Raw genomic sequence first — 115343 nt, forward strand, 5'->3', positions numbered from 1 at the left:
AGAGTCAAGGGCAGGTTACTCACGTGTTACTCACCCGTTCGCCACTAATCCACCCAGCAAGCTGGGCTTCATCGTTCGACTTGCATGTGTTAAGCACGCCGCCAGCGTTCATCCTGAGCCAGGATCAAACTCTCCGTAAAAAACATACGAAACACAACGACAGACCAAGGGAAAACAAGGAAAGCCGTCGCAGTTCAAAAATCCTGGCAAATTGCCATCCGAATCCACACGGGGGTGCGAACCGGACAGCCATTCACCAAATAAAATTTGGTATCAACAAACTTGGCACACTATTGAGTTCTCAAACAACAGACACACACGCTTTGCAAACCCGCCTCATCCGGCCGATCCGCTCAATTCGCGGCAACTTATCCAGCTTACCCCATCCGTTCCTGCCGTGCAAATCCGCTCTGCGTGATCCGCCCGGCATCTCCCGGATCAATTACCCTCCGGAATCAATGTCCCGGGCGCTACAGCGCCCCGGCCGAAAACCGGAAAGAAAAGAAAGGAAAGCCGTCATCGACAAACGATTTCCAGCCGGTGATCTCTGCGATCTCCGCTGTCCTCGCTGCGACGACTCGAAGAACTCTACACAGGTTCGAGCCCCTGCGCAAAACGGGATGGACGCCCGGGCGTGTCGCGCCCGGGCGTGGGACCTTCTCCCCCGGAATCAAGCGGATGCGGCCATGAGCGGCCCTCGATCGAAACGGGCCGGGACGGCCGCAGAACGCAGAAGGCGCCGGATGCCGTCCCCCGTGATCCGGGTTACTCGCATCCGACGCCCTGAAGCTGTCTGTTCTCAGGTCCTAGCCGGCCAACTCGATCATGGCCTGGTTCTTCTTGCCCCGGCGCAACAGGACGTACCGTCCGTGCATCACGTGCGCAGCTCCGATGAGGGCGTCCGGATCCGTCACCTTCTGCCCGTTCACGTACGCGCCGCCGTCGCCCACGGCCCGGCGGGCCTCCGACTTCGACTGCACCAGGGAGGACTCGACGAGCAGGTCGACGAGGGTGCGCTCCCCCGCAACGGTGACGTTCGGCAGCTCAGCCGTGGCAGCCCGGAGGGTGTCGACGTCCAGCTCGGTGATGTCGCCCTTCCCGAAGAGCGCCTGCGACGCGGCGATCACCTTTTCCGTGGCATCGGCACCGTGCACGAGCGAGGTGACCTCATGCGCCAGGCGCTTCTGCGCCTCGCGGGCGAACGGGCGCTCGGTGGTCGCCGCCTCGAGGTCCTCGATCTCCGCACGGCTGAGGAAGGTGAAGACCTTGAGCCGCTCCGCGACATCCGCATCTGCCGTGTTCAGCCAGAACTGGTAGAAGGCGTACGGCGAACACATCTCGGCGTCGATCCAGATGGCGTTGCCCTCGCTCTTGCCGAGCTTCGTCCCGTCCGCGTTCGTGATGAGCGGGGTACCGAAGGCGTGCACGGACTTCCCCTCCACCTTGCGCACCAGTTCCGTGCCCGAGGTCAGGTTCCCCCACTGGTCCGATCCGCCCGTCTGCAGAACGCAGCCGTAGTCGCGGTAGAGCTGCAGGAAGTCCATGCCCTGCAGGATCTGGTAGCTGAACTCCGTGTAGCTGATGCCCTCATCGGAGTTCAGACGCGCGGCGACGTTCTCCTTCTTGATCATGGTGCCCACGCGGAAGTGCTTGCCGATCTCGCGCAGGAAATCGATCGCGGACAGCGGCGCGGTCCAGTCCAGGTTGTTCACCATCCGGGCGGCATTTTCGCCGTCGAAGCTCAGGTAGTTCTCGACCTGCCCCTGCAGCTTCGCAACCCACTCGGCCACGACCTCCCGGGGATTCAGCACGCGCTCGGCCGTCTGACGCGGGTCGCCGATCAGACCGGTGGAACCTCCCACGAGGCCCAGGGGCTTGTGTCCCGCAAGCTGCAGTCGGCGCATGTTGAGCAGCTGCACGAGGTGGCCCAGGTGCAACGACGGCGCAGTGGGGTCGAAGCCCACGTAATACGTGATGGGGTCACCGGCCAGCAGTTCCTCGAGGGCGGCCTCGTCTGTGGACACGTGGACCACACCACGCCACTTGAGCTCCTGCCAGATGTTCTCGAAGGTCGGATCGTTCGTCTGCTGCGCCAATGCGGCGTTCTCTACTCTCGGTGACACGCCACCAACTTAGCAGTTTCGAGCCGGACCGCTGGAAACCGGCACCGAACAAGACGAGGCGAGGCACCGGACGTCGTCGCGTCCGGTGCCTCGCCTCGTGGATTGCCGTTCGATGGGCCGCTCAGCCCTCGAGCCCGTCGGGAATCGCGCCTTCGGCCAGAACGCGGAGCCTCTGGGTTGCACGCGTCATGGCCACGTAGAGTCCGCCGAGCCCGCCGTCGGCTTCGGCGATCAGCGCCTCCGGCTCGACCAGGACGACGACGTCGAACTCGAGCCCCTTGGACTCGCGCGCCGTGGTGACCACGATGTCCTGCTCGACTCCCCCGGAACCTGTGCCCACGCGGCGGCCGAACCCCTCCACCGCAGCGGCGCGGACGGCGTCGACGAGATGGCGCGGCGCGATCACGGCCGTCAATCCGCCGTCGGATGCGGCGACCTCCTCCGGCAGCACGCGGCGCACCGCGTCCACCACGGACCCCTCCCGGACGCGGTCGACGATCGGCGGCCAGGTGCCCTCGCGGACGGCCTTCGGCGTCGACACCGTGAGCCCGGCACGTTGCGCGACCCGGGCCGCAGCCTCGGCGATCTGCGTCGGCGTGCGGTAGTTGACCGTCAGCTCCTCCAGCGCGAACCGCTCCCCCACGAACGGTCCCAGCGCGGCGGCCCAGCTGGTCGCGCGCGTGGCCGAGGACGCCTGCGCGATGTCGCCGACGACCGTGAACGACTTCATGGGGCACCGTCGCATCAGCAGCCGCCACTGCATCGGGGACAGCTCCTGCGCCTCGTCCACGACGACGTGCCCGTACGCCCACGTCCGATCGGCCATCGCCCGCTCGGCGGCCGTGTAGCCGGGCCCCTGCTCCTCGTTGAAGTCCAGGACCTCCTCCGCCGTGACGAGCCCGTCCTGGCCGTACTCCGCCAGCATCTCGTCCGTCGACTGGACCGAGGCCTCGGCCAGCTCCATGTCCCGCTTGCGCTGGGCCGCCGCCTGGGCCTCGGCTCTGCCCGCGCTCGCGTCGAGCTCGCCGAGCAGCTCAGCGGCCTCGTCGAGCAGCGGCACGTCGGACTCGGTCCACGCGGCGCCCACGGGACGCAGCAGCTCGAGCGTCTCCTGGGCGCTCAGGTGCGGGGCTGCCGCCACCAGGTGCTCCGGTTTCGAGAGCAGTTCCCCCACGAGCCGCTGCGGGGTGACGGGAAGCCAGCAGAGGTTGAGCGCGATGCGCACGTCCTCGGACGAGCGGACGTCCTCGACAAGGTACGCGCGGTCCGCCTTGTTGCCACCGCCCGAGGACTCTTCGAGGTGCTCCTCCAACTGCTCCGCGAGTTCGCGCACGAGGACCTTGACGAACGTCGCCCGCGCTTCGTTGTGCGGCTTGCCGGTGGACCGGGCCTTGTCGCGGGCCCGCTTGACCATCTTCCGGGTCAGCGTCAGCGAGGTGCCCTCGACGACCACGCGGCGGTCCTCGGCCAGCAGGCGCTGGCGGTTGGCGACGGCGCGTTTGACGGCCTCCGCCATCCGCAGGTCCCCCTTGAGCCGTGCCGCCTCGTGCGAGGTCTCCTCGCCGGCGTCGATGCCCGGCATGAGCTCGCCGATGCTCGACATGACCACCCCGGTCTCGCCGAGGGACGGCAGCACGCGCTCGATGTAGCGCATGAAGGCGTGCGACGGTCCGACGAGGAGCACGCCGGCCGACTTGAGCCGCTCGCGGTGCTCGTAGAGCAGGTAGGCGGCGCGGTGCAGCGCCACCGCCGTCTTGCCCGTGCCGGGACCGCCCTGCACGACGACGACGCCGGCCATGTCCGTGCGGATGATGCGGTCCTGCTCGGCCTGGATGGTCGAGACGATGTCCCCCATCCGGCCCGTCCGGCGCTGGGTCAGGGCAGCGAGGAGGGCGCCCTCGCCCTGGTGCACCTCGACCTCGTCCAACAGGGTCTCGTCCAGAATGTCGTCTTCGAGCGAGACCACATTGCGGCCCCGCAGGATCAGATGGCGGCGGCGGCGGACGTTGAACCGTTCGAAGGCGGTCGCCTGGTAGAATGCGCCGGCCTCCGGCGCCCGCCAGTCGATCAGCAGGCGGCGCTGCTCGCCGTCGGTGAGGCCGATGCGCCCGATGTAGCGGGTGGCCCCGACCCCGTCGTCGTCCGCGGACGACTGGGGGGCGGAGTCGCCGACGGCGGCGCCGTCGAGGTCGAGCCGGCCGAAGACCAGGCGCTCCTCGACCGCATTGAGCTGGGCGAGCCGGTCCTCGTGCATCGTCGCGTACGCGTCGCGCTCGGACTGGTTCTGCAAGGAGCCGATGGCCCCCGTCCGGCGGACCTTCGCCAATTGCTCGGTCTTCTCCGCCCGCAGCGCGTCCAGGCGCGAGTAGAGCACGCCCACGTAGCCGCGTTCGTGTTCCAGCTCGACACGGCCGGATTCGGCGGTGTCCGTCTCGGTGGCGGAGGTCGGCACGTCAACCATGTGGTCTCCTAGCTGCTGGCAACCGGTGCGACGCGATCGCGTTCCCGGCCGGAAAGTGGACTGACTAGTCTACGCGTCGCAGCTAGACGCGCTGCAACGAATGTACGCGATGCGGGTCGAGCCGGGCCCGGCCGCCCAACTCCTCGAGTTCGAGGATGACGCCGACACCGGCGACGCTCGCGCCGGCCCGCTCGATCAGCTTCACCGCACTGCCTACGGTCCCGCCCGTGGCCAGGACGTCGTCGAGAATCAGGACGCGGGCTCCCGGGGCGACGTCGTCCGTGTGCAGCTCGAGCGCAGCCGTGCCGTATTCGAGCAGGTACTCCTCTGTGAACACGGCGCGCGGCAGCTTTCCGGCCTTGCGCACGGTCACCATCCCCGTGCCCGTGGCGTAGGCCCCCGCAGCGGCCAGGACGAAGCCGCGGGCTTCCAGCCCCGCAATGACATCGAATTCGCCGGCGAAGGGGGCGACCACCTCGTCGACGATCCGCTTCAAGCCGGCCGCGTCGGAGAAGACGGGGGTCAGGTCCTTGAAGGAGATCCCCGGCTTCGGGTAGTCGGGGACGACCTCGGAGAGCCGGTCGAGCAGATCGGAAACAGGTTCTGGTTCGGAATTCACCCGTCCACTTTACCGGCTCCGAGGTGTCCGGCGGGCGACAATCAGCTGTCGGCTGCGAAGACGCGCAGCGGCTGCACCTGCTCCTTGAGGGCCGAGAGCTGCTCAGCGACCGCAGCGGGGCCCGTCCCGCCCTGGGAGCTGCGCGAATTCAGCGAACCCTCCGTCGAGAGCACGGTGCGGACCTCCGGCGTCAACTCGGGCGAAATCGTGGCGTACTCCTCATCCGTGAGGTCCCACAGTTCGACACCGCGGGCCTCGGCGACCTTGACCGCTGAGCCGGAGAGCTCGTGCGCGTCGCGGAACGGGACGCCCTGGCGGACGAGCCACTCGGCGATGTCGGTGGCCAGCGCGAACCCCTGCGGGGCCAGCTCGGCCATGCGCTCCGTGTTGAACTTCAGGGTCGCGACCATGCCCGAGACGGCCGGCAGCAGCAGCTCCAGTGTGTCGGCGGCGTCGAAGACCGGTTCCTTGTCCTCCTGCAGGTCGCGGTTGTACGCGAGCGGAAGGCCCTTGAGCGTGGACAGCAGGCCCGTCAGGTCGCCGATGAGGCGGCCCGACTTGCCGCGGGCGAGCTCGGCGACGTCGGGGTTCTTCTTCTGCGGCATGATCGACGAGCCCGTCGAGTAGGAGTCGTGGAGGGCCACGAAGGAGGCCTCCTTCGTGGCCCAGAAGATGATCTCCTCGGAGATGCGGGAGAGGTCCACCCCGATCATGGACGACACCCAGGTGAACTCGGCGAAGATGTCGCGCGCCGCGGTCCCGTCGATCGAGTTCCACACGGCGGAGTCGAAGCCGAGCTCGTCCGCCACGGCGTTGGGGTCCAGCCCCAGCGACGAGCCGGCCAGGGCGCCGGAGCCGTACGGGGAGACGGCGGCGCGGCGGTCCAGGTCGGTCAGGCGCTGCACGTCGCGGACCATGGCCCAGGCGTGGGCCAGCAGGTGGTGGGACAGGAGGACGGGCTGCGCGTGCTGCAGGTGGGTGCGGCCGGGCATCGGGGCGTACGGGTGCGCCTCGGCCTGCGCGATCAGGGCGTCGACGACGGAGAGCACTCCGCGGGCGATGATGCGCGAGTGGTCGCGGATGAACATCCGGCCCATCGTGGCGATCTGGTCGTTGCGCGAGCGGCCGGCGCGCAGCTTGCCTCCCAGCGCCGGGCCGGCGCGCTCGATCAGTCCGCGCTCGAGCGAGCCGTGCACGTCCTCGTCGCTCTGGGCCGGCACGTACGCGCCGGAGACGACGTCGGCCTCCAGCGCATCGAGGGCGGCGATCATGCCGTCGAGCTCGTCGTCGGTGAGCAGGTCCACGCGGTGCAGGACGCGGGCATGGGCCCGCGAGCCGGCGATGTCGTACTTGGCCAGGCGCCAGTCGAAGTCCGTGGACTTGCTCAGGGCGGCCAGCGCGTCGGCCGGTCCGCCCGCGAAGCGGGCACCCCAGAGGGAGCCCTCGTTGGTGCCTTCAGCCTTGCTGCTGCCGTTCTGCTCGGTCATCGCCCCTACTTTCGATCGGCGCCACTGGCGCGGCCGGAAACTTTATTCACAAGTGTACATAGTTATGCATATCGCGCAATGCGGTCACCCTGCCGAAACGACGGCGGAACCGCCCGCCCGACTAGTGCTGGTCGGCGAGCTCGAGGAAGCGGACGGCGGCGTCCTCGCCCCCGGCCGGATCCCGGGTCACCAGCATGATGGTGTCGTCCCCGGCCAGCGTGCCGAGGACCTCCGGCAGCACCGAGTGGTCGATCGCCGAGGCGAGGAAGTTCGCGGCCCCCGGCGGAGTGCGCAGGACGACGATGTTGCCGCTGACCTCCACGGTGACCAGCAGCTCGGCGCACAGCTTCGCGAGGCGGGCGTCGAGGACCTCCTGCTTGACGCCGATCTGCGGGCTGCGGTCGCCGCCCTCGGCGCGGACCGCGTAGACGAGTCCGCCGTCGACGCCGCGCACCCGGATCGCGCCGAGCTCGACGAGATCGCGCGAAAGCGTCGCCTGGGTGACCTGCACCCCGTCGGCGGCGAGCAGCTCCGCCAGCTCGGCCTGGGAGCGCACGGCCTCCACGCCGAGGATCGCCTTGATCCGCTCCTGGCGCGCGATCTTGGTGGACGGCTGCCCTGCCGGCTGGTTGATCACGCCAGGCCCGCGGATTCGTCCGTGGCCAGGCCCGACCGGGCGAGCAGCCACGCCATGAGCGCCTTCTGGGCGTGCAGGCGGTTCTCGGCCTCGTCCCAGACGACCGACTGCGGGCCGTCGATGACGCCGGCCTCGATCTCGAACCCGCGGTAGGCCGGCAGGCAGTGCAGCACGACCGCCGAGTCCGACGCCCCGGCCAGCAGGGAGCTGGTCAGCGCGTAGTCGCCGAAGAGCGCCAGTCGCTCCTCCTTCTCGTCCTCCTGGCCCATCGAGATCCAGGTGTCGGTGGCCACGACGTCCGCGCCGGAGACCGCCGCGGCGGCGTCCGTGGTGACCGTGACGGAACCGCCCGTCTCGGCGGCGCGCGCACGGCCGGCGGCCACGACGTCGTCGTTCGGCAGGTACCCCTCGGGGCCGGCGAGGCGCACGTGCATGCCGGCGGTGACGCCGGCGAGCAGGTAGGAGGCGGCCATGTTGTTGGCGGCGTCGCCGAGGTAGGTCATGGTCAGCCCGGCCAGGTCGCCCTTGTGCTCGCGCACGGTGAGCAGGTCGGCCAGCAGCTGGCACGGGTGGTACTCGTCGGAGAGCGCGTTGATCACGGGCACGGACGAGTGCGCGGCCATCTCCTCCAGGCCGGCCTGCGCGTAGGTCCGCCACACCACGGTCGAGACCATGCGCGAGAGGACCTTCGCCGAGTCGGAGATCGACTCCTTGTGGCCCAGCTGCGACTCGCCCGGATTCACGATCAGGGCGTTGCCGCCGAGGTCGGCGATGCCCGCGGCGAAAGAGACGCGCGTGCGGGTGGAGGTCTTGTCGAAGAAGACGGCGACCGTCTGCGGTCCCGCCAGCGGCCGGTGCGCGAAGCGGTCGGCCTTCATGGCGAGCGCCAGGTCGAGGATCTCGGTCTGCTCGGCCCGGGTGATGTCGGTGTCGGCGAGGAAGTGCCTCAGGGTGCTCATGCGGTCTCCTTCTGAGCGGCGTCGTAGATTCCGGGCAGCGCGGCGACGAAGGCCGCGATCTGCTCCTGCGTGATGATCAGCGGCGGGGCCAGGCGCAGCGTGCGCGGTCCCGGCGCGTTGATGATGAAGCCGGCGTCGAGGGCGCACTGGACCATCGCGGGTGCGATGTCGGCGTCGAGGTCGAAGCCGATCAGCAGCCCGAACTGGCGGACGTCCGCCACGAAGCCCAGCCCGCGGAGACCGGACGCGGCGGCGGCGCCGACGCGGCGGGCGTGCTCCAGCAGCCCCTGGGTCTCGATCGTGTGCAGCGTCGCGAGGGCGGCGGCGGTGGCCGCCGGGTTGCCGCCGAAGGTCGTGCCGTGCTGGCCTGCGGACAGCAGCGACGAGGCGGCCCCGCCGAACGTGATCAGCGCCCCGATCGGGAACCCGCCCCCGAGCCCCTTGGCGAGCGTCATCGCGTCCGGAACCACCGCCGTGCCGCTCTGGGAGGCGAACCACTCGCCGGTGCGGCCGATGCCGGTTTGCACCTCGTCGAAGACCAGCAGGGCGCCGGCCGCCTGGGTGATCTCCCGCGCGGCGGCCAGGTAGCCGTCGTCGTACCCGCGGACGCCGGCCTCGCCCTGGACGGGCTCGATGAAGACGGCGGCGACGGTGTCGTCGACGGCGGCGCGCAGCGCCTCGGCGTCACCGGCCGGGACCCACTCGACGCCGCCGGGCAGGGGCTCGAACGGCTCGCGGTAGGCCTGCTTCCAGGTCAGTGCGAGGGCGCCCATCGAGCGCCCGTGGAAGGCGTTCTCGAGCGCGACGATGCGGTTCCGGGGGCGCTCGGGCGTGCCCGCGTTGCGGCGGGCGAGCTTGAAGGCCGCCTCGTTGGCCTCGGTGCCGGAGTTCGCGAAGAAGACCTTGGAGCCCGCCGGGGCCTGCGCGACCTGCAGCAGCTTCTCGGCCAGCGCGATCTGGGTCGGGCTGGTGAAGAAGTTCGAGATGTGCCCGAGCGTGGCGAGCTGGCTCGTGACGACCGAGGTCAGCAGCGGGTGCGCGTGGCCGAGCGCGTTGACGGCGATGCCCGCGAGCAGGTCCAGGTACTCCTTGCCGTCGGCGTCCCACACCCGCGCGCCGGAGCCGCGGACCAGGACGCGCTGCGGCGTGCCGAAGACGCCCATGAGGGAGTCCCGGTAGCGGCCGAGCAGCTCGTCGCCGGCCGTCGTGCCCGGGGCGTGGGCGGCGCCGACCCCGGTCAGCTGCGCGAGGTCGGCCGGCAGGTCGGCTGCGGCGTCGTGGCTTGCCGGTGACATCAGGCCACCTCCTCGTCCGGGACGACCTGGGTGCCGATGCCGGCGGTCGTGAAGACCTCGAGCAGCATCGAGTGCGGCTGGCGGCCGTCGACGATCGCGGCGCGGCCGACCCCGGCGTCGACGGCGGCCAGGCAGGCCTCCATCTTCGGGATCATCCCGGACTCCAGCCGCGGCAGGAGCCCGCGCAGCTCGGAGGCGGTCAGCGACGAGATGAGCGAGGACTGGTCCGGCCAGTTCGAGTAGAGCCCCTCGACGTCGGTCAGCACGACGAAGCGGGAGGCCCCCAGCTCCGCAGCGAGCGACGACGCCGCGGTGTCCGCGTTGACGTTGAGCACCGCCCCGGTGGGATCGGAGCCCACGAACTCGGGGGCGATGGAGGAGATCACCGGGATGCGGCCGGCGGAGATCAGGTCCTCGATCTGCTCCGGTTCGACGCCGGTCACCTCGCCGACGAGGCCGAGGTCGACCTCCTCTCCGTCGACGACCGTGCCCCGGCGCGCCGCGCGCAGCAGGGCACCGTCCTCGCCGGAGAGCCCGACGGCGTACCGGCCGTGCGAGTTGATGAGCCCGACGAGCTCGCGCTGCACCTGCCCGGTGAGGACCATGCGGACCACGTCCATGGCCTCGGGCGTCGTCACGCGCAGCCCGCCGCGGAACTCGGATTCGATGCCCAGCTTCTCGAGCATCCGGCTGATCTGAGGGCCGCCGCCGTGCACGACGACGGGGTGGATGCCCGCGTGGTGCAGGAAGACGATATCCTCGGCGAAGGCCCGGCGCAGGTCCTCGTTGACCATGGCGTTGCCGCCGTACTTGATCACCATCGTGGTCCCGGCGAACCGCTGGATCCACGGCAGGGCTTCGATCAGCGCCTCGGCCTTGCGCTGGGCGGTCTGGTGCTGGTGGGGGGAAGGAGCTTCCATGGTGTCCCTAACTGCTGTAGGCCGAGTTCTCGTGCACGTACTCGTGCGTCAGGTCGTTCGTCCAGATCGTCGCCTCGGCCGCGCCGGCGTTGAGGTCGATCTCGACGCTCACGTCGCGCCCGGTCAGGTCGACGAGGTCGCGGTCGTCTCCGACCCCGCCGCCGCGGCACACCGTGATCCCGTTGATCGTGACGTCGAGCTGGTCCGGCTCGAAGGCGGCGTCGGTGGTGCCGACGGCCGAGAGAATGCGCCCCCAGTTCGGGTCCTGGCCGAAGATGGCCGTCTTGAAGAGGTTGGAGCGGGCCACCGCGCGGCCCACGATCTCGGCATCGGCCTCGCTGGCGGCACCCACGGTCCGGATGGCGATGTCGTGCCCCGCACCCTCGGCGTCGGTGATCAGCTGCTGGGCCAGGTCCGTGCAGACCGCGGCCAGCCCGGCGGCGAACTCGTCCGCGTCCGGCACCGTGCCCGAGGCGCCCGAGGCCATCAGCACGACCGTGTCGTTGGTGGACATGCACCCGTCCGAGTCGGTGCGGTCGAAGCTCACCCGGGTCGCGGCGCGCAGCGCCGTGTCGAGGCTGGCCGGGTCGACATCGGCGTCCGTGGTGACCACCACGAGCATCGTCGCCAGGCCCGGGGCGAGCATGCCGGCGCCCTTCGCCATGGCCCCGATGCTGTAGCCGGTGCCGGCGAAGCCGGACTGCTTCGAGACCGAATCGGTGGTCATGATGGCCGCGGCGGCCGCGGCGCCGCCGTCGTGCTCGCCGCCCGTGCCGAGCGCGGCGACCGCCGCGTCGACGCCGCCGATCAACCGGTCCATCGGCAGCTGCACGCCGATCAGGCCGGTCGAGCAGACGATCGTGTCGGCCGCGCCGATGCCGAGGGCGTCAGCCGCGTGCTCGGCCGTGCGGTGCGTGTTGCCGAACCCCTCGGGGCCGGTGCACGCGTTGGCGCCGCCGGAGTTCAGCACGACGGCGTCCGCCCGGCCGTCGCCGACGACCTGCTTCGACCAGGTGACGGGTGCGGCGGCCACGCGGTTCGAGGTGAAGACGGCCGCGGCCGCCTTGCGCGGGCCGTCGTTCACGACGACGGCGACGTCGCGCGCGCCCGTCGACTTCAGGCCGGCGGGCACGCCCGAGGCGCGGAAACCGGCCGGGGCGGTGACTCCGAACGGACCGGAGGCCGCGGTGGAGGTGGTGGGGAGCGTGTTCATCAGGGGGCCGTCCCTTCGGCGGTCAGGCCGGTCATCTCGTCGAATCCCAGCGCGATGTTCATGGACTGCACGGCGCCGCCGGCCGTCCCCTTGGTCAGGTTGTCGATCGCGGCGACCACGATCACGCGGCCCGCGCGCTCGTCGAAGGCCAGCTGGATCGCGGCGTGGTTGGAGCCGAGGACCGCCTTGGTCTGCGGCCACTGCCCCTCGGGCAGCACGTGCACGAAGGCCTCGGACGCGTATGCGTCCTCCCAGACGGCGCGCAGCTGCCCGGCCGTGGTTCCGGGCTTCACGCGGGCAGTCGCGGTGGTCAGGATGCCGCGGGCCATCGGCGCGAGCGTCGGCGTGAAGGAGACGGTCACGTCCGCCCCGGCGGCGCGGGAGAAGCCCTGTTCCATCTCGGGCGTGTGGCGGTGGATGCCGCCGACGCCGTAGGGGCTCATGCCGCCCATGACCTCGGAGCCGAGGAGGTGCGGCTTGAGCGCCTTGCCGGCACCCGAGGTCCCGGAGGCCGCCACGATCACGACGTCCTCCGGCTCCAGAACGCCGGCGGCGAAGCCGGGCACCAGAGCCAGCTGGGCGCTCGTCGGGTAGCAGCCGGGCACGGCGATGCGGCGTGCGGAGGCCAGTTCGGCCCGGGCGCCGGGCAGCTCGGGCAGGCCGTAGGGCCACGTCCCGGCGTGATCGCTGCCGTAGAACTCCTCCCACGCCGCGGAGGACTCGAGGCGGTGGTCGGCGCCGGCGTCGATCACCAGGACGTCGTCGGACAGTTGCGCGGCGAGGGCCCCGCTGGCGCCGTGCGGCAACGCGAGGAAGACCACGTCGTGACCGGCGAGGTTCTCGACGGTGGTGTCGACGAGCTCGCGGTCGGCGAGCGCAAAGAGGTGCGGCTGCAGCGACCCGAGCTGCGCGCCGGCGTTGCTGTGGGCGGTGATCGCCCCGATCTCCACTTCGGGATGCTGTCCGAGCAGGCGTAGGACTTCCCCGCCCGCGTATCCGCTCGCACCTGACACGGCCACTGAAATCGTCATGCACCCAGCATAGTCACAACTATGCACGATTGCTAATAATTATTCATTCGTGACGGCGCCGAGCGTGTCACGCAGTGCCGCATCCCGCCGACCCTCAGTAAGGTGGGGACCGAATACCCGCCCGCGCACGAAGGAGCACCCAGATGACGTACGCCGTTCAGGCCCGCGAGCCCGGCGGACCCGATGTTCTCGAGGTCGCCGAGATCGAGGCTCCGCGCCCCGGGCCGGGCCAGCTCGCCGTCGACGTGGCCGCGGCCGGCGTCAACTTCATCGAAACCTACCAGCGCGCCGGTGTCTACCCCGTGTCCTACCCGTTCGTCCCCGGGTCCGAGGCCGCCGGCCGGGTGACCGCGGTCGGCGACGGCGTCTCCGGCTTCGCCGTCGGCGACCGCGTGGCCACCGCCGAGGGGTCGGCCACGTACGCCTCCGCCATGCTCCTCGACGCCGAGCGGGCGGTGCGGGTGCCGGACGAGGTGCCCGACGACGTCGCCGCGGCCGTCCCGCTGCAGGGCTTCACCGCCCACTACCTCGTGAACTCGAGCTACGACGTCGCCGAGGGCGACGTCGTCCTGACCTACGCGGGCGCCGGCGGCGTCGGCGGCATCCTGACCCAGCTGCTCAAGCTGCGCGGGGCCACGGTCATCACCACGACCTCCACGCCTGAGAAGGCGGCCCTGGCGAGGGAGGCCGGCGCCGACCACGTCGTCGGATACGACGACGTCGCCGCCACCGTCGACGAGGTCACCGGCGGGCGCGGGGTCGACGCGGTCTACGACGGCGTCGGGAAGGACACCTTCGACGGATCGCTCGCCGCGCTGAAGAAGCGCGGGACGCTCGTCCTCTTCGGCGGGGCGTCGGGTCAGGTCCCGCCGGTCGACCTGCAGCGGCTCAACGCGGCCGGGTCCGTCTCGGTCACCCGGCCCAAGCTGGCCGACTTCCTGCTCACCCCCGAAGAACGCGCCTGGCGGGGCGGCGAGATCTACGGCCTGGTCGCCGGCGGGCAGCTGACGATCCGCGTCGGCGGCAGCTACCCGCTCGCCGAGGCCGCCCGGGCGCACGCCGACCTCGAGTCCCGAGCGACGACCGGCAAGCTCCTGCTCATCCCCTAACCGGTTCCTCCCCTGCTGGTCACGTCCCCGACACCTCGAAGCGCTAGCGTCGGCGTCGTCCCCGCAGCTCTCCGCGCCGGCAACCGGCGTCCTGCAGAAAGCACCCATGTCCTCCGTGACCCCCGTTCACCCCTGCCAGTTCCCCCGCGGCGGCGCCGCACCCGAACCGCGCACCCTCGTCGACATCTTCCAGCAGACGGCGGAGGCGTTCCCCGATGCGCTCGCCCTCGACGACGGCGACACCGCCCTGACCTACAGCGAGCTCTCCGAGGAGGTCCGCCGCAAGTCGCTCGAGATGCACCGGGCGGGTCTCGGGGCGGGCGACCGGGTCGGCATCCGCATCCCGTCGGGGACCCGCGAGCTCTACATCGGAATCCTGGCGGCCCTCACGATCGGGGCGGCCTACGTCCCGGTCGACGCCGACGATCCGGACGAGCGCGCCCGCCTGGTCTTCACCGAGGCGCAGGTCGCCGGCATCCTGCGCGCCGGCGGCGACGTCGTCGCGGGAAAGGACCGCCCCGCCCCGTTCCCGGACCCGCGCGTGGCCGCCACCGGCGACCACGCCTGGATCATCTTCACGTCCGGCTCCACGGGAACCCCGAAGGGCGTGGCCGTGTCGCAGCGTTCGGCGGCCGCCTTCGTGGACGCCGAGGCCCGCATGTTCCTGCAGAACGAGCCGCTCGGGCCGGGCGACCGCGTGCTGGCCGGCCTCTCGGTCGCGTTCGACGCCTCGTGCGAGGAGATGTGGCTCGCCTGGCGGCACGGCGCGTGCCTCGTGCCGGCACCCCGCGCGCTGGTGCGCTCCGGTGCGGACCTCGGACCCTGGCTGACCTCGCGCGGGATCACCGCCGTCTCGACGGTCCCGACCCTCGCCGCGATCTGGCCGGCCGAGGCGCTGGAGAACGTGCGCCTGCTGATCTTCGGCGGCGAGGCCTGCCCGCCCGAGCTCGCAGCGCGCCTGTCGACCCCGGAACGCGAGCTCTGGAACACCTACGGGCCCACGGAGGCGACGGTCGTCGCGTGCGGCGCGCAGATGGACGGCACGGACCCCGTGCGCATCGGGCTGCCCCTGGACGGCTGGGACCTCGCCGTCGTCGACTCCGCGGGGATCCCCGTCGCCGAGGGCGCCACCGGCGAGCTGATCATCGGCGGCGTGGGGCTGGCCCGCTACCTCGATGCCGCGAAGGACGCCGAGAAGTACGCGCCGATGCCCACGCTCGGCTGGGAGCGCGCGTACCGCTCCGGCGACCTGGTCGTCAACGACCCCGCCGGCCTGATCTTCGTCGGCCGCGCCGACGAGCAGGTCAAGCTCGGCGGCCGCCGCATCGAACTCGGCGAGATCGACGCGTCCCTGCAGTCGCTGCCCGGCGTCGCCGGCGCGGCCGCCGCGGTCAAGACGACGGCGGCCGGGAACCAGCTGCTCATCGGGTACCTGGTCGCCGCGCCCGACCACGATCTGGCCGCCGCGCGGGAGCGGCTCGCGTCCGAGCTGCCGGCGGCCCTGATCCCGCGCCTGGCCGTCGTCGACACGCTGCCGACCAAGACGAGCGGGAAGGTGGACCGGGCCGCGCTGCCGTGGCCGCTCGAACAGCTGAACGTGAACGACGACGACGGCCTGCCCGACCTCTCCGACGACGCCCGCTTCATCGTGGACGCCTGGGCCGCCGTGCTCGGCGCCGAACCCGCCGGCCTCGACACCGACTTCTTCGCCTCCGGCGGCGGCTCCCTCCCGGCGGCACAGCTCGTCTCCCGGCTCCGCACCCGCTACCCGTCGGTCACCGTCGGCGACCTCTACGAGCACCCCCGGCTCGGCGCCCTGCTCGAGGACCTCGGGGAGGGAACCGCCGACGACGACGCCCCGCAGCGCACCGTGGCCGGGACCCGCCGCGGCGCCCAGGTCCTCCAGACGGTCCTCGGCGTCCCCCTCTTCGTGCTGGTCGGACTGCGCTGGCTGACGTACCTGCTGATCGGCAACAACATCGCCGACGCCCTGGGCATCCTCACCTCCCCGGTGACGGCGAGCTGGTGGTCGATCGGCGTGCTCTGGCTGGTCTTCGTCAGCCCGATCGGCCGCATGGGCCTGTCCGTCGCCTCGGCCCGGCTCCTGCTGCGCGGGGTCTCCCCCGGCGTGTACCCGCGCTCCGGCCGCGTGCACCTGCGCCTCTGGCTGGCCCAGCACATCGCGGACCTGATCGACCCGGTCTCCCTCATGAGCGCACCATGGGTGCCTCTGTACGCCCGTGCCCTCGGCGCGCGCGTCGGCCGTGGCGCGACCCTGCACTCCGTGCCGCCCGTGACGGGCATGCTCACCGTCGGCAAGGGCGCGAGCGTCGAACCGGAGGTGGACCTCTCCGGATACTGGATCGACGGCGACGACGTCCACGTCGGGTCCATCAGGATCGGCGCCGGCGCGACGATCGGCGCCCGCTCGACCCTCCTGCCCGGCGCCCGGGTCGGATCCGGAACCGACGTGCAGGCCGGGTCCGCGGTGGTCGGCGCGACCCGACAGGACTCCTCCTACGCCGGCTCTCCCGCGAAGCGCACCGGCAGGGCGAAACCCGGCTGGCCCGACGCGAAACCGGCCGGCGGCGTCTGGGCGACCATCGGATTCGGCCTCGCCTCGGCCGGCCTCGCCCTCATCCCCTGGGTCTCGATCCTCGGCGCCGCCCTGGTCGGGGCGTGGCTGCTGCGCGGCGGCGACTCCCTCTCGGGCAGCTGGTCGGCCCTGCCGGCCGTCGTCCCCCTCGTCGCTCTCGTGTGGTTCGTCGCCAACGCCGTGCTGATCGCCCTCGCGGTCCGCGCCCTCGGCCTCGGCCTGGCAGCCGGGTGGCACCCCGTCCGCAGCCGTATCGGCTGGCAGGTCTGGGCCACGGAACGGCTCCTGGACACGGCCCGCGACCTGCTCTTCCCGCTCTACGCGTCGCTCTTCACCCCGGTCTGGCTGCGCCTGCTCGGCGCCAAGGTCGGCCGCAACGTCGAGGCGTCCACCGTGCTGCTCGTGCCGAAGATGACGACGATCGCCTCCGGCGCGTTCCTCGCCGACGACACGATGGTCGCCTCGTACGAGCTCGGCGGCGGATGGATGCACGTCGGCCCCGCCAAGATCGGCAAGCGGGCCTTCCTCGGCAATTCGGGCATCGCCGCGGCGGGGCGCCGCGTGCCCAAGCGCGGTCTGGTCGCCGTCCTCTCCGCCACCCCGCCCAAGGCCAAGGCCGGGTCGTCGTGGCTGGGCAGCCCGCCCGTGCGGCTGCGACGGGTCGAGGAGGAGCTCGACGAGTCGCGCACGTTCCAGCCGCCGATCCGTCTCAAGGCCGCCCGCGCGGCCTGGGAGATCTGCCGTTTCGTCCCCGTCATGGTCACCGTGGGGATCGCAGCCGGCGTCCTCGTGGCACTGGACCTGCTGGCGGGCGTCTGGGGCCCGGCGGCGGCCGTCGTCGTCAGCGGGGCAGTCATGCTCGCGGCCGGCGCGGTCGCCGCCGGGGTCTCGCTACTGGCCAAATGGGTGGTCGTCGGCCGGATCCGGGCGGGCAGGCACGAGCTGTGGACGTCGTTCATCTGGCGCAACGAGGTCGTCGACACGTTCGTCGAGATGGTCTGCGCCCCCTGGTTCGCGCGAGCCGCCTCCGGCACTCCGGCGCTGGTCTGGTTCCTCCGGGGCCTCGGCGCGCGCATCGGACACGGCGTCTGGTGCGAGAGCTACTGGCTGCCCGAGGCCGACCTCGTGCACCTGGGCGACTCGTCCACGGTCAACCGCGGCTGCGTCGTCCAGACCCACTTGTTCCACGACCGCGTCATGGCCATCGACTCCGTCGAGCTGGGCCGCGGCGCGACGCTCGGACCCAACGGCGTGATCCTGCCGGCCGCGTCCATCGGCGACGGCGCCACCGTCGGCCCGGTCTCGCTCGTCATGCGCGGCGAGGCGATCATGGGCTCGACGTCGTGGATGGGAAATCCGGTCAAGCCGTGGAAGCGCCCGGAACCCCTCGTCATGCAGACCGCCGCGGACGTCGAGGACGCGCCGCTCGAGCCGGCGGCCACGTAGGCTTGACTGCTATGAGCACGCCAGCAGACCCCGCCCTGCCGGACCCCTACCTGCCCGGCACGGGCAGCGACGGCTACCGGGTCGAGCACTACGATCTCGACCTCGAATGCAAGCTCGGCGGCAACCACCTCTCCGGCACGGCGACCATCAGCGCGACGGCGGTCCACAGCCTGGCCCGGATCGAGTTCGACCTCGCCGGCCTGAAGACCGTCAAGGCGTCCGTGAACGGCCGGAAGGCGGCCTTCAAGGTGCGCGGCGAGCGGCTCGTGCTCTCCCCGTCCCAGCCGGTGCCGGCCGGCGAGCGCTTCACCGCGACCATCCGCTACGCCGGGAACCCGGGCCCGCGCAACGGCCCGTGGGGCGAGGTCGGCTGGGAGGAGCTCGAGGACGGCGTCCTCGTCGCCGGGCAGCCCAACGGCGCGGCGACCTGGTTCCCGTGCAACGACCACCCGAGCCAGAAGGCGACCTACCGGATCGCGGTCGCCACGGACGCCGACTACCGGGCCGTCTGCAACGGCGAGCTCGTCGACCACGCGCGCAAGGCCAGCCGCGAGCGCTGGGTCTACGAGGTGCGCGAGCCGATGGCGACCTACCTGGCGACCCTGCAGATCGGACGCTACGAGCGCTGGAGCCTCCCCGCGGACGGCGAGGCGGTCGCGGGACGGCACGCGGCCGCCGTCGTGCTGCCCGCGCAGATCCTGTTGGCGCCGGCGGAGCTGAAGGCGGAGGCCGAGGCGGCGTTCGCCGACCAGCCGCGGATGATCGCGACGTTCAGCGAGGCCTTCGGGCCGTACCCGTTCGACGCCTACGCCGCGGTCGTGACGGAGGACGAGCTCGAGATCCCGCTCGAGGCGCACGGGGTGTCCATCTTCGGCCGCAACCACCTGGCGCCGGGCTGGGAGCAGCAGCGGCTCATCGCCCACGAGCTCTCCCACCAGTGGTTCGGCAACTCGCTGACCGCGGCGCGCCTGCAGGACATCTGGATGCACGAGGGCTTCGCCTGCTACGCCGAATGGCTCTGGTCGGAGGCCGCCGGGCAGGGCTCGGTCGAGTCCCGGGCGCGCGCCGCGCACGCGGGACTGGCGGCGAAGCCGCAGGACGTCGCCGTGGGAGAGCCCGGCGCGGAGAACATGTTCGACGACCGCGTGTACAAGCGCGGCGCACTGGCCCTGCACGCGGTGCGGCTCTGGCTCGGCGACGCCGCGTTCTTCGCCATGCTGCGCGCCTGGACCCAGGCCAACCGCCACGGCCACGTCGACTACCCGCGCTTCGCGGCGCACGTCGACCAGGCCGCCGGCCACGCCGCCGGCGCCGAGGAGCTGATGCGCCCGTGGCTCTTCGCCCGGCAGCTGCCCCCGTTCCCGGTCAGCCGCCCGTAGGCCGCTGCAGCACGACGGCGGCGCGCAGCTGCGTCAGCGCCGCGCGTTCGGCGTCCGTGCCGGTCGCGACGATCTTCACGCCGAGCGTGCCCAGCGCGCCCGCCCACTCGCCGACGGTCCCGGCCGCGGGATCGAGTTCGTCCTCCAGCGCCGCCGGTTCGGCGTCCGGGTCCGTCGCCCGCGGATCGTGGTTCGGCGCGGGCACGATCCCGTGGCCGCTGGCCTTGCCGCGGGCCTCGATGACCGCCCAGCGCCGCGCGGCCTCGCGGGCGCGCAGCGCCTCCGGCAGCAGCCGCAGCACGGACTCCTGACGCGGGTCGAAGATCCCGTCCCACGCGTCGATGGGAGCGCACACGTCGACACCGAGCATCACCTCCGCCGGCCCCGTCCCGACCAGGAGCCACCCGCTGTCCCCGGCCGCTCCCTGCGCGATGTCGCCCCGGGAGTAGCTCAGGCTCAGCTCCAGCGGTTCGTCGTCGACGAAAGCCACGGGCCGCCCGTGCGCCGCGCTGCCGCACCGCGGGCACAGTCCGGTGATCACGACGCGGCCGGGATCGCCCATGACCTCCCTGCGGCCCAGGTGGGCGGCGATGGCGAAGCGCACGCCGAGCCGGCCGGCGAGGAATCGGCGGCGGGGCGCGCCGTCGTCGTACGCTGCGGCCCGATCGCGCTCGGCGGGCGTCAGCCATGCCGGCGGCAGCTGCGCGGCGAACGAGAGCGGTACGGCGATGAGCGTGACGGGCGGATGCGGCACGTGCCTCCTTCGGGTCGAGCGGGGCACTCCCCCGCTTCACCGGCTATTCACGATGTACCCCTAGTCTTGCACCCATGACCGGAGATCAACTCCTCATCGACCTCCTGCTGCACGGCTTCGCCGTCCTCGACGACGATGACGACCCCGTGCTGCTCCGCGCCGACGGCTCGCCCATCGACAAACCAGATGCCTGCACGCAAGCTGAAGAGAAGTTGTTCCAACAGGTCGTCGGCCCCGCCGCCGCCGCCGTGGTCGGCGAGGGCGAAGAATTCCAAGGCAGGAGGCCCGCTTGAATCACTACGCCACCACCAGATCGGCGTCCTTCCGGGCCCGTGTGTCCGTTGCGGCGCTCGCTTCCGTGTGCTTTGCAGCGGCCGCCTGGCTTCAGGCCGAGGCCGCGTTGAATCGCTGGGTCACGTGCGACACGAATTCCACCGCGTTCCTCGACACCATGGGATGGGGCAACTACAACTTGTGCGTCATGCGCGAAGACAGCGCACTGAACTACGTGCTCGTGACCGACACGAGCCGGCACGTGGTGACCGAGTCGATGGGCCTCTTCGGGCTCGGCATGCTTCCTCTGGTGGCCGCGATCCCGCTCGCCGCCATCGCATCGAGCTGGCACGCCAACACGCCTCGGCGGCTCATGGTCGTCGCGCTCTCCGCCCTGATGGCCGCCGGCGCCTGGGCCGTTGCCGCGAACGCCCTGGGCCTCGCGGACGGGCGACCACCGCTCCTCGGCGAGCACACGTTCGGGTTCTGGCAGCCGTTCGTCGGCCCGCAGCCGGCCAGTACCCTCTTCAGCCTGGGCGGGTGGGCCTCGCTCGCGCTCGTCGTGGTCGCCTTCACGCGGTCGTTCAGTTGGGGATGCAGCTGGCTCGCGATCGGCATGTTCGGTTTCTCCGCACCGGTACAGTTCTGGGCGTACCTGACGACGCCGGCGTGGAACCTCCACGGCGCCTCGCACGATACGCCGGTCTATTACGAATTCTCCTGGGTCGCCGCCGCAGGCCTCGCCGCCGTGCTCGTTCCGCTGTGTACGCTGGCCGGCCACCGGATCGACGCCTGCGTCGCCCGCTGGTGGGGCGGCCGGCCGGCCACGACCGCCTCCACGACTCCGTAGCGTCGCCTACTCGGCCTCGGAGATGTCGGCGACCTGCGCGCCGAAGTGCGCGACGACGTCGTCCGCCGCGACCGTCATGCCGGCGCCGTGCGCGCCGGCCCCGATGGAGATGGTCCGGCCGGCGACATTCCCATCCGCGACCACGGGCAGCGGGGCCAGCGTCCCGAACGGGGTGATGGTGCCGCGCTCGTACCCGGTGACGCGCTGGGCCTCGGCCGCGTCCGGCATCGAGAGCCGGCTGGTGCCGAGCAGTGCGCGGAGCTTGGGCCAGGAGAACTTGCGGTCGCCGGGGACGAGGACCAGCAGATAATCGCCCTCGCCGCGACGCACCACGAGCGTCTTGATGAGGTCCCGGGGTTCAATTCCGCGGGCCGCGGCCGCCTCCTGGAGGCTGTTCACCCGGCCGTGCTGCGTGGTGGTGAAGTCGAGGCCGGCCGCCCGGGCCGCCTCGACCGCCGGGGTATCGAGTTCGCTCATGTCGCCAGCCTAGCGGTCCCCGGCGTCGTCGCGGGCGGAACGCGCCACGTCCTGGTGGGCCAGGCGGCGCATGGCGGCGATGACGGGCTCGTAGATCGCTGTGCCCAGCACCGAGTACTCGATGGCCCGTCCGCGATCGCCCGTCGGCACCTGGGCGATGTCGAACTCCGCCATGGCGCGCAGGTGCTGCGCGTAGAGGCGCGCCCGTTCGGCGCTGATCCCGAGACCGACCGACTCCGCGGCCGCGAGGGCGTCCTCGAGCTGGGCCATCGCGGTGGATCCCGGGTCGATGGCGGGTCCGATCTCCCGGGCGACGCCCTCGGCACGGGGATAGGGCCCCTGACGGTCGTCGGCGACGGCCGGCGGCAGCGCGGCCACCGCCCGCCCCAGCGACTCGAGCAGATCGTCCGCCGGCTCGTCGATCAGCGCCACGATGGTGCGCACACGGGCCAGCGGCAGGTTCGCGGTGTCCCGCAGGGCGCGGATGAGCGCGAGGCGCCTGACATGCTCCTCGCCGTAGAGCGACAGCTTCGCCCCGACGGCCCGCCCGGGCGGCAGCAGCCCCTCGCGCAGGTAGTACTTGACCGTCGCCAGCGGAACCCCGGTGCGCTCGACCAGTCCCGAGATCCTCATTCACACCCCTTGTCTTGGATACCTTCACTATCTACTCTGGATAGTACAGGTATCCAACACTACGTCAGCGTCATCCGCGAACGGAAGGCAACCGATGGAACCCGCAACCCTCACCCTGGCCGGCATCCTCCTGCTGGCCCTGATCACGGTCGAATCCGGCGGTGCTTTCCTGTTGCGCGTCACGACAGGCGGCAAGCCCAGCAACGACCTCCAGAAGAACTGGTACCGCGCCGGACACGCGCACGCCGCCGTCCTGCTCGTCCTCGCGCTGGCCATCCTCCCCTACACCGACGCCTTCGATCTGCCCGCGTGGGCGACCTGGCTGGCGCGGTCCGGCGTCCCGGTGGCGGCCATCCTCATGCCTGCCGGTTTCTTCCTCGGCGTCCTGGGCGAGGATCCGCAGAAGCCGGGCCCCGCCGCGGTCCTCGTGCCGATCGGCGCCGCAGTGCTCACCGCCGGCCTGCTCGCCGCGGGCATCGGCGCCATCGCCGCGGGGCAGGCCTGACCTGCCGAACCGAGCACGGGGCGGCGAGCCGGTGCTCGCCGCCCCGTGTGGTGCGTAACGCCGTCGGACGACGCCGGATCCCCTCCTACCGCTGCACGGCCCCGTGCCGCTCGGCGGCCAATGCCACGGCGGCGGCGCGGGACTCCGAGGCCTCGTCGGCCGTCAGCGTGCGGTCGGCGGCGCGGAAGCGCAGGCCGAAGGCCAGCGATTTCTTGCCGTCCTCGATGCCGGGGCCCGAGTAGACGTCGAACAGCGCGACCTCCTCGAGCAGCTCGCCGGCGCCCTCCCGGAGCGTCTCGAGCACTGCGGCGGCAACCGTGGTGCCGTCGACGACCAGCGCGACGTCCTGGGTGGACACCGGGAACGTCGAGATCGGCTTCGAGACGATCACGTCCGCCGCGGCGGCCATGATCTCCTCGAGGTTCAGTTCGAAGGCGGCAGTGCGCTCCGGCAGGTCCTGCTCCGACAGCAGCTTCGGGTGCAGCTCGCCGGCGTAGCCGACGACCTCGCCCGAGCGCAGCGACAGCTGCGCGGTGCGGCCCGGGTGGAACGCCTGGTGCGCCCCCTGCGCGACCGCCAGATCGACGCCGAGCAGGTCCGCGACCGTGCGTGCCGCGTCGAGGGCGTCCGACCACTCCCAGGCGCGCGGGGCGTACCCGGCGGCCGGCGCGGCCTCGTGCCCGAGCAGCACACCGCCGATGTGCCACGGCTGGCCCGGGATGCCCGCGTCGAGCTCGTCGAGGACCTCGTCGGCCGGCTTGGCGCCCAGCGGCGGCAGCACGGCCGAACCGGTCTGCTCGCCCGGCTCGAACACGAGTCCGGCTTCGAAGAGGGCCAGGTCGCGGAAGCCGCGGCCGTGGTTGCGGCGCGCCGCGTCCAGCAGCCCCGGAAGCAGCGAGCGGCGCAGGAACCCGAACTCGGAGGAGATCGGGTTGGCCAGCTTCACGGCCGCCACCTCCTCGCCCTCGACCGCCGTGCCGAACCGGTTGTTCTGGGCGGTGGAGACGAACGGGTAGTTGAGCACCTCGGTCAGGCCGGCGTCGGCGAGCCCCTGCAGGACGCGGCGGCGCTGCTGCTGGGCCCGCGTGAGGCCGCGGCCGGGGGGCGCGACCGGGAGGGTCGCGGGGATCCGGTCGTACCCGACCAGGCGCGCGATCTCCTCGACGAGGTCCTCCTTGATGGCCAGATCGGGACGCCACGTCGGCGCGGTGACCCGCAGGCCGCCGTCGTACTCCTCGACGCTCGCGCCGACGCCGTCGAGGGCGGCGAGCTCCTGCTCGCGGGTGTAGTCGACGCCGATGAGGCGCGAGGCGAAGCCCGCGGGCAGGTCGATCACGACGGCGTCGGGGTCCTTGCGGACGTCCGTCACCGTGGTCTCGGCGGTCCCGCCGGCGAGCTCGAGGAGCAGGTCGATGGCGCGCTGCGCCGCGACGTCGGCGAGCGCGAAGTCCACACCGCGCTCGTTGCGCTTGGACGCCTCCGACGGCAGGCGGTGGCGGCGGCGGGTACGGCCCATCGAGATCGCGTCGAAGTGGGCGGACTCGATCAGGACATCGGCCGTGGCGTCGTCGACCTCGGTCTCCGCGCCGCCCATGACGCCGGCGAGGCCGATCGGCCCGCGGTCGTCCGTGATGAGCAGGTCCTCGGCGGAGAGCTCGCGGGTCTTCTCGTCGAGGGTCGTGAGCTTCTCGCCTGGGTTCGCGCGGCGCACGACGATCGGGCCGCGCAGCTTGTCGGCGTCGTAGAAGTGCAGCGGCTGGCCGAGCTCGAGCATGACGTAGTTGGAGATGTCGACGACCAGGGAGATAGAGCGCATGCCGGCCAGGCGCAGGCGCGAGGCCATCCACGGCGGCGTCGGACGCGTGGGATCGACGCCGCGCACCGTGCGGGCGACGAAGCGGTCGCAGCCGTCGGTGCCGTAGATCGGCGCCTGGTCCTCGAGGCGCACGGGGTAGCCCTCGCCGGTGGGCTCGGCTACGGAAACGCGCGAGACCGGGTCGACGAACGCGGTGCCCGTCGAGAGGGCGTATTCGCGGGCGACGCCACGGATCGAGAAGCAGTAGCCGCGGTCCGGGGTCACGTTGATCTCGGCGGCCTCGTCGTTGAGCGCGAACAGCTCGAACACGTCGGCGCCGAGCTCGGCGTCGAGGCCGAAGTCGGACAGGACCATGATGCCCTCGTGGTCTTCGCCCAGGCCGAGCTCGCGCACAGAGGCGATCATGCCGGCGGAGACGTGGCCGTAGGTCTTGCGCGGGCTGATGCGGAAGTCCCCGGGCAGCACGGCGCCGGGCAGGGTCACGACGACCTTGTCCCCGACGCCGAAGTTGTGGGCGCCGCAGACGATCCCCTGCACGCCGGACGGGTCGATGCCGTCGCCGGTCAGCGTCTGCTCGGCGCCCTCCGGCACCACGCGGACCTGGCACCAGTTGATCGTCTTGCCGTTCTTCTGCGGCTCCTTCTCGAGGGAGAGGACCTGCCCGACGACGATCGGGCCCGTCAGCTCGTCCGCGGGACGGTGGACGTCCTCTTCCTCCAGGCCGACCTTCACAAGGTCGGCCATGATGTCCTCGGCCGTGGCGTCGGCCGGTACCTGCGCGAACTCGCGCAGCCATGAAAGCGGAATACGCATGTCTTAGATCTCCATCCCGAAGTGCTGGCTGAAGCGGACGTCGCCCTCGATCATGTCGTGCATGTCGTCGACGTCGTTGCGGAACATCAGGGTGCGCTCCACACCCATGCCGAACGCGAATCCGGAGTACTGCTCGGGGTCGATCCCGGCGGCGCGGAGCACGTTGGGGTTGACCATGCCGCAGCCGCCCCATTCGATCCAGCGCGGGCCGCCCTTGGCACCCGGGTGCCAGATGTCGAGCTCGGCGCTCGGCTCGGTGAACGGGAAGTACGCGGGGCGCAGGCGGATCCGGGCCTCGGCACCGAACATCTGGCGCGCGAAGTGCTCGAGCGTTCCGCGCAGGTCCGCCATGGTCAGACCCTTGTCGACGGCGAGGCCCTCGAACTGGTGGAACACGGGCGTGTGGGTCGCGTCGAGCTCGTCGGTGCGGAACGTCCGCCCCGGGCACAGCACGTAGACCGGCAGGTCGCGCTCGAGCAGCGAGCGCACCTGGACCGGCGAGGTGTGGGTGCGCAGGACGAGGTGCGCCTCGGACGGCTCGACGAAGAACGTGTCCTGCATTTCGCGGGCCGGGTGGTCGGGTGCGAAGTTCAGTGCGTCGAAGTTGAACCACTCGGACTCGACCTCGGGCCCCTCCGCGATCTCCCAGCCCATGCCGACGAAGATGTCGGACACGCGGTCCTGCAGGATCGAGAGCGGGTGGCGGGCCCCGGCACGACGACGGCGCGGCGCCGCCGTGACATCGACCGTCTCCTCCACGAGGATGCGGGCCGCCTCCTCCTCTTCCAACACGGCCGTGCGGGCCGCGAGCGCCTTGTTGACGCGTCCGCGCGCGCTTCCGACGAGCTTGCCGGCGGTGGCCTTGTCGGTCTTGTCGAGCTGCCCGATCTGCCGGTTCGCCAGGGCGAGCGGGGACTTGTCGCTCGTGTGGGCCAGGCGCGCGGCCTTGAGCGCGGCCAGGTCGCCGGCGGCCTCGAAGGCGGCCAGGGCCGCCTCGACGGCGGCGGACACGGCTGCCTCGTCGGTGGGGTGCGGGACGGCCGGGGTCTCCGGCTCGGTCGCGCCTGAGTCGGTTTCTAAGGCGTCGGACAGCGCCGACGTTGCGTCAGACATGGGTGGATACGGCCCTTTTCGGTGTGATTCGGGTGCAGTTGTTCAGCTCCGAGTCTAGTTCAGATGGCCCGCGCCCCGCGCATCCTGTTGCCGCGCCCGCCGGCCCCGAGGCCCCCGCGGAATGCCGTACGGCCTCCTCCTGCCGGCCACGACCGGCGGTAAGCTGACGCCATGGACTGGACGGCGATCCGCAGCACTGCCAACTGGGTGAATCTCACGACCCCGGCCGGCCTCCTGCTCGCCCGGACCGCCGGGTGCCGGGTCGGGCCGTTCGCCGGGCGCCTCCGGGTCGCCACCGGCTACCGTTGGCGGCTCCCCGCCGCCGACGCGTTCACGGTCGGCTCGGTCGTCTTCCTCCGCCCGCGACTCGGCCGGCCGGCGGGGATCCCGTCGCTCATGGCGCACGAGTCGGCGCACGCGACGCAGTACGCCCTCTGCCTGGGCCTGCCGTTCCTGCCGCTGTACTTCGCCGCCGCCGCCTGGTCGCTGGCCAGGACCGGGGACCCCGCGTCGCGGAACGTCTTCGAACGCCGTGCCGGCCTGGTCCTCGGCGGCTACACCGAGCGCCCGCCACGACCGGCGGCCCCGCGTTTCGCGGCCGCGGTCCGCGGCCTCCGGAAGCGGCTCGCCCGCTAGGACTCGGCACCTGCCGGCGCGACGTCGTCGTGCCCGCCGTCCGGCCCGGCAGCGCAGCCGGCGACGACGCCGAGGGCCCGGCCGATGCGCGGCACCGACCACTGCCCCGCGGCGGGCGGGACGTGCACGAAGCCGGCCCGGGCGCCGGGGACGCCGGCGAGCTGGTGCATGAGCTCGTAGAACACGGAGTTGCAGACGTACGTCCCTGCGGTCTGCGAGACCTCGGCCGGGAATCCGGACGCCTCGAGCCGGGCGCGTGCGCGCTTGACCGGCAGGGTCGTGAAGTACGCGGCCGGCCCGTCCGCGCGAACGGGGACGTCGACCGGCTGCTCGCCCGCATTGTCGGCGATCCGCGCATCCATCACGTTGATGGCGACACGCTCGAGCGAGAGGCGATTTCGGTTGCCCGCCAGCCCGGTCGCGATGACGACGTCGGGGCGGTGCGCCGCCAGCGCGTCCTCGAGGACCGCGCCCGCCGATCCGGCCCGCCGGCCGAACACGCACGGCAACTCCACGGCGGCGGCATCCACGCCGGCGCGCACCAGATCGGCCGCGGCGAGCCGGGCTGCGTCGATCGAGGGGTTGGCGTCCGCGCCGCCGAATGGCTCGAAGCCCGTCAACAGGATCATGGCGCCATCCTAGCCCCGACTGCGACTTCGAACGGGGCGAGCCTCTGGACAACCTCTTCGAAGCTGTGTTCTAATGAATGCGTGAGATGGGAAGCTCAGCTGATCCGGCCCCAAGCCGGACAGCCGGATGCGGACACCGGCCGGGTGTCCCCCAAGGCCCGTGCTGGCGGGGCGGACGAGTCCGCTCCGTCGCAGGCCGGTGTCCCGCATCCGCACACCAGCGAGTCCCTCATCGAGCTTCCGGGGCTGATGCGCTCCGTGCGCACACCCGACTTTGACGGCATCGTGTTCCACGAAGTCGTCGCCAAAAGCGCCCTGAACAAGGTCCCGCCGGCGTCGAACATGCCGTTCTCGTGGACGGTCAACCCGTACCGCGGCTGCACACACGCGTGCGTCTACTGCTTCGCCCGCAAAACCCACACCTACCTGGACTTCGACTACGGGCAGGACTTCGACTCCCAGGTCGTCGTCAAGCGCAACGTCGCCGACGTGCTCCGTGCCGAGCTGGGCCGCCCCTCCTGGAATCGGGAGCATGTCGCCCTCGGGACCAACACCGACCCCTACCAGCGCGCCGAGGGCCGCTACCGGCTCATGCCGGAGATCATCCGCACCCTCGCCGAGTCGGGCACACCGTTCTCGATCCTGACCAAGGGCACGCTGCTCGCCAGGGACGCCGACCTCCTGGCCTGGGCCGCGACCCTCGTCCCCGTCGGCGTCGGCCTGTCGATCGCGATGACCAACGACCAGCTCAGCGCGAGCATCGAGCCGGGCACCCCCTCGCCGACCGCCCGGTTCCGACTGCTGGAGCGGCTCGCCGGCTCGGGCATCGACTGCTCGGTGATGGCGATGCCGATCCTGCCGTGGCTCAGCGACTCCGACGAAGCCCTCGGTGCGCTCTTCTCGCGCGTCAGCCGTGCGGGGGCGAACGACCTCACGGTCGGCCCGCTGCACCTGCGGCCCGGGGCCCGCGAATGGTTCATGGCGTGGCTGAGCCGGAACCATCCCCAGCTGGTGCCGCGCTATCAGGGCCTCTACCGGCGCAGCTCGGTCGCCTCCCGGGAGTACCGGCGGTGGTTGGAGCAGCAGGTCGCGGGCCTGCGCCGAGAGCACCGGCTGGGATCTGCCGCGTGGGAGCTGCGCCGCCCCGGCCGGGAGGGGCGCCAGGGCACCACGCCGCCTGCTCCGGACGGGCGGCAGCGCGACTCGGCCCAGGATGCTCTCTTCTAGGAATGCTGGGACTGCGCCGCAGCGGTGACGGCATCGACGATCGGCAGGTCCGCCGGGATCCAGTCGAGTGCCGACGACGCCCCTTCGAGGGGGATCCACCGCAGCAGGTCGTGGTCCTCCAGCGGGAGCGGGAAACCGGCGTCGATGCGGGCGAACCACACCCGCATGGCGGCCGGCCCCGCGAGCTTCCAGCCCTGCTCGATCGGCCCGGACACCTCGGTGCCGAGCGTCGACTCGATTCCCAGCTCCTCGTTCAGTTCGCGGACCAGTGCCGTTTCGCAGGCCTCGCCGGGGTCCACCTTCCCTCCCGGGAATTCCCAGAGTCCCGCAAATTCCTCGGGCCGGGTCCGTCGGGCGGCCAGGAGGAGGCCCGGATTCTCGAGGTCGTCGACGATGGCCGCCCCGACGATCTGCTTCAACGGCAACCGGGACGCATTCACTCCGCGACCGGCTGCTCGGACGGTTCCACGGTTTCGCGGGCGGCGCGGTGGACATCCGGTTCGAGGTAGATGACCTCCGCGATCGGGACGGCAGCGCGGATGCGCTGCTCGGCATCGTCGATGACGGCCGCGATCTCCGCACCCGTCGCATTCTTGTCGACGGTGATCTTGGCAGCGACCAGCAGCTCCTCCGGGCCCAGGTGCAGTGTCTTGAGGTGGATGATGCGGGTTCCGTCTGCCGTGATGGCCTGCTCGATCCCGGCGGCGTGCTCCTTCGTCGCCGACTCGCCCAAAAGGAGCGAGCGGGTCTCGATCGCCAGAACGACCGCGATGACGACCAGCAGCACGCCGATGCTTGCGGTTCCGGCCGCATCCCACATGCCGTTTCCGGTCACCAGCGTCAGCACGACGCCGATGAGCGCGAGGACCAGTCCCAGCAGCGCCCCGAGATCTTCGAGGAGGATCACCGGTAGTTCAGGTGACTTCGCACGGCGCACGAACTGCGTCCAGCTCTTCTTCCCGCGGACCCGGTTGGATTCGATGACGGCGGTGCGGAAGGAGAAGGACTCCGCGATGATCGCCCCGACGAGCACGGCGACGGGTACCCACCACCACGGCCCCTCGATGCCGTGGGGGTCCTGGAACTTGTGCCACGCCTCGTAGAGGGCGAAGAGGCCGCCCACGCTGAAGAGGACGATCGAGACGATGAACGCGTAGATGTACCGTTCGCGGCCGTAGCCGAACGGGTGCTCGGGACTCGCCTGCTTCTTGGCCGCCCTGCCGCCGACGAGCAGCAGCACCTGGTTGCCGGAGTCCGCCACCGAGTGGATGGCCTCGGCGAGCATCGAGGACGACTGTGTCAGAGCCCAGCCGATGAATTTGAAGACGGCGATGGTGAGGTTGGCGATGAGTGCCGCGACCACCGCCTTGGTGCCACCGGATGCTGCCATGGTCGGTCCTTTCGCTCGGATTTCGCGTTGTCGGGTCGGGCCCGGCGGGCCGCGTCCTGGATCAGCTTAGTCGTGCCCGGAGGCTTTCGGGCGTTGGGCACGAGCGGAGGCGTACAGGCAGACAGTGGCGGCGGTGCCGACGTTCAGGGATTCGGCCACACCGTAGAGCGGGACCGCGACGCGCTCGTCTGCCGCGCCCAGCTCCGACGCGTCGAGCCCCGCGGCCTCGTTGCCGAAAAGCCACGCGCTGGGACGCGCCAACAGCGGGTCCTCCCCCGCGCCGTCGCCGAGCCGATGCGCGGCGGCCCCGTCCTGGAGCTCGTCCAGGTCGGCGTCGCCGTAGCCGTCCGCCGCGAGGATGCCGATGCCCGCGGCACGGAGGGCCTCGACGAGCTCGGCGAACTCGACCCCTGCGGCCAGAGGGAGGTGGAAGATCGAGCCCACGGTGGATCGCACGGCTTTGGGGTTGAAGAGGTCCACGCTGCCGCTCGTCGTGACGACGGCGTCGGCTCCCGCGGCGTCGGCCGCGCGCAGGATGGTGCCGGCGTTGCCCGGATCCTGGACGCGGCAGAGCACGGCGACGAGGCGGGGGCCGGCGGCGATGATCTCCTCCAGCGCGACGGTTGTCTGCTGGCAGACCGCGATGATCCCCTGCGGAGTGACGGTGTCGGCCATGGCTGCGATCACCGCCGGCTCGGCGAGTCGGACCTCCGTTCCGCTCGACCCGGCGACGAGGTCGGGGTACCTCTCGGCTGCCTCCGGCGTCGCGAAGATCCAGCGAACGACGCCGTCGCCGCCCTGGGCGGTGCGTTCCGCGTGGAGCCTGGTCGCCTCGCGCACGGCCTGCGGCCCCTCCGCCAGGAACTGCCCGGCCTTGTTCCGGCCGCTCCGGGTCCCCAAGCGGGCGACGTCCTTGACGCGTTCGGCGCGGGGGTTGGCCATGATCGGCTGATCCGTAGGGGCATCTCTCATGTGCATGACTTTATCTTCCGCTGGGGTCGGGCGTGTTGCGCCGTGCTGGCCTGGACGCGAAAAGGGGACGGGATCAATGTGATCCCGTCCCCGCGCCGCCCTCATCGAGGGCGAACAGGCAGAAGCCTGCTACTTGATCTGCTGGCGAGCCTCGCCACCAGCCGGCTCGAAGCCGGCGGCCTTGGCTGCGTCGATCGAGTCGAACCACCACTCAGGGGTGGTCTGCTCGTACCAGGTCGAGCCCGGAACGTGGTACTTCTTCGACTGGTTGCCCTTGATGACGAAGCCTTCCGGAGCATCCTCGCCGTCGACCGCCTTGACGGAGCCGTCAGCCGCAGCGGCTTCGGCGGCCGGAGCGGTCTTGGCGGCGGCCTTCGGAGCCTTGGCGGCCGGAGCAGCCTTGGCAGCCGGAGCAGCCTTGGCAGCCGGAGCGTTCACGTCGGCCGGCAGGGCGCCCTTGGCGACCTTGACCAGCGCCGCGAAGGCGTTGGCGTCGGAAACGGCCAGCTCGGCCAGCATGCGACGGTCGACCTCGACCTCAGCGGCCTTCAGGCCCTGGATCAGACGGTTGTAGGTCAGGCCGTTGGCGCGGGATGCAGCGTTGATGCGCTGGATCCACAGGCGGCGGAAGTCGCCCTTGCGCTTGCGCCGGTCGCCGTAGCTGTAGACGAACGAGTGGAGCAGCTGCTCCTTGGCCTTGCGGTAGAGACGCGAACGCTGACCGCGGTAGCCCTTGGCCCGCTCGAGAACGACCCGGCGCTTCTTGTGGGCGTTGACCGCCCGCTTCACACGTGCCACGTGTGTACTCCTTTATGTTGTGTTCCCGCGTCTTCGGCGTGCGCCGGCGTAGGAACGGTGTCTAATTCGTCAGATGACCCGAGGGGGGACCTTAGAGGCCCAGCATCCGCTTGATGGTCTTCACGTCGGCCTTGGCGACCAGCTGGTCGCTCGCCAGACGGCGGGTCAGCTTCGACGACTTGTGCTCCAGGTAGTGGCGGCGGTTGGCCTGCTGGCGCTTGAGCTTGCCGCTACCGGTGAGCTTGAAGCGCTTCTTGGCGCCACTGTGAGTCTTGAACTTCGGCATATCCGCCGTTCTCCTTACGTGCTCCCGTACCCGAGGGCCGGGGATCTTCTCGGGCATCCGAGGTGGATGCCTCCAGGGTCTGCGCACTCGCCGAGCGGACAGACCGCTCTGAGTGAAACTGCTTGTTCATCGTGCCGGAACACGACGGGTCCGGCTGGTGACCCGGCCGCTCGGCCGCGAGGCCACCGGGCTGGCCGGCCAGGCTATCTGCCTAGTCGTCGGAGCCCTTGACCTGTTCGAGCTTCGCCTTCTCCTCGTCGGACAGGTTGTCCGCGAGTGACTGGTTCAGCTCTGCTGACTCGCCATCGGTTTCGACCCGCTGCTTGTTGCCGCGGCTGCGGGTCTGGTCCTTCTGGGCGCGACGGGCATCGGCCTTGGCCTCCGCCTTCGTCTTCGTCGGACCGATGACCATCACCATGTTGCGACCATCGATGCGCGGAGACGATTCGACGATGCCGACTTCGGCGACGTCCTCGGCGAACTTCTCGAGGAGGCGGATGCCCAACTCGGGACGCTGCTGCTCGCGACCGCGGAACTGAATGATGGCCTTGACCTTGTCGCCGGCTCCGAGGAAACGGAGCGCGTGTCCGGTCTTGGTCTCGTAGTCGTGCTTGTCGATCTTCAGGCGGAAGCGAACTTCCTTGAGAACCGTGTTGGTCTGGTTCTTCCTGGATTCACGAGCCTTGACGGCGGCCTCGTACTTGAACTTGCCGAAGTCCATCAGCTTGCACACCGGCGGCTTGGCATTCGGGGCAACCTCAACGAGGTCCAGATCTGCTTCGCTTGCAAGACGCAAAGCATCTTCGGTCGGGACTACGCCGACCTGTTCGCCGTTGGGTCCAACCAACCGCACCTCTGGGACGCGGATTCGCTCGTTAATGCGTGGATCGCTGATGTGTCGCTCCTGCTAGTTCTTGTACGGATCACCACCCGCATACGGAAAAGGCCCCCGTCTGCGAGTGCAGGCGGAGGCCAGAAAATTCGTTGCCGCTCCTTGCGGAGCAGACGGACGAGCCACCTGAGCGACTGTCCCCGAACGACCCGGCAGCCTGAATCGGCTACGGCGGGTGGGAGTTTGGCCTCCACTTGCAAGCTCGAATCCTACAGTCCAGACGACGGGGGCGCCGTGTTCATTGACGCACCTCACGCAGCCTCGAATGCAGGATTCAAGTCGGTCTGTGAAAAGCTTAGCAGTATGAGCACCTCCGAAACCAATCCGGCAGCCGAATCACAGCACTACTCCATGACTGACGACGCCGCGGTCCGCGACATCGCCGAGGTCCCGGCCGTCGAGGTCATCACGACGGCCGCCGTCCACCTCATGAGCGCCGCCGCCGTCAAGTGCGGGCTCGCCGACGGCCCGGACGCCGAGGAACTGAAGGATCTGGACGAGGCCCGCAAGCTGATCACGGCCCTGGCCGGCCTCATCACGGCGGGCGCCCCGGAGATCGGATCCCAGCACGCCGCACCCCTGCGCGATGGGCTGCGCTCGCTGCAGCTGGCCTTCCGCGAGGCCTCGATCATCCAGGATGCCCCCGGCAAGGGCCCCGGCGAGAAGTTCACCGGCCCGGTTTCCTGACCCGCCCGAACCCGACGAAGAAGCCCGTGAGGCCGCCGTCCGGCGGCCCCGCGGGCTTTTCCATGTTCCAGCCTAGGCTTCCGCGCTCAGGCGCATCTCCAGGGAGTCCACTGCCTCCGCGAACTCCTTCGTCGACGAGAGGCCGGCCTGCAACCGCCCGACGACGGCCTTGGCCTCGGCAGGGTCGATGTCCGCGCCGAAGGTGACGGTGAGGCGGAGCTCGGGCCCGTGGCCTCCGCCGGGGACGACGTGCCCCGACCGGTCACGGCATGCGACACCGCTGCCCGCCGACAAAGCCATGCGACGGACCGCCGGTTCGGCGACCGACAGGTCCCGCAGCAGACCGACCAGCGATTCGTCCCGGTAGCTCGGGGTCCAGTCGCGCTGCTGGGCGAGCGCCCACATCGCCGGGCGCCGCACCACGAAGGTCACCTCGGCGCCCGGGTCGACCACCAGCAACTGGGATTTCTCGTCCACGGCAGAGAGCGCGGCGCGCGGCGCGTAGACCGCCACGGGACGGGCCTCCGGGTGCCAGTCCTGGAGGGCTGCTACGGAGGTGAAGACGGGCAGGGCGCTGCGGCCGTCCGGCGCCTTGATGGTCACGAGGGCCATGTCGGCCTCCTTGTCCTCCGTGAACCCGTGCTCGCCGATGCCGTCTTCGCCCAGGGTGGCGATCACCGGCACGAAGACGCGTGCGGTCGCCAGGGCCGCGATCACGTCCTCCTCCGAGCCGCTCCCGCGGCGCAGCCCGTCCATGGCCGCGGTGTAGCCCGGATCGGCGAGACCGTCGTCCTGGTCGAAGTTGTGCAGCGGGTTCCCCTCGCCCGAGAGGTCGCGCCCCTCCCAGGTCTGGCCAGCAGAGTCCGCGGCGGTGCCGGCTCGCTGGAGCGCGGCTTCGATATGACCCGGCAGGTGCCGCCCGCCCGCAGCCGGTCCGCCGGGGCCTGCCGGTGAGGCCCCGTGCGGGTGGCGGGCTGCGTCGTCGTGCGTCACGGGATCCCTAACGACGGCCGGCCACGTCGAGCGCCTGGGGCAGGGTGAACTTGCCCGCGTAGAGGGCCTTGCCCATGATGGCGCCCTCGACACCCAGCGGCACCAGGTCGCGGAGCACCCTGAGGTCGTCGAGGCTCGAGATGCCGCCGGAGGCGACGACGGGCTTGTCCGTGCGCTCGCACAGCTCCTTGAGGAGCTCGACGTTCGGTCCGCGGAGCGTACCGTCCTTGGTCACGTCCGTGACGACGTAGCGCGCGCAGCCGGCGTCTTCGAGCCGGGCGAGCACGTCCCACAGGTTGCCGCCCTCCTTCGTCCACCCGCGGGCCGCGAGGGTCGTGCCGCGCACATCGAGACCGACGGCGATCTGGTCGCCGTGGCGTTCGATCACCTCGGCGGTCCACTCCGGGTTCTCCAGAGCGGCCGTCCCGAGATTCACCCGGGTCGCGCCGAACTCCAGCGCACGCTCCAGCGACTCGTTGTCGCGGATGCCGCCGGAGAGCTCCACCTTGATCGACATCTCGTCGGCCACGCGGCGGAGGATCTCCGTGTTGTGCCCGCGGCCGAACGCGGCATCGAGGTCCACGAGGTGGATCCACTCGGCGCCGGCCTCCTGCCATGCCATCGCCGCCTCCAGCGGGTCGCCGTAGCCGGTCTCGCTCCCGGCTTCGCCCTGGACCAGGCGGACCGCCTGGCCGTCGGCAACATCGACGGCGGGGAGCAGTTCGAGAATGTCAGTGCTCATAAGAGTTCCTTAGGTGGAGAGAAACGGTGGAATCAGCGCAGCGTCAGCACGTACGCAGCCAGCAGGGACAGCGCCGCCAGCACCCAGGCCGTGACGATCCACGACTTGTGCGCGCGCTGCTGGCGCAGGGAGAGGGCGCCACCGGCGAGCAGGCCGCCGAGCGCCATCAGGAGGATGGACCACATCAGAGAGTGCCCAGCCAGTTCTGGAGCAGCTGGGCGCCGGCGTCACCCGACTTCTCCGGGTGGAACTGGACGGCCGAAAGCGGCCCGTTCTCGACCCCGGCGATGAAAGGGGCGCCGTGGGTCGACCACGTCACCTTCGGCGGTTTCATCCGGGGCTGGAGGACCTCGAATTCCCACTTCTGGACCCCGTAGGAGTGCACGAAGTAGAAACGCTCGTCGTGGAGACCGTCGAAGAGGACGCTGTCTTCCGGGGCATCGATCGTGTTCCACCCCATGTGGGGGACGACCGGAGCATCGAGCCGCTCGACCGTGCCCGGCCATTCGCCGATGCCTTCGGTACGCACCCCGTGCTCCACACCCTCCTCGAAGAAGACCTGGTGCCCGACGCAGATACCGAGGACGGGCCGCCCGCCCGCGACGCGCCGCCCGATCTGGTGGACCGCCCCGACGTCCTTCAGCGCCTTCATGACCGCGGCGAACGCCCCGACGCCCGGAACCACGAGCCCCTCGGCTTCGGACACCAGCTTCGGATCCCGCGTCAGTGTGACATCCGCGCCGACGCGTTCCAGCGCGCGCACGGCCGAGCGGACGTTTCCGGAGCCGTAGTCGAGGACGGCGACCCTGGGCGCGCCCATCCTAGAGCGCGCCCTTGGTCGACGGGATCTCCCCGCCGAGTCGGGCGTCGGGCTCGACGGCCTCGCGCAGGGCCCGGGCCAGAGCCTTGAACTGGGCCTCCACGATGTGGTGCGGGTCCCGTCCGCCGAGTACGCGCATGTGCAGGCAGATCTGGGCGTGCAGGGTCAGGGCTTCGAAGATGTGACGCGTGAGCGAACCTGTGAAGTGCCCGCCGATGAGGTGGTACTCCTGACCGTCCGGCTCTCCGCCGTGCACGAGGTAGGGCCGCCCCGAGACATCCACGACGGCGTGTGCCAGCGCCTCGTCGAGAGGAATAGTGGCCTGGCCGAACCGCCGGATCCCGGCCTTGTTCCCGAGTGCCACGCGAAGAACCTCGCCGAGGGTGATGGCTACGTCCTCCACGGTGTGGTGGACGTCGATGTGCGTATCGCCGGAGGCTTCGACGGTGATGTCGATCATGGAGTGGCGGGCGAGCGCGGTCAGCATGTGGTCGTAGAACGGGACCGTCGTGTTGATCGCGGCCGCTCCGGTGCCGTCGAGGTCCAATTCGACCATGACCGACGATTCGCTGGTCTTCCGTTCCATGCGGGCACGACGGCCCGAAAGCAGTTCTGCGGGCATTCTCTGTCCTTCGACGTTTGGGGCGGCAGCCTGCGGGCTGCAGGTCTAGTTTAGCGATCGGACGGCGCGCGGCCGTCCGTTATCGCTCTGAGGCAAATCAGCGCTGGGCCCGGTCCTCCACCAGCAGGTCTTCGAGCGCCTCGAGGAATGCCGAGGTCTCGGCCTCGGTACCGGCCGTGACGCGCAAGTGGCCGCTGATTCCGACGTCGCGGACCAGGATCCCCTTCTCGACAAGACGGCTCCAGACCTTCGAGGGCGTCCGGAGGCCACCGAAGAAGACGAAGTTGGAGTCGCTGGCGGCCGGCTCGAGCCCCATCCGCGTGAGCTCGTCGACGATCCGGTCCCGCTGCACTTTGATGTCCTCGACGTTGGCCAGGAGGGCACCGACGTGCTTCAACGCCGCATTCGCGGTCGCCTGGGTCACGGCCGAGAGGTGGTACGGCAGTCGGACGAGTCGCAGGGCGGCCGTGACTTCTTCCGCCGCGGCAAGGTACCCGAGGCGGGCTCCGGCCAGCGAGAACGCCTTGCTCATCGTCCTGCTGACGATCAGTCGCGACCGCCCCGGGAGGAGCTCGAGCGCGGAAGGTGTCCCCGCGTGGCGGAATTCGGAGTAGGCCTCGTCGACGACCACGACGGTCTGCGCATCCTCTCCCGCTTCGTAGACGGCCGTCACGACGTCCTGGCCCAGGGCCGTCCCGGTGGGGTTGTTGGGCGAGCAGAGGAAGACGATGTTCGGCCGGTGTTCGCGGACCTGCGCCGCCGCGGACTCGGGGGTGAGCTCGAATCCGGCGCCGCGCTCTCCGGCGATGTACGTCGTATCGGTACCGCTGGCCAGCAGCGGATACATGGAGTACGTCGGCGGGAAACTCAGGAGGGATCGGCCCGGCCCGCCGAAGGCCTGCAGAATCTGCTGAAGCACTTCGTTGGATCCGTTCGCGGCCCACACCTGCCCGGGGTTCACACCGTGGCCGAGATACTCGGCGAGGCGTGTACGAAGCTCGACGAACTCGCGGTCCGGATACCGGTTCAGCAGCTGGGCCGCTGCGAAGACCTCGTCGGCGATGGCCCGGCTGACTTCCGCGGGCAGTGGATGGGTGTTCTCATTGACGTTCAACTGGATGGGAACGTCGAGCTGGGGCGCGCCGTAGGGCTGCAGGCCCCGCAGGTTCTCTCGCAGCGGTAGTTTCGACAGTCGCTCTAGAACATCACTCACCGACCCAGTTTAGGTCGTGTGGAGTCCGAGTTCAGAATGCAGGGCTGGCCGGAGTAACAATCCGGCCGCACCGGTCGGTCAACCGACCGGGACGAAGACCTCTTGGCCGGCCTGGACGATCTGCTCGTCGAGGTTGTTCAGCTCGACGATCTCCGTGATGACGATGCGCGGGTCCCGCTCGGGTGCGAACTCCTGCGCCAATCCCCAGAGACTGTCCCCGTCCAGCACTGTCACCGCCTCCACTGCAGGCGACGAGACGTCCTGGCTGCCGGCTGCGTTGGCCGGAGAGCTCAGGAGACCGGCCAGGAGGACGAGGAGTGCAGCTCCGATCATCAGCGGCAGCCCGATGAAGACGAATCGCCCGCGCTGCGTCAAGCGGAGGCGCCCCGGGCGAGGTGGCATCGGCGTCGCGATGGGTTCGATGGAGGCGACGGGCTGTTCGGTTGCGAGTGCGATGGGTGCCACGGTCTTGCCTTTCTTCCTGATGCGATGGGTTCCATACCGCGAATCCCGCCCAGCGGGACCGCGTATTCGAAGTGCGGACTCAAGTTCGAATATCGAACTAGAACAGATCTTCGAATCCTGCTTGTCTATGTCTAGCATCCTTGAGCGATCGTTGTCGAGACACGTTCGAACAAATCTTTGAATGCCGCTGTCGGCTCCACTAGAGTGGAACCATGTAGTTCGCAGGAATTACTGCACCATCCGGCACCCGCATTTTGGGTTCGAATCCGCCGGGGTGCCGGAACGCGTAGCAAGGATGTGTGGCCATGGCTTCGAGCGAGTCCCCCAAACCCCGCCGCCAGCGCAAGAGTCTGACGCTGCGTCAGCGCAAGATTCTGGAGACGATCCAGCGGTCGATCGCCGCCCACGGCTACCCGCCGTCCATGCGGGAGATCGGCGATACGGTCGGACTCGCCAGCCTGTCGAGTGTGACGCACCAGCTCTCCCAGCTCGAGAAGCTCGGCTACATCCGCCGCGATCCGCGCCGTCCGCGGGCGATGGAGATCCTCAAGCCGCTCACGCTGTCCGAGGAGAATTCCTCGGCATCGGGGGATGACGTGAAGTCCGTCAGCGGATTGCCCGTAGCGGAGCTGACGAGCGCTGTCGACACGGCCATGGTCCCGCTGGTGGGGCGCATCGCGGCCGGCGGCCCGATCCTCGCGGACCAGACCGTGGAGGACATGATGCCCCTCCCCCGGCAGCTTGTCGGCCAGGGCGAGCTCTTCATGCTCAAAGTCAGCGGCGACTCGATGGTCGAAGCCGCCATCTGCGATGGCGACTGGGTCGTCGTCCGCCGTCAGAACGACGCCGAGAACGGCGACATCGTGGCCGCCCTCCTGGAAGACGAGGCGACCGTCAAGACCTTCCGTCAACGTGACGGACACACGTGGCTGCTGCCCCAGAACCGGCAGTACGAGCCGATCCTCGGCGACGAGGCCACGGTCATGGGCAAGGTCGTCTCCGTCATGCGCTCGCTCTAGACTCCGCGCACGGCCAGCTACGAGAAAGGGCACCTACCGGCTCGGTAGGTGCCCTTCGATGTATCCGCGGGTCAGTTGTCTTCGGACAGGCGCTTGAGAGCGCTCCGAACCGTCGACTTGTCGACCGTCGGCCACATCGCCGGCAGGGACGCCCGCAGGTAGCCTCCGTAGCGTTCCGTGGCCAATCGTGAGTCCAGGATCGCGACGACGCCACGGTCGGCAGTGGAGCGGATGAGTCGGCCGGCGCCCTGCGCGAGCCGTACCGCGGCATGACTGGCGGACACGGACATGAACCCGTTGCCGCCACGTTGCGCGACGTCGCGACTGCGCGCCGTCGACAAGGGGTCGTCCGGCCGCGGGAACGGGATGCGGTCGATAATGACGAGCCGGCACGACCGCCCTGGAACGTCGACACCCTGCCACAACGTCATCGTCCCGAACAGGCAGGTGTCCGGCTCTTCGGCGAACTGCTCGACCAGGGCGCTCATCCCGGACTCGCCCTGGCACAGGATCGTCTCGCTCAGGCGTGGCCGGAGCGCCTCGGCGGCGTCCTCGGCCGCCCGTTTCGACGAGAAGAGCACCAGCGCGCCGCCTCCGGATGCGTGGATCAGGTCGGCGATCTCGTCGAGGGCTTCTGCGGAAACCTGGCGTCCGGGCTTCGGCAGATGCTTGGCGACGTAGAGCATCCCCTGTTTCGGGTAGTCGAACGGACTTCCCACATCGATGCCCTCCCACGACGGTGCCCCGTCCCCGAGCAGGCCGAGGTCCCCCGCCACGTGCTCGAATGCCGCCCCGATGGCGAGGGTTGCCGAAGTCAGCACGACGGTCCGGCCGTCGAAGAGACCCTCGCGGAGCTTTCCAGCCACGGACAGCGGGGCAACGTAGAGGTTCGCCGGGGTCGAGTCGTCCGGTTGGACGTACCCCTGCCCCGGGACGAACCCACCGGGGCGCGACGCCCAGACCACTTCCCGCTCATCCGTGGCCTCTTTGAGCCTGTCGCCCATTTCGACGAGGTAGGACAACTGGGAACGAGCCATCTGACGTGCCCCGTCGACGGGTTCGTTCGGCTCGGGCTTCGAGTCGGACATCGCCACGCGCGCCGCGTCGGCTACTTCGGAGACGGCCAGCGTCTGGGCCTCGTTCAGCCCCTTGGGCATGAGTCCCGCCGGGACCCCCGTCATCGCCTTCTCGAGTGCCTTGGCCGCCTGCGTGAGCTGGTCCACGTTCACTCGGCAGTGCTTCCGGGCGGCGCTGGCCGCGGTCATGACCATGGCCGCCGACAGGTCACGGGTCACCGACCCCGTCACCCGGTCCTGGAGCTCGTGCGCTTCGTCGATGATGACCGTGTCGAAGTCGGGCAGTACCGCGAGCCCCTCGAATGCCGAGACTGCGAGCATGGCGTGATTCGTGATCACGACATCGGATTCGGCCGCACGCGCCCTGGCCATCTCGCTGAAGCACTCTTCCGCCATCGGGCACTTCTGGGCGCCGAGGCAGTCGCGGGCGCTGACCGACACCTGCCGCCATGCCAGATCGCTGACGCCGGGACGGAGATCATCCCGATCACCGGTGTCCGTCTCCTCGGCCCATTCGCGGAGCCGGACGACGTCTCGTCCCAGCGGCGACGACGGACCGGCCGACGCCTGCTGACGGGAGGCGCCGTCCGCTGTGAGCGAGAACAGCGCGCCCTCATCGTCGTCCGGGTAGCCTCCACCGAGCTTGTACTTGCAGACGTAGTTGCCGCGGCCCTTCGCGATGGCGACGTCCATCGGCCGCGGGAGGTCATCGGCGAGGTGCTCCAGCAGGCGCGGTACGTCCCTGCTGACGATCTGCGACTGCAGGGCCAGAGTCGCCGTCGAGACCACCACCGGCTTGTCCGAATCGACGGCATGGGCCAGTGCCGGCACCAGATAGGCCAACGACTTGCCGGTGCCGGTGCCGGCCTGGACCAGAAGATGCCGGCCGCTGCCTAGCGACTCGGCGACGTGCTTCGTCATCTCCTGCTGGCCGACCCGGCTGGTACCACCCATGCGCGTCACTGCCGTCTCCAGCAGTTCGAGAACCTCCGCGCCCTCAGACATCCTGCGGCGCTTCGTCGTCGTTGCCGTCCAACAGGAACTCCTCCAGTTCCGGCTTCAACGACTCCCGGACCTGCACCCGCATCCGCGTGCCGTCCGCGACGTGCTCCGTCGTCAGGATCTCGGCGTCGTTCTCGTGCAGGCGGCTGACGACATCGCCGCGCTGATACGGAACGAGGATGTCCATCAGCACGTCGGGGCGCGGGATGGCGGCGGAAACCTGCTCCATCAACTCGTCGATGCCGGCACCGGTGCGGGCCGAGACGACTGCCGTCCGCGGCTCGCGCTGCCGCAGGCGCTCGATGACGAACGGATCCGCCGCGTCCGCCTTGTTGAGGACGATGATCTCGGGGATCTCGTGGGCATCGACGTCGCGCAGAACCTCGCGCACGGCCCGGATCTGACCTTCCGGGTCGGGGTGCGAGACATCGACGACGTGCAGGATGAGATCTGCGTCGGCGACCTCCTCGAGGGTGGACCGGAACGCTTCCACCAGCTGCGTCGGCAGGGAGCGGACGAAGCCCACCGTGTCGGCGATCGTGAATCCGACGCCGTCGGGAGTCTCCGCTTTGCGGATGGTCGGGTCCAGCGTCGCGAACAGCGCGTTCTCGACGAGGACGCCGGCCTTCGTCACGCGGTTGAGCAACGACGACTTCCCGGCGTTGGTGTAGCCGGCGATGGCGACGGACGGGACGGTGTTGCGCTTGCGGTTCGCCCGCTTCGCCTCGCGCGCCGGTTTCATGGCGGAGATCTCGCGCCGCAGCTTGGACATCCGGCTGCGGATGCGGCGACGATCGAGCTCGATCTTGGTCTCGCCCGGACCGCGCGAACCGATGCCGCCGCCGGCGGCACCTACCCGGCCGCCGGCCTGACGCGAGAGCGACTCTCCCCAACCGCGCAGTCGCGGCAACAAGTACTCGAGTTGTGCCAGTTCGACCTGCGCTTTACCCTCACGGCTCTTGGCGTGCTGGGCGAAGATGTCGAGGATCAACGCCGTGCGGTCGATGACCTTGACCTTCACGATGTCCTCGAGGGCCCTGCGCTGGGACGGGGCGAGCTCGGAATCGATCACGACGGTATCCGCACCGGTGGCGGCGACGATGTCCCGCAGTTCCTCGGCCTTGCCGGAGCCCAGGAATGTGCCCGGGTCTGGCTTCATCCGACGCTGGATCAGCCCGTCGAGGACCTCGGAGCCCGCGGTCTCGGCGAGGGCCGCCAGTTCGCGCAGAGAGTTCTCCGCGTCGTCGGCTGTGCCGTCGCTCCAGATGCCCGCGAGAACGACGCGCTCGAGGCGGAGCTGACGGTACTCGACCTCGGTCACGTCCTCGAGCTCCGTCGACAGCCCGGATACGCGCCGCAGCGCGCGGCGGTCCGCGAGATCCTGCTGCTCGCCGTCGTGCTGGCCGTGCTCGTTCCCGAGGTCGGACAGCTCACGGGCGCGTCCGGTCATCGACCGACCCGTGTCGGACGACTGCGTGGACCCGCTGGTTGCATTGTCAGCGGCGAGGATCCGGTCGATCACGGACTGGATCTCGGCGTCGGCCGCCTGAGCGGCCGGCGACGTCTGCTCATGCTCGTTGCCGGAGTCGTCAGCGGAGTGGTTTTTGTGATGCTGGGTCATAGTTCCTTTGCAAAGACTGGTGCTTCAAGGATAGTCGCCCGCACCCTCCTTTTGGGTGCCAGCGCGCGTTCCCGTCCTGGATGTCGGCAGCCGACGGCCGCGGAGGGCACCGCATGGATGGGAGAGGCCCGACGGCGAGGCGTCGCAGCCCGTGCCGTTGCCGCGGCGCAGGCGCGGGATCCGGCCTCTTTCAGGGGCCGTCAGCGCTCGACCGCATTGTCACTGCCCACTACGGCAGCGGCACGGTCAGGAGTGGAAGAAAGTCATAGGGAAAACTCTATCACTGCCGGGATTCGCGCAGTTCGCGGGCAGCGATTAAGGTGCTTGCATGGGTTCAGAGCATTACTTCAGCGCGCAGCCGGCCACGCCGGAACAGCGCAAGACCATCACGGTCGAACTGGCCGGCTCCGAACACCGGGTCGAGACGGCCGGAGGAATCTTCAGTCCCGACGGCCTCGACAAGGGCACCGCCGTCCTGCTCGCCGGCGCACCGGCACCGGCAAACTCTGGACACCTGCTCGATATCGGCTGCGGCTGGGGGCCCATCGCGCTGACCCTCGCACTCGCCTCGCCTGACGCGACAGTCCACGCCATCGACGTCAACGAGCGCTCGATCAACCTGACGCGGGACAATGCGGCGGCCTTGGGCCTGGAGAACCTCCGCGCCGGGCAGCCGGATTCCGTGCCCTCCGACGTCGAGTTCGCGACCATCTGGTCCAATCCGCCGATCCGCGTCGGCAAACAGGCACTGCACGAGCTGCTGCTGAAGTGGCTGCCGCGGCTCGCCCCGGGCGGGACCGCCTGGCTCGTCGTCCAGAAGAATCTCGGGGCCGATTCACTGCTGCCGTGGCTGAACCGCGAGCTCCCCAGCGGATTCAGCGCTGTACGGGACTCCACCGCCAAGTCGTTCCGGCTCCTGAAGGTCGAACGAGCCGGCTAGGCGGGACGCGGCTGGGATCGTGGACGGCCGTCCGCCGTTTCGTCCCCGAGCCGAGGACTATCCGATCCGCCCGTGGGCGACGAGTTGCGCTGGACCGGAGAGTTCTACGTGCTCTGCACCATCGTCACCGGTGCTGAACCTAACCCGCACGACACCGCCGGGGACTTCGACGTCCCACGCGTCTGCGGCGACGTTCCCCGCCCAGTGCCTCGTCGCGATCACCGCCGCGCAGGCACCGGTGCCGCACGACTGAGTCTCCCCGACGCCGCGCTCGTGCACACGCATGGCAATGCGTCCGATGCCGTCCTCGACGAGGGGCTCGCTGGGCACGACGTATTCGACGTTCGTCCCCTCCGCGGGTACAGGGTCGACGCGCGGCACCGTGTAGAGCTCGGCCGCTTCCAGTTCCTCCCGCTGCTGCAGCGCAACCACGGTGTGCGGATTGCCCATGTCGACGCTGAGCGCCGGGCGGGCCGCATCGATGCCCGGGGTCTCGACGAGCGAGTCCAGCGCCTTCTCCTCGGCCTGGCCCGCGAACGTGAAACGCCACGATCCGATGTCGACGGCGTAGCCGTTCTCCGAGAGGGCGACGCGCTTGAGGCCGGCACGGGTGCCGATGGCGACGCTCTCCCCGGGGGCCAGCGCGATCAGGTCCTGGTCGATCAGGAAGTGCACGAACACGCGCACGCCGTTGCCGCACATCTCCGCGATGGAGCCGTCGCCGTTGCGGTAGTCCATGAACCATTCGGCCTCCGGATGTGCCCTGTGGAGGTCCTCCGCCCCGGCGACGTCCCGGGTCCGCACGGCCCGGATGAGCCCGTCGCCGCCGATCCCCTGGTGGCGGTCGCACAGCATCGCCACCTGCTCGGCGGAGATCACGTGCGCTGCTTCCGGATCGGCGATCAGGACGAAGTCGTTCCCCGTCCCGTGGCCCTTGGCGAACGGCACGGCGGCAAGGGGGGCGAGGGCTTCTGCTGCGTGATGGCTCATGGTCCTACCCTAACGGTGCGCCCCGTCGATTTGTTCCGTCAGGTGCGGTCAGCCAGGTTCCGCACGACGACGTCGCACGCCTTCGGGAGAACCTGCCCGTCCAGCGCGTCGAGCCACGTCACGCGGGGGTCCGCACCGAACCACGTGATCTGGCGCCGGGCGAACTTGCGCGTCGCCACCACCGTCCGCTCCATGGCTTCGGTCTCGTCGATCCGACCATCGAGCACGTCGAGGTACTCGCGGTAGCCGATGGCCCGGGAAGCGGTCCGACCGTTGCGAAGCCCCTGGCCCGCGAGCCGGCGGACCTCGTCGAGGAGTCCCCGGGCAGCCATCCCCGCCACCCTGTCCTGGAGCCGCTGGTGCAGGTGGCTGCGCTCCATGTTCAGGCCGATCTGCACCGCATCGTCGACGTACTCGCGGGTGGGCAGGTAGGAGCTGAAGGGTCGGCCCGACAGCTCGTACACTTCGAGCGCCCTGATGATGCGCCGGTCGTCACCGAGCCGGTCCGCCGATTCCGGGTCGACCTCGGCCAGTCGCGCCTTCAGCGGCTCGATCCCGCCGGCCGCCTCGCGTTCGAGCCGGGCACGGGTGCCGGGATCCGTGGGCGGGAACTCCAGCCGGTCCAGGGCCGCGCGCACGTACAGACCGGAGCCGCCGACCAGGAGTGGGAGCCGGCCCCTGCCCTGGACGTCGCGCACCGCCGCGCGGGCGGCGGTCTGGAACGATGCCACCGCTGCTTCCTGGGTGACGTCGAGGATGTCGAGCAGATGGTGTGGAATCCCCCGGCGCTCCCCGACCGGCATCTTGGCCGTGCCGATATCCATGCCCCGGTAGAACTGCAGGGCGTCGGCGTTGATGATCTCGCCGTCGAACTGCTGCGCGAGAGCGACGGCGAGGTCCGACTTCCCCGTGCCGGTCGGTCCGACGATCGCGACCACGGGCAGCCTGCCCCCCGGTTCCAGTGCCACGCCGCTAGGGCCGTGCACCGATGGTCGGCATGCCCAGGCTGACGCCCTTGCCTCCGGCTGCCGACGGCTGGGCCGGGACACCACACGATTCCGCCTGCGAGCGTTCCCAGGCGTCGCCGGCGCGGCTGCGGCGCAGGGCGTACTCTCCGAGGCCGGCCGGGTCTGCGAGCAGATGGAACGAGGCTGCGGCCGTCACGGGCACCGTGACGACATCACCGGGCCGGGGGGCCTCCCCGCCGTCGGGGACGGAGAAGTGCACGAGGCGCTGGTCCTCGGACCGCCCGGAGAGACGTCCCGTCTCGTCGGACTTGCGGCCGGACTGTGCCGTGACCATGACGTCGACCGTGCGGCCGACCTGCTTGCTGTTCTCCTCGGCGCTGATGCGGTCCTGAAGTGCGACGAGCCGCTCGTAGCGTTCCTGCACGACGGATTTGGGCAGTTGATCTGCAAGTTCGGCCGCCGGGGTACCCGGGCGCTTGGAGTACTGGAAGGTGAAGGCGCTGGAGAACCGCGAGGCCTCGACGACGTCGAGCGTCGCCTGGAAGTCCTCCTCGGTCTCGCCGGGGAATCCGACGATGATGTCCGTGGTGATGGCTGCGTGCGGGATGCGCTCGCGCACCTTCTCGAGGATTCCGAGGAACTTCTTGGAGCGGTAGGACCGGCGCATGTCCTTGAGGATCTTGTCCGACCCGGACTGCAGCGGCATGTGCAGCTGCGGCATGACGTTGGGCGTTTCCGCCATGGCATCGATGACGTCATCGGTGAAGGCGGCCGGGTGCGGACTGGTGAACCGCACCCGCTCGAGTCCGTCGATCTCGCCGCAGGCCCGCAGCAGCTTGCCGAAGGCCAGCCGGTCTCCGAATTCGACGCCGTAGGAGTTGACGTTCTGGCCGAGCAACGTCACTTCGATGGCGCCATCATCGACCAGCGCCTGTACTTCGGCGAGGATGTCACCGGGGCGGCGGTCGCGTTCCTTGCCGCGCAGGGCCGGGACGATGCAGAACGTGCAGGTGTTGTTGCATCCGACCGAGATGGAGACCCAGCCCGAGTACACGTTGTCGCGTTTGGTCGGCAACGTGGAGGGGAACACCTCGAGGGATTCCAGGATCTCGAGCTGGGCCTCGTTGTTGTGCCGGGCGCGTTCGAGCAGCGCGGGCAGCGAACCGACGTTGTGGGTGCCGAAGACGACGTCGACCCAGGGCGCCTTCTCGAGGATCGTCTCGCGGTCCTTCTGGGCGAGGCACCCGCCGACAGCGATCTGCATGTCGGGTCGCTTCTCCTTGACGGGGGCGAGGATTCCGAGGTTGCCGTAGAGCTTGTTGTCGGCGTTCTCCCTGACGGCGCACGTGTTGAAGACGACGACGTCGGCCGTGCCCGCCTCCGGTCCCGCCTGGGCCAGGCCCGCCTCTTCGAGGAGGCCGGAGAGCCGCTCCGAGTCGTGGACGTTCATCTGGCAGCCGAACGTGCGCACCTCGTAGGTGCGGGCGTCGGCTCCGGGCGCGGTCTCGGGTTGAGGGGTTGTCAAACTCACCTCACTAGGTTATCCAATCCACGCAAATCCCGCGGAGCGGCTTCAGTGCCCGCGTGCTTCCCGGACCGCGTCGTTGACAACACCGAACGCGATGCCGCCGCCGTACCCTTTGCGGGCGAGCATCGAGACGAGGCGCCGTACGACCTTGTCACGCTGCTCTCGGTCCTCGAGGTCCGTCGAACGCTGGCTCCGGAGCTTCTTGTCCACCAGTTCACGCGCGGCTCGGCGTTCGTCGTCCTCGCTGACCTGCTCCAGAGCCTCCGCGATGATGTCGGCCTCGATGCCCTTCTGGACCAGTTCGCGGCGCAGTGCCGAAGCTGCCAGACGACGGGTCTCGGCTCGGCTGCGGACCCACATGAGAGCGAACTCGCGGTCGTTGACGAGACCCAGTTCCTCGAAGCGGTCCAGGACCTGCTCGGCGACGTCCTCGGGGATCTCCCGCTCGGAGAGCTTGTCGGCGAGCTGCTGACGGCTCTTCGCGGATCCGGTCAGCTGGCGCAGGACGATGGCGCGGGCTTCCTCGTCCGGACGCGAACCGCTCTCGGCCTCGCGGCCGGGCCTCCGCTTTCCTCCCTGGGACCGCTTGCGGCGGGGGCGCGGGGGCTCCTCGGCCCCGGAGTCGAGATAGTCGCCGGGGTCTTCGTCGGTGGTGGGCACAGGCGCCGGGGACGAAGATTCGAACGGTTCCTCGTGGGCAGGTCCGGCTGTCCGGTCGGGCCCGCCAGAGACCCCGTTCCCTTGCCTTCCGCTGTCCCGCGCTGCGGGCTCCGAGTGCGCGGCGACGATGTCCTTGGCCCAGTCTGGCGGCGGTCCGGCGGTGGCGAGCCACGCCTCGGCGTCGGGTGTGAGCGCGGACGGCGACTTGTCGGCACGCTTGCGCGCCCGCGGAGCCGCGGTCGGGCCGCCTTTGCTGCCCGAGGAGGCTCGCGGTGTTCTCCGCGTTCTGCCCGCACGTGATGGCTCCGGGTCGGAGGCGCCGGCGCCCGTGCCGTCGCCGGTGTCCGTCAGCCCGGCCCAGTCTTCTGCTCTGTTCACCATGACTCGGATACGACGGCGGCGCACCGCCCCGGGGGCGCCGCCGCGTTCATCGTTGACCGGTCTCCTACTCGTCTCCGACGGCCCGCAGCGTCGTCTCGTCTGCTTCTTCCGTCACGGGGTCGACACCCAGCTTCTCGCGAAGGCGCCGTTCGATCTCGTTGGCGAGGTCGGGGTTGTCGCGCAGGAAGCGGCGGGCGTTCTCCTTGCCCTGGCCGAGCTGGTCCCCGTCGTAGGTGAACCAGGCACCGGACTTCTTAACGAGCCCGTTCTCGACGCCCATGTCGATCAGCCCGCCCTCGCGGGAGATGCCGATGCCGTAGAGGATGTCGAACTCGGCCTGCTTGAACGGCGGAGCCATCTTGTTCTTGACGATTTTGGCGCGCGTGCGGTTGCCGACGGGATTCGTACCCTCCTTCAGGGTCTCGATGCGGCGAACGTCGATACGGACCGACGCGTAGAACTTCAGCGCCTTGCCGCCCGTGGTGGTTTCCGGGCTGCCGAAGAAGACGCCGATCTTCTCGCGCAGCTGGTTGATGAAGATCGCGGTGGTCTTCGTCTGGGCCAGTCGGCCGGCGATCTTGCGCAGCGCCTGGCTCATCAGGCGCGCCTGGAGGCCGACGTGGCTGTCGCCCATCTCACCCTCGATTTCGGCGCGCGGCACCAGTGCCGCCACGGAGTCGATGACGATGACGTCGAGCGAGCCGGAGCCCACGAGCATGTCCATGATCTCCAGCGCCTGCTCACCGGTGTCCGGCTGCGAGACCAGCAGGGCGTCGGTGTCGACGCCGAGGTTCTTGGCGTACTCCGGGTCGAGCGCGTGCTCCGCGTCGATGAACGCCGCGATGCCGCCGTTGCGCTGTGCGCTGGCCACGGCGTGCAGCGCGAGCGTCGTCTTACCCGAGGACTCCGGGCCGTAGATCTCGACGACTCGTCCGCGCGGGAGGCCACCGATGCCGAGCGCGACGTCGAGAGCGATCGAGCACGTGGAGATCGTCTCGATCGGCGCCCGCGTGTCGTCTCCGAGACGCATGATGGAACCCTTGCCGTACTGCTTGTCGATCTGGGCGAGCGCGGATTCCAGAGCCTTCTCGCGGTCCATTGCTGCAGCCATGTTTCACCTCAAGTTGTAGTGGCCGTGTTCGGCCTGCCGTCCGTTCGAGTTCACGTTATGCCCCGGCACCCCCGTTTTGGGCGGACGGGCCGACTTTGTGGACAAGGACAACACTGTGGATGGGAAGTTGTCTGTTCGCCACTGTACTCCGATCCGAACAGATCTTCGAATATTTTTCCGGCGTGTCTACCCGGGATTCGAACACCTACGCTCGCGGCTTGACGTCCCGCCCCAGCCGGCGCTCCCCCGGCACGTCCTGGGTCTCGCAGACCGCCAGCCAGACCCGTTTCGGCAGCTCGCCCTCGGAGAGCGCGCGGCTGGCCGTCCGCCCGCCGAGGTCCGACAGGACCAGGTCATCCGCCAGCACGTGGGCGTAGCCGGACCCGAATTCGTCTTCCATCAGTCGCCAGAAATCACTCAATCGCACGGGGCCATTCTGTCACGCCTGCCACGGGTGGGGAGGTGGAACTGCTCCCCGAGCCCGGAACGCCTAGGATATTGCCCATGACTCCACCACCCGAAGTTCCCGCCGGTGACCGCGAGCAGGCGATCAGCGACATGGAGGAGCAGCTCAGCCTCCTGTTCCGCCGTTCGCGTGCGATCGGCAACCGTGTGGCCCGACGCGTACACCCCGAGATGGAGCCCGGCGCCTACGGTCTGCTCCGCGCGCTGCAGCGGAACGGTTCGCTCCGCCTCACGGACCTGGCGGCGGAGATCGGCGTCGGGAAGCCGACGGTGAGCCGGCAGGTCGGCATGCTCGAACGGCTCGGCGTCGTCGAGAAGCAGTCGGACCCCACGGACGGACGCGCACAGACGCTCTCGCTGACGCCCTACGGCGCCGACCAGCTCAAGGAGGCCCAGCTGGCACGCCGCACCGCCTTCCACGGCCTGCTGAGCCAGTGGGACGATGCCGATCTGACCCAGCTCGCCGGCCTGCTCGGGCGGCTCAACGACGCCTACCAGAACGACGAGACGCTCTAGACCCTGAAACGACGATGCCCCTCCCGCCGGTATCCGGCGGGAGGGGCATCGTCATTGCTGTCAGTGCTGGGAGGCGACGGGCTGCGGCGACTCGCCCGCACCCGGGCGCCATTCCGTGGCCAGTGAGCGGCCGTACTCGTGTGTCAGCTCGCTGGGCACGGTGTCGGGGACACCGATGCCCTCGGCGAGGGCGACGCGATCGCTGACCTCGCGCAACATGATGGAGAGCGGGACGTCGAGAGCAGTGCAGATCGAGGAGAGGAGCTCGGATGAGGCTTCCTTCTGACCACGCTCGACCTCCGAGAGGTAACCGAGTGAGACGCGCGCGCTGTGCGAAACCTCGCGCAGGGTGCGCCCCTGGCGCTGGCGAACGTCACGGAGGACTTCGCCGATCTCGTGGCGTAGGACAACCATTGTGCGCTCCTTGTGGTCTCGACGTTCATCATCTGCCGTGCCCACGTCCCGCCAACGGACGACGCCGTTGATGGTGACGGGTTGCTTGACCATGGGTATAGCCGTTCTCCTTAGTCCTATTCACCGCCGATCACCGGCGGTGAAACCGGGGCCTTGCTTCCGAAAGCCCTCATGTAACCCAACGGGCCGTCTTGCTTTTTTGTTCCCGGTCCCCTTCACCCTATCCAGAGTGAGGCGCATGTCACCACTATGCGTCCAAAGTTGTGGAAAATTTAGGAAACCATGTGACCTGAGTCGTCGCCGGCGAGTGCCCGCACGACGGCGGCCAGCGCCGCTCGGCACGCGGCGCGGCGGATCTCGTCCCGGGTTCCGCTCAGATCGAGCTCCTCGACGGCCGCGCCCCAAGGGCTCTCCCACGCGACGTAGACCCGGCCGACCGGCTTGCCGTCGTGCGGTTCGGGACCGGCGACACCTGTCGTCGAAACGCCGATGGTCGCCCCGCAGACGCGCCGGGCGCCGGCCGCCATCCGCAGCGCCACCTCGGGGTCCACGCTGCCGCGCTCGGCCAGCAGATCCGACTCGACGCCCAGAACCCCGACCTTGACGTCGCCGTGGTAGGCGACCACTCCCCCGCGCAGCACCGCCGATGCGCCGGGGACGTCCGCGATCGCCGCGGCGACGAGGCCGGCCGTCAGGGATTCCGCGGTCGCGATCGTCGCCCCGCGCGCTGTCGCGTCGGCGACGAGAGACGCCGCCTCCGGACCCTGCTCCATGCCGTTACTCCCGCCGCCCCTGCTTGCGCAGCCGGACCGCCTGGACGATGTAGTCGAGACCTGTCACGAGCGTGAGCGCGACGGCGGCCCACATGACGATCGCGGCGATGATCCCGAGCCAGTCGAACATGTGCGTGACGGGGAGAAGGTACAGGAGGATCGCGAGCGCCTGCGTGACGGTCTTGACCTTCCCGCCACGCGATGCCGGCATGACGGAGTAGCGGATGACCACGAACCGCATGGCCGTGATCCCCCACTCCCGCACCAGGATGATCCCGGTGGCCCACCACGAGAGCTCCCCGCAGATGGAGAACAGCACGAGGGCGGCGCCGGTGAGGAGCTTGTCGGCGATCGGATCGGCGATCTTCCCGAAGTCCGTGATCAACCCGCGGCTCCGGGCGATGTCGCCGTCGAGCTTGTCCGTGTACATGGCCAGCGCGAACATCGCGACGGCGGCCCAGCGCCACCCCTCGTACTGCGGCTGGCCCCCGACGACGTCGAGCACGTAGAACCAGGCGAAGAGCGGGACCATGACGATCCGCAGCATCGTCAGGATGTTCGCGATGTTGAGCGTGGGTACCGGTTTCTCGTCTGGGCTAGTCACGCTTCAAGGCTACCTTCCGGTCAGCTGCCACGCGTCGCTGGAACCGTCGTCGTCGCCCCCGTCGTGGTAGTCGACGGCCTCGGGGAGGGCGGCCTCCTGATCGGCCAGGACGTCGTTCGAGTAGTCCTGCGCACTGGAGTACTCCTGCTGCGGCTGCTCGTGGTTGGCCTTGGCGTTGTCGACGAGGGCGGCCTCGGTCGGCGACGCCTCCGACTCCGATCCCGTGGACTCGCCCTTCATGGCCGCCAGCACCTGGGGCAGGTCGTCGGGCTTGACCAGCACGTCTCGGGCTTTGGAGCCCTCGGACGCACCGACGACGCCGCGGGATTCGAGCAGGTCCATCAGACGTCCCGCCTTGGCGAAACCGACGCGGAGCTTGCGCTGGAGCATCGACGTCGACCCGAACTGCGTCGTCACCACCAGTTCGGTTGCCTGCAGCAGGACCTCGAGGTCGTCGCCGATGTCCTCGTCGATCTGCTTCTTGGGCGCTTCGACGGCCACGTCCTCGCGGTAGACCGCCGAGAGCTGGCCCTTGACGTGCTCGACGACGCGGTGGATCTCCGACTCGGTCACCCACGCGCCCTGGACGCGCATCGGTTTCGAGGCGCCCATGGGCAGGAAGAGCGCGTCGCCCTGGCCGAGCAGCTTCTCGGCTCCCGGCTGGTCGAGGACCACTCGGGAGTCGGTGACGGAGCTGGTCGCGAACGCCATGCGGGAGGGCACGTTCGCCTTGATGAGTCCGGTGACGACGTCGACCGACGGTCGCTGGGTCGCGAGCACCAGGTGGATTCCGGCGGCGCGGGCCAGCTGGGTGATGCGGACGATCGAATCCTCGACGTCGCGCGGGGCGACCATCATGAGGTCGGCGAGCTCGTCCACGATGACCAGGAGGTAGGGATAGGGCCGCAGGATCCGCTGGCTGCCGGCCGGCGGGGTGATCTTGCCGGCGCGGACGGCCTTGTTGAAGTCGTCGATGTGCTTGAAGCCGAAGTTCGCCAGATCGTCGTAGCGGGTGTCCATCTCCTTGACGACCCACTGCAGCGCCTCGGCCGCCTTCTTCGGGCTGGTGATGATCGGCGTGATCAGGTGCGGGACGCCCTCGTACGCGGTGAGCTCCACGCGCTTCGGGTCGACCATGACCATCCGCACCTCGTCGGGGGTCGAACGCATCAGGATCGACGTGATCATCGAGTTCACGAACGAGGACTTGCCGGCGCCCGTGGCACCGGCGACGAGCATGTGCGGCATCTTGGCCAGGTTGGCGACCACGAAGCCGCCCTCGACGTCCTTCCCGACGCCCATCACCATCGGGTGGTCGGTCTTGCGGGCCGCATTCGAGCGCAGGACGTCGCCGAGAACGACGACCTCCTTGTCCGCGTTCGGGATCTCGATGCCGATGGCGCTCTTGCCGGGGATCGGCGAGAGGATGCGGACATCAGAGGACGCCACGGCGTAGGAGATGTTCTTCGACAGCGCCGTGACCTTCTCGACCTTGGTGCCGGGCGACAGCTCGATCTCGTACCGCGTCACGGTCGGGCCGCGGCTGAATCCGGTCACCTGCGCATCGACCTTGAACTGCTGCATGGTGTGGGTCAGTGCCGCCACGACGGCGTCGTTGGCCTCCGAGCGGTCCTTCGACGGCGGCCCGGCCGGAAGGTAGTCCGACTGCGGCAGGGTGTACGTGACATCGCCGGCCAGCTGCAGCTGTTCGGTTCGCTGCGGGATCGGCGGCAGCTGCGTGCCGGCCTTGGGGATGACCTGCGTCTCGTTCGGTCCGGAACCGGTAGCGCCGTGCTCCGCCATGGCCTCGTTCAGGGCGGCCGCATCCAGCGCCTCGGTCACGGGCTCGGCTCCGCTGGCGGCAGACGCCGCCGAGGGATCCTCTCCGAGACCGACCCGCTCCTTGACCTTGGCCATGGCCTTCTCGGCCGCCGTCGGGCGCCGGACGCCGGGCGGGACATCCGGCTCCCCGTCGTCGGGCGTGCCAGCGCTGCGGGCGGAGTCCCCGGAGGGGTCGATCGCCGCCGACGCATCCATGCTCCTGGCCTTCTCGGCCTCAGCGATGACGGCGGTCTCGTAGGCGCCGTCGGTGACGTGCTCGTCGACGTCGTAGACGCCGTCAGCCTTGTCCTTCCTGGCGAACAGGGACTTCTTCGGTTTGCGGGGCTTCTTGTCCTTCTCCTCGTACAGGTAGGACTGGTCGTGGTCGCTGCGCGGGCCGGCGTACGTCTCCGTGTCCTGGCCCAGCAGCCAGCGGTATCCCGCCTGGACGCGTTCCGGGATGCGCTTGAGCGGGGTCGCCGTCGTGATCATGAGGGAGAGGAAGACGAGCAGCACCATGACGACGAGCGCACCCCAGCGGGAGATGAGCCCGGCCAGAGGCGAGGTGAGCAGGAACCCGAGGATGCCGCCGCCGGCCCACATCTGCTCGACGGCGTCGGAGACGGTGGGCACACCCGCGACCGCGTGGGCGAGCCCGGCGCCACCGGCGATGCCGACGGCGAAGCCGATGCCGACGCGGTTGTTGACCGCGTCCTGCTCCGGGTAGCGGAAGAGGCGGAATGCTCCGATGAGCAGGACGAGCGGCAGCAGGACGCCCATGTAGCCGATCGAGCCGGCTACGACGTTGTGGACCCAGGTGCCGTAGGCGCCGACGTCGCGCAGCCCCCACCACTCGACCGATGCGACGACGAGGGCGACCACGACGAGGAAGAGGCCCGTTCCGTCGCGGCGGTCCTCCATCTCGGGGCGGACCTTGCTGCCGATCTGCCGGAAGGCGCCGCCGACGACCCGGCCGATGCCCATCCACGCGCCGCGGACGGCGCGCAGGGGCCAGGCCAGGTCGTGTTCGGGCGCGGCTGGAGCGGGCTTCGTCGACTTCTTGCGTCCGTTCGCCGGGTTGCTGCGAGCGGGCGTGCGCTTGGTCGACGAGCCGGTCCGGCTGGAAGAGGTACGGGTCGCCATAGGGCCCACCGTACCGCGCCGTGCCCGTCCCGGCCCGGATTTACACGGCTCGCGGGCGCCGGAGCACGGCCGTCAGACCTCGAGGACGACGGGGACGATCATCGGCCGGCGGCGCAGCTTGCGCCCGACCCACGAGCCGATGACGCGGCGGACGACCTGCTGGAGCTGGTGGGTCGTATGGGTCGGATTGTCCCTGACCGCCTCCTCGAGGGCCGCCGCGATCTTGGGCTTGATCCCCTCGAACACCTCGTCGTCCTCGGCCACGCCGCGGACGTGGATGTCCGGTCCGGAGACGAGCGTCCCGTCCTGGCGGTTGACCACCGAGATGATCGAGACGAAGCCCTCCTCCCCCAGCACCCGGCGGTCTTTGAGGTCGTCGTCGGTGACGACTCCGACCTGGGAGCCGTCGACGTAGACGTATCCGCACTCCACCTGCCCGACCTGCGCCGCGACCCCGTCCCGCAGGTCGACGACGGAGCCGTCCTCCGTCAGCAGGACCCGCTCGGCCGGCACACCGGTCTGCTCCGCGAGCCGGCCGTTCGCGATCAGGTGCCGCGTCTCGCCGTGGACCGGCATCACGTTCTTCGGCTTGATGATGTTGTAGCAGTAGAGGAGTTCTCCGGCCGAGGCGTGGCCGGAGACGTGCACGCGTGCGTTTCCCTTGTGCACGACTTCCGCGCCGAGGCGCATGAGCCCGTTGATGACGCGGAAGACCGCGTTCTCGTTGCCCGGGATCAGCGAGGAGGCCAGGATCACCATGTCCCCGGGGCCGACCCGGACCGCGTGGTCGCCGTTGGCCATGCGGGACAGCGCGGCCATCGGCTCGCCCTGGGACCCGGTGGACATGAGCACGAGACGGTCCCCGGGGACGTCGCCGATCTTCTTGAGGTCGACCAGGATGCCGTCCGGAACGTCCAGGTAGCCCAGTTTCGCCGCGATCCCCATGTTGCGGACCATCGACCGCCCGACGAACGCGACCTTGCGGCCGTGCGCGGCGGCGGCGTCGAGCACCTGCTGGACCCGGTGGACATGCGAGGAGAACGAGGCGACGATGATGCGCTTCTCCGCCGTCGCGAAGTACCGGCCCAGCACGGGCCCGATCTCCTTCTCCGCCGTCGTGAATCCGGGCACGTCGGCATTGGTCGAGTCCGGCAGGAAGAGGTCGACGCCCTCCTCGCCGAGCCGCGCGAAGGACCGCAGATCCGTGATGCGGCCGTCGAGCGGCAGCTGGTCCATCTTGAAGTCGCCCGTGTGCAGGACGGTGCCGGCGCTCGTGCGGATGAAAACGGCCAGCGCGTCGGGGATCGAGTGGTTCACGGCCACGAATTCGCATTCGAAGGGGCCGAACGGCTCGGTCTGCCCTTCGACGACGGTCAGGACGGTGGGCTTGATCCGGTGCTCGACCAGCTTGGCCTCCACCAGGGCGAGCGTGAGCCGCGATCCGATCAGGGGAATGTCCTGCTTCAGGCGCAGCAGGTACGGCACGGCGCCGATGTGGTCCTCGTGGCCGTGGGTGAGGACGATCCCGACGACGTCGTCCAGACGGTCGCGGATGTAGGAGAAGTCGGGCAGGATCAGGTCCACGCCCGGCTGGTGCTCCTCCGGGAAGAGAACACCGCAGTCGACGATCAGCAGCTTGCCGTCCAGCTCGAAGACGGTCATGTTGCGGCCGACTTCGCCGATGCCCCCGAGCGGGACGACGCGCATGGTCCCGTCCGCGAGCGCGGGCGGTTCGCTCATGCGCGCCTCGTCGGCGAGGGCTACGGAGGTTTCGCTCATGGGTTGCCTTTCTACAGGTCCCAGCCGGCCTCCGCGAGGTCTGCCCGGATGGGAGCGAGTTCGGCCTCCGACGCCGCGACGAGCGGCAGCCGGACGGTCGGGTTCGGCAGGACGCCCTGCCAGGTGAGGATGGTCTTGGCCGCGACGACGCCCTGGACGTGCGTCATGACCGCCCGCTGCAGCGGGTCGATTTCGAAGTGCTTGGCCCGCGCGGTCGCCAGATCGCCGGCGTGCATGGCGTCGACCAGCTCGCGGAACGTCCGGGTGGCGATGTGGGCCGTCACGGACACGACGCCGACCGCGCCGGCGGCCATCAGCGGCATCGTCAGGCCGTCGTCGCCCGAGTAGACGTGCAGGTCGGTGTTCGCCAGCACGCGGGTGGTCTCCTGGTAGTCGGCCTTCGCGTCCTTCAGCGCCACGATGTTCGGATGCGCCGCGAGCTCGATCAGGGTCTCGGTGGCGATCGCGATGCCGGCGCGGCCCGGGATGTCGTAGATCATGACCGGCAGGTCGGTGGCGTTCGCAATGGCCTCGATGTGCTGGCGGACGCCGGCCTGGCTCGGCTTGTTGTAGTACGGGGCGGTCGCGAGGATTCCGTGGACTCCGAGCTTCGCGGCCTCCTTGGTCAAGTGCAGCGAATGCCGCGTGTCGTTCGTCGTCGAACCCGCGAACACCTTGGCCCGGTCCCCGACGGCGTCGACGACGCACTTGAACATGCCGAGGTTCTCCTCGTCCGTCAGCGTCGACGTCTCACCGGTCGTGCCGGTCACGAGCAGGGCGTCGCACCCGTCGTCCACGAGCTTGTTGGCCAGAGCGGCCGCCGCGTCGTAGTCGACCTCGCCATCGGTGGTGAACGGGGTCACCATGGCGGTCGACAGCGTGCCGAACGGGTAGTCGTACGAGGGCGTGTTCGCGGCGTTTTCAGGCATGTCTCTTACGTTACATCCTGGCCGTGCGCGGTGCGGCCCGCGGCACACCCTAGGCTGGTCCGCATGAGCTTTCTGCGACGCACCGGAAAACCCCGCCTCGCCGGGGTCGATGCGGCCCGCGGCCTGGCGCTGCTGGGCATGATGGCCACGCACATTGTGCCGCTGGTCACACAGGATGCTACCGGCGGTTACACGCCCACGTGGGCCGCCGACTGGTTCGCCGGTCGTGCATCGGCACTCTTCGCGGTGCTCGCCGGCGTCGGGCTGGCGCTCCTCACCGGCGGGGCCCGCGCCGCCGGACCACTCGGCGGCGCCCGCCGCGGCGTCGTCGTCCGGGCCCTGCTCATCGCCGGGATCGGCCTGGCGTGCGGAATGCTCGACACGAACGTCGCCGTCATCCTCACCCACTACGGGCTGCTTTTCCTCGCCGCCGTGCCGTTCCTCGGGGCGGCGCCCCGCACCCTGGCCGCGTGGGCGGCCGGCTGGCTCGTGCTCGCGCCCGTCGTCCTCTACGCGGCGGTGCCGTTCGTCATGGCGGGCGTCGCCCCGTACGACGTCGGCGGCTCGCCGGTCTTCGCCGATCTCACCCGCCCGGCCACGCTGGCCGCGGATCTCCTCTTCACCGGCTACTACCCGGTCGTCGTGTGGGTGGGCTTCCTGCTCGTGGGCCTCTGGGCGGGTCGGCTCGACCTGTCGCGGCCGCCGATCGCGCTCGCCCTGGCGCTCGGCGGGGCCGCGCTCGCCGCCGTCGCCGAGGTCTCCAGCCGCTGGCTGCTGCAGCTGCCGGGAGCGGCGCCGTCGCTGGCAGCGGCGGCAGGGCTCGACACCCGCCAGCTGCAGTTGGGAGTGGAGACCGGCTACTACTTCCCTCCGGTGGTGGACTCCCCGTGGTGGTTCGCCCTCGCCGCACCGCACACCTCGGCGCCGCTGGACCTGCTGCACGTGACCGGCGCGGCGCTCGCGACCCTGGGCGCCTGCCAGCTGGCGGCCATGGGGCTGGCCGCACTGCTGGGCCGCTACGGCGACGCGCTCCTGTGGCCCCTGACCGGGGCCGGCACCATCACGCTCACCCTGTACGTCGGGCACCTGATCGCCCTGGACGTGCTCAGCGATGTCACCGCCTCGATGCCGCGACTGGACCTCTACTTGTGGTTCGCCGCCGCCTGCCTGGTCGCCGGCGTCGCCGTCCGATTCCTCGCGATCCGCGGGCCCCTGGAGGCGATCGTCCACCGGGCCGCGTCCGGGGTCCGAAGGACGGGCGTCAGGGCTTGAGTCGACGGCCCCCAGCGGCCAGGCTCTTCGCGAGGTACGGCGCCGTCCGGCTCGCCTCCGAGGCCGCGACCGTCGCCGGCGGTCCGGCCGCCAGGATCTTCCCGCCGGCATCGCCACCCGCGGGTCCGAGGTCGATGACCCAGTCGGCGGAGGCGACGACGGCCATGTCGTGCTCGACCACGACCACGGTGTCGCCTCCGTCGACGAGCCGGTGCAGCTGCTCCATCAGGACCTCGACGTCGGCCGGGTGCAGACCCGTGGTCGGCTCGTCCAGAATGTAGAGGGTGCGCCCGCGCCGCACGCGCTGGAGCTCGCTGGCCAGCTTGATCCGCTGCGCCTCGCCGCCCGAGAGCTCCGTGGCGGGTTGACCCAACCGGAGGTAGCCGAGCCCCACCTGGCGCAGGGTGTCGAGGCTGCGGGCGGCGGCCGGGATGTCGGCCAGGAAGCCGGCAGCGTCGTCCACCGACAAGGCCAGGACCTCGGCTATGCTCTTGCCGCGGTAGGCGATCTCGAGCGTCTCGGGTTCGAACCGCGAGCCGCCGCAGTCCGGGCACGGCCCGTAGCTGCCCGGCAGGAAGACCAGCTCCACGGCGACGAATCCCTCGCCCTGGCAGGTCTCGCACCGTCCTCCCGCCACGTTGAAGGAGAAGCGCCCCGGACCGAACCCGCGCCGGCGGGACTCCGGGAGCGCGGCGAACTCCTTGCGGACGGCGTCGAAGAGGCCGGTGTAGGTGGCCAGGTTCGACCTCGGTGTCCGCCCGATCGGCTTCTGGTCCACCGTCACGATCCGGTCCAGCTGGTCCTCGCCGGCCACCCGGACGCCGCCCCGCGGAGTTCCCGGCTCGTCTCCCCGTGCGTGGACGTGCTGACCGACGACGTCGGCGAGGACGTCGCCGACCAGCGTCGACTTGCCGGACCCCGAGACGCCCGTCACGACGGTCAGCACGCCCAGCGGGAAGGACACGTCGAGTTCGATCAGGTTGTTCCTGCTCACGTTCCCCAGCTGCAGCCGCCCGCCCGGCTCCCGCGGCGCGCGCCCGGCGTCGTCTGCCGTTGCGTCCCCCGCTGCCGGGAACAGGTACGGCCGGGTGGCGGAGGCGTCCACGTCCGCGAGACCGCGGACGGGGCCGCTGTAGAGGACGTGCCCGCCTCCCTCTCCCGCATGCGGGCCGACGTCGACGATCCAGTCTGCGTTGCGGACGATGTCCAGATTGTGTTCGACCACGAAGACCGAGTTCCCGGAGGACTTCAGCTGATCCAACAGCGCGAGCAGCGGTTCGGCATCGGCGGGGTGCAGCCCGGCCGACGGCTCGTCCAGGACGTAGACGACACCGAAGAGTCCGGAGCGCAGCTGCGTCGCGATGCGCAACCGCTGCAGTTCGCCCGGCGACAGGGTCGGCGTGCCCCGGCCGACCCCCAGATACCCGAGGCCCAGCTCCAGCAGCACGTCGATCCGGGCGCACAGGTCCGACGTGATCGCGACGGCGACCTCGTTGGTTTCTCCGGAGCTGTGGCGCCGCGTGGCCGACTCCGGCGCCACGAGCTCGGTCGTGGGCTTCAGGATGTTGGCGAGCTCCGTCAGGGGGACGGCGCCCAGCTCGGCGATCGTCCGCCCGGCGAAGGTCACCGCGAGCGCCTCGCGTGTCAGGCCCGTCCCGTCGCAGCGCGGGCACGGCCCGGTCCGCATGAACGACAGGGCCCGCTTGCGGGCCGTCTCGCTCTTGGACTCGTTCACCACGTGCAGGACGTGGCTGCGGGCGCTGATGAACTTCCCCTTGTAGGGGCGCGCGTTGTGCTCGCGCAGCGGCGTGACCTCGACGATGGGCCGTTCTTCCGTGAGCAGGATCCAGTCGCGGTCGGGCGCCGGGAGATCGCGCCAGGGGACGTCGACGTCGTAGCCGAGGTGGATGAGCATGTCGCGCAGGCTCTTGCCCTGCCAGGCCCCGGGCCAGGCGGCGATGGCGCCATCGCGGATGGTGAGTGAGGCGTCCGGAACCAGGCGCTCCTGGTCGATCGTGTGCGCCTCGCCCAGGCCGTGGCACTCGGGGCAGGCGCCGGCGGCGGTGTTCGGCGAGAACATGTCCGAGTCCAGCGGCTCCGCGTCCTCTGGATAGGTACCGGCGCGTGAGAGGAGCATGCGAAGAGAGTTGGACAGGGCGGTGACGGTGCCGACGGTGGACCGGGAGGTGGCCGTGCTGCGGCGTTGCTGGAGGGCGACGGCCGGCGGCAGGCCGGTGATCTCCTCGACCTTGGGGTTGTGCCCCTGCTGGATGAGGCGCCGCGCGTAGGGGGCGACGGATTCGAAGTACCTCCGCTGGGCCTCGGCGTAGATCGTACCGAAGGCCAAGGAGGACTTGCCGGATCCGGAAACGCCGGTGAAGGCGACGATGGCGTCACGGGGCACGTCGACATCCACGTCGCGGAGGTTGTTCTCCCGGGCCCCGCGGACGCGGACGAATCCGTCGCTCCCCGCGTCCGGGCCGATGGCCGGTGGCTGCTCGCTCTGCATCGGCCCCACTCTACCAACGGCTCGCCCGGATGGGGTTACGGCCGGTGACCGGCCCCTAGCCCCGGGCCGGTTCCTCGAGGTACAGCGCGATCGCGCGCTTCATGACGGTCCGGGCGTTGCGGCGGTCCCCCGCGGCGTCGTAGGCGAGCGCGAGCCGGTGCAGGCTGCGCCACGAGCCGGGGTTCGCCTCGGCCTCCTCCCGGTAGGCGACGAACGCCTCGTCGGCGGCCTCCTTCACGATGCGGCCCGACGGCGTGCGCGGCAGATCGTCCTCGGGCAGCAGGTCCTCCTTCTCGAGGATTCGCGCCATCTTCTGCGTGCGGGTGCCGAAGAGCAGCTCGCGGATGAGAATCCAGACACCGATGAGCGGCAGCACGAGGGCCGCGGCGCCGATGACCTTCGCCATCGGCTCCTCCGCTGAGAGGAAGCGCCATGCGCTGCCGAAGGAGGCCCAGAGGTAGAACACGAAGAGGGCGAGGATTCCCCCGACCCAGAATTTGGTCTTCACGATGATCGCCGCCGGCCCCTCAGTTGCCCAGGTCGAGGTAGCCGTCGAGACCGTAGGTCAGCCCGGGCCTGCCGGCCGCCCGACGCAGGCCGAGCAGCACGCCGGGCATGAACGAGGCGCGGTCGTAGGAGTCGTGGCGCAGGGTCAGCTGCTCGCCCTCCCCGCCGAGCAGAACCTCCTGGTGGGCGACCAGACCGCGCAGACGCACGGCGTGCACGCGCACCCCGTCGACGTCGGCACCGCGGGCGCCGTCCAGGGACGTCTCCGTGGCGTCCGGGCTGGCCGGGACGCCTGCCGCGGCGCGCTCGGCGGCGATCAGCTCGGCTGTCCGCACGGCGGTGCCCGACGGCGCGTCGACCTTGTTCGGGTGGTGGAGCTCGACGATCTCGACCGACTCGAAATACCTGGCGGCCTGCGCGGCGAACGCGCTCGCGAGCACGGAGCCGAGCGCGAAGTTCGGCGCGATCAGCACCCCCACCGCCGGTGCGGCCTCGAGCAGGGACGCCAGGTCCGCGCGGCGCTCGTCCGACCAGCCGGTGGTGCCGACCACGGCGTGCAGGCCGTGCTCGACGGCGAAGCGCACGTTGGCCTCGGTGCTGTCCGGCACGGTGAGGTCCACGATGTGCGTGGCGCCGGCGTCGAGCACCGTCGAGAGGGGGTCGTTGCGGCCGAGGGCGGCCACGAGTTCCATGTCTTCTGCGGCGTCGACGGCGCGCACGGCTTCGGAGCCCATGCGGCCGGTCGCGCCCAGAACGGCGACGGCGATGCGATTGGTCATGCGCACTAGGCTATCGCTGGTCGTCGATCCCGACCCATTCGGTGTCGCCGTCGCCGAAGAACTGCTCCTTCCAGATCGGCGCCCCGAACTTGACCGCCTCGACCAGGGCCCGGCAGGCATCGAACGCCTGGCCCCGGTGCGCGCTGGCGGCCGCGGCGACGAGCGCCGGGTCCCCGACCTCCAGCTCGCCGACCCGGTGCGCCGCCCAGAGCCGCGTCCCCGGGTGCTCGGCCGCGACCGCGGCGGCCAGCTCGGCGATCTTCGCGTCGGCGGTGGGGTGCCCGCTGTAGTTCAGCCGCGTCACGGCCCGGCCGCCGTCGTGGTTGCGGACGATCCCGCCGAAGGTGACGACGGCGCCCGTCGCCTCGGTCTCGACGGCGTCCCAGGCGCCCGCCTGGTCGATGGGTTCGGAGCTCACCCCGGCGAACACGACGACGCCCGCCTTCCCCGCCTCAGTGCCCATGTCCACCCTCCAGCTGCTCGCACAGGTGCTCGATGAGCGGCGCGAGCACGGTCAGACCGTCCATGACGCCGCGGGGCGAGCCGGGCAGGTTCACGATCAGGGTCTGGCCGGCGATGCCGGCGTACCCGCGGGAGAGCGCGGCGTACGGGGTCTTCTCCCGGCCGGCCGCGCGGATCGCCTCCATGATCCCCGGGACCTCCCGGTCGAGGAGCGGGTACGTCATCTCCGGCGTCGCGTCGTCCGGGCTGAGGCCCGTGCCGCCGCTCGTGAAGACCACGCGCGGGCGCAGCGCCAGCAGCGCCTTCAGCCCCGAGCCGACGGGAGCCCCGTCGGGCACGACGACGGGGTTGACGACGTCGAACCCGTGGTCGTCGAGCCAGTCGCGCAGCACGGGCCCGGTCTCGTCGTCGTAGACGCCTGTGGCCGCGCGCGTCGAGGCGATCAGGATGGCCGCCTTCCGCGCCGGCCGCGGTTCGCACCCGCTCATGCCCGCGCCTCCCAGTCCCCGGACTTGCCGCCGGACTTCGCCAGCACCCGCGTGGATTCGATGACGGCGTGTTTGTCGACCGCCTTGATCATGTCGTACACGGTCAATGCGGCGATGCTGGCCGCCGTCAGCGCCTCCATCTCGACCCCGGTCACCCCGCGGGTCTTGACCATCGCCTCGACGGCGATGACGGCGTCGTCGCCCTCGAATGCCGGCGCGAAGTCCACCGTGACCTTGGAGATCGGCAGCGGGTGGCAGAGCGGGACGAGCTCGGGGGTCTTCTTGGCGGCCATGATGCCGGCGACGCGGGCCACGGCGAGGGCGTCCCCCTTGGGCAGGGAGCCGTCGGCGAGCATCGCGACGACGTCGGCCCGGGTGCGCACGAGCGCCCGCGCCGTGGCGACGCGGGTGGTCTCCGGCTTCTCGGACACGTCGACCATGTGGGCGGTGCCGTCGGCCCGCACATGGGTCAGGCCCGCGGGCTCCGGCCCGTCGGGGTGTGCATCGGTGGTCATTGAATCTCTCCGATCAGGATGGTGCTCAGTCTCGCGCCGGGGTCGGCGCGCGTGGTCTCGGGGTCTATCAGCGCCAGCGCATTGGCGTCGGCGAGCGGGGCGAGCAGGTGGGATCCGGGCCCGCCGAGCAGCTCGACGGTGCCGTCCGCCGCGTAGCGCGCGCGGCGCACCTGCAGCTTCCCGGCCGGGCTGTCCGCGGCGCCGGCGAGACGCGCGGTCACGGCCGGGCGCGGGCGCGCCCCGAACCGCTCGACGAGGACGGGGCGCAGGAACATCTCGAAGCTGACGAACGCGCTCACCGGGTTCCCGGGGAACGCGAGCAGCGGCACCGTCCGTCCGCCGACGTCGAGCCGGCCGGCGCCCTGGGGCCCGCCGGGCTGCATCGCGACGGAACCGAACTCCACGCTGTGGCCCCCCGCCCCGAGGGCGAGCTTGACGACCTCGTAGGCGCCCGCGCTGATGCCGCCGCTGGTGAGGATGACCGCCGGGTCGTGGCGGACGACGGCGGCGCGCAGTGCCGCGGCGAAGTCCTCCGGGTCGTCGGTGTCCACGGTGAGCGTGGCCGCCTCCCAGCCGGCCTCGGCCAGGGAGGCGGCGAGGAGGGTCGTGTTCGCGTCGAAGATCTGCCCGGGTCCGAGGTCTCCCCCGGGCGCCACGACCTCGTCGCCGGTCGCGATCAGCAGGGCCGTGGGCGCGGCGATCACGGGCAGCCGGGCCAGCCCGAGGGCCGCCGCCAGCCCGGCGTGGCGGGCCGTGATGCGGTCGCCGGCGCGCAGTGCGCGCCCGCCGGCCGGGACGTCGGATCCGGCGCGGCGGACGAACTGGCCGGGCCGCGTCGCCGGCGGGGCCGGCAGCGCGACGCGGGCGCCGTCGTCGTGCGGCAGGGTCCGGTCGGCGACGAACGGCGGGAAGACGTCGGGGTCGGCCGCCTCCACCGGCACGACCGTGTCCGCCCCGTCCGGAACGGGCGCGCCGGTCATGATGGGCGCGGCGGTCCCGGGGGCGAGCGGCCCGCCGGGGGCGCCGGCGGCGATCGGGCGGCCGATCGCCAGCCGTGCACCGTCCAGGTCGGCGGCGCGCACGGCGTACCCGTCCATCTGGGAGTTGTCGAAGACGGGCAGCGGGATCGGGGCGGCCACGTCCGCGGCGAGCACGCGCCCCAGGGCGTCCGCGAGGGGCGCCTGCCGGGTCGGCACGGGGACCTCGCGCATCAGGTCCGCGACGAGTGCGGCGTGCTCGGCGACGCTGCGGCGGAAACGGCTCATGTACTCATCCTAGGGGCCGCCCGGCGCGCCCGTCCTCCCGCCCGCGGCGCAGCAGGAGGACGGCCAGTGCCGCGGAGCCGATGACGAGCAGGTAGAAGCCGATCAGCAGGAGCGCGAGTCCGAGGGCCGCTTCCGGGTCGGAGGAGTTGAACGCGAGCTCGATCTGGAGCGGGATGGTGCGGGTGGACCCGGCGACGGATCCGGCGAACGTGATCGTGGCGCCGTACTCGCCCAGGGCGCGGGCGAAGGCCAGCAGGGCCCCGAGCACGATGCCGGGTGCCGCCAGCGGGAACGTGACGTGGCGCAGGATCTGGGCCGCGGAGGCGCCCGAATTGGCGGCGGCCAGTTCGAGGTCGCCGTCGACCCCCTCGAGGCTGGAGAGCGCGGCGACCGTCAGGAACGGCAGCGCGACGAAGACCTGGACCAGCACCACCGCGGCCGGCGTGTAGGCGACCGACAGCCCCAGCGCCTCGAGCCCCTGGCCGGCCAGACCCTGCCGGCCCCAGAGGTGGAGCAGGGCCAGGCCCGAGACCACCGGGGAGAGCACCAGCGGGATCACCAGCACGAGCCGCAGCACGGCCAGCACCGCGGACCGCCACCCGGGCCCGCGCAGCCGGTGCAGCAGCACCGCCAGCGGCAGGCCCAGGAAGAGGCAGATCGCCGTCGAGATGCCGGACGTCGCCAGGGACAGCACGACGGCATCGCGCGCCGCCGGCGCCGTCAGTGCGCCGACCAGCCGGGACGGGTCGGTCGCCGCGCCCAGGGCGATGACGGGCCCTGCGAGGGCGGCGACCGCGATCAGCGCGGGGACCCACATCCAGCCGGGGGTGATCGCGCGGATGAGGCGGGGCGACGGCGTCTCGGGGTGGCTCACCCGGCGGCCCCCTCCCCGAATCCGGCCCCGCGCAGGATCTCCTGCGCCTCGTCGCCGAGCAGCCACTCGCCGAAGCTCCGGGCGGCGTCGCCCTCGCCGACGAGCACGGGGTACCGGTTGGCGTCGCCGTCCAGCGCGACCGTCTGAAGACTCTCGTCGGTGGCGGCGTCCGTCGCGTAGACGAATCCGGCGTCGGCCTGCCCGCTGGAGACCTTGGTGAGGACCTGCCGCACGTTGGCCTCGAGCGACGCGTCCGCGACGGCGGCCTGCAGCCCGTGCCTGGCGAGCCAGGCGTCGGCGGCCCGCCCGCAGGGCACGTCGGGCGCGCACAGCGCGAGGCGCGCCTCGGGCAGCCAGGCGGCGAAGTCGTCGTCCTGCGGCGGCACCTCGCCGGCGACGAGGACCAGCGCGTTGCTGGCGGCGAAGCCGAAGGACTCGTAGGCGCCCGGGTCCACGAGGGCGTCGGGGGCCCGCTCGTCGGCGGTGACCAGCACGTCGGGGGCCGTTCCGGCGTTGGCCTGCTGCACCAGCTGGGCCGAGGACCCCAGGGTGATGGTGGGCCGCGCGCCCGGGTGGGACGCCGCGTACGCGTCCGCGAGCCGCGGGGCGACGTCCGTGAACGACGACGGCGCGGCGAATACCACCGGGTCGGGGCCCGCCGCGCAGCCGGAGGCGGCCAGGGCCAGGGCGCCGAGGGCCGCCAGGGCCGACCGCCGGCGTGCTCGGGGCGCCGGCCGCCAGGAGAAGAACTGCATACCGGCGAGTTTAGCGCCCCGCGGCGGGCATCGTCCCCGGTCACGGGGCCGGGACGCCGCCGACCCGAACCGCGGCGACACAGACCTTATGCATCGCGCCCTCGGGCGGATACCCTTGAGGGATGAACGCCTCTGGTTCTCCGGCACGCCGTTCGCTGCCCATCCGGGCCGTGGACCCGGTCGGCGCGCGCCAAGAACCGGCCCCCGCATCGCCCGCCGGGCCGCGTCCGCCGGAGCTCAGCGAGAAGCAGCAGGGCCTGGTCGACCGGTTCGGCCGCGTCGCCACCGACCTGCGCATCTCCCTGATCGACAAGTGCAACCTGCGCTGCACCTACTGCATGCCCGCCGACGGCATGGCCTGGCTGCCCAAGTCCAAGCTCATGACCGCCGAGGAGGTCCGCCGGATCGTCATGATCGGCGTCCGCGACCTCGGCGTCCGCGAACTCCGGCTGACGGGCGGAGAACCGCTCGTGCGCGTCGACCTGGTCGACATCATCGCGGCGATCCGCCAGGACCACCCCGAGCTGCCGATCTCGCTGACGACCAATGCCGTCGGGCTCGAGAAGAAGGCGGAGGCCCTCGCCGCGGCCGGGCTGAGCCGCATCAACGTCTCGCTGGACACGCTGCACGCGTCCACCTTCAAGGAGCTCGCCCGCCGCGACCAGCTGAATGCGACGCTGGACGGGGTCGCCGCCGCCCACGCGGCCGGGCTGACGCCGATCAAGATCAACGCCGTGCTCATGCGCGGCGTCAACGACCACGAAGCACCGGACCTGTTGGACTGGGCCCTGCAACGCGGCTACGAACTGCGCTTCATCGAGCAGATGCCGCTCGACGCCGACCACGGCTGGCGCAAGGAGAACATGGTCACCTCCGCCGAGATCCGCGAGTCGCTCGCGAGCCGCTTCACCCTCTCGCCCGACCCGCGCGCCCGCGACGGGGCGCCGGCCGAGCGCTTCCAGGTCGCCCGGGCCTCAGACCCCGGGCGCGTCGAGGGCATCGTCGGCATCATCGCCTCCGTGACCGAGCCGTTCTGCACCGACTGCCGGCGCACCCGCATCACGGCCGAGGGCCGCATCATGGCCTGCTTGTTCTCCCGGAACGAGACCGACCTGCTGGACCTGCTGCGCTCGGACGCCACCGACGAGGACGTCGCGAACCGCTGGCGCGAGGCCATGTGGGGCAAACCGCGCGCCCACGGCATGGACCACACGGGGCTCGGCGACGACGATTTCGTACAACCCGACCGTTCGATGAGCGCCATCGGCGGCTAGAGGCAGGAACCCGTTACCCAGTGTTGATCCGCTACTTCGCGGCGGCCGCCGCCGCCGCCGGGCGCACCGAGGAGCACCTCGATCCGTCCACGCTCGACTCCCTCACGCTCTCCGCCGTTCTGGCACGCCTCGGCGAGAACCACCCGCCCGCCGAGCCCGGACCCGGGCAGTTGCGCCGGACGCCGTCACTCGAGCGAGTCCTCTCCCGGTCGACGTTCCTCGTCAACGAGGTCTCCGAACGCGAGCTGACGCGGAGGCTGGCCGCTGACGACGTCGTCGACGTCCTGCCTCCCTTCGCGGGCGGCTGAGACCCGGCCCGACGAAACGGCGGCCGCCCCACCGGCACAAGGTGGAACGGCCGCCGTCGTACTGCGGGATCGGCGTCAGGAACCGCCCGCGTGGTGGGACTCGTGGGAGGAGCCGACGCGGTCGCCGGCCTTCCAGTCGTCCCACCCGGGCCGACCCGACATGAAGGCCTCGACCTCCTCCTTCGAGGCGACCAGCTTCGGGTCGTGTTTCAGGTAGTGCCGCGTCTCCCGGGCGACGAGCCCGGAGAGGATGATCATGCCGATCAGGTTCGGCACGGCCATGAAGCCGTTCATCGCGTCGGCGAACGTCCAGACGAGCGACAGCGGGACGGTGCAGCCGATGAACACGATGACCGCGAACAGGACGCGGAACGGCATGACGCCCTTGCGCCCGACGAGACGGTCGACGTTTCGTTCGCCGTAGTAGGCCCAGCCGAGGATCGTCGAGAACGCGAAGAACACCAGGCCGAGGGTCACGATCCAGTGGCCCCACTCCCCCGGCAGAGCCGTCGCGAACGCCTCTCCAGTCATCAGGCCGGCGGAGATCTGCTCGCCGGCGGCGTCGGTGGCCTGCCAGACTCCCGTCGAGATGATGACCAGGCCGGTGCAGGTGACGACGATGATCGTGTCAATGAACGTCTGCGTCATGGACACGAGCCCCTGGCGGACCGGGTGGGTCGTCTGCGCCGCCGCGGAGGCGATGGCTGCAGAGCCCAGGCCGGACTCGTTGGAGAACAGGCCGCGGGCCACACCGAACTGGACGGCCAGCATGATCGCCGACCCGGCGAAGCCGCCGACCGCCGAGGTTCCCGTGAACGCGTCGGTGAAGATCAGGGCGATCGCCGCCGGGACCTCGGAGATGTTGATCAGCAGGATGACGACGGCGGCAACCACGTAGAGCACGATCATGAACGGTACGACGCCGGCGGTGACGCGGCCGATCGACTTGATCCCGCCGACCAGGACGACGAGCACGAGCACGGTCAGGACCGCGCCGGTGATCCACGTCGGCACCCCCACCGTGTTCTGCACGTTCTCGGCGATCGCGTTGCCCTGGGTCATGTTGCCGATCCCGAAGCAGGCGAGCAGCGCGAAGATCGCGAAGCTGATGGCCAGCACCTTGCCGACCGGTCCTTTGATGCCGTGCTCGAGGTACTGCTGGGGGCCGCCGGACTTCTCACCCGCGGCATCCGTGCGGCGGAAGCGCACGCCGAGGTAGGCCTCCGTGTACTTCGACGCCATGCCGACCAGGCCCGTGATCCACATCCAGAAGAGCGCGCCGGGGCCGCCGATGCTCAGGGCGGTGGCGACGCCGACGATGTTGCCGGTGCCCACGGTGGCCGCGAGCGCCGTGGTCAGGGCTTGGAATTGGGAGATGTCGCCGCTGGCGTCCGGGTCCTTGCGGCGGAGGATGCCCAGGTTGAGCGCGGCGCCCAGTTTGAGGAATTGCAGCCCGCCGAGGCGGATCGTCAGGTAGAGGCCCGTGCCGAGCAGGAGTGGGATGAGGAAGAACGGGCCCCAGACGAATCCGGAGATCGTTCCCAGCCACTCTTCGATGGCGTCGAAATTCATGATGCGGATACCTTCTCAATGCTGTGATTCAGCGTGCGGTGGTCTACCGGTCGCGACAGTGATGACCGTCACAACCAGTAGACCATGCTAACCACAAACGGAAGGTTTATTCCGGGACGCCGGCTCCCAGCCCGATCTCGGCGGCGTCCGAGAACGGCCCCACGACGGTCACCGTGCGACGGCGGCCCGAGAGGTCCGCGGCCAGGCGCCTGACATCCTCCGCCGTGACGGCCCGGACCTTCGCGAGGGTCTCGTCGATGTCCTGGAAGTGCCCGGTCACCAGTTCGGCGCGCCCGAGCCGGGACATGCGCGAGCCCGGATCCTCCAGGGCCATCACGAGCCCGCCGGAGAGCTGGCCGACGGCCTTCTTCAGCTCGGCATCGGTGATTCCGTCCCCGGCGAGTTTCCGGAGTTCCTCCCCCATGAGCTCGACGACCTGACCGGCCTTCGCAGGCGAGCAGCCGGCGTACATGCCGAAGTACCCGGCGTCGGAGTATGCCGCGGAGAAGGAGTAGGTGGAGTAGGCGAGGCCGCGCTTCTCGCGGACCTCCTGGAAGAGCCGTGAGGACATGCCGCCGCCCAGGACCGCGTTGAGCACGCTCATGATCTGGCGCCGCTCGTCGGTCGCGATGATGCCGGGGCAGCCCATGACGATGTGCGCCTGCTCGACCGGACGCCGGACGACGTCGACCGTGTGCTGCCCGTCGATCCGGGAGGGGGCGTGGGCCCGTCGCTCCACGGGTCGCGCCCCGTCGGGCAGCTCCCAGCCGGCCTCCTGCAGAGCGGTGAGCACCTGGGCGCAGACGTCGTCGTGGTCGAGGGACCCGGCGGCGGTGACGACGATCTCCGCCGGCGTGTAGTACCGGCGGTAGTGGTCGAGCACCGCGTCGCGGGTGATGCCGTTGATCTCGTCTGGCGTGCCGCCGATCGGGCGGCCGAGGGGGTGGTCGCCGAGGACCGCGGCGACGAAACGCTCGTGGGCGACGTCGGCCGGGTCGTCGTTGTCCATCGCCAGTTCTTCGAGGATCACGCCGCGCTCCTGCTCGAGCTCGTCGGCGTCGAGCACGGCGGACGTGACCATGTCGGCGATCACGTCGATCGCCAACGGCAGGTCGGTGTCGAGAACCCGCGCGTAGTAGCACGTGCTCTCCTTGGCCGTCGCCGCATTGGACTCGCCGCCCACTTCGTCAAAGGCGGAGGCGATGTCCATCGCGTCGCGGCGAGAGGTTCCCTTGAACAGCAGGTGCTCGAGGAAATGGGTGGACCCGTAGGTTCCCGGCGACTCGTCGCGGGAGCCGACGCCGACCCAGAAGCCGATCGTCGCCGAACGGAGTCCGGGCATTGCTTCGGTCAGCACCCGCACCCCGCCGGGGAGGACCGAGCGGCGCACTACTGCGCCGCCGGCCTCCCCGGCCAGGATGGTGGAGCTCGACCCGTCGAGGGGAACCAGAGCCATGAAGCCGGGCTGCCTAGGAGGCGTCCTCGGCGGACTCCTCCGCCTTGTCCTCGGCGACCACGGGGGTCAGCGAGAGCTTGCCGCGGTCGTCGACCTTGGTCAGTTCGACCTGCAGCTTCTGGCCCACCGAGACGACGTCCTCGACATCGTCGACGCGCTTGCCGCCGGCGAGCTTGCGCAGCTCGGAGATGTGCAGCAGCCCGTCCTTGCCCGGCATGAGCGAGACGAAGGCGCCGAACGTCGTCAGCTTGACGACCGTGCCCAGGTAGCGCTCGCCCACCTCGGGGATCTGCGGGTTTGCGATGGCGTTGATCGCGGAGCGGGCGGCGTCTGCGGACTCGCCGCTGGTCGCGCCGATGAGCACGGTGCCGTCGTCCTCGATGGAGATGTCGGCTCCGGTGTCCTCCTGGATCTGGTTGATCATCTTGCCCTTCGGGCCGATGACCTCGCCGATCTTGTCCACCGGGATCTTCACCGAGATGATGCGCGGTGCGAACTCGCTCATCTCGTCCGGTGCGTCGATCGCGGCGTTCAGGACGTCCAGGATGTGCAGGCGGGCCTCGCGGGCCTGCTTCAGCGCGGCGGCCAGCACGGAGGCCGGGATGCCGTCGAGCTTGGTGTCGAGCTGGATCGCGGTGACGAACTCGCTCGTGCCGGCGACCTTGAAGTCCATGTCGCCCATGGCGTCCTCGGCACCGAGGATGTCGGTCATCGCGGCGTAGCGGGTCTCGCCGTCGACCTGGTCGGAGACCAGGCCCATGGCGATGCCCGCGACCGGTGCGCGCAGCGGCACGCCGGCGTTCAGCAGCGACAGCGTGGACGCGCAGACGGAGCCCATGGAGGTCGAGCCGTTCGAGCCGAGGGCCTCGGAGACCTGGCGGATCGCGTACGGGAACTCCTCGCGGCTCGGCAGCACCGGCACGACGGCACGCTCGGCGAGGGCGCCGTGGCCGATCTCGCGGCGCTTCGGCGAACCGACGCGGCCGGTCTCACCGGTGGAGTACGGCGGGAAGTTGTAGTTGTGCATGTAGCGCTTGCGCGTCACCGGCGACAGGGAGTCGATCTGCTGCTCCATCTTGAGCATGTTCAGCGTGGTGACGCCCATGATCTGGGTTTCGCCGCGCTCGAAGATCGCGGAACCGTGCACGCGCGGGAGCACCTCGACCTCGGCGGTGAGCTGACGGATGTCCGTCAGGCCGCGGCCGTCGATGCGCTTCTGCTCGGTGAGGATGCGCTGGCGGACGACCTGCTTGGTCAGGGCGCCGAAGGCCTTCGCGACCTCGCCCTCGCGGCCTTCGAAGGACTTGCCCTCGCCGGCCAGTGCCTCGACGACGACGTCGCGGTAGGCGCTGGAGGCGTCGTCCCGCTCCTGCTTGTCGGCGATCTGGAAGATCTCGGTCAGCTTGGCGGTCGCCTCGGCCTCGACGGCCGCGTAGGCGTCGTCCTCGAAGTCCCGGAAGACCGGGAACTCGACGGTCGGCTTCGCGGCGCGTGCGGCCAGGTCGGCCTGTGCCTCGCACAGGACCTTGATGAACGGCTTCGCGGCTTCGATGCCCTCGGCCACGACCTCTTCGGTCGGGGCCGTGGCGCCACGTTCCTTGATGAGGTTCCAGGAGTTGTCCGTGGCCTCGGCCTCGATCATCATGATGGCGATGTCGTCCTCGGTCTGGCGACCGGCGACCACCATGGAGAACACGGCGTCCTCCAGCTGGCTGTGCTTCGGGAAGGCAACCCACTGGGCGCCGGCCCCGTCGTCGACGAGGGCCACGCGCACGCCGCCGATCGGGCCCGAGAACGGCAGGCCGGAGAGCTGCGTCGACATGGAGGACGCGTTGATGGCCACGACGTCGTAGAGGTCGTCCGGGTTCATGGACAGGACGGTCACGACGACCTGGACCTCGTTGCGCAGGCCCTTCACGAAGGTCGGGCGCAGCGGGCGGTCCATGAGGCGGCACGCCAGGATGGCCTCCTGCGAGGGGCGGCCCTCGCGGCGGAAGAAGCTGCCCGGGATGCGGCCGGCAGCGTACATGCGCTCCTCGACGTCCACGGTCAGCGGGAAGAAGTCGAAGCCCTCGCGCGGCTTCTTGCCGGCGGTGGTCGCCGACAGCATCGAGGTGTCCTCATCGATGAGCACGAGCGCGGAGCCGGCGGCCTGCTTGGCCATGCGGCCCGTCTCGAAGCGGATGGTGCGGGTGCCGTAGCGGCCGTTGTCGATCACGGCTTCGGCGAATTGAAGTTCAGACAAAGTGTCTTCTCCATCTCTTGTCGGGGACGGAGCGGTAGCCGACGCATCTTCGTCCTGCGTCCCGGCCCGGCGCGGAGGCGGCGGGCGGGACGAGTGCACCCGGTCTTCGATCGAGGCCCACGGCGCCGGCCCGGTCTTGTGCCGGACGACCCCGTAAACCACTACCGAGGACCGCGAATGCTGATGCTCGGACTGCGCTCCATTGTCATGAAAACGTGTATTCAGTTGTCGGGGGAAATCGAAGCCCCCCCAGTACAGACTAGAGGCGACGGCCCGAACTGGAAAACATCCAGGCCGGGGCGCCGCCTCCGTGTCCAACCTCGCGGTGGGGCGTGAGCCCTACTTGCGGAGGCCGAGACGCTCGATGAGCGAGCGGTAACGCTCGATCTCGACGCGCTTCAGGTAGCTGAGCATACGACGACGGCGACCAACCAGGGCCATCAGGCCGCGGCGGGTGTGGTGGTCGTGCTTGTGCTCCTTGAGGTGCTCGGTCAGGTCCGAGATGCGACGAGTCATCACAGCGATCTGAACCTCGGGCGAACCGGTGTCGCCCTCGTGGGTTGCGAAATCGGTCATGATCTGCGTCTTGACGGCGGCGTCGAGGGCCACAATAACTCCTAGAGTTGTACCGCGAACATGTTGGACGCCGAAGTGGCGCCGGCACCCTCCACCGCGGACTGCAGCGGGCACCAGCGACCAGTCTACCACTCTTGGACGAGCCCCCGCGGCGCGCTATCCCGTGGCCTCCGCCCGCCACGCGTGCGTGAAGTACGGCAGTTCGAGGTGCTCGTCGGCCCCGTAGCCGAGGTGCTCGTGGAGGTACCAGCGGAGGTTCGCGACGACCCTGGCCCGCGTCTGCTCCGTCGCCCGGAGGTAGTAGGCCCGCGACTTCGCGAGCTCGATCAGGAACCCGGGGGTCGCCGCCTGCGCCCAGTGCTCCTCGTGCCGCGCCCACGGGCCGAGTCCAGCCCCCTTGGGCGGTTCGAACTCGGGCCGGTGCACGTCGCCTGCGTGCATGATGCGGGCCAGGCGGTGGACCCAGGGCACGGTCACGTCGAGCTGGTTCCAGACGAGCCCGAGGGCCGGCCGGCGGCCCGCCGCCGCCGGGCGCAGCAGCCGCAGCGCCTCGGCGGTCGCGGCGTCCGGGTCGACCCAGTGCCAGGCCTGCGCGCAGACCACGACGTCGCAGCTCGCCGACGGCAGCCCCGTCGCCTCCGCGCCGGCGCGGGCGCACGCGACGGCCGGGAGCTTGGCGTGCAGCGCGCGCAGCATGTCGGCGGAGGGGTCGACCGCGGTCGCCACCGCGCCGCGCTCGACGAGCTGTGCCGTCAGGATGCCGGTTCCGGCGCCGAGGTCGACCACGTCGAGGCCCGCTCCCCGCGCGCCCGGCACCCCGCCGAGCAGGAAGCCGACGGCCGCCTCCGGGTAGCCCGGGCGGACGAGGTCGTAGTGCTCGGCCCCCTCTTCGAAGGCCTCCCCGTGCTCGGAGCGGATGCTCGGGGCACGCGAGGGCAGGTTCGGGACCGGCCGGTCGACTGCGCTCACGGATCCGGCCTAGGCGGTCGCGGCGTCCGCGGAGAGGACCGTTCTGGCCTTCGCCACGTCGTCGTTCATCTGATCGATCAGCGACTCGACCCCGTTGTAGGCCACCATCGGCCGCAGCCGCTCGACGAATTCGACGACGACCTGCTGGCCGTACAGGTCGAAGTCCTCGATGCTCTCGTCGGGGCGGTCGATCACGTGGGCCTCGACCTGCCGGCTGACGCCCTCGAACGTCGGGTTCGATCCAACCGATATCGCGGAGGGCCAGCGGGTGCCCGCGGCGTCCACGAGCCAGCCGGCGTAGACCCCGTCCGCCGGGATGATGCCGGTCGCTTCGGGCGAGAGGTTCGCGGTCGGGAAACCGAGCTCCCGGCCGCGGGCGGCGCCGTGCACGACCTCTCCGCGCATGCGGTGCGGACGGCCGAGGACCTCGGACGCCGTCGTGACGTCGCCGGTGTTCAGCGCCTCGCGGATCCAGGTGGAGGACCAGCGGCGGTCGTGGCCGGCATCGTCGATGCCGACGACCTCGAAGCCGTAGCGGCGGCCGAGCTCGACCATGGTCTCGAAGTCCCCGTGGTTGCCGGAGCCGAAGCGCACGTCGTGGCCGACCACCACGGCGCAGGCGCCCAGCTTCTCCACGATGATGCTGCGGACGAACTCCTCCGCCGTGGCCCGGGAGAATTCGAGGGTGTAGTGGATCGTCAGCAGGGCGTCGAGCCCGGACTCGGCGATGAGCTCCACCCGGTCGGTCAGTCCCGTGATGAGCTCCATGGCACTGTCGGGAGCGTGGACCCGGCGCGGGTGGGGGTCGAACGTGATGGCGACCGACCGGGCGCTGCGGCGCCGGCTCTCGTCGACCAGCTGCTGCAGGACGGCGCTGTGCCCGCGGTGCACGCCATCGAAGTTCCCGATGGTCACGACGGCGGGCCCGAACCCGGCTGGTACGGCGTCGATGCCAGTCCAGTGCTGCACGTTTCTCCTTCGATTTCGAAGATCTGCGGTGGCCGCCAGCGGCCGCCACCGACTCTATTATGGCCGCAAGGCCACGTGGCGCAGGAACGCGGCTACGCCCCGGCCTCCTCCGACCGATCCGGCGCCGCCTGCCCGGCCCGCCCGGCTGGTTCGGCCGGCCGGTGACGGAACAGCCACCACAGACCGAGGACCGGCAGGAGCAGCGGGATGTAGCCGTACCCGTTGCCGAAGTGGGACCAGACCGCCGGGTGCGCGAAGAGCTGCGGCACCGCGAAGCTGAGGACACCGACGACGAGGACGCCGACCAGCTCGAACACGACCGCGCCCGTGGAGAGCGCCCAGCTTCCGGGCTTCTTCGACGCCAGCGCGAGGGTCGCCACGATGTAGACGACGGCGGCCAGCGCGGACAGCAGATACGCCACGGGGGCTTCGCCGAAGTCCGTGGCGATCTGGTATCCGGCGCGGGCCGATGCCGACAGAGCGAAGACCCCGTAGACCGCGATGATGATGCGTCCCAGTCCAGTCTGCCGCTCGCTCATGCGAACACACCCCCCTGCCAGATCTGCTCCATGCGGACAAGCATCACGAAGACCGTGGCCCCGACGGCCGCGAGAACCAGGTTGGACCACCTGGTCTTGTCGGTGACGGCCCACCAGAAGGCGACAACGGGGACGATGAGGGCCGTGAGGACGTAGCCCCAGAACTCCCATGCCTCGCCGACGATCGGCTCCCCGCCGATCTGGCGTGCGGCGGCGGCGATCGAGTAGACGATCAGGAACAGCTCGACGGCTGCGACGGAGAGGATCGCGACGTCGTCCGGGTACTGGCGGACGATGGTCGCGACGACGGAGATCACGAGCGACGCCAGGCAGACGACGGCTCCCGCGATGAAGAATCCTGAGGCGATCACGGTTTCGGGTTCAGCTCCCTTTCGAGGGCGTGCGTGCGGTGGGTGCGGCGGTCAGGAGGCGGCGAAGACGATCTCCGGCCGTGCCGCCTCGCCCTTGTTCTTCAGGAGCGCGACGACGGTGCCGCCCGGGGCGACCGCCGCGACGATCTCGTCGCTCTCGTTGGGATCGATCCTCCGCCCGAAGGACAGCTCCGCGGCCTCGTGGTCCGTGAGCTGCCGGTTGGGGAAGAGCGCGCGGGCGGCCGTGTCGAGGTCGAGCATGCCGAACTCGTCGGCCAGCTCCTCCATGGTGCGGGCCACGTCGAGGGCGTAGGGACCGACCCTGGTGCGCCGCAGCGCCGTCAGGTGCCCGCCGACGCCGAGGTCCTCGCCGAGGTCGCGGGCCAGGGCGCGGATGTAGGTCCCGGAGGAGCATTCGACCGTGGCGTCGACGTCGATGATCTTCCCGCCCTGCAGGCGCCGCACCTCGTGGACGTCGAAGCGGCCGACGGTGACCGGACGCGCCTCGAGCTCGACGTTCTCTCCCTTGCGGACCCTCGCGTAGGAGCGTTCGCCGGCGACTTTGATGGCGCTGACCGCGGAGGGCACCTGCATGATGTCGCCGGTGAGCTTCCCGACCGCCGCCGCGACGGACTCCTCCGTGACCGCGGCGGCGATGCGCTGCTGGACGAGCTCGCCTTCGGCGTCGTCCGTGACCGTGCTCTGGCCGAGCCGGATGGTCGCCTCGTAGGTCTTGTCCACGCCGACGATGTAGGTCAGCAGGCGGGTCGCCTTGTTGACGCCGACGACGAGCACTCCGGTCGCCATCGGATCCAGGGTCCCCGCGTGGCCGACTTTCCGGGTGCCGGCCAGGCGCCGCATCCGGCCGACGACGTCGTGGCTCGTCCACCCCTTGGGCTTGTCCACGACGACGAGGCCGGATGCGGTGTTCTGGACGCGTGCGGCGCCGCCGGTGTTCTCGCGCTTGCCTGTCACGCCCGCGGTTCCTCCGTGGGCTCGTCGTCGAAGTCCTCTTCGAGGTCGGCCTCGTCGACGGCCTTCTTGTAGGGGTCGGCGTCGCCGGCGAACCTCGCGCCCTCGGCGAGGGCGGCCACCTCCGCGTCGCGCTCCTTGGCCTTGCGGAGGACGTCTTCGAGGTGCGAGGCGTTGACGGGGACCTCGTCGGGGACGAACTCCAGCGTCGGGGTCAGCCGGATCGTCAGGTTGCGCCCGACCTCCTTGCGCAGCACGCCCCGTGCCTTCTCGAGGCCGCGCGCGGCGTCCTCCTTGGCGGCGTCGTCGCCGAAGACCGTGTAGTAGACGGTGGCCTGCTGCAGGTCGGACGTGACGCGGGCGTCCGTGACCGTGACGGTCTCGAGGCGCGGGTCCTTGACGACTCGGCCGAGCGCCTGGGCGACGACGACTTTGATGCGCTGCGCCAGTCGAGCCGCGCGTGCCTGATCAGCCATGATGGCCTCCTTGGAAATCTGAAGCTGGGTTGAACCTATCAATGAGCCGACGACGGCGGGCACCCCTGTGTCGGTGCCCGCCGTCATCGTCAGTGCGCGTCAGTTAGACGCGCGGCTTCTCCTGCATCTCGAAGGTTTCGATCATGTCGCCTTCCTTGATGTCGTTGAAGGAGCCCAGACCGATACCGCACTCGTAGTCCGTGCGGACCTCGGTCGCGTCGTCCTTGAACCGCTTGAGCGAGTCGATGCTCAGCTTGTCCGCCACGACCTTGCCGTCCCGCACGAGGCGGGCCTTGGTGTTGCGGCGGATGACGCCCGAGCGGACGATCGAACCGGCGATGTTGCCCCACTTGGACGAGCGGAAGACCTCGCGGACCTCCGCGGACCCCAGCTGGACCTCTTCGTACTCCGGCTTGAGCATGCCCTTGAGCGCGTTCTCGATGTCGTCGAGCGCCGCGTAGATGACCGAGTAGAAGCGCATGTCGACGCCCTCCTTGTCGGCCAGATCGGCGACACGCTCGGCCGGACGGACGTTGAAGCCGATGATGATGGCGTTGTCCACGGTCGCGAGGTTGACGTCGTTCTGCGTGATGGCGCCCACGCCGCGGTGGATGACGCGCAGCTGCACGTCGTCGCCCACGTCGATCTTGAGCAGCGAGTCCTCGAGAGCCTCGACCGCACCGGAGACGTCGCCCTTGAGGATGAGGTTGAGGGTGTCGATCTTGCCCTCGGCCACAGCCTGGTCGAAGTCCTCGAGCGTGATGCGCTTGCGGCGCTTCGCCAGCTGGGCGTTGCGGTCCGCGGCTTCGCGCTTCTCGGCGATCTGACGGGCGGTGCGCTCGTCGTCGGTCACCAGGAACGTGTCACCGGCGCTGGGCACGGTGGACAGCCCCAGCACCTGGACCGGACGGGACGGCAGCGCCACGTCGAGCGCCTCGCCGTTCTCGTCGAACATCGCACGCACACGGCCGTGGCCGTGGCCGGCGACGATCGTGTCGCCGACGGCGAGCGTGCCGGACTGCACCAGGACGGTCGCGACAGCGCCGCGGCCCTTGTCCAGGTTCGCTTCGATCGCGATACCGCGAGCGTCCTTGTCCGGGTTGGCACGCAGGTCGAGCGCGGCGTCGGCGGTCAGCAGGACGGCTTCGAGGAGGTCCTCGATGCCGTCGCTCTTGATCGCCGAGACCGGCATGAACATGGTCTCGCCGCCGTACTCCTCCGGCACCAGGCCGTACTCGGCCAGCTGCCCCTTGACCTTGTCCGGGTTCGCGCCTTCTTTATCCATCTTGTTGACCGCGACGACGATCGGCACGTTCGCCGCCTGGGCGTGGTTCAGCGCCTCGACGGTCTGCGGCATGACGCCGTCGTCCGCGGCGACCACGAGCACGGCGATGTCCGTGACCTTGGCACCACGGGCACGCATGGCCGTGAAGGCCTCGTGGCCCGGCGTATCGATGAACGTGACCGCACGGTCCTCGCCCTCGTGCTCGGTGTGCACCTGGTAGGCGCCGATGTGCTGGGTGATGCCGCCGGCTTCGCCCTCGATCACGTTCGTCTTGCGGATCGCATCCAGAAGACGGGTCTTGCCGTGGTCGACGTGGCCCATGACCGTGACCACCGGAGGACGCGCCTCCAGCATCTCCTCGGTCTCGGCATCCAGCTCGCCGTCGATGTCGATGTCGAAGGTCTCGAGCAGCTCGCGCTCCTCGTCCTCCGGCGAGACGACCTGCACCTTGTAGCCCAGCTCGCCGCCGAGCAGCTCGAAGGTCGTCTCGTCGAGCGACTGCGTCGCCGTCGCCATCTCGCCGAGGGTCATCAGGACCGTGACGAGCGCGGCCGGGTTCGCATTGATCTTCTCAGCGAAGTCCGCGACCGAAGCGCCGCGGCGCAGGCGGATGATGGTGTTGCCGTCGCCCCTGGGGACGCTCACACCGCCGAAGCTGCGCTCGTTCTGCTGCTCGAATTCCTGACGCTTCGCGCGCTTCGACTTGCGCTGCTTGCCGCGCGAACCGCCCTTGCCGAAGGCACCGGCCGTTCCGCCGCGACCGCGGCCACCGCCGCGGAAGCCGCCGGGACCGCCGCCTGGACGACCCGGGCCGCCCGGACCGCCGCCCGGACGTCCGCCGGCGCCGGGACGACCGCCGCCGGCAGCCGGTGCCGGACGCTGCTGCGGCATCATGTTCGGGTTCGGACGTGCGCCGCCCGGACCGCCACCGGGGCCTGCGGCGCCGGGACGCGGAGCTCCCGGACGGGGGCCGCCCTGGCCTGCCGCGCCACCGGGACGCGGAGCTGCCGGACGGGGACCGCCCTGGCCTGCCGCGCCGCCCGGACGCGGGGCACCCTGGCCGCCAGCGGGACGGTTGCCGGCCGGACGGCCGCCACCGCCGTCACGCGAGCGCATGCCCTGCTGCGACGAGAACGGGTTGTTGCCCGGACGCGGACCGCCGCTGCGGCCTCCGCCGGAGCGACCGCCGCCGTCACGCGAGCGCATGCCCTGCTGCGACGAGAACGGGTTGTTGCCCGGACGCGGAGCGCCCGGCTTGGGAGCACCCGGCTTCGGGGCTCCGGGCTTCGGAGCGCCCGGCTTGGGTGCATCGGAGTTCGCGGCAGGCTTGGGGGCCTCCGGCGCGGACTCGACCGGAGCCGGAGCTTCAGCCTTCGGCGCCGGTGCTTCAGCCGCCGGGGCGGGCGCTTCAGCCTCTGGTGCGGGCTTCGGCGCGGGCTTGGGGCCCGGCTTGATTCCCGTGGAGGGCTTCGGCGCGGGCCTGCCAGCCGGGCTGGCGGACTTCTCCGCCGTACCGCCACCCGCATTCGGGTAGGCGCTGCGTAGCTTCTTGACTACGGGGGGCTCGATGGTCGAGGAGGCAGAACGAACGAATTCGCCCATTTCCTGCAACTTCGAGAGGGCTTCCTTGGAAGGAATTCCGAGCTCTTTCGCGAGCTCGTGTACGCGGACCTTGGCCACATTTCTCCTGTCTCGGTCCGCCCCTCGCACGTTGGAAGTTGCTAGGAGTGAACCGTCATGTTCTTACGTCTGCGGTGCGCGTCGAAAGACGGCACACCTGCTTCGGCGCATAACCTTTGCTTCATAGCTAGGCGCTCATCGCTTGCCACTCATCGGGTTGCCATCAGATTTCTGACCCGCTTTCAGGTTGAACGGTTGAGTCGCCGCGGTCACGAGTCGTGAACGCGTCGATGGCCGCTGAGATCTCCTCTTCGGCGGGCACGCGGACCGGGGCTCGGAAAGCCCTGGAGAATGCCCGTTTCCTGATGATCTCGGCGGCACATTCCGGCCGCGGATGCATCCATGCACCGCGTCCGGACATGCGTCGGAATGGATCCGGGACGGCCGACTGTCCGTCGTCGTCCCGGGTCAACACCCAACGCAGCAAGGAAGACTGGTCGGCGACCTGCCTGCATCCGATGCAGGTCCGCTGCGGGCGTTTGACCTCGCTCACGTGACGCTCCATCTTCCGAATGCCGACCGCGCCCCGGGCAACTGGTGCCCTCGGCGCGTCGCTTTGACCTGCCCGTCCGCCCCCGCAGCACGCGTCTGGCGACGCGAACGGAGGGCAAACCACGAACTAGTCTAACGCTTCTGCACCATCTCGCGCTCCCCCCACGCCCGGACCCCCGCTGGGGCCCGGCCTGCGCGGCGAATCCGGCCGGTGCCGCCTAGTCGGCCGCCTGCTGCCCGGCCGCCTGCGCGTCGGAGACGATGTCGATCCGCCAGCCGGTGAGTTTCGCGGCGAGACGGGCGTTCTGCCCCTCCTTGCCGATGGCGAGGGACAGCTGGTAGTCGGGCACGACGACGCGCGCCTGCCGGACCGCCTCGTCGACGATCGTGACGGAAGACACCTTCGAAGGGGAAAGCGCGGACGCGATGAAGTCCGCGGGGTCCTCGCTGAAGTCGACGATGTCGATCTTCTCGTCGTTGAGGTCGTTCATCACGGCCCGCACGCGGGTGCCCATCTCCCCGATGCAGGCGCCCTTGGCGTTGATGCCGGCCTTCGTGGCACGCACTGCGATCTTGGTTCGGTGCCCGGCCTCGCGGGCCAGCGCGATGATCTCGACGGAGCCGTCGGCGATCTCGGGGACCTCGAGCTCGAAGAGCGCGCGCACGAGGTTGGGGTGCGTGCGGGAGAGCGTCACGGACGGCCCCTTGGTGCCCTTGGCCACGGACGTCACGTAGGCGCGGATGCGACCGCCGTGCGGGTAGGTCTCCCCGGGCACCTGCTCGGGCGGCGGCAGCAGGGCCTCGACCTCGCCGAGGTCGACCTGCACCATGTGCGGCTTGTTGCCCTGCTGGATCTGACCCGAGACGAGCTGACCCTCGCGCCCCTTGAAGCGGCCCAGGATCTGGTCGTCCTCTGCATCGCGCAGACGCTGCATGATGACCTGGCGCGCCGTGGAGGCGGCCACACGGCCGAAGCCCTCAGGCGTGTCGTCGAACTCGCCGACGACGGTGCCGTCCTTCTCGATCTCCTTGGCCCAGATGGTCACGTGCCCGGACTTCTCGTCCACCTCGGCGCGGGCGGCAGTGAAGGCGCCCGGCGTCTTGTGGTAGGCCGCCAGCAGTGCCTGCTCCATGGTCGGGATGACTTTCTCGAGCGAGATGCCGCGCTCGCTGACCAAGAGGCGCAGCGCGCTCATGTCGATATCCATCTCAGGCCTCCTCTTCGTTGCTGTCAACGATCGTTTCGACGTCCGGACTGGTGTCCGGCCGGTTGAATTCCACTTCCACCTTGCCGCGGCGGATCTGCTCGAAGTCCAGCTCGACCGGGTCGCCGCTTTTGGGCTTCATGCCCTTCTTCACCTGGATCTCGGGGACCAGCACGACGCCGGCGGAGCCCACCTCGGCCAGGCGTCCGGTGATGTTCTCCTCGCCCACGAGGTTGGCCGTGACCTTGCGGCCGAGGTTGCGGCGCCAGTGGCGGGGCTCGGTCAGCGGACGGGTCACGCCGAACGAGGAGACCTCGAGATCGTAGGGGGCGCCCGTGTCGCGGGGATCCGCGTCCAGCGCCGTCGACACCGACTGGGACACCTCGGCGATGGTGTCGAGATCTACGCCCTCCGTGCCTTCTGCGCGGTCCACGACCACGTGGACTACGGGCTGCTGGCCGGAGTAGCGGATCTCCACCTCTTCGAGGAGCAGATCGTGGGAGGCGATGGCGGGCCTCAGGTACTCCGCGAGGCGTTGGGCCTCCGCTTGGGCGTCTACCGGCTTGCCGGGCATTGTTCCTCCCACATATTCGATGTTGTGCGCACCAGACTATCTATTTTCGCGGGCCTCTGCTGACCGCTGCCCCCGCGAGGCGCAGCGAATGCGGCGCGAACGCGTCGCGCCGGCCGCCGTCGGGCGGGTCGTGGGAGGATCGACGGTGATGAGTCAGCACGCCAAGCACACTGCTCCCCGCCCCGGACGGCGCCCCCCGCTGTGGCGGCGATTCCTCCGCAGTACGCGGCGGTTGGCCGTCCTCGTCCTGCTCGGCGCGATCGTCCTGGCGCTCGGCACGACGGCTGTCACCGGCGCAGCCCACCGCGACGACTCCCCCGGCGAGCCGCGTGTCGAAGAACACGTGGCGGCCCTCGCCGCGGCCGCCGAGACGGCGGGCGCCGGCGCGCCGGACGACGTCGTGCACGCGCTGCAGGCCCACCCGGACCTCATCGGCGCGCCCGAGCGCGTCGAACCGTACTTCGACTGGATTCCAGAGGTCGCACCCCCTCCCGCCGTGATCGAGCCTGCCGCGGACCTGGACGGGCTGGCGGGACAGCTCGAGGCCGCCGCCCGGGCGACGCTGCAGCGCGCCGTGACCGTCGAGGCCGATCCCGAGGCCCGGGACGCCGGCGCGGGAACCGTGCCGGCCGAGCGGATCCGGACCCTGGTCGCGGTCGGCATGGAGCAGGTCCGGGCGCTGGCGGAGCTCGACCCGGAGGCGGCCGCGGCCGTCCGCGAGGACGTGCTCGGGGACCCCGAGCCGAGCGCCGAGGGCCCCGCGGTGGCGGCGGAACGGTGCGGGGCGGTGTCCGCCGCGGCCGGGGAGGCCTACCGGCTCGCGTACCTGTACGAGTTCGGGGCGGTCCGCCGCGACACCCCGCGCCCGCAGGACGCACCCGACGACGCTGCCGCTCGGTGGTGGACGAACGCGACCGAGCGGGCCGCCCTCGGCGACCGGCTCGCGGGGCTGCTGCCCGACGGGTGCGTTGCGCTGCGCGAGAGCGCCTACGCGGTCCCGGCCGATGATGACCTCGCGGAGGCGATCCGCTCGGCGGAGGCCCGGCTGGCGCTCTCCCTGCGCGATGCTGCGGCGGCGGCCGATCCGGCCGCGCGCCCCGCGCTCATCGAGCGGGCCTTCGCCGCGGTGCACCTGGCCGCGGAGGGCGGCTGGTTCGAGCTGGCCGCGGTCGACGCCGGCTGACGGCACCCGGCGAGCGGGGCGCCGGAGATCAGGGAAGCACGACGTCGCGGACGACGTCGTATCCGAGGCGCGCGATGAGCGCGGTGACCACGATGAGGAAAATGACCCGGATGAACCGGCTGCCCTTCTGGATCGCCATGCGCGCCCCCGTGTATCCGCCGATCATGTTGGCCAGCCCCAGCGCCAGGCCCAGCCCCCAGAGGAGGTGGCCCGACGGGAGGAAGAACGCGAGGGCCCCGAGGTTGGTGGCCATGTTGACCAGCTTCGCCTTCGCGGAGGACTCCAGGAAGTTGTAGCCGAGGAACACCACCATCGCGATGATGAGGAACGACCCGGTTCCCGGGCCGATCATGCCGTCGTAGAAGCCGATCACGAGGCCGATCACGCCGGCGACGACGTGGTGTCGGGCGCCGGCGTGGCGCAGCATCGTCAGCTCGCCGACTGTGGGTTTGACGGCCGTGAAGATCGCGACCGCGACGAGCGCGGCGACGATGATCGGTTTGAAGACCTCGGCCGGCAGCAGTGTGGCCACGATGGCGCCCCCGAAGCTGCCCGCCAGGGCGATGAGGGCCATCGGGATCCCGGTCCGCAGGTCCGGATGGACGCGGCGGTAGTAGGTGATGCTGCTCGTCGTCGTGCCGAAGATCGAGCCCATCTTGTTCGTCGCGAGCGCCTGGACCGGCGTGATGCCGGGGACGAGCAGGAGGGCGGGCAGCTGGATCAGGCCGCCGCCGCCGACGACGGCGTCGACCCATCCGGCGGCGAAGCCGACGACGAGGACCAGCACGAGGGTGCCGAGCTGGATCCCCTCCAGTCCCGACCCCGTCAGCCAGGCGTACGCATCACCCGTGAACAGTTCCACCGTTCCCCCGGCCGTCCGGGCGTCAGCCGCGGACGGCGGCGACGACGTAGTCGGCGGCCTCGCCGACGGGGACGTTCTCACGCTCGCCGGAGGCCCGGTCCTTGACCTCGAGGACGCCCTCGGCGTAGCCGCGGCCGACGACGACGACGGTCGGGACGCCGATCAGCTCGGCGTCTCCGAACTTCACGCCCGCCGAGACCTTGGGGCGGTCGTCGAAGAGGACCTCGATCCCCCGGCCCTCCAGATCGCCGACGAGCTTCTCCGCCGCATTGATGAGCTCCTCGCCCTTGCCCGTGACCATGACGTGCACGTCGGCGGGGGCGACGTTGCGCGGCCACACGAGGCCCTTGTCGTCGTGGTAGTGCTCGGCGATGGCGGCGACGGCACGGGTGACGCCGATGCCGTAGGAGCCCATCGTGACCGTGGCCTGCTTGCCGTTGGCGTCGAGGACCCGCAGGTGCAGGGACTCTGCATACTTGCGGCCGAGCTGGAAGATGTGGCCGAGTTCGATCCCGCGGGCGGTCTGCAGCGGGCCCGAGCCGTCCGGCGAGGCGTCGCCCTCACGGACCTCCACGGCCTCGATCGTGCCGTCCCAGCCGAAGTCGCGTCCGGCGACCAGACCGAAGACGTGCTGGCCGCGCACGTTGGCGCCGGTGATCCAGGTGGTGCCGGAGACGACCCGCGGGTCGACGAAGTACGTCAGCCCGGTCGCCGCCTCGGAACCGAGGACCTGGTGGTCCAGGCCGAGGCCCGGTCCCACGTAGCCCTTGACCAGCAGCGGGTGCGAGCGCAGGTCCTCGTCGGTGGCCTGCTCGACCGCGACCTCGCCGCTGATCTCCATCAGTGCCCCGATGTTGGCCTGCACGCGCTTGATGTCGACGGAGCGGTCGCCGGGCACGCCGACGACGGCGACTTCCCGCTCGCCCGTCGGATGCACGATCGCCAGCACGACGTTCTTCAGGGTGTCGCCGGCGGTCCATGCCCGGTCCTCCAGCGGGACGAGCTCGTTCGCCGACTCGACCAGCGTGGCGATCGTCGGCGAGTCCGGGGTGTGGCGCACTTGGAAGGGCGGGGCGTCGTCGTACGGGATCTCCTCGGGGACCACCGTGGTGACGGCCTCGACGTTGGCGGCGTAGCCGCCGTCGGAGCGGACGAAGGTGTCCTCGCCGATCGGGGTGGGGTGCAGGAACTCCTCGGACGTCGAGCCGCCCATGGCGCCCGCGGTCGCTGCGACCGGGACGACCTCGAGGCCCAGGCGCGCGAAGATCTTCAGGTACGCCGCGCGGTGCTTCTGGTAGGCCTCTTCGAGCCCCTCTTCGTCGATGGTGAAGGAGTAGGAGTCCTTCATGATGAACTCGCGCCCGCGCAGCAGGCCGGCGCGCGGGCGGGCCTCGTCGCGGTATTTCTGCTGGATCTGGTAGAGGTACACGGGCAGGTCCTTGTACGAGTTGTACAGGTCCTTGACCAGGAGGGTGAACATCTCCTCGTGCGTCGGCGCCAGCAGGTAGTCCGCGTCCTTGCGGTCCTTCAGGCGGAACAGGCCCTCGCCGTACTCCTCCCAGCGGCCGGTCTGCTCGTACGGCTCGCGCGGCAGCAGCGACGGGAAGGAGACCTCCTGCCCGCCGATCGCGTTCATCTCCTCGCGCACGATCCCCTCGACCTTGGCGAGGACCTTCAGGCCCATCGGCAGCCAGGTGTAGATTCCCGGCGCGGCGCGGCGGATGAAACCGGCGCGCATCAGCAGCTGGTGGCTCGCGACCTCGGCATCGGCAGGATTGTCCCGGAGGGTGCGCAAAAACAGGGTGGAAAGGCGAAGTGCCACTAGCGTTCCGATCGACGTTCTTTCAGTTCAGACCTCACTCCCGCCCTCGGCGGTATGCAGGCTTCCCACTCTAGCGTCATTCCGCGCTTTTTCGCGCCACCAGTCCGCCGCCGCTAGGGTAATGCCTCGTGCGCACCCTTTCCGATATCTCACAGCCGATCACCGCCGGGTTGATGGGCGCCGTCACGGGCTTCGCGTCGTCGTTCGCGATCGTGCTCGCGGGCCTGTCCGCCGTGGGTGCGAGCGCCGCCCAGCTCTCGTCGGCGCTGCTCATGGTCTGCGTCGCTCAGGGCGTCCTCGCTATCGTCCTGAGCTGGAGGACGCGCCTGCCGCTCTCCTTCGCCTGGTCGACGCCGGGCGCGGCCCTGCTGGTCACCGCGGGCGGGGTCACCGACAACTACGCGGCCGCCGTCGGCGCGTTCATCGTCTGCGCCGCGCTCATCGTCATCACCGGCTGCTGGCCGGCCCTCGGGAACCTCGTGAACCGCATCCCGCCGTCCATCGCGGCCGCCATGCTCGCCGGCATCCTCTTCCCGATCTGCCTGGCCCCGGTCACGGCGTCGGTCGAGCTGCCCGCCTACGCGCTGCCGATCGTCGTCGTCTGGCTGATCGCCCAGCGGTTCGCCCCGCGTGCCGCGGTCCCGGCGGCGATGCTCGCCACCGCCGTCGCGGTCGCCCTCTACGCCCGTACGACGCCGGCCGGCGCCCCGCTGACGTGGCCGCACGTCGAGCTGGTGGTCCCCGAGTGGGACGCGGCCGTGATCGTCGCGCTGGGTGTTCCGCTCTACATCGTGACCATGGCCGGGCAGAACATCCCCGGCTTCGCCGTGCTGACGACGTTCGGCTACCGGCAGCCGGTCGCCCGGCCGGTCCTGCTCTCCACCGGCGCCGCGAGCGGCCTCGGCGCCCTGGCCGGTGCGCCGACGATGAACCTCGCGGCCCTGTCAGCCGCCATCATGGCCGGCCCGGAGGCCGGAGCGAACCGCGAGGACCGCTGGATCGCGGCGTTCTCCGGCGGCATCACGTACGTCCTGCTGGGTCTGGCCGCGCCGCTGGCGACGCTGCTGGTCGAGACCGCTCCGGAGTCGCTGATCCAGGCGGCCGCCGGCCTGGCCCTGATGACGGCCATGATCAACGCGGTCGGCACTGCCTTCGAGCGCGAGGACCATCGTCTGGTGGCCCTCGGGACCTTCCTGGTGGTTGCGTCCGGGGTGACGATCGGCGGCATCGGGTCCGCATTCTGGGGCCTGATCGCCGGCGGGCTGCTGATGCTGACGCTGCGCCGGCGCTCCCCGGTAGGCTGACGGCAAAGATACATCGTGTCGGACATTAGATTCCGACCGTAGAGCCGAGGGGAACCGATGAGCAGCCAGACTCACCCGCCGATCCGCCGCGACACCCCTGAGGAGCCCACGGAGCCTGCCCACGACACCCTCAAGCCGAGCGCGGGGTTCGTCATCTGGGGCGTGGTCCTGCTTGTTCTCTCTCCGATGCTGACTTTCCCACTGGCCGCCCTCGCCAATTACGGCGCCCTCTCAGCCGTGAACACGGCCACCTTTGGCTGGGTATGGTTCCCGACCACGGCGGGCACCGTTCTCGGGCTGGTCTTGCTGCTCATCGGCATTCGACGAGCCTTGACTGCGCTGCACGTCGGCGCGCGCGAGGCAGCTCGGGCCAGCGGGCAACTTGCCGCGACGGAGAACGAGGATAGTTCGGTGACAGTCCTGCGCTGAATATTGATGTTGTCCACGGGGCCGGACGCCCACGCGCCCGGCCCCGCTGGCGACTACGCCGCGCCCTGAGTATTCGGAGGTTTGAAGGCCACTGAATATTGCCTTCGGGGGCCAGTGATCTTGCCGTTGGGGGCCAGCAGCCGTAGCCGCGGGGGCCACCGGCTCCCAACGACGTTCTTTCACGCGGTCACGCTGGCGTGCTCACGCATGTTGTGGGATCCGGTCTCGACCCAGATCGTGTTGTGCACGATCCGGTCCATGATCGCGTCGGCGTGGACTCCGGAGCCGAGGCGCTGGTGCCAGTCCTTCTTCGCGTACTGGGTGCAGAACACCGTCGACGCGGTGTCGTAGCGTCGCTCGAGCAGTTCGAGGAGCATGCTGCGCATGGCCTCGTCGGGGTGGTCCAGGAGCCATTCGTCGATCACCAGCAGGGTGAACGCCGCGTACTTCTTCAGGAACTTCGTGGTCCCCAGCGGCTTGTCTCTGGCCATCGCCCACGCTTCCTCGAGGTCGGGCATGCGGATGTAGTGGGCCCGGATCCTGTGCTGACAAGCCTGCTTGGCCAGCGCGCAGCCCAGGTAGGACTTCCCCGAACCGGTGAAGCCCTGGAGGACGACGTTCTGCTGCCGGTCGATGAACGAGCACGTGCCGAGCTGGGCGATGACGTTGCGGTCCAGCCCGCGTTCGTCCACCCGGTCCAGCCGGCGCAGGTCCGCCCCCGGGTAGCGCAGCCCGGCCCGCCGGATCAGGCCTTCGATCTTGGCGTGGTTGAACGTGGAGTGCGCTTCATCGACCACGAGCCGGAGCCGGTCCTCGAAGCCCATGCCGAGCGTGAGGTTCTCGTCCTGCTCCTCGAGGGCCTCCAGCAGCGGTGCTGCCCCCATTTCGCGCAGTTTGCGTTTGGTTTCCAGATCGATCCCGCTCACTTGGCCCCTCCCGCGTAGTAGTCGGCGCCGCGGACGTACCCGCCGTGTTCGACGGGCTCGTCCCGTGAGGGTCTGAGCCATTCGGCCTGGTCCTGTCCGGTGGCCAGAATCGGCTGCAGGTGCGCGTACCGCGGTGAGCGCACCGGTCCGGTCAGGACGATCCGGCAGGCCGCCTCGACGCGGTCGGCGGAGCACCTCCGGACCAGGCGCAGCACGGCGCGGGCGGCGTCCAGGCCCTGTTCGTCGACGGGCACGGACTCGAAGATCCGGTTCACGACGACGACCGCGTTCGGCCCGATCCGCTCGGCCCATTCACGCGCTCTGGGCGCATCCCAGGGCTGGTACTTCTGCCCGGCGGGCAGGTCGGCGTCGTTGGTGCGGTACTCGTTGGCCGAGCCCTCGGGCAGCAGCAGGTGGCTGCTCAGCCGCTCGGCGCCCCGATAGACCTCGAGGGTGCGGTCGGTGACGCGCAGGTCGACTCTCGCGCCGATCTGCGCGAACGGGACCGAGTAGTAGTTCCGTTCCCAGGACACGTGGCCGTTGCGGGCCACCCTGCGGCCGTAGGCCCACCGGCTGATCTCGTAGGCGATCTGCGGCAGCGGTGTCAGCAGCGGCTTCTCCTCCGCTTTGAAGACGCTGGCCCGGGAGCCGGGCCGTTTCTGGAACGGCTCGGCGTTGTAGTCCCGGACTCTCTCGGTGATCGCGGCCTTGAGCTCGGGCAGCGTGGCGAACCGCTGGTCCCGCAGATCGGCGATGACGCGCATCGCGACATGCCAGACAGTGTTCTCCACGCTGGCCTTGTCTTTCGCCCGCCGCACCCGCCCGGGCAGCACTGCCGCGGAGTAGTGGGCGGCGAGCTCCCGGTAGGCGTCGTTGAGGACGATCTCGCCGTCTCTGGGATGTTTGATGACTCCGGTCTTGAGGTTGTCGGGAACGATTCTGGGCGCCGTGCCGCCGAACGCTTCGAACATGGACACGTGGGCCCGCAGCCAGGCGTCCTGCTTCATGTCCAGGGTCGGCTCGACGAAGGCGTACCGGCTGAACGGCAGGCATCCGACGAACAGGTACACCGTCCTGGCTTGCCCCGTCACCGGATCATGCAGTTGCATCGTCGGTCCGGACCAGTCGACCTCGACCGTCTGACCAGCTTTGTGGCCGACGCGGGAAGCGGCGCCGGTGACCATCACGTGGCGCTGATAGGTGCGGCAGAACCGGTCGTAGCCCATCGCCGGGTCCTTCCTCACTGCGCAGGCGTCGAGGTACTCGCCGTGCAGCAGTTTCAGCGTCACCCCGACCCGGGCCAGCTCACGGTGGATCCTGTCCCAGTCCGGCTGGGCGAACACGCTCTGATGCTCACCGCGACCCGGGAACAACAGCTCGTACACCTCGGCCTCCGGGCGGTCCCGGATCTCGTCCCAGCCGAGGCCGGCAGCGTCGGCGGCTTCCAGCACCGCCGTGATGGATTTGCGCGACATTCCCTGCGACGCGGAGATCGCCCGACCGGAGAGCCCCTCCGCCCGCAACTGCAGAACGAGCTTCGCTCTGATCTTTCGTACCATTGATCTTCTCCTTCTGCCGTGTGCCCTATACACACGGCAGAAGGAGCCTAAGCATGGTGGCCCCCGAGCACCCCACTGCCGGCCCCCAAGCCCGCTATCCGGGAATCAGCGCAGCGGCCCCCGAAGGCACGACTGATGGACCCCAACGAAGCGAATATTCACCAGTGGGTTCGACGTCGTTGAGGCCAGCGATGCGCTCTCGCGTCTCGGCAGCAATGGACCGCTCGAACTCAATGATGTGCGGGTTGGGCCCAGAGTGAATCACGGGCACGGTGGCGGAAAGGCCCGCCAGGGTGAATGCGGGCATGTCGACGATCCGGTGCTTCATCGGGGTCGTCCCTTCTACTCGTAGATGAAATGAGAGTCGAGACTGGGAAGCCAGTGATGCTCCGGATGTTCTCGCGGCCCCGGGACTGATCCCGTGGACGCCTTTGAAAGCCCGCGTGAATGCTTCAGCCGAGGTGTAGCCGTACTTCACGGCCGTCTCTAGGACGCCTTCGCCGCGGATCAAGTCCGCTGCCGCGATGGTCATCCGCCGGCGCCGAATGTACTCCGAGACTGGCATTCCGGCCAGCGTCGAGAACATCCGGCGGAAGTGGTATTCGCTCGTGGCCGCAGCCCGTGCGACGTCGGCGATGTCAATGTCCGCGGCCAGATCCGCTTCGATCATCTCGATCGCCTGATTCCACTGCTGCACGTCGGCCTCCCTGTCTCACTTTCAAGCTACGCAGCCGGGGCCGTGCCCCGCCCGACGATCGATGCCCGATATCGTCAGCCTCCGGGCTGCTTAGAACAGGGCTGTTCCGACCCTCCGGTGCTACCCTGCGAGGTCGTCGGCCTTCGTCCCGCTGAAGCGCTCCATGACCGTGCGGAAGTTGTAGAGGGTTCCCTCGTCGAAGAGGACCAGTGGATCCTGGGCGATGTCGGTGTAGGGCGGCGAGAAGAGCATGTCGAGAGTCATGCGGCCGTTGCGCGTCAAGTGGTCCACCATCATGTTCAGCATCTGCTGCTGGCGGGTGTCGAGTATAGAGCCGACGACGAATTCTGCGAACGATTCGCGGACGGCATCGCGGTCGAGCCCCACGAGAGACTTGATGAAGGACGCGAGGTCTTGCCCAGCGAGTTCGTGCAGCTTCGAAGCCGGGACTTTGCCGTCCTCGAGAACCAGCGATTCGAGGGTTTCCAGATCCTGGTCCGTCAGCGGGCGGCCTCGGCGGAGCTTTTGGATGACCAGATGGTCCAGATGCTTCTCGAGGTGGGCCTTGATGTGCAAGCGGTAGTTCTCGATGTCGAGGCTGGGCGCCGTTAGCTCGCCGTCGCTCACGCCGATGAGTGTGTCTTCGAAGTCAGAGTAAACAGGCTTGCGCTTGGCCTTCTCCAGCACGGGAATCAAGTCACGCAGCGCGGTGCGGACGCGCTCAAGCCACGCTGGGTCCTGCCCCGACCACGCGACGCCTGTGTCTTCGATATCGAGGATCGCCTCGATGACCTGACGGTGCTTGCCGATGGAGGTCTCGTGGAGCCGCTCCGCCAGAGCGCCGGCGAGGGCGCTCAGCTGCCTGCCAAGTTTGAGCGCAGCCGACTCGTCGTGCGTCAGCGCCGCGAGCTGCAGACTCAACGCCAGCAGGTCGAAGCGGCGTGCCTCGTGGCTCCCCTGGACGGGCAAGGTATCCGCGAGACCTGACAGCTCCTGCTCGGCCTCGACTTCGTCGACGTCGCTCAAGCCGTCCCATGCCTGTCCTTCAGAGAACTTCTCGACGGCGGCCAAATGCGGGCGAACTAGGAAGTTGCCGCGTTCGAGCCGACGCACCTGGCCGTGCAGTGTGTCGCGCAGGTCGGCGATGTAGGCGCCGTCGTATCCGATCCGGCCGGCGGCGACGAGCGCCCGGGCGCGGGTGGTGAACGTCCGCGCGGCAAGCGAGTGCACAAGACGCGTCTCAGGTGCGTCTCCCCCTGCGTTGAAAAAGTCGACGTTGCCGCAGACGTCGAAGATGATGAAGTCCTTCTTGTGCATTCCCGGGCCGTAGAGATCCGGGCGCAGGCGGGTACCGCGGCCGACCATCTGCCAGAACTTGGTCTTTGACTTGACCTCTTTGAAGAAGACGAGGTTCACAACGTCGGGCACGTCTATGCCGGTGTCGAGCATGTCAACGCTGATGGCGATCTCAGGGCGCTTCTCCGGTTCAGCGAAGGAATCGATGAGCATCTGGTTGTGGTTGACGCTGTGGGTGATCACGCGCGCGTAGTCTCCGCTGTGCTGCGGGTAATTGGCGTCGAAGCGCTCCTTGATGAATTCTGCGTGGTCTTGGTTCCTAGCGAAGACGATCGTCTTGCCGATGACGTCACCGCCGGAGACACGGTGCCCCTGGGACATGAGGACTTCCAGGACCTTGTCGACGGTGTCCGCGTTGAAAAGCCACTTGTTCAGGTGTGAGGTGTCCACGGAGTCGGGGATGTCTCCGTCCTCACTCCATTCAAAGGTGTCCCACTCGGCCCGCTCTTCTTCGCTCAGCTCGTCGTATTTGACGCCGCGGCGCATGAATCCGAGCTCGATGTTCCGCACTGAGTACGGAACGAGGTAGCCCTCCTCGATCGCCTGCTCGAGCGGGTAGGCGCTGGTTGGTTTTCCGCTCTCGAGCTCGAAGAGGCCGTAGGTGTTCTTGTCGATCTCGTCCCGGGGCGTCGCCGTCAGACCGACGAGGTAAGAGTCGAGGTAGTCGAAGATCCGCCCGTACTTCTGGTAGACGGAGCGGTGAGCCTCGTCGATGATCACCAGGTCGTAGTAGCCGATCCCCCGCCAGTCCGCGCCGAGGGCCCTGCCCTCCGTCGAGGCCGCGATCATGTTCATCATTGTGGGGTAAGTGGCCAAGTGGAGGCGCGAGGAGGAAGCGTCGTCGTGGCCAATCCCCAAGCGCGCTGGCGAATAGCCAGAGAGCAATTGTCCGAAGACCTTCTTCGCCTGGTTGACCAGCGCGTTGCGGTCAGCGAGGAACAGCACCCGCTTGGCCCAGCGCGCCTCCATGAGGAGTTTGGCGAGTGCGACGACGGTGCGCGTCTTCCCCGTTCCGGTCGCCATGACGAGCAGCGCTTTGCGGCGGTGTTCATCGAAGGTCTCGGCGACGGCGCGGATGGCCTCCTGCTGGTACTGGCGGTCGGCGATGCCGGCGGGCACCGGAGCGGTCGCGAGGCGTTTACGCCCGGTGCGTCGTTCAATCATGAGCTCGAGCTCATCACGGGTATGGAAACCGAGGATGCGTCGCGGCGGGTAGCCGTCGCGATGGGCGCCGACGGTTCCGAAGGCAGCGTCGTCCCACACCCAATGCTCGTAGCCGTTCGAGTAGTAGATGACGGGGCGTCGGCCGAACTGCCGCTCGAGCGCGTCGGCGTAGAGGCGTGCTTGCTCCTCGCCACTCTTCGGGCTGGCTGAGGCTTTCTTGGCTTCAAGGACGGCGAGCGGGCGGCCGTCCCGGCCCCAGAGCACGTAGTCGGCGTAGCCGATGCCATCTTTGCTGCCGAATCCCGGCGGCAGTCCGGTGACTTGGAATTCGCGCGCCCGGGGCGCGTCGACGTCCCAACCGGCTTCACGCAGCTGGAGGTCGATGTAGACACGTGTGGCGGCCTCGTCCAGGCCACCGAGGTCGAGCTCAGGGATCTTCTGTTCGGCATTGGCGGCTTTGATGCGCTCGAGCTCGGCGCGGGCGGCGTCGAGCTCCGACTGGAGCTTCTCCTTTTCGTCGCCGGCGGCTTCGAGTTCGGCGGCCAGCTTCGCCACCTCCGGCTGCGTCTTACTCGGCTGGGCGGGTTCGGCCGGTGTGGGTCGGAATCGTTCGAGATCGAGGGACGTTCCGGTGGCGACCCGACTAGCGTGATTCTCGGCGTAGGTGTGGCCGATCCAGACGGTGATGCGGAAGAGTCCGGTCAGTCCCGCCGCAGCGGCCGGGACGGAGATCGGCGACTGGGTATGAACAGCGGTGTTGCCGATCTTGCGGACGGCGTGCATTTGGTCGCGGACCGCCACGGGGACAAGTTTCTGGAACGTGAACTCGTTGAGCCGATTGTTGAGGTCGTCTTTAAGCGGCCGTTTGAGGGTGGCGTCGTACTCGTACATCCAGCCAACGAGTTGCTCTAGCGCGCGTCGCGCGTACATGAGGCTGACGCGCGCGTCTCGGTAGGCGAAGAACTCAGCACGGTGGGCTTGGTCGGCGATGGCTGGCCATTGCGCTTTTAAGAATCCGAAGTTGGATTCCGGCTGACTAGTCTGCGCCACGCGTTTCCCCTTAATCTGCGGCGTGCTCAAAGCGTCCTTGCTTGTCAGCCTACCGGCATTACACAACCACGGTCGGCCATGCTGGCTCAGCACAGGAGTGAATCGCGCTCTCCATGATCCCCGGCCGTCAGATCCTCGAAGGTCGCATTGCGGCGAAGCTTCCGAACCCCGTGCTATCACCGGCGTAGGGCTCGAGTGCTTGCATCACGCTCTCAACGTCAACGCGTTGGGGACCTAGGCTGCTCTTGAGGATGTAGCTCAGCCGATTCCGGTCGAACACACGGACGTTCCAGGTCGTCTGGAAATCGGCAGCATGCAATTTGACCTCCGGGTGCGAGTAAAAGACGCACGCTTCGACCCAACTCAGAGTGAGGCCGAGTTCACTCGCGAAGACCCGAAGGTCGTTCGCCTGCCGCTTCGCCTGGAGAACCGGCACTTGCCCCTTGTCCTCGTTGCCACTCGTTGCGATTCGGATCCGCCCCTGGCTACCACCAATATGAATGGCGAAGTGATCACCAAGGTCTTCTGCTGCAACGAGTGACCCAAGATCTCGGTGAAGCGTTGACGGCTTCTTCCCGTCGCAGACGATCCCCTTCCACCCCTTGTTCTCGATAAGGATGACTTTTTCGGTGGTGACGATGATGTGATCGATCTGTCGCCGGTAGTAATGGCCACGGGTCGGCCTTCCCCTGAGGAAGACGAGGTTCGTCAGCATGACGCCATCAAGTTTCTGCTGCCTGCAGGCTTCGAGCAGCGCCAAACGAGATTCCAAGTCATAGTCCAACGAGCTGGCTAGATAGGTGTGAAGCTGCTTCTCGCGGGCCTTCGCTTCGGCTTGATCGTTGGCGGCGCTCGATTGCAATTCGGCAAGCTGGGTCATTGATTTTTCGAGTGTGCGACGGTGCTCTGCGGATGCTTGTCCAGACTCTTGCTTGTGAGCTTCCGTCAGTGCCGCGACGCGGGCATCATGCGCCGCTGCGATTCGAGCAGCCTGCCGACGGCGAATCACCGCATAGCCAATCAGCGCAGCCGCGAGCAGGACCGTCAGGCCCCACGGCAGCCAATCCATCGGTGTCATGCGGTGCAATACCTTTCCACGTCGCTGGGAGCGTCTTACTCGAAGAAGTCTTCGTCGATATCCACGACGTGATATGTCCGCTTGGTCTGGACACCGACGCGGTACTTGATCATGAGGCTCACCAAGCGTTGACCATCGATAAGAATCACCCGTGTAGGTATAGCCCCCGCATACTCTCGCGCATGCCTCGTGAACGCACTTGTCGTAATAAAAACACCCTTCGCGGCTCCGAACCCGTGAAGAGCACCAATGAACGCCTGGATCTGTTCACGCCCCACGGTGTTGCCGTCCCCGTAGCGCTTGGCCTGCACATAGAGCCGGTCAAGCCCGAGCGGGTCCTGGTCGATCAGCCCATCCACGCCACCATCACCCGTGCCGCCGATGCGCATGCCACGCTGTTCGGCACCGCCGTACCCCATTCCAAGGAGTAGCTTGACCACTGCCTCCTCGAAGAAGTCGGGGTGGCTCTCACGCAGCCGGTTGAGCAGCTGCTCGCCGACCTCGCCGTGAATTCGGTCGATAGCTGATTCGATCTGCTCTACCGGGTCGGTTGCGACGAGCTCATCAGCGACGACGGTGTCCGGTTTGTCGTCAGCGGTGCCTTTCTTGGGCCAAAATTCTCGGAAAAGCAGCCTGGCCTCGCCGAAACTCTCGATTCCATCCGGGTTGGCATCGTGCCAAGCCCTACCCTGCTCGGTGACGCGGTACATTGCGCGTTCGGGGCGCTCGATCCACCCGGCTTTTGCGAGGTTGCTGATCGCCCAACCGATTCGTTGCTCTGCACGGCTTCCACCCGTGTTCAGCGTCTCGGCCTTAGCAGCGGGCGACAGATTCAGCTCCTCTATGACTCCTGCTACGAGGTCGCGACGCGCGATTGTTCGGCCGTCGTAGAGAACAGCAAGAACGGAACGAACCATGTGGGGCCAGATCGGCACTTCGGACTCAAGTTCACTGTGATCATGCCCCATCAGAGTTCTCCTTTGAATGCCCGTTCTTGTAGCGACACGAATAATCTTTCGTCTGTTTCTTGTGCTATGCGCAAGCAATCTCTCAATGAATCGATTGATTCGACTCTGCTGACGAATTCATGTTGCTCACGCAAAGGAGGTAGCGGCAAAGGCATTGACTTTATAATTCCCATATTTAGCCCAGACATAATTGCTCCCTTGGCTTGACGAAGCAGATGAATCCGCGACTCTGGATGCCAGAGAAACGCCCCCCTGAGGAAAGAAGGAAGGACCTTGGTCTGGTCGACTGTAATTGCACAAATATGCTTCGTATTGATCGCTTGCGGCACACCACTCGGAACTACCACGCATCGTCCCGTGGTTCCCATGATACTTATGAGAACATCTCCCGAATGGACAGTATAGCGCTCGAGCTGCTTGTACTTCTCCGCCGTAATGTAGCGACGTTGTCCCCAGCGAAACTCGTTTCCCACAACGTTGTCCAAGCCCAACACAGCGACACCTGAATCAACGAACTCGTCGTGCAAAAGCTGGCTACCGAACGGACCCGTACGTATACTCGATTTCTCCGATGCCGCAATTCCTTCGACCGTCGCCGAAGCCGTCCGCCCACCAAACATCTCGTGGAAGATCGACTGAGCGAGAGTGTCGAGGTGGGCGATGGCCTCCCTGCGCTTGGCGTGGAGCGCATCCGCCCTGTCAAGAATGTCAGCGATGCGCCGCTGCTCCGGAAATTCAGGAAGCGAAATCGGCATGCTCTTGAACACCGGGCCAGGAAGTGAGCGCCGACGGGCTGTCGAGCCCCGAAGCTTCGACTTGTAGAAGGATATTGCCCGAGAGGACCGAAGATAACGTTCAAGGTAGTCGCGGTCGACAGAACTCTCGTCAACGATGTCCCACACTCCATACGCGGGACTGACGATACCCTCGTGTACAATCCGCTGGAAGGCCAGTACGGCTTCATCAATTGGAAAGCCAACAACCAGCTGGCCGCGTTCAACCACACGATACGCCGATAGATCTTTGCCAGCGACTGTTTTCTTGAATTTACTTGCCTGATGAACAAGTCCATCCCGCATCGTCATCGAAAGCACTGGATACACGACGTCTCCAGCGATTCTCTTCGGTGCAGGTCGTACCAACTCACCTAGCTCGACCGTTCTCATCTGAGCAATCCCTTCAGCTCCGCAAGGCCCTCTGCGATCTCAGCCTCGAGCTTCTCGAGGTCCGCGATAATCTCCTCCGGAGCACGGTGCTCGACATCCTCGTACTCAATCTCCTTGTAGCGGTTGATCGAGAGGTCGTAGTCGTTGTCCGCGAGGTCTTTCTTGGGGACCACAAACGAACGCTCGGTGCGCTCCCTGGCGCGCTCCGCCGTCGCACGTTCTTCGCCGAAGGCACCTCGCACGGCCTGCCATCGTTCGAGAACCTCCGGCAGATTGGACGTGCCCTCTGGAAGCGGGGTTCGCTTGTCGTCAAGGCTCAAGCCATCCGACTGCACGTCGTAGAACCAGACGCCCTCAGTGCCACCGGAGTTGGTCTTGGTGAAGAACAGCACCGCCGTGGAGACTCCCGCGTAGGGCTTGAAGACGCCGGAGGGCAGTTTCACGACTCCCTCGAGCATCTGGTCTTCCACGATCTGCTTCCGCAGGTCTTTGTGCGCCTTGGTCGAACCGAACAGCACGCCGTCAGGCACAATGACCGCCGCCCGGCCACCAGGCTTCAGCAGACGCAGGAAGAGCGCGAGGAACAGCAGCTCGGTCTTCTTGGTCTTGACGACCTGCAGCAGCTCCTTCGACGTGTTCTCATAGTCCAGGCTCCCGGCGAAGGGCGGGTTCGCGAGGATGAGGTCGTACTTCTCAGTGTCGGCAGAGTGAAGATCGGCTAACGAGTCGCGGTCCTCGATAACCGGGTTCTCAATGCCGTGCAGGAGCAGGTTCATAGCGCCGATGCGCAGCATGGTGGCGTCGAAGTCGAAGCCGTGGAACTGCTCGTAGTTGAAGAACGTCCGCCGATGGGCGTCGAACATCATCTCCGGGTTGGTCTCGCGGATGTACTCGCCCGCGGCCATGAGGAAGCCGGCGGTGCCCATGGCCGGATCGCAGATCCGCTCCAGCGTCTTCGGCTCGCGCATGGCCACCAGCAGCTCGATGATGTGCCGCGGTGTGCGAAATTGGCCATTGGTGCCAGCTGAAGCAATCTTCGAGAGCATGTACTCGTAGAGGTCGCCCTTGGTGTCGCGATCGTCCATGTTGATCGCGCCGATCAGATCGACGGCCTTCTGGAGTAGATGCGGCTTGGTGATCGTGAAGCGCGCATCCCGCATCTGGTGGCTGAACGCGGTGTCCGCCCCCTCGGCGGCCTTCGTCAACTCCTCGCGAATGAACGGGAATGCGGACTCGGTGAAGACGCGGTACATCTCCTCTTGAGAGAAGTCCTTGAAGACCGACCAGCGCAGGTCACGGTAGGACCGGCCGAATTTGTCGGTCCCGTTGGGGAAGATCGGGCTGTCGATCTGCGTCCCGGTGAGATTGGCCTTCTTTTCAAGACGCAGCTGCTCCTCGTCGAGCCGCTTCAGGAACATCAGGTAGGTGATCTGCTCGATGACCTCAATCGGATTCGAGATGCCGCCGGACCAAAACGTGTTCCAGAGCTGATCGACTTGTGACTTGAGTTCCCCGGTAATCATGGACACCACCTTAGTCCGAAATAGCCTGTTGCAGTTATAACTGCAATGGGTCTACAGTTGACACATGACTACTGCACTCCTCGGCCCGACAGAGAGGCAACTCCTGTCCGACACGGACCTGCAGGCCCTCCGGAAATTCGCAGCCCTCCTCGGTGATGGCACAAGCCTCGAGGTGCGCCGTTCCGACCACAGCTCGACGGTGCCCGCCCATACGACACGCGTTCTGGAACGTCTTCTGAACCGCTTGGCGGAAGGTCGACCGGTCACGATCGGCAGCCTCCCAGCACAGATCACACCCAATACCGCCGCGGAGCTCCTGAATGTCTCCCGGCCAACCGTGATGAAGATGATTCGTCAGGGGGATCTCAGCTCTTCGATGACTGGCTCTCATCACCGGCTGAAGTCGGATGATGTCCTGGCATTGCGGAGGAAGCGTCGCGCCGAACGACGCGAGGCTGCCTTGGAGCTGATGGAACTGGGCGACGAACTGGATCTCCCATGATCTCAGCGGGCCAGTGGATCTGACGCATGCAGAAAGTACTCGTCGACGCCAATGTCCTGTACTCGCGCACCCTGCGCGACTGGATCGCGCTTCTGAGCACATCACCGGCAGGAGAGCTCTTCGCCTGCCGGTGGACGGAAGACATCATGGCCGAAGCTATCCATGCCATTCGGAAGGCCAGGCCTGACCTGACCGGCGGTCAAATCGCTCACGTCCGCGAGAGCATCTCAAGAGCATTCGGCCCGGATGGACTCGTCCGCGACTACGAAGTACCTGACCCGGCACTGTTCAGCGATCCGCACGACGCGCACGTCCACGGCGCGGCTCTGGCGTGTGGTGCCAGCATCCTCGTTACCAGCAATGTCAAGGATTTCCAAGACATCATGGACGACGACAACGCCAGCTACGAAGTCTTCACACCAGACGAGTTTCTGCTGCTGGTCAATGAGTCCGCCCCAGAATGCGTACGTGAGGTGATCGAGCGACAGGTCGAATACCTCATCAAGAAGGAGCCCGAGTTCGATCTGCCCGGCAGACTCAAGCAGAGCGGAGCTGTGGAATTCGCCCGAGTCGTTGCCGAGCATCTGCAGAATCTGGACATCGGGAAAATCTACGCCAGGGTCCAAAAAGCGACTGCTCTGGATTAGAACAGGACGGTCGCGAAGTCCCCGACCTTCTCAAAGCCCACCCGCTGGTAGGCGGCGAGGGCGGGGGCGTTGAAGTCGTTGACGTAGAGGCTCGTGACAGGAGCGATCATCAGCGCGTGGCGCACGACGGCGGCCATGTAGCCGGCGGCCAGCCCGCGGCCGCGGAACTCCGGGCTCATCCACACGCCCTGGATCTGCGTGACGTGGCGGGTGACCGTCCCGAGCTCCGATTTGAAGATCACGGCGCCGTCGGGGGCGATATCGACGAACGAGTGCCCCTGGTCGATCAGGGAGCGCACGCGCTGCCGGTAGGCTCCTCCCCCGCCGCCCAGCGGCGAGTAGCCCAGCTCCTCCTGGAACATGGCCGCGCAGGCCGGCAGGACGGCGTCGTACTCCTCGGGCACGGAAGGGCGCACGGTGGCCGCCGGGGGCACCGCCGGCGGGCAGCCCGTGGCGAGCAGGGGCTGGCTGGCCCGGATGTCGAAGGCGGTCTGGGGGCCGAAGCGCAGGACCTCCCACATCCCCCGGACCGCGGACGCCGGGCCGAAGAGCGAGGAGAAGGAGCGTCCCAGGCGGAGGACGGCCTCGCCGAACCTCTTGGCCTGGAGCGCGGTGCAGTTGAGCGGGACGATGTTCGCCCCGACCCAGCAGGCGCTGGTGAGCTGGCCGTCGTCGAAATAGCCGAGGACGAGGGGGCCGCCCTCCGGCGCGGCGGAACCGTGCACGTCGAGCTGCGCCCGCACGAAGATGTGGGCGACCGGATCGCGGTCGACCAGGCCCGACAGGTCCGCGGTGTCCTCGCCGGAGAGCACACGCACGGCCCGGGTGAGGCGGTCACCCGGCCCGATGGAGCGCTTCGGCGTCCTAAGAGACGCTGATGGAGGGGGTGCCGCCCTCAACCGGTTCCATCTCTTCTGCGATGCGGTTGGCCTCTTCGATCAGGGTCTCCACGATCTGGTCCTCGGGAACCGTCTTGATGACTTCGCCCTTGACGAAGATCTGCCCCTTGCCGTTGCCGGAGGCGACACCGAGATCGGCGTCGCGGGCCTCGCCCGGTCCGTTGACGACGCAGCCCATGACGGCCACGCGCAGCGGCACCTCCATGCCCTCGAGCCCGGCGGTGACCTCGTCGGCCAGCGTGTAGACGTCGACCTGGGCACGGCCGCAGGACGGGCAGGAGACGATCTCCAGTTTCCGCGGGCGCAGGTTCAGCGACTCCAGGATCTGGTTGCCGACCTTGACCTCCTCGGCCGGCGGGGCCGAGAGGGAGACGCGGATCGTGTCGCCGATGCCCTGCGAGAGCAGCGCGCCGAAGGCCGTAGCCGACTTGATGGTGCCCTGGAACGCGGGCCCGGCCTCGGTCACGCCGAGGTGCAGCGGCCAGTCGCCTGACTCGGCCAGCAGCTCGTAGGCGCGGACCATGATCACCGGGTCGTTGTGCTTGACGGAGATCTTGAAGTCGTGGAAGCCGTGCTCCTCGAACAGGGAGGCCTCCCAGATGGCGGACTCGACGAGCGCCTCCGGGGTGGCCTTGCCGTACTTCTGCAGGAGGCGCGGATCAAGCGAGCCGGCGTTGACGCCGATGCGGATGGAGGTCCCGTGGTCCTTCGCGGCCGCGGCGATCTCCTTGACCTGGTCGTCGAACTTGCGGATGTTGCCCGGGTTGACGCGGACCGCGCCGCAGCCGGCCTCGATCGCGGCGTAGACGTACTTGGGCTGGAAGTGGATGTCCGCGATCACGGGGATCTGGGACTTCATCGCGATGATCGGGAGCGCTTCCGCGTCCTTGTCGGTCGGGCAGGCCACACGCACGATGTCGCAGCCGGAGGCCGTCAACTCGGCGATCTGCTGCAGGGTGGCGTTGATGTCGTGCGTCTTCGACGTCGTCATCGACTGGACGCTGACCGGGGAGTCCGATCCGACGCCCACACTGCCGACATTGAATTGGCGGGTCTTGCGCCGCGGTGCGAGGACGGGCGGCGGGGCAGACGGCATGCCGAGGCTGACGGCGGTCACGGATCCTCCTGTGACGTAAATGAATAGTCGTGGGCGGGGCCCGCCCGTCTCTTGCGACGGCGGAGCAGACTTCCGCTCGCCATCCATCCTACGCGCCCCCGCTGCGGGAGCGATGGAAAGTGTGAGGACCGCGACCACCATTCAGCTCGTGGCGGACGCGGTCCCGGTGGTTGGCACTTTAGGAGGCGTACCCGGACAGTTCGCCGGTGACCGGGTCCCACTCGGTCACCTTGGCGTTGGCGACAAACCCCTCCGAGACGAACGGGTCGCGCTTGATGACGTCGTTGACCGCGTCCTCGCCGCTGGCGGCGAAGATCAACAGCGCGCCCGAGCCGTCGGTGTAGGGGCCGGAGGCGACGAGTTTCACGGTCTCGGGGTCCGTCTGCGCGCCCAGCAGCTCGCGATGGGCGCCGCGGTGCTGCGCACGTGCCTCATCGGTCTCGGGGGCGTAGACGTATTCGACGGAAAATAGACTCATGGCCGCCAGTGTACTTTCCACGAGCTCCTCCTCGCTGCTTCGAGAAGGCCGCGTCGAAAGTTGCTTCCACGGGCGGATCCCGACCCGGCGCGCCCTTCCCTCCCGGCGTCCGGGCGGTCAGGAGCTGGCGACGGAGGGGTCCCATGCCGGGTCCAGCGGGGCCGACGGCTCGACCGTGGATCCCACGTCCACGAAGGCACCCGTCTCGGCAGCCTCGGCCAGCGAGACCATGACGTCCAGCACGTGGAAGGCGAGCTCCCCGGGGACCCTCTCGGGACGCCCTGCGCGGATCGCCTGCGCGAGCTCCACGATGCCGGTGCCGCGCGTGTAGGTGGAGCCCGCGGCCGGGACGACGACCGGTTCCCCGCCGCCCGTATGCAGGACGGTGTCGCCGTCGAACTCGTTCGGGTCCGGGAAGACCGCAGTACCCTCGGTGCCGGCGATCTCGACGAATCCCATGCGCACGAGCTTCGAGTCGAAGCTGAAAACGCACTGCGCGCTCGCCCCGGAGGCGAAACTCAGCAGCGCGCTGACATGCGTCGGCACCTCGACGGGGAACTCCGTGCCCGCTTTCGGGCCCGACCCGATCAGGCGGGTCTCGCGGGCACGGGATCCGACGGCTGCCACCCGGTCCACGGGGCCGAAGACCTGCACGAGGGTGGTGAGGTAGTACGGCCCGAGGTCGAAGAGCGGCCCCGCACCGCGCGCGAACAGGAACTCGGGGCTCGGGTGCCAGGCCTCGGGCCCGGGCGTCTGGAACAGGGCCAGCGCCGTCAGCGGAGCGCCGATGGCGCCGGAGCCGACCTGGCGCAGGCCCGTCTGGATGCCGGCTCCGAGGAAGGTGTCCGGGGCCACGGCGACGCGCACCCCCTTCGCCTGCGCCGCCGCGAGGAGCTCGCGGCCCGACTCGAGGTCCAGCGCGAACGGCTTCTCGCCCCAGACGTGCTTGCCGGCTGCGACCGCCTTCAGGGCGACCTCGACGTGCACTGCGGGAATCGTCAGATTGACGACGATCTCGATGTCGTCGCGCTCCAGCAGCTCGTCGTAGGTGCCGGAGGAGTCGACGGACCACTTCGCGGCCTGTTCCGCGGCGCGGTCCGTGTCGAGGTCGGCGATGAAGCGCACCTCGATGTCGGCGAACACCGTCAGATTCTCGAGGTACTGGTCGCTGATGGTTCCGGCGCCGACGATGCCGACTCCCATGCGCTGGTTCAGGCTGGTCACGGTGTTCTATCCCTCTCGGCAGGCCGGCGGCGCGTCCGGTGTGGCCGGCGTCACTCCGCCAACCCTAAGGCGACTTTCGACGGTGGTCCACATAAGTCGGAGAGGTCCCTTCACAATCGTCTCCGGCAACGCCTTCACCCGCGCCCCGCGCGGCGCCCCGGGTGATACATTCGCGGACATGACTTCATTGCGCTGGGGAATCCTCGCCACCGGCGGGATCACGCGGATGTTCGCTCGTGACGCGCGGGCCGCCGGACTGACCGTCACCGCCGTAGGATCGCGCTCCATCGACTCCGCGCGGGCGTTCGCCGCAGAGTACTCGATCCCGTCCGCGTACGGCTCATACGCCGACCTGGCCGCCGCGGACGACGTCGACATCGTCTACGTCGGCACTCCGCACCCGTGGCACTACGAGAACGCGCTGCTCGCCCTCGAGCACGGCAAGCACGTTCTCGTCGAGAAGCCGTTCACGCTCAACCAGGCCGAGGCGATCGCCCTGCGCGAGACGGCCCGGTCTCGGGGGCTGCTGCTCATGGAGGCGATGTGGACCCGCTACCTGCCCCACATGATCCGCATCCGCGAGATCATCGGCTCCGGAGCCATCGGCGAGGTCCGAGCGCTCTCCGCCGACCACACGCAGTCGCTGCCGACCGACCCCGGGCACCGGATCAACGCGCTGGCCCTCGGCGGCGGCGCCCTGCTCGATCTGGGGATCTACCCCGTCTCCTTCGCCTGGGACGTCCTCGGCCGGCCGGAGACGATCCAGGCGTCCGCCCGCTTCGGCGAGACCGGGGCGGACACCGAGATCGCGACCCTCTTCACGCACGCCTCGGGGGCCGTCTCGACGACGGTCTCCGCCGCGCGCTCGGCCGGCCCCAACCGCGCGTGGATCCTGGGCACGGCCGGCCGCATCGAGATCGATCCCGTCTGGTACGCCGCCGCGGACTTCACGCACTACGGCGCCGACGGCGCCGTCGTCGAGCGGTTCGTCACCGGGATCGAAGGCCGCGGGATGCAGTTCCAAGCGCTGGCCGCCGAGCGCTTCGTCGCCGCCGGCACTCTCGAAGGCGACGAGCTCACGCTCGACGAGTCGGTGGAGATCATGGGCACGCTCGATACGATCCGCGAGCAGGTCGGCCTCGCCTACCCGCAGGAATCCCCCTAGGAACCGTCCGGGCGGCTAGAAGAGCTGGACCGGCTTGACGATGTCCGCGTAGATCAGCAGCACGCCCATCGTCAGGAGCAGCCCGGCCACCACGTAGGTCACCGGCAGCATCTTCGCGATGTCGACCGGTCCCGGGTCCCGGCGCTTGAAGACCTTGGCGAAGCCCCGCCGGATCGCCTCCCAGAGCGCGCCGGCGACGTGGCCGCCGTCGAGCGGGAGCAGCGGGATCAGGTTGAACACGAACAGCGCGATGTTCAGGCTCGCGATCAGGCCGACCAGCGTCGAGGCCCGGTCCTGCAGGGGGATCTCCTCCATCGCGGAGACCTCGCCGGCGATCCGCCCCACACCCACCACGGAGATCGGGCCGTTGACGTCGCGCGGCGCGTCCGTGAAGGCCGCCTTGCCCACCGCGACCATGCGCGCCGGAAGGTCCAGCACGACGTCGGCGACGGCCTGGATGTTCTCGCCCACCTTCTCCGGAACTTCCGTCACCGGCAGCGTCATCAGCTGCTGCTCCGAGCCCATGCCGACGAACCCGACCTCGGTCATCTTCACGTTGCCGTCGGAATCGGTCGCCGGGCGGCCGATGGCGTCGAGCTCGGGGCGCTCGGTCAGCATCGGGGTGATGGTCGTGGTGAGCGTCTGCCCGTCGCGCTCGTAGGTCACCGGGACGGCCTCGCCCGCAGTCGCGCGGATCATCTCGGTCAGCCGCATCCAGTCCCATTCGGCGACGGCGGCGCCGTCGTACTCCGTGATCGTGTCGCCGGGCAGCAGGCCGGCGGCGTAGGCGGGGGCCTGGGGGTCGCCGCTGCGGCAGGACTCGTCGCCTGCCTCGGCGCGCTCGGCCTGGACGGCGGCGCTCACGACGCACTGGTGCACCTCGGAGAGACGGACCGTGTTCTGATAGGTGCCCACGCCGCTGATGAGGATCGCCAGCAGCACGAACGCGATGATCAGGTTCATCAGCGGACCGCCGAGCATGATGATGATGCGCTGGTAGACCGGCAGCTTGTAGAACATGCGGTTCTCGTCGCCCGGCTGCAGCTGCTCGGCGGAGGCGCGGCGGGCGTCGTCGGCCAGCTGCTGGAAGACGCCGGTGCTCGTCGGCCGGGCCGCCTCGACCGCGGACGCCCCCACGTCGGTGGTCCCGACGTCGCCCTTGCCCTTCGCCGGCGGGTACATGCCGATCATGGCGACGTAGCCGCCGAGCGGGATGGCCTTCACGCCGTACTCGGTCTCCCCCTTCTTCTTGGAGAAGAGAGTGGGGCCGAAGCCGATCATGTACTGCGGGGCGCGCACGCCGAACAACTTGGCGGGCACCAGGTGGCCCACCTCGTGCAGGGCGATCGACACCGCGATCCCGATCAGGACGACCAGGACGCCGGCGACAAACAACAAGATGCTCACATCTCTCCCAAACGATTGCGGGCCGCGTTTCGTGCCCAGGCCTCGGCGGCCAGCACGGACTCGACGGTGAGCTCGGCACCCGCGACGGTGCCGGCGTCGTACTCCCCCACCACCGCGTCGACGGTGTCGACGATGTCGAGGAAGCCGATCCGGCGCTCGTGGAAGGCCTCGACGGCCTCCTCGTTCGCCGCGTTGTAGACGGCCATGTGGGTGTCAGAGGCGGCGGCGGCCTGCTTGGCGAGGCGGATGGCGCCGAACGTGTCCTCGTCGAGCGGCTCGAACGTCCAGGACGCCGCGGACGTGAAGTCGACAGGGTGGGCCGCCCCCGGGACGCGGTGCGGCCAGCCGATGCCGAGGGCGATCGGCAGCCGCATGTCGGGAGGCGAGGCCTGCGCCATGATCGAGCCGTCGACGAACTCGACCATGGAGTGGATGACGGACTGCGGGTGGACCACCGGTTCGATCCGATCCAGCGGGATGTCGAAGAGCAGGTGCGCCTCGATGACCTCGAGCGCCTTGTTGACCATGGTGGCCGAGTTCGTGGTGACCACCCGGCCCATGTCCCACGTCGGGTGCGCGAGCGCCTGCTCGGGGGTGACGGCGGCGAGGTCGTCGCGGGTGCGGCCGCGGAACGGACCCCCGGAGGCGGTGACGATGAGCTTGGAGACCTCGCCGGCACCGCCGGAGCGCAGCGCTTGGGCGAGCGCCGAGTGCTCGGAGTCGACCGGGATGATCTGGCCTGGGCGCGCGCAGTCCTTGACCAGGGCGCCGCCGACGATGAGCGACTCCTTGTTGGCAAGGGCGAGCAGGTGCCCCGCGCGCAGCGCGGCGAGCGTGGGGGCCAAGCCGATGGACCCGGTAATGCCGTTCAAGACGACGTCGGCGCCCTCCCACCCGGCGATGCTCGCCGCGGCGTCGGGTCCAGCGAAGAGTTCCGGCCGGTATCCGCGCTCCCCCGCCGCCTCGGCGGCCTCGTCGATCGCGCGGGCGAGATCGTCGACGGTTCCCGCCGCGGCACCCACGGCCCCGGCGCGGCTCGCGACGGCCTGCCGGGCGAGCAGGCCGAGGTTCGCGCCGCCGGCCAGCGCCGCGACCTCGAAGCGGTCGGGCGCGCCGGCGATGACCTCGACGCCCTGCGTGCCGATCGAGCCGGTCGACCCGATCAGGGCGACGCGGCGCGGGCGCGCGTCCGCGAGGTCGTCCAGGGGGAAGCAGAAGGTTGATTCACTCACGCGCCCATTCTTCCAGACGCGTTCAGGCAGTCGCGTCCTCGAGGGTTCGTTCCGCCGTTCCGGCTCGCCCGCGCCGGCGGCCGTCGCCGACGATGATGCTCCAGCCATACATCAGGACGAGCCCGAAGACGACGGTGCTGTGGTAACCGAACCGCTCCGCGCCGAACTGGAGTCCGGCTGCGTAGTAGGAGGCCACGCACAGGAAGGTGAAACCGAGCCCGGCGACGCCGGCAGCGCGGCTGGGACGACCTCCCCAGTAGTGCAGGATGAAAGCGACGACCAGGAACAGAGCAGGGATGCCACCCAAATAGAGGGAGGCCGAGATCGGGTCGATCTCGTACCGCTGATAGGCAGCCTGCAGGCGCGGCATGACGGTGACATAGGCCTCCGCCCCCGCGATCGACGCCAGTGTGGCGCCGATGATGGCACCGATAATGGATTTCATGTGGTTCCCCTGAGGATGAGTTTCGGCTGATGGATCGGGTCCAATCTGCCAAACCGGCGCCCCCGTGTCACATCCTCACCGGGCGCGTCCGACCTGTGAGTCTTCACAGGTCGGCACGGGGACGGGTCAATCGTCGGCGACCTGCACGTCGACCTCGATGTTGCCACGGGTCGCGTTGGAGTAAGGGCAGACCTCGTGGGCGCGATCGGCGAGCTCGCGGGCGAGATCCGGCTCGATCCCGGGAAGGACGACCTCGAGGGTCACTGCGAGGCCGAAGCCGCCGTCGTCGTTGCTGCCGATGTGGACGCGGGCGCCCACACTCGAGTCGGTGATCTTGACCTTGCGCTCCCGCGCGGCGAGCGCGAGCGCGCTGTGGAAGCAGGCCGAGTATCCGGCGGCGAAGAGCTGCTCCGGGTTGGAACCGTCACCGGATCCGCCCATCGCTGCCGGAACGGCGAGTCCGAGGTCGACCCGGCCGTCGGGGGTGGTGACTCGGCCGTCGCGGCCGGCTCCGACGGCGAGGGCTTCTGCGGTGTAGAGGGGGTTCATGGGGATTCCTTTCAGGTGGCGACGCCGGGGCGTCAGGAGCACAGCTTGGACAGAAGGCCGCGCAGCTGGATGGCCTCGTCGATCGTGAGGCCCAGCCGGCCGAAGAGCTCGGCCGGGATGCCCTCGGCCCGCCGGCGCATCCCTGCGCCCTCGCCGGTCAGGTGCACGCGCACCCGCCGCTCGTCGGCGTCGTCGCGGCGCCGCTCGACGAGCCCCGCGCCGGCCATCCGCTTGAGCAGCGGCGACAGGGTGCCGCTGTCCAGGTGCAGGCGGTCGCCGATCTCGGAGACGAGCAGACCGTCGCCCTCCCACAGCACCAGCATGACGAGGTACTGCGGGTAGGTCAGCGACAGCGGCGCCAGCAGTTCGCGGTAGGCGGATGCGATCCGCTGCTGCGAGGCGTACACGGGGAAGCACAGCTGCGCGTCGAGGGCCAGGGGGTCGCGTGGCGGATTCTCGGGCATGCATTAAAGATAGCGCACAATTTAGTTGTGCACAATTTAACTGCTCAGGCCCCGCGTCCGACGATGAGCCGCGCCCTCTTCAGCACCACCTCGTCCACCATCTCCCCGCGGAAGCCGAACGCCCCCGCGCTCTTTGCAGCCTCGGCCAGCAGGGCACGGGCCCATTCGAGCTGCTCGGCGCTCGGTCGGTAGCCGGCGCGGATCACCTCGGCCTGGCCCGGATGGATGCACGCCGTCGCAGCGAAACCCTGCGCGACGGCGTCCTCGACCTCGGCGGCGAGGCCGCCGTGGTCGGCGAGGTCGAGGTAGACGGAGTCGATCGCCGCCTTCCCGAACGCGCCGGCCGCCAGCCGGACCTGCGCCCGGGCCTGCGCCGGGACGGAACGGTACCCGCCCAGCCGCGGCCCGCCGTCGTCGTCCACCGACTCACCGCGGACCGGCCGGCGGCTGGAGGTGCCGCCCAGAGAGGAGATGAGATCCTCGGCGCCCCACATGAGCGCGACGACGTTCTCCTCGGTCGCGATCGCCGCGGCGTTGACGACGCCGAGCGCGGTCTCGATCAGGGCGATGACGCGGTAGCCGGCGAGCTCGCGCACCTGCTCGGGGGTCTCCGTCTTCGCCAGCATGACGTGCCTCAGGCCGGAGGCTTCGAGCGCGCGCACGTCGGCGGCGAAGTCGGCGGTGCCGACCGGGTTCACGCGCAAGATGGCCCGCTCGGGGTCCAAGGCCGCAGCCACGACGTGCTCGCGGGCGGCGGTGCGCGCGTCCGGCAGCACCGCGTCCTCGAGGTCGACGATCACGGCGTCGGCCCGCTCGAGCGCCTTCGTGTACCGCTCCGGGCGGTCCGCCGGGCAGAACAGGATCGCCGGGCCCAGGCCGAATTCGGAGCTCACGCCTGAACCTCGCCGGCGAGCGCCTTGGCGTGCGCTTCGCGCTCCCACATCAGGCAGGACCGCGTCGCCTCCGCGACGATCACGCCGTCCTGGTTGCGTCCCGTGTGCTTCATGGTCACCACGCCCTGCCCGGGGCGGGACGACGACGGCCGCGCCTCGACGATCTCCGTCTCGCTGTAGAGGGTGTCGCCGTGGAAGAGCGGCTTGGGGAAGCGGATGTCGGTCAGGCCCAGCTGGGCGATGATCGTCCCCTGGGTGACCTGGGCGACCGACTGGCCGATGAGGGTCGCCAGCGTGAACATCGAGTTCACGAGCCGGGCACCGAACGGCTGCTTCGCGCTCCAGGCGGCGTCGAGGTGCAGCGCCTGCGTGTTCATCGTCATCGTGGTGAACAGGACGTTGTCGGTCTCGGTCATCGTCCGGCCGGGGCTGTGCACGTAGACGTCGCCGGCCCGGACCTCGTCGAGGTAGAGCCCCCGCTGCTCGACCCGCCGGCCCGCGGTTTCCTCGCCCATCTCTACAGCCCCAGTTCGCGTGCGATCAGCATGAGCTGGACCTCGGTGGTCCCCTCCCCGACCTCGAGGATCTTCGAGTCGCGGTAGTGGCGGGAGACCAGGAACTCGTTCATGAATCCGTACCCGCCGAACACCTGGGTGGCGTCGCGGGCGTTGTCCATCGCGGCCTCGCCGGCAACCAGCTTGGCGATCGCCGCCTCCGTCTTGAACGGCTTGCCGGCCAACATGTTGGAGGCCGCCTTGTAGTAGGCCAGGCGGGCGGTGTGCGCCCGGGTCTGCATGCGCGCGATCTTGAACTGGATCGCCTGGTTGGAGCCGATGTTCCGGCCGAACTGCTCCCGCTCCTTGGCGTAGCGGACGGACTCGTCGACGCAGCCCTGCGCGGCGCCGGTCGCGAGGGCGGCGATGGCGATGCGGCCCTCGTCGAGGATCGACAGGAAGTTGGCGTAGCCCCGGCCGCGGACGCCGAGCAGGTTCTCCTCGGGCACACGCACGTTCTTCAGGGTCAGCGGGTGGGTGTCGGAGGCGTTCCAGCCGACCTTGTTGTACGCGGGCTCGGCCGTGAATCCCTCGGTGTCCGTGGGGACGATGATCGTGGAGATCTCCTTCTTGACGCTCCCGTCCTCGCGCTCGCTGGTCCCGGTCACGGCGGTGACGGTGACGTGCTGGGTGATGTCGGTGCCGGAGTTGGTGATGAACTCCTTGGTGCCGTTGATGACCCACTCGCCGTTCTCCAGCTTCGCCGTGGTGCGCGTGCCGGACGCGTCGGAGCCGGCCTCGGACTCGGTCAGCCCGAACCCGGCGAGCGCCTCGCCGGAGGCGAGCTTCGGCAGCCACTTGGCCTTCTGCTCGTCGGTGCCGAACCGGTAGACCGGCATGGCGCCGAGGGAGACGCCGGCCTCGAGCGTGATGGCGCACGACTGGTCCACGCGCGCGATCTCCTCCAGCGCCAGCGACAGGGCGAAGTAGTCGCCGCCCATGCCCCCGTGCTCCTCCGGGAACGGGAGGCCGAACAGGCCCATCTGCCCCATCTGCGCGACGATCTCGTACGGGAAGCTGTGCTCCTCGTCGTGTTTCGCCGAGACCGGCGCGATCACCTCGTCGGCGAAGTCGCGGACGGTGTCGACGAGGTCCTGGTATTCCTCTTCCAGCTCGAAATTCGGCATGTTTCAGGCTCCTTCGCCAGTCGTTGTCTCTCCATGGGCGGCGCCGGGTTCGACGCTCGCGAGTACTTGGTCCTTCTTCACCTGGTCCCCGACGGCCGCGTGCACCGTGACGGTGCCGGAGATCGCCGCGAGCAGCGGGTGCTCCATCTTCATCGCCTCGACGGCCAGCAGCGACTGTCCGGCCTCCACACGGTCGCCGGTGGCGACCGAGACGGAGACGACCGCCCCGGGCATCGGCGCTCTGGCGTCGGGGTCTCCCCCGGCCACCTCGCGTTCGATCAGGGCCAGGTCGCGGTGCAGCTTCTCGCGGCGGTCCAGCAGCCGGACGGGTACGGCGCGGCCGCCGGAGGCGAACCATCCCCCGCCCCCCGGCGCCCGGACGACGACGGCGGGTCCCGTGCCGCCGTCGGAGAGCCGCGCCTCGTGCTCCGTCCCGGAGAACCGGTCTCCGGTCTCGCCGTCCGGGGCGACGCTCACGGCGTCGCCGTCGATCTCGAGGTGAAGGGTACGACGCCGGTGCTCGCCGACGCGCCACCCGTCGCC

110 protein-coding genes and 1 rRNA gene (1 of these 111 running past the window's edge) are annotated in these 115343 nt (G+C 69.5%); 21 read left to right on the forward strand and 90 right to left on the reverse strand.

What is annotated here, in order from left to right:
- From IE069_RS08785 to argC, 11 genes are all read right to left on the reverse strand, one after another.
- A 16S ribosomal RNA gene (locus IE069_RS08785) occupies positions 1-140 on the reverse strand; the annotation flags it as partial.
- A gap of 666 nt (positions 141-806) precedes the next feature.
- Complete coding sequence (gene tyrS, locus IE069_RS08790) at positions 807-2123, reverse strand: tyrosine--tRNA ligase (protein ID WP_189349772.1); 1317 nt, start codon at positions 2121-2123, stop codon at positions 807-809.
- Positions 2124-2244: 121 nt separating this feature from the next.
- Positions 2245-4584, reverse strand: coding sequence for a HelD family protein (locus IE069_RS08795; RefSeq protein ID WP_189349773.1), 2340 nt, complete (start codon positions 4582-4584; stop codon positions 2245-2247).
- Between the two features lie 82 nt (positions 4585-4666).
- The gene (locus tag IE069_RS08800) at positions 4667-5203 is read right to left on the reverse strand and encodes an adenine phosphoribosyltransferase (protein ID WP_189349774.1); all 537 of its coding nucleotides are present in this window, start codon (positions 5201-5203) and stop codon (positions 4667-4669) included.
- 41 nt (positions 5204-5244) lie between these two features.
- Entirely contained in the window at positions 5245-6690 is a 1446-nt protein-coding gene (gene argH, locus IE069_RS08805) for an argininosuccinate lyase (RefSeq protein WP_189349775.1), read from the reverse strand.
- 121 nt (positions 6691-6811) lie between these two features.
- Positions 6812-7327 (reverse strand): arginine repressor, encoded by a 516-nt coding sequence (locus IE069_RS08810; protein ID WP_189349776.1) that lies wholly within the window; start codon positions 7325-7327, stop codon positions 6812-6814.
- Positions 7324-8286 carry an ornithine carbamoyltransferase gene (argF, locus tag IE069_RS08815; protein WP_189349777.1) on the reverse strand — a complete coding sequence of 321 codons (963 nt, stop codon included), beginning with the start codon at positions 8284-8286 and terminating at the stop codon, positions 7324-7326. The genes IE069_RS08810 and argF overlap by 4 nt, the downstream gene beginning before the upstream one ends.
- On the reverse strand, positions 8283-9581 hold the full coding sequence (locus IE069_RS08820; RefSeq protein ID WP_189349778.1) for an acetylornithine transaminase: 1299 nt from the start codon (positions 9579-9581) through the stop codon (positions 8283-8285). Before IE069_RS08820 ends, argF begins: the two co-directional genes overlap by 4 nt.
- Complete coding sequence (gene argB / locus IE069_RS08825) at positions 9581-10501, reverse strand: acetylglutamate kinase (RefSeq protein ID WP_189349779.1); 921 nt, start codon at positions 10499-10501, stop codon at positions 9581-9583. Before argB ends, IE069_RS08820 begins: the two co-directional genes overlap by 1 nt.
- 7 nt (positions 10502-10508) lie before the next feature.
- A complete protein-coding gene (argJ, locus tag IE069_RS08830) occupies positions 10509-11714 on the reverse strand; it encodes a bifunctional glutamate N-acetyltransferase/amino-acid acetyltransferase ArgJ (RefSeq protein ID WP_189349780.1) in 1206 nt (401 codons plus the stop codon).
- Positions 11714-12745: an N-acetyl-gamma-glutamyl-phosphate reductase gene (argC, locus tag IE069_RS08835; RefSeq protein ID WP_189349781.1), complete on the reverse strand. Its 1032-nt coding sequence runs from the start codon at positions 12743-12745 to the stop codon at positions 11714-11716. The genes argJ and argC overlap by 1 nt, the downstream gene beginning before the upstream one ends.
- Before the next feature lie 143 nt (positions 12746-12888).
- On the opposite strand from argC, the gene IE069_RS08840 reads away from it, so the two are divergent.
- The 3 genes from IE069_RS08840 (at position 12889) to IE069_RS08850 (ending at position 19275) form a co-directional block, all read left to right on the forward strand.
- Entirely contained in the window at positions 12889-13854 is a 966-nt protein-coding gene (locus IE069_RS08840) for a quinone oxidoreductase family protein (RefSeq protein ID WP_189349782.1), read from the forward strand.
- A gap of 106 nt (positions 13855-13960) precedes the next feature.
- Positions 13961-17896: a Pls/PosA family non-ribosomal peptide synthetase gene (locus IE069_RS08845; RefSeq protein WP_189349783.1), complete on the forward strand. Its 3936-nt coding sequence runs from the start codon at positions 13961-13963 to the stop codon at positions 17894-17896.
- Between the two features lie 11 nt (positions 17897-17907).
- Positions 17908-19275 (forward strand): M1 family metallopeptidase, encoded by a 1368-nt coding sequence (locus IE069_RS08850; RefSeq protein ID WP_189349784.1) that lies wholly within the window; start codon positions 17908-17910, stop codon positions 19273-19275.
- Here IE069_RS08850 and IE069_RS08855 read toward each other — a convergent pair.
- Positions 19262-20029, reverse strand: a complete 768-nt coding sequence (locus IE069_RS08855; RefSeq protein WP_189349785.1) for a 4'-phosphopantetheinyl transferase family protein — start codon at positions 20027-20029, stop codon at positions 19262-19264. The two genes, IE069_RS08850 and IE069_RS08855, sit on opposite strands and share 14 nt — an antisense overlap.
- 74 nt (positions 20030-20103) lie before the next feature.
- Here IE069_RS08855 and IE069_RS08860 point away from each other — a divergent pair, with 74 nt between their 5' ends.
- The gene (locus tag IE069_RS08860) at positions 20104-20322 is read left to right on the forward strand and encodes a hypothetical protein (protein WP_189349786.1); all 219 of its coding nucleotides are present in this window, start codon (positions 20104-20106) and stop codon (positions 20320-20322) included.
- The gene (locus IE069_RS08865; protein WP_189349787.1) at positions 20319-21152 is read left to right on the forward strand and encodes a hypothetical protein; all 834 of its coding nucleotides are present in this window, start codon (positions 20319-20321) and stop codon (positions 21150-21152) included. The genes IE069_RS08860 and IE069_RS08865 overlap by 4 nt, the downstream gene beginning before the upstream one ends.
- Before the next feature lie 6 nt (positions 21153-21158).
- Here the strand turns inward: IE069_RS08865 and IE069_RS08870 are convergent, their stop codons facing one another.
- The gene (locus IE069_RS08870) at positions 21159-21629 is read right to left on the reverse strand and encodes an aminoacyl-tRNA deacylase (protein ID WP_189349788.1); all 471 of its coding nucleotides are present in this window, start codon (positions 21627-21629) and stop codon (positions 21159-21161) included.
- Positions 21630-21638: 9 nt separating this feature from the next.
- Entirely contained in the window at positions 21639-22262 is a 624-nt protein-coding gene (locus IE069_RS08875) for a MerR family transcriptional regulator (RefSeq protein ID WP_189349789.1), read from the reverse strand.
- A gap of 94 nt (positions 22263-22356) precedes the next feature.
- Between IE069_RS08875 and IE069_RS08880 the strand changes: the two genes are divergently transcribed.
- Positions 22357-22767, forward strand: coding sequence for a hypothetical protein (locus tag IE069_RS08880; protein ID WP_189349790.1), 411 nt, complete (start codon positions 22357-22359; stop codon positions 22765-22767).
- An 85-nt stretch (positions 22768-22852) separates the two neighbouring features.
- On the opposite strand, the gene pheT is transcribed toward IE069_RS08880, so the two are convergent.
- Together pheT and pheS are read right to left on the reverse strand one after the other, a co-directional pair.
- On the reverse strand, positions 22853-25396 hold the full coding sequence (gene pheT, locus IE069_RS08885) for a phenylalanine--tRNA ligase subunit beta (RefSeq protein ID WP_189349791.1): 2544 nt from the start codon (positions 25394-25396) through the stop codon (positions 22853-22855).
- A 3-nt stretch (positions 25397-25399) separates the two neighbouring features.
- On the reverse strand, positions 25400-26509 hold the full coding sequence (gene pheS, locus IE069_RS08890) for a phenylalanine--tRNA ligase subunit alpha (protein WP_189349792.1): 1110 nt from the start codon (positions 26507-26509) through the stop codon (positions 25400-25402).
- Positions 26510-26680: 171 nt separating this feature from the next.
- Here pheS and IE069_RS08895 point away from each other — a divergent pair, with 171 nt between their 5' ends.
- A complete protein-coding gene (locus IE069_RS08895; RefSeq protein ID WP_189349793.1) occupies positions 26681-27145 on the forward strand; it encodes a hypothetical protein in 465 nt (154 codons plus the stop codon).
- Here IE069_RS08895 and IE069_RS08900 read toward each other — a convergent pair.
- Positions 27142-27774, reverse strand: coding sequence for a pyroglutamyl-peptidase I (locus tag IE069_RS08900; protein ID WP_189349794.1), 633 nt, complete (start codon positions 27772-27774; stop codon positions 27142-27144). The two genes, IE069_RS08895 and IE069_RS08900, sit on opposite strands and share 4 nt — an antisense overlap.
- A gap of 81 nt (positions 27775-27855) precedes the next feature.
- Here IE069_RS08900 and IE069_RS08905 point away from each other — a divergent pair, with 81 nt between their 5' ends.
- Complete coding sequence (locus IE069_RS08905) at positions 27856-29001, forward strand: Rv2578c family radical SAM protein (protein ID WP_189349795.1); 1146 nt, start codon at positions 27856-27858, stop codon at positions 28999-29001.
- On the opposite strand, the gene IE069_RS08910 is transcribed toward IE069_RS08905, so the two are convergent.
- The 6 genes from IE069_RS08910 to infC form a co-directional block, all read right to left on the reverse strand.
- Positions 28998-29426 (reverse strand): (deoxy)nucleoside triphosphate pyrophosphohydrolase, encoded by a 429-nt coding sequence (locus IE069_RS08910; RefSeq protein ID WP_189349796.1) that lies wholly within the window; start codon positions 29424-29426, stop codon positions 28998-29000. The two genes, IE069_RS08905 and IE069_RS08910, sit on opposite strands and share 4 nt — an antisense overlap.
- Positions 29427-29437: 11 nt before the next feature.
- Entirely contained in the window at positions 29438-30391 is a 954-nt protein-coding gene (locus IE069_RS08915) for a cation diffusion facilitator family transporter (protein WP_189349797.1), read from the reverse strand.
- A 66-nt stretch (positions 30392-30457) separates the two neighbouring features.
- Complete coding sequence (locus IE069_RS08920; protein ID WP_189349798.1) at positions 30458-31369, reverse strand: TrmH family RNA methyltransferase; 912 nt, start codon at positions 31367-31369, stop codon at positions 30458-30460.
- Positions 31370-31492: 123 nt separating this feature from the next.
- Entirely contained in the window at positions 31493-32161 is a 669-nt protein-coding gene (rplT, locus tag IE069_RS08925; RefSeq protein ID WP_189349799.1) for a 50S ribosomal protein L20, sunset domain variant, read from the reverse strand.
- Between the two features lie 91 nt (positions 32162-32252).
- Positions 32253-32447 carry a 50S ribosomal protein L35 gene (gene rpmI, locus IE069_RS08930; protein ID WP_189349800.1) on the reverse strand — a complete coding sequence of 65 codons (195 nt, stop codon included), beginning with the start codon at positions 32445-32447 and terminating at the stop codon, positions 32253-32255.
- Positions 32448-32658: 211 nt separating this feature from the next.
- Positions 32659-33300, reverse strand: coding sequence for a translation initiation factor IF-3 (infC, locus tag IE069_RS08935; RefSeq protein WP_229791044.1), 642 nt, complete (start codon positions 33298-33300; stop codon positions 32659-32661).
- A 342-nt stretch (positions 33301-33642) separates the two neighbouring features.
- Between infC and IE069_RS08940 the strand changes: the two genes are divergently transcribed.
- On the forward strand, positions 33643-34026 hold the full coding sequence (locus tag IE069_RS08940; RefSeq protein ID WP_189349801.1) for a DUF1844 domain-containing protein: 384 nt from the start codon (positions 33643-33645) through the stop codon (positions 34024-34026).
- A 72-nt stretch (positions 34027-34098) separates the two neighbouring features.
- Here IE069_RS08940 and IE069_RS08945 read toward each other — a convergent pair whose 3' ends face one another.
- From IE069_RS08945 to IE069_RS08975, 7 genes are all read right to left on the reverse strand, one after another.
- Complete coding sequence (locus IE069_RS08945) at positions 34099-35019, reverse strand: SseB family protein (protein ID WP_189349802.1); 921 nt, start codon at positions 35017-35019, stop codon at positions 34099-34101.
- 7 nt (positions 35020-35026) lie between these two features.
- Entirely contained in the window at positions 35027-35761 is a 735-nt protein-coding gene (priA, locus tag IE069_RS08950) for a bifunctional 1-(5-phosphoribosyl)-5-((5-phosphoribosylamino)methylideneamino)imidazole-4-carboxamide isomerase/phosphoribosylanthranilate isomerase PriA (RefSeq protein WP_189349803.1), read from the reverse strand.
- 32 nt (positions 35762-35793) lie between these two features.
- Positions 35794-35946 carry a CG2302 family histidine operon protein gene (locus IE069_RS08955; RefSeq protein ID WP_189349804.1) on the reverse strand — a complete coding sequence of 51 codons (153 nt, stop codon included), beginning with the start codon at positions 35944-35946 and terminating at the stop codon, positions 35794-35796.
- Positions 35946-36581, reverse strand: coding sequence for an imidazole glycerol phosphate synthase subunit HisH (hisH, locus tag IE069_RS08960; RefSeq protein WP_189349805.1), 636 nt, complete (start codon positions 36579-36581; stop codon positions 35946-35948). The genes IE069_RS08955 and hisH overlap by 1 nt, the downstream gene beginning before the upstream one ends.
- Before the next feature lies 1 nt (position 36582).
- On the reverse strand, positions 36583-37203 hold the full coding sequence (gene hisB, locus IE069_RS08965) for an imidazoleglycerol-phosphate dehydratase HisB (RefSeq protein ID WP_189349806.1): 621 nt from the start codon (positions 37201-37203) through the stop codon (positions 36583-36585).
- 97 nt (positions 37204-37300) lie between these two features.
- A complete protein-coding gene (locus IE069_RS08970) occupies positions 37301-38416 on the reverse strand; it encodes a histidinol-phosphate transaminase (RefSeq protein ID WP_189349807.1) in 1116 nt (371 codons plus the stop codon).
- A 78-nt stretch (positions 38417-38494) separates the two neighbouring features.
- Entirely contained in the window at positions 38495-38881 is a 387-nt protein-coding gene (locus IE069_RS08975; protein WP_229791045.1) for a LysM peptidoglycan-binding domain-containing protein, read from the reverse strand.
- Positions 38882-39186: 305 nt separating this feature from the next.
- Between IE069_RS08975 and lexA the strand changes: the two genes are divergently transcribed.
- On the forward strand, positions 39187-39900 hold the full coding sequence (gene lexA / locus IE069_RS08980) for a transcriptional repressor LexA (protein ID WP_189349808.1): 714 nt from the start codon (positions 39187-39189) through the stop codon (positions 39898-39900).
- A 71-nt stretch (positions 39901-39971) separates the two neighbouring features.
- Here the strand turns inward: lexA and IE069_RS08985 are convergent, their stop codons facing one another.
- Complete coding sequence (locus IE069_RS08985; RefSeq protein ID WP_189349809.1) at positions 39972-41981, reverse strand: ATP-dependent DNA helicase; 2010 nt, start codon at positions 41979-41981, stop codon at positions 39972-39974.
- Entirely contained in the window at positions 41974-43599 is a 1626-nt protein-coding gene (gene hflX / locus IE069_RS08990; protein WP_189349810.1) for a GTPase HflX, read from the reverse strand. Before hflX ends, IE069_RS08985 begins: the two co-directional genes overlap by 8 nt.
- Before the next feature lie 328 nt (positions 43600-43927).
- Here hflX and IE069_RS08995 point away from each other — a divergent pair, with 328 nt between their 5' ends.
- Positions 43928-44539 (forward strand): class I SAM-dependent methyltransferase, encoded by a 612-nt coding sequence (locus IE069_RS08995; RefSeq protein WP_189349811.1) that lies wholly within the window; start codon positions 43928-43930, stop codon positions 44537-44539.
- 57 nt (positions 44540-44596) lie between these two features.
- Here the strand turns inward: IE069_RS08995 and dapF are convergent, their stop codons facing one another.
- From dapF to IE069_RS09025, 6 genes are all read right to left on the reverse strand, one after another.
- Entirely contained in the window at positions 44597-45529 is a 933-nt protein-coding gene (gene dapF / locus IE069_RS09000) for a diaminopimelate epimerase (protein WP_189349812.1), read from the reverse strand.
- Between the two features lie 38 nt (positions 45530-45567).
- Positions 45568-46497: a tRNA (adenosine(37)-N6)-dimethylallyltransferase MiaA gene (gene miaA / locus IE069_RS09005; protein ID WP_229791046.1), complete on the reverse strand. Its 930-nt coding sequence runs from the start codon at positions 46495-46497 to the stop codon at positions 45568-45570.
- 4 nt (positions 46498-46501) lie between these two features.
- Positions 46502-48028 (reverse strand): tRNA (N6-isopentenyl adenosine(37)-C2)-methylthiotransferase MiaB, encoded by a 1527-nt coding sequence (gene miaB / locus IE069_RS09010; protein ID WP_189349813.1) that lies wholly within the window; start codon positions 48026-48028, stop codon positions 46502-46504.
- Between the two features lie 42 nt (positions 48029-48070).
- On the reverse strand, positions 48071-49066 hold the full coding sequence (locus IE069_RS15735; protein ID WP_189349814.1) for a RecX family transcriptional regulator: 996 nt from the start codon (positions 49064-49066) through the stop codon (positions 48071-48073).
- A gap of 64 nt (positions 49067-49130) precedes the next feature.
- Positions 49131-50177 (reverse strand): recombinase RecA, encoded by a 1047-nt coding sequence (gene recA, locus IE069_RS09020; RefSeq protein ID WP_189349815.1) that lies wholly within the window; start codon positions 50175-50177, stop codon positions 49131-49133.
- A 205-nt stretch (positions 50178-50382) separates the two neighbouring features.
- Positions 50383-50604 (reverse strand): DUF3046 domain-containing protein, encoded by a 222-nt coding sequence (locus tag IE069_RS09025; protein ID WP_189349816.1) that lies wholly within the window; start codon positions 50602-50604, stop codon positions 50383-50385.
- 77 nt (positions 50605-50681) lie between these two features.
- On the opposite strand from IE069_RS09025, the gene IE069_RS09030 reads away from it, so the two are divergent.
- Positions 50682-51158, forward strand: coding sequence for a MarR family winged helix-turn-helix transcriptional regulator (locus IE069_RS09030; RefSeq protein ID WP_189349817.1), 477 nt, complete (start codon positions 50682-50684; stop codon positions 51156-51158).
- 60 nt (positions 51159-51218) lie between these two features.
- On the opposite strand, the gene IE069_RS09035 is transcribed toward IE069_RS09030, so the two are convergent.
- The 6 genes from IE069_RS09035 to dapA form a co-directional block, all read right to left on the reverse strand.
- Entirely contained in the window at positions 51219-51665 is a 447-nt protein-coding gene (locus IE069_RS09035) for a helix-turn-helix domain-containing protein (protein WP_189349818.1), read from the reverse strand.
- Between the two features lie 179 nt (positions 51666-51844).
- Positions 51845-52345: a CinA family protein gene (locus IE069_RS09040; RefSeq protein ID WP_189349819.1), complete on the reverse strand. Its 501-nt coding sequence runs from the start codon at positions 52343-52345 to the stop codon at positions 51845-51847.
- 4 nt (positions 52346-52349) lie between these two features.
- A complete protein-coding gene (gene pgsA / locus IE069_RS09045; protein ID WP_189349820.1) occupies positions 52350-52949 on the reverse strand; it encodes a CDP-diacylglycerol--glycerol-3-phosphate 3-phosphatidyltransferase in 600 nt (199 codons plus the stop codon).
- A gap of 9 nt (positions 52950-52958) precedes the next feature.
- Entirely contained in the window at positions 52959-55913 is a 2955-nt protein-coding gene (locus tag IE069_RS09050) for an FtsK/SpoIIIE family DNA translocase (RefSeq protein ID WP_189349821.1), read from the reverse strand.
- Positions 55914-55985: 72 nt separating this feature from the next.
- Positions 55986-57692 (reverse strand): ribonuclease J, encoded by a 1707-nt coding sequence (locus IE069_RS09055; protein ID WP_189349822.1) that lies wholly within the window; start codon positions 57690-57692, stop codon positions 55986-55988.
- Between the two features lie 11 nt (positions 57693-57703).
- The gene (gene dapA, locus IE069_RS09060; protein ID WP_189349823.1) at positions 57704-58621 is read right to left on the reverse strand and encodes a 4-hydroxy-tetrahydrodipicolinate synthase; all 918 of its coding nucleotides are present in this window, start codon (positions 58619-58621) and stop codon (positions 57704-57706) included.
- A 63-nt stretch (positions 58622-58684) separates the two neighbouring features.
- On the opposite strand from dapA, the gene IE069_RS09065 reads away from it, so the two are divergent.
- On the forward strand, positions 58685-59893 hold the full coding sequence (locus IE069_RS09065) for a heparan-alpha-glucosaminide N-acetyltransferase domain-containing protein (RefSeq protein ID WP_189349824.1): 1209 nt from the start codon (positions 58685-58687) through the stop codon (positions 59891-59893).
- On the opposite strand, the gene IE069_RS09070 is transcribed toward IE069_RS09065, so the two are convergent.
- Genes IE069_RS09070 through modA form a run of 9 tightly spaced genes read right to left on the reverse strand, consistent with a single transcriptional unit; the run spans position 59883 to position 68047 of the window.
- A complete protein-coding gene (locus IE069_RS09070; protein ID WP_189349825.1) occupies positions 59883-62402 on the reverse strand; it encodes an excinuclease ABC subunit UvrA in 2520 nt (839 codons plus the stop codon). The two genes, IE069_RS09065 and IE069_RS09070, sit on opposite strands and share 11 nt — an antisense overlap.
- Before the next feature lie 55 nt (positions 62403-62457).
- A complete protein-coding gene (locus tag IE069_RS09075) occupies positions 62458-62910 on the reverse strand; it encodes a tetratricopeptide repeat protein (RefSeq protein ID WP_189349826.1) in 453 nt (150 codons plus the stop codon).
- 19 nt (positions 62911-62929) lie between these two features.
- Positions 62930-63688, reverse strand: coding sequence for a 4-hydroxy-tetrahydrodipicolinate reductase (gene dapB, locus IE069_RS09080; protein WP_189349827.1), 759 nt, complete (start codon positions 63686-63688; stop codon positions 62930-62932).
- 10 nt (positions 63689-63698) lie between these two features.
- A complete protein-coding gene (locus IE069_RS09085; RefSeq protein WP_189349828.1) occupies positions 63699-64151 on the reverse strand; it encodes a molybdenum cofactor biosynthesis protein MoaE in 453 nt (150 codons plus the stop codon).
- Positions 64141-64638 carry a MogA/MoaB family molybdenum cofactor biosynthesis protein gene (locus IE069_RS09090; RefSeq protein ID WP_189349829.1) on the reverse strand — a complete coding sequence of 166 codons (498 nt, stop codon included), beginning with the start codon at positions 64636-64638 and terminating at the stop codon, positions 64141-64143. Before IE069_RS09090 ends, IE069_RS09085 begins: the two co-directional genes overlap by 11 nt.
- Positions 64635-65153 carry a cyclic pyranopterin monophosphate synthase MoaC gene (gene moaC, locus IE069_RS09095; protein WP_189349830.1) on the reverse strand — a complete coding sequence of 173 codons (519 nt, stop codon included), beginning with the start codon at positions 65151-65153 and terminating at the stop codon, positions 64635-64637. Before moaC ends, IE069_RS09090 begins: the two co-directional genes overlap by 4 nt.
- On the reverse strand, positions 65150-66418 hold the full coding sequence (locus IE069_RS09100) for a molybdopterin molybdotransferase MoeA (RefSeq protein WP_189349831.1): 1269 nt from the start codon (positions 66416-66418) through the stop codon (positions 65150-65152). Before IE069_RS09100 ends, moaC begins: the two co-directional genes overlap by 4 nt.
- A gap of 4 nt (positions 66419-66422) precedes the next feature.
- Positions 66423-67292: a molybdate ABC transporter permease subunit gene (locus tag IE069_RS09105; protein WP_229791047.1), complete on the reverse strand. Its 870-nt coding sequence runs from the start codon at positions 67290-67292 to the stop codon at positions 66423-66425.
- Positions 67289-68047 (reverse strand): molybdate ABC transporter substrate-binding protein, encoded by a 759-nt coding sequence (modA, locus tag IE069_RS09110; protein WP_189349832.1) that lies wholly within the window; start codon positions 68045-68047, stop codon positions 67289-67291. The genes IE069_RS09105 and modA overlap by 4 nt, the downstream gene beginning before the upstream one ends.
- A 122-nt stretch (positions 68048-68169) precedes the next feature.
- Between modA and moaA the strand changes: the two genes are divergently transcribed.
- Positions 68170-69321, forward strand: coding sequence for a GTP 3',8-cyclase MoaA (gene moaA, locus IE069_RS09115; protein WP_189349833.1), 1152 nt, complete (start codon positions 68170-68172; stop codon positions 69319-69321).
- A gap of 20 nt (positions 69322-69341) precedes the next feature.
- A complete protein-coding gene (locus IE069_RS09120; protein WP_189349834.1) occupies positions 69342-69629 on the forward strand; it encodes a MoaD/ThiS family protein in 288 nt (95 codons plus the stop codon).
- A 75-nt stretch (positions 69630-69704) separates the two neighbouring features.
- On the opposite strand, the gene IE069_RS09125 is transcribed toward IE069_RS09120, so the two are convergent.
- From IE069_RS09125 to rimP, 14 genes are all read right to left on the reverse strand, one after another.
- Positions 69705-71201 carry an alanine/glycine:cation symporter family protein gene (locus IE069_RS09125; protein ID WP_189349835.1) on the reverse strand — a complete coding sequence of 499 codons (1497 nt, stop codon included), beginning with the start codon at positions 71199-71201 and terminating at the stop codon, positions 69705-69707.
- Between the two features lie 106 nt (positions 71202-71307).
- Positions 71308-72657, reverse strand: coding sequence for a M16 family metallopeptidase (locus IE069_RS09130; RefSeq protein WP_189349836.1), 1350 nt, complete (start codon positions 72655-72657; stop codon positions 71308-71310).
- Positions 72658-72670: 13 nt separating this feature from the next.
- Entirely contained in the window at positions 72671-74902 is a 2232-nt protein-coding gene (locus IE069_RS09135; protein ID WP_189349837.1) for a polyribonucleotide nucleotidyltransferase, read from the reverse strand.
- Positions 74903-75241: 339 nt separating this feature from the next.
- Positions 75242-75511: a 30S ribosomal protein S15 gene (rpsO, locus tag IE069_RS09140; protein WP_189349838.1), complete on the reverse strand. Its 270-nt coding sequence runs from the start codon at positions 75509-75511 to the stop codon at positions 75242-75244.
- 123 nt (positions 75512-75634) lie between these two features.
- Entirely contained in the window at positions 75635-76447 is an 813-nt protein-coding gene (locus IE069_RS09145; protein WP_229791048.1) for a class I SAM-dependent methyltransferase, read from the reverse strand.
- A gap of 9 nt (positions 76448-76456) precedes the next feature.
- Positions 76457-77416, reverse strand: coding sequence for a bifunctional riboflavin kinase/FAD synthetase (locus IE069_RS09150; RefSeq protein WP_189349839.1), 960 nt, complete (start codon positions 77414-77416; stop codon positions 76457-76459).
- Between the two features lie 92 nt (positions 77417-77508).
- Complete coding sequence (locus tag IE069_RS09155) at positions 77509-77955, reverse strand: hypothetical protein (RefSeq protein ID WP_189349840.1); 447 nt, start codon at positions 77953-77955, stop codon at positions 77509-77511.
- Positions 77952-78326, reverse strand: coding sequence for a hypothetical protein (locus IE069_RS09160; RefSeq protein ID WP_189349841.1), 375 nt, complete (start codon positions 78324-78326; stop codon positions 77952-77954). Before IE069_RS09160 ends, IE069_RS09155 begins: the two co-directional genes overlap by 4 nt.
- 51 nt (positions 78327-78377) lie before the next feature.
- Positions 78378-79301 carry a tRNA pseudouridine(55) synthase TruB gene (gene truB, locus IE069_RS09165; protein ID WP_189349842.1) on the reverse strand — a complete coding sequence of 308 codons (924 nt, stop codon included), beginning with the start codon at positions 79299-79301 and terminating at the stop codon, positions 78378-78380.
- Positions 79298-79774 (reverse strand): 30S ribosome-binding factor RbfA, encoded by a 477-nt coding sequence (gene rbfA / locus IE069_RS09170; protein WP_189349843.1) that lies wholly within the window; start codon positions 79772-79774, stop codon positions 79298-79300. The genes truB and rbfA overlap by 4 nt, the downstream gene beginning before the upstream one ends.
- Before the next feature lie 103 nt (positions 79775-79877).
- Complete coding sequence (gene infB, locus IE069_RS09175) at positions 79878-82739, reverse strand: translation initiation factor IF-2 (RefSeq protein ID WP_189349844.1); 2862 nt, start codon at positions 82737-82739, stop codon at positions 79878-79880.
- Positions 82740-82902: 163 nt separating this feature from the next.
- On the reverse strand, positions 82903-83232 hold the full coding sequence (locus tag IE069_RS09180; protein WP_229791049.1) for a YlxR family protein: 330 nt from the start codon (positions 83230-83232) through the stop codon (positions 82903-82905).
- Between the two features lie 217 nt (positions 83233-83449).
- Positions 83450-84439, reverse strand: coding sequence for a transcription termination factor NusA (gene nusA, locus IE069_RS09185; protein WP_189349846.1), 990 nt, complete (start codon positions 84437-84439; stop codon positions 83450-83452).
- 1 nt (position 84440) lies between these two features.
- Positions 84441-85010, reverse strand: coding sequence for a ribosome maturation factor RimP (gene rimP / locus IE069_RS09190; protein WP_189349847.1), 570 nt, complete (start codon positions 85008-85010; stop codon positions 84441-84443).
- 148 nt (positions 85011-85158) lie between these two features.
- Between rimP and IE069_RS09195 the strand changes: the two genes are divergently transcribed.
- Complete coding sequence (locus tag IE069_RS09195; protein WP_189349848.1) at positions 85159-86193, forward strand: hypothetical protein; 1035 nt, start codon at positions 85159-85161, stop codon at positions 86191-86193.
- Between the two features lie 28 nt (positions 86194-86221).
- Here IE069_RS09195 and IE069_RS09200 read toward each other — a convergent pair whose 3' ends face one another.
- Positions 86222-87055 carry a sulfite exporter TauE/SafE family protein gene (locus IE069_RS09200; RefSeq protein ID WP_373287806.1) on the reverse strand — a complete coding sequence of 278 codons (834 nt, stop codon included), beginning with the start codon at positions 87053-87055 and terminating at the stop codon, positions 86222-86224.
- Between the two features lie 22 nt (positions 87056-87077).
- The gene (locus IE069_RS09205) at positions 87078-88877 is read right to left on the reverse strand and encodes a proline--tRNA ligase (RefSeq protein ID WP_189349849.1); all 1800 of its coding nucleotides are present in this window, start codon (positions 88875-88877) and stop codon (positions 87078-87080) included.
- Positions 88878-89005: 128 nt separating this feature from the next.
- Between IE069_RS09205 and IE069_RS09210 the strand changes: the two genes are divergently transcribed.
- Together IE069_RS09210 and IE069_RS09215 are read left to right on the forward strand one after the other, a co-directional pair.
- On the forward strand, positions 89006-90181 hold the full coding sequence (locus IE069_RS09210; protein WP_229791050.1) for a benzoate/H(+) symporter BenE family transporter: 1176 nt from the start codon (positions 89006-89008) through the stop codon (positions 90179-90181).
- Between the two features lie 57 nt (positions 90182-90238).
- Positions 90239-90610 (forward strand): hypothetical protein, encoded by a 372-nt coding sequence (locus tag IE069_RS09215; RefSeq protein ID WP_189349850.1) that lies wholly within the window; start codon positions 90239-90241, stop codon positions 90608-90610.
- A 179-nt stretch (positions 90611-90789) separates the two neighbouring features.
- On the opposite strand, the gene IE069_RS09220 is transcribed toward IE069_RS09215, so the two are convergent.
- From IE069_RS09220 to IE069_RS09255, 8 genes are all read right to left on the reverse strand, one after another.
- Positions 90790-91536: an ATP-binding protein gene (locus tag IE069_RS09220; RefSeq protein WP_189349851.1), complete on the reverse strand. Its 747-nt coding sequence runs from the start codon at positions 91534-91536 to the stop codon at positions 90790-90792.
- Positions 91533-93095, reverse strand: coding sequence for an IS21 family transposase (gene istA, locus IE069_RS09225; RefSeq protein WP_189349852.1), 1563 nt, complete (start codon positions 93093-93095; stop codon positions 91533-91535). Before istA ends, IE069_RS09220 begins: the two co-directional genes overlap by 4 nt.
- 94 nt (positions 93096-93189) lie before the next feature.
- Positions 93190-93792 (reverse strand): helix-turn-helix domain-containing protein, encoded by a 603-nt coding sequence (locus IE069_RS09230; RefSeq protein WP_189349853.1) that lies wholly within the window; start codon positions 93790-93792, stop codon positions 93190-93192.
- Positions 93793-93912: 120 nt separating this feature from the next.
- The gene (locus IE069_RS09235) at positions 93913-97392 is read right to left on the reverse strand and encodes a DEAD/DEAH box helicase family protein (protein ID WP_189349854.1); all 3480 of its coding nucleotides are present in this window, start codon (positions 97390-97392) and stop codon (positions 93913-93915) included.
- A gap of 97 nt (positions 97393-97489) precedes the next feature.
- Entirely contained in the window at positions 97490-98440 is a 951-nt protein-coding gene (locus tag IE069_RS09240) for a nuclease-related domain-containing protein (protein WP_189349855.1), read from the reverse strand.
- A 35-nt stretch (positions 98441-98475) separates the two neighbouring features.
- Positions 98476-99408 (reverse strand): restriction endonuclease, encoded by a 933-nt coding sequence (locus IE069_RS09245; RefSeq protein ID WP_189349856.1) that lies wholly within the window; start codon positions 99406-99408, stop codon positions 98476-98478.
- Complete coding sequence (locus IE069_RS09250; protein WP_229791052.1) at positions 99408-100574, reverse strand: restriction endonuclease subunit S; 1167 nt, start codon at positions 100572-100574, stop codon at positions 99408-99410. The genes IE069_RS09245 and IE069_RS09250 overlap by 1 nt, the downstream gene beginning before the upstream one ends.
- Positions 100571-102097: a type I restriction-modification system subunit M gene (locus IE069_RS09255; RefSeq protein WP_189349857.1), complete on the reverse strand. Its 1527-nt coding sequence runs from the start codon at positions 102095-102097 to the stop codon at positions 100571-100573. The genes IE069_RS09250 and IE069_RS09255 overlap by 4 nt, the downstream gene beginning before the upstream one ends.
- 64 nt (positions 102098-102161) lie before the next feature.
- Between IE069_RS09255 and IE069_RS09260 the strand changes: the two genes are divergently transcribed.
- Both IE069_RS09260 and IE069_RS09265 read left to right on the forward strand, forming a co-directional pair.
- Positions 102162-102599, forward strand: a complete 438-nt coding sequence (locus IE069_RS09260) for an excisionase family DNA-binding protein (RefSeq protein ID WP_189349858.1) — start codon at positions 102162-102164, stop codon at positions 102597-102599.
- A gap of 26 nt (positions 102600-102625) precedes the next feature.
- Complete coding sequence (locus IE069_RS09265) at positions 102626-103246, forward strand: PIN domain-containing protein (protein ID WP_189349859.1); 621 nt, start codon at positions 102626-102628, stop codon at positions 103244-103246.
- Here the strand turns inward: IE069_RS09265 and IE069_RS09270 are convergent.
- The 4 genes from IE069_RS09270 to IE069_RS09285 all read right to left on the reverse strand — a co-directional run bounded on the left by IE069_RS09270 (position 103243) and on the right by IE069_RS09285 (position 106943).
- The gene (locus IE069_RS09270; protein ID WP_229791053.1) at positions 103243-104064 is read right to left on the reverse strand and encodes a GNAT family N-acetyltransferase; all 822 of its coding nucleotides are present in this window, start codon (positions 104062-104064) and stop codon (positions 103243-103245) included. The genes IE069_RS09265 and IE069_RS09270 overlap by 4 nt on opposite strands.
- A gap of 46 nt (positions 104065-104110) precedes the next feature.
- Positions 104111-105262 carry a flavodoxin-dependent (E)-4-hydroxy-3-methylbut-2-enyl-diphosphate synthase gene (gene ispG / locus IE069_RS09275; RefSeq protein WP_189349860.1) on the reverse strand — a complete coding sequence of 384 codons (1152 nt, stop codon included), beginning with the start codon at positions 105260-105262 and terminating at the stop codon, positions 104111-104113.
- A 178-nt stretch (positions 105263-105440) separates the two neighbouring features.
- The gene (locus tag IE069_RS09280; protein ID WP_189349861.1) at positions 105441-105740 is read right to left on the reverse strand and encodes a YciI family protein; all 300 of its coding nucleotides are present in this window, start codon (positions 105738-105740) and stop codon (positions 105441-105443) included.
- 117 nt (positions 105741-105857) lie between these two features.
- Positions 105858-106943, reverse strand: a complete 1086-nt coding sequence (locus IE069_RS09285; protein WP_189350019.1) for a Gfo/Idh/MocA family protein — start codon at positions 106941-106943, stop codon at positions 105858-105860.
- A 199-nt stretch (positions 106944-107142) separates the two neighbouring features.
- On the opposite strand from IE069_RS09285, the gene IE069_RS09290 reads away from it, so the two are divergent.
- Positions 107143-108129 carry a Gfo/Idh/MocA family protein gene (locus IE069_RS09290; RefSeq protein ID WP_189349862.1) on the forward strand — a complete coding sequence of 329 codons (987 nt, stop codon included), beginning with the start codon at positions 107143-107145 and terminating at the stop codon, positions 108127-108129.
- Positions 108130-108144: 15 nt separating this feature from the next.
- On the opposite strand, the gene IE069_RS09295 is transcribed toward IE069_RS09290, so the two are convergent.
- From IE069_RS09295 to IE069_RS09335, 9 genes are all read right to left on the reverse strand, one after another.
- Positions 108145-109536, reverse strand: a complete 1392-nt coding sequence (locus IE069_RS09295; protein WP_189349863.1) for a M50 family metallopeptidase — start codon at positions 109534-109536, stop codon at positions 108145-108147.
- Positions 109533-110741: a 1-deoxy-D-xylulose-5-phosphate reductoisomerase gene (dxr, locus tag IE069_RS09300; protein ID WP_229791071.1), complete on the reverse strand. Its 1209-nt coding sequence runs from the start codon at positions 110739-110741 to the stop codon at positions 109533-109535. The genes IE069_RS09295 and dxr overlap by 4 nt, the downstream gene beginning before the upstream one ends.
- A gap of 49 nt (positions 110742-110790) precedes the next feature.
- Positions 110791-111213, reverse strand: coding sequence for a hypothetical protein (locus IE069_RS09305; protein ID WP_189349865.1), 423 nt, complete (start codon positions 111211-111213; stop codon positions 110791-110793).
- Between the two features lie 126 nt (positions 111214-111339).
- Positions 111340-111762: an organic hydroperoxide resistance protein gene (locus IE069_RS09310; protein WP_189349866.1), complete on the reverse strand. Its 423-nt coding sequence runs from the start codon at positions 111760-111762 to the stop codon at positions 111340-111342.
- Positions 111763-111794: 32 nt separating this feature from the next.
- On the reverse strand, positions 111795-112226 hold the full coding sequence (locus tag IE069_RS09315; RefSeq protein ID WP_189349867.1) for a MarR family winged helix-turn-helix transcriptional regulator: 432 nt from the start codon (positions 112224-112226) through the stop codon (positions 111795-111797).
- 44 nt (positions 112227-112270) lie between these two features.
- On the reverse strand, positions 112271-113119 hold the full coding sequence (locus IE069_RS09320) for an HpcH/HpaI aldolase/citrate lyase family protein (protein WP_189349868.1): 849 nt from the start codon (positions 113117-113119) through the stop codon (positions 112271-112273).
- Complete coding sequence (locus IE069_RS09325; RefSeq protein WP_189349869.1) at positions 113116-113634, reverse strand: MaoC family dehydratase; 519 nt, start codon at positions 113632-113634, stop codon at positions 113116-113118. The genes IE069_RS09320 and IE069_RS09325 overlap by 4 nt, the downstream gene beginning before the upstream one ends.
- Positions 113635-113636: 2 nt before the next feature.
- Positions 113637-114800, reverse strand: coding sequence for an acyl-CoA dehydrogenase family protein (locus tag IE069_RS09330; RefSeq protein WP_189349870.1), 1164 nt, complete (start codon positions 114798-114800; stop codon positions 113637-113639).
- Positions 114801-114803: 3 nt separating this feature from the next.
- Positions 114804-115343, reverse strand: partial view of an acetyl/propionyl/methylcrotonyl-CoA carboxylase subunit alpha gene (locus IE069_RS09335; RefSeq protein ID WP_189349871.1) — the 3' end only. Its footprint extends 1518 nt past the window's final position; the window shows 540 of its 2058 coding nt (coding positions 1519-2058); the start codon falls outside the window, past its right edge; it ends in the stop codon at positions 114804-114806.

The organism is Zhihengliuella salsuginis (genome assembly GCF_014651715.1).
Classification (GTDB): domain Bacteria; phylum Actinomycetota; class Actinomycetes; order Actinomycetales; family Micrococcaceae; genus Zhihengliuella; species Zhihengliuella salsuginis.

Coding starts and splice junctions, on each gene's coding strand:
- IE069_RS09125 (WP_189349835.1), bottom strand. CDS start 71,201: ATGAATTTCGACGCCATCGAAGAGTGGCTGGGAACGATCTCCGGATTC.
- IE069_RS09090 (WP_189349829.1), bottom strand. CDS start 64,638: ATGAGCGGGTGCGAACCGCGGCCGGCGCGGAAGGCGGCCATCCTGATC.
- recA (WP_189349815.1), bottom strand. CDS start 50,177: ATGGCTGCAGCAATGGACCGCGAGAAGGCTCTGGAATCCGCGCTCGCC.
- IE069_RS09265 (WP_189349859.1), top strand. CDS start 102,626: ATGCAGAAAGTACTCGTCGACGCCAATGTCCTGTACTCGCGCACCCTG.
- moaC (WP_189349830.1), bottom strand. CDS start 65,153: ATGACCACCGATGCACACCCCGACGGGCCGGAGCCCGCGGGCCTGACC.
- argJ (WP_189349780.1), bottom strand. CDS start 11,714: ATGAACACGCTCCCCACCACCTCCACCGCGGCCTCCGGTCCGTTCGGA.
- IE069_RS09035 (WP_189349818.1), bottom strand. CDS start 51,665: ATGGTCAAGCAACCCGTCACCATCAACGGCGTCGTCCGTTGGCGGGAC.
- IE069_RS09325 (WP_189349869.1), bottom strand. CDS start 113,634: ATGGGCGAGGAAACCGCGGGCCGGCGGGTCGAGCAGCGGGGGCTCTAC.
- IE069_RS09240 (WP_189349855.1), bottom strand. CDS start 98,440: ATGACACCGATGGATTGGCTGCCGTGGGGCCTGACGGTCCTGCTCGCG.
- priA (WP_189349803.1), bottom strand. CDS start 35,761: ATGAGCACTGACATTCTCGAACTGCTCCCCGCCGTCGATGTTGCCGAC.
- IE069_RS08820 (WP_189349778.1), bottom strand. CDS start 9,581: ATGTCACCGGCAAGCCACGACGCCGCAGCCGACCTGCCGGCCGACCTC.
- argH (WP_189349775.1), bottom strand. CDS start 6,690: ATGACCGAGCAGAACGGCAGCAGCAAGGCTGAAGGCACCAACGAGGGC.
- IE069_RS09130 (WP_189349836.1), bottom strand. CDS start 72,657: ATGGCTCTGGTTCCCCTCGACGGGTCGAGCTCCACCATCCTGGCCGGG.
- rbfA (WP_189349843.1), bottom strand. CDS start 79,774: ATGGCTGATCAGGCACGCGCGGCTCGACTGGCGCAGCGCATCAAAGTC.
- dapF (WP_189349812.1), bottom strand. CDS start 45,529: ATGAGCCATCACGCAGCAGAAGCCCTCGCCCCCCTTGCCGCCGTGCCG.
- argF (WP_189349777.1), bottom strand. CDS start 8,286: ATGAGCACCCTGAGGCACTTCCTCGCCGACACCGACATCACCCGGGCC.
- IE069_RS09330 (WP_189349870.1), bottom strand. CDS start 114,800: ATGCCGAATTTCGAGCTGGAAGAGGAATACCAGGACCTCGTCGACACC.
- IE069_RS08860 (WP_189349786.1), top strand. CDS start 20,104: ATGACCGGAGATCAACTCCTCATCGACCTCCTGCTGCACGGCTTCGCC.
- IE069_RS08900 (WP_189349794.1), bottom strand. CDS start 27,774: ATGATCCTGTTGACGGGCTTCGAGCCATTCGGCGGCGCGGACGCCAAC.
- modA (WP_189349832.1), bottom strand. CDS start 68,047: ATGCAGTTCTTCTCCTGGCGGCCGGCGCCCCGAGCACGCCGGCGGTCG.
- IE069_RS08870 (WP_189349788.1), bottom strand. CDS start 21,629: ATGAGCGAACTCGATACCCCGGCGGTCGAGGCGGCCCGGGCGGCCGGC.
- IE069_RS08840 (WP_189349782.1), top strand. CDS start 12,889: ATGACGTACGCCGTTCAGGCCCGCGAGCCCGGCGGACCCGATGTTCTC.
- IE069_RS09255 (WP_189349857.1), bottom strand. CDS start 102,097: ATGATTACCGGGGAACTCAAGTCACAAGTCGATCAGCTCTGGAACACG.
- pheT (WP_189349791.1), bottom strand. CDS start 25,396: ATGCGTATTCCGCTTTCATGGCTGCGCGAGTTCGCGCAGGTACCGGCC.
- IE069_RS09070 (WP_189349825.1), bottom strand. CDS start 62,402: ATGCAGAGCGAGCAGCCACCGGCCATCGGCCCGGACGCGGGGAGCGAC.
- IE069_RS09055 (WP_189349822.1), bottom strand. CDS start 57,692: ATGAGCGAAACCTCCGTAGCCCTCGCCGACGAGGCGCGCATGAGCGAA.
- IE069_RS15735 (WP_189349814.1), bottom strand. CDS start 49,066: ATGGTGAACAGAGCAGAAGACTGGGCCGGGCTGACGGACACCGGCGAC.
- istA (WP_189349852.1), bottom strand. CDS start 93,095: ATGGTACGAAAGATCAGAGCGAAGCTCGTTCTGCAGTTGCGGGCGGAG.
- IE069_RS09260 (WP_189349858.1), top strand. CDS start 102,162: ATGACTACTGCACTCCTCGGCCCGACAGAGAGGCAACTCCTGTCCGAC.
- dapA (WP_189349823.1), bottom strand. CDS start 58,621: ATGCCTGAAAACGCCGCGAACACGCCCTCGTACGACTACCCGTTCGGC.
- IE069_RS09215 (WP_189349850.1), top strand. CDS start 90,239: ATGAGCAGCCAGACTCACCCGCCGATCCGCCGCGACACCCCTGAGGAG.
- IE069_RS08850 (WP_189349784.1), top strand. CDS start 17,908: ATGAGCACGCCAGCAGACCCCGCCCTGCCGGACCCCTACCTGCCCGGC.
- IE069_RS09310 (WP_189349866.1), bottom strand. CDS start 111,762: ATGAACCCCCTCTACACCGCAGAAGCCCTCGCCGTCGGAGCCGGCCGC.
- moaA (WP_189349833.1), top strand. CDS start 68,170: ATGAACGCCTCTGGTTCTCCGGCACGCCGTTCGCTGCCCATCCGGGCC.
- IE069_RS08880 (WP_189349790.1), top strand. CDS start 22,357: ATGGAACCCGCAACCCTCACCCTGGCCGGCATCCTCCTGCTGGCCCTG.
- IE069_RS08875 (WP_189349789.1), bottom strand. CDS start 22,262: ATGAGGATCTCGGGACTGGTCGAGCGCACCGGGGTTCCGCTGGCGACG.
- argB (WP_189349779.1), bottom strand. CDS start 10,501: ATGGAAGCTCCTTCCCCCCACCAGCACCAGACCGCCCAGCGCAAGGCC.
- IE069_RS09245 (WP_189349856.1), bottom strand. CDS start 99,408: ATGGGGCATGATCACAGTGAACTTGAGTCCGAAGTGCCGATCTGGCCC.
- IE069_RS09280 (WP_189349861.1), bottom strand. CDS start 105,740: ATGAGTCTATTTTCCGTCGAATACGTCTACGCCCCCGAGACCGATGAG.
- IE069_RS08915 (WP_189349797.1), bottom strand. CDS start 30,391: ATGGCAGCATCCGGTGGCACCAAGGCGGTGGTCGCGGCACTCATCGCC.
- IE069_RS09155 (WP_189349840.1), bottom strand. CDS start 77,955: ATGAGCGAGCGGCAGACTGGACTGGGACGCATCATCATCGCGGTCTAC.
- IE069_RS09290 (WP_189349862.1), top strand. CDS start 107,143: ATGACTTCATTGCGCTGGGGAATCCTCGCCACCGGCGGGATCACGCGG.
- lexA (WP_189349808.1), top strand. CDS start 39,187: ATGGCTTCGAGCGAGTCCCCCAAACCCCGCCGCCAGCGCAAGAGTCTG.
- IE069_RS09100 (WP_189349831.1), bottom strand. CDS start 66,418: ATGAGCCGTTTCCGCCGCAGCGTCGCCGAGCACGCCGCACTCGTCGCG.
- IE069_RS09085 (WP_189349828.1), bottom strand. CDS start 64,151: ATGGGCACTGAGGCGGGGAAGGCGGGCGTCGTCGTGTTCGCCGGGGTG.
- IE069_RS09030 (WP_189349817.1), top strand. CDS start 50,682: ATGACTCCACCACCCGAAGTTCCCGCCGGTGACCGCGAGCAGGCGATC.
- IE069_RS08895 (WP_189349793.1), top strand. CDS start 26,681: ATGGACTGGACGGCGATCCGCAGCACTGCCAACTGGGTGAATCTCACG.
- nusA (WP_189349846.1), bottom strand. CDS start 84,439: ATGGATATCGACATGAGCGCGCTGCGCCTCTTGGTCAGCGAGCGCGGC.
- hflX (WP_189349810.1), bottom strand. CDS start 43,599: ATGACCCAGCATCACAAAAACCACTCCGCTGACGACTCCGGCAACGAG.
- rpmI (WP_189349800.1), bottom strand. CDS start 32,447: ATGCCGAAGTTCAAGACTCACAGTGGCGCCAAGAAGCGCTTCAAGCTC.
- IE069_RS09315 (WP_189349867.1), bottom strand. CDS start 112,226: ATGCCCGAGAATCCGCCACGCGACCCCCTGGCCCTCGACGCGCAGCTG.
- IE069_RS09305 (WP_189349865.1), bottom strand. CDS start 111,213: ATGAAATCCATTATCGGTGCCATCATCGGCGCCACACTGGCGTCGATC.
- IE069_RS08955 (WP_189349804.1), bottom strand. CDS start 35,946: ATGTGGTCCATCCTCCTGATGGCGCTCGGCGGCCTGCTCGCCGGTGGC.
- IE069_RS08985 (WP_189349809.1), bottom strand. CDS start 41,981: ATGTCTGAGGGCGCGGAGGTTCTCGAACTGCTGGAGACGGCAGTGACG.
- IE069_RS08795 (WP_189349773.1), bottom strand. CDS start 4,584: ATGGTTGACGTGCCGACCTCCGCCACCGAGACGGACACCGCCGAATCC.
- dapB (WP_189349827.1), bottom strand. CDS start 63,688: ATGACCAATCGCATCGCCGTCGCCGTTCTGGGCGCGACCGGCCGCATG.
- argC (WP_189349781.1), bottom strand. CDS start 12,745: ATGACGATTTCAGTGGCCGTGTCAGGTGCGAGCGGATACGCGGGCGGG.
- IE069_RS08940 (WP_189349801.1), top strand. CDS start 33,643: ATGAGCACCTCCGAAACCAATCCGGCAGCCGAATCACAGCACTACTCC.
- IE069_RS08845 (WP_189349783.1), top strand. CDS start 13,961: ATGTCCTCCGTGACCCCCGTTCACCCCTGCCAGTTCCCCCGCGGCGGC.
- IE069_RS09040 (WP_189349819.1), bottom strand. CDS start 52,345: ATGGAGCAGGGTCCGGAGGCGGCGTCTCTCGTCGCCGACGCGACAGCG.
- IE069_RS09065 (WP_189349824.1), top strand. CDS start 58,685: ATGAGCTTTCTGCGACGCACCGGAAAACCCCGCCTCGCCGGGGTCGAT.
- pheS (WP_189349792.1), bottom strand. CDS start 26,509: ATGTCTGACGCAACGTCGGCGCTGTCCGACGCCTTAGAAACCGACTCA.
- hisH (WP_189349805.1), bottom strand. CDS start 36,581: ATGGGCGCGCCCAGGGTCGCCGTCCTCGACTACGGCTCCGGAAACGTC.
- IE069_RS09285 (WP_189350019.1), bottom strand. CDS start 106,943: ATGGGAGTCGGCATCGTCGGCGCCGGAACCATCAGCGACCAGTACCTC.
- IE069_RS08920 (WP_189349798.1), bottom strand. CDS start 31,369: ATGCACATGAGAGATGCCCCTACGGATCAGCCGATCATGGCCAACCCC.
- IE069_RS09195 (WP_189349848.1), top strand. CDS start 85,159: ATGAGTCAGCACGCCAAGCACACTGCTCCCCGCCCCGGACGGCGCCCC.
- IE069_RS09050 (WP_189349821.1), bottom strand. CDS start 55,913: ATGGCGACCCGTACCTCTTCCAGCCGGACCGGCTCGTCGACCAAGCGC.
- IE069_RS08995 (WP_189349811.1), top strand. CDS start 43,928: ATGGGTTCAGAGCATTACTTCAGCGCGCAGCCGGCCACGCCGGAACAG.
- hisB (WP_189349806.1), bottom strand. CDS start 37,203: ATGCCCGCAGAACTGCTTTCGGGCCGTCGTGCCCGCATGGAACGGAAG.
- IE069_RS09250 (WP_229791052.1), bottom strand. CDS start 100,574: ATGAGAACGGTCGAGCTAGGTGAGTTGGTACGACCTGCACCGAAGAGA.
- rimP (WP_189349847.1), bottom strand. CDS start 85,010: ATGCCCGGCAAGCCGGTAGACGCCCAAGCGGAGGCCCAACGCCTCGCG.